114 protein-coding genes and 1 pseudogene (2 of these 115 only partly in view) are annotated in these 112262 nt (G+C 66.5%); 78 read left to right on the top strand and 37 right to left on the bottom strand.

Annotation, left to right across the window (positions count from 1 at the left end; translation table 11 throughout):
* The 3 genes in view from C8J47_RS14360 to C8J47_RS14350 are tightly spaced (at most 36 nt apart) and all read left to right on the top strand, a layout consistent with a single transcriptional unit that may run on beyond the window.
* A protein-coding gene (locus C8J47_RS14360; RefSeq protein WP_121886185.1) for an FtsX-like permease family protein crosses the window boundary here: on the top strand, positions 1-2020 show its 3' portion. The gene continues 407 nt to the left of window position 1, outside the view; only the last 2020 of its 2427 coding nucleotides appear in the window; its start codon lies beyond the left edge, outside the window; its stop codon occupies positions 2018-2020.
* Between the two features lie 36 nt (positions 2021-2056).
* On the top strand, positions 2057-4480 hold the full coding sequence (locus tag C8J47_RS14355; RefSeq protein ID WP_121886184.1) for an ABC transporter permease: 2424 nt from the start codon (positions 2057-2059) through the stop codon (positions 4478-4480).
* Positions 4473-4700 (top strand): hypothetical protein, encoded by a 228-nt coding sequence (locus C8J47_RS14350; protein WP_310886134.1) that lies wholly within the window; start codon positions 4473-4475, stop codon positions 4698-4700. Before C8J47_RS14355 ends, C8J47_RS14350 begins: the two co-directional genes overlap by 8 nt.
* Here the strand turns inward: C8J47_RS14350 and C8J47_RS19805 are convergent.
* Positions 4619-4873: a DUF2461 family protein gene (locus C8J47_RS19805; RefSeq protein ID WP_404969283.1), complete on the bottom strand. Its 255-nt coding sequence runs from the start codon at positions 4871-4873 to the stop codon at positions 4619-4621. The genes C8J47_RS14350 and C8J47_RS19805 overlap by 82 nt on opposite strands.
* Before the next feature lie 59 nt (positions 4874-4932).
* Positions 4933-5148 carry a hypothetical protein gene (locus tag C8J47_RS14340; RefSeq protein ID WP_121886182.1) on the bottom strand — a complete coding sequence of 72 codons (216 nt, stop codon included), beginning with the start codon at positions 5146-5148 and terminating at the stop codon, positions 4933-4935.
* A gap of 130 nt (positions 5149-5278) precedes the next feature.
* On the opposite strand from C8J47_RS14340, the gene C8J47_RS14335 reads away from it, so the two are divergent.
* The 4 genes from C8J47_RS14335 to C8J47_RS14325 all read left to right on the top strand — a co-directional run bounded on the left by C8J47_RS14335 (position 5279) and on the right by C8J47_RS14325 (position 8251).
* Positions 5279-5857 (top strand): TetR/AcrR family transcriptional regulator, encoded by a 579-nt coding sequence (locus tag C8J47_RS14335; protein ID WP_220683382.1) that lies wholly within the window; start codon positions 5279-5281, stop codon positions 5855-5857.
* A gap of 229 nt (positions 5858-6086) precedes the next feature.
* Positions 6087-6575, top strand: a complete 489-nt coding sequence (locus tag C8J47_RS14330; protein ID WP_121886180.1) for a DUF892 family protein — start codon at positions 6087-6089, stop codon at positions 6573-6575.
* Between the two features lie 92 nt (positions 6576-6667).
* Positions 6668-6796, top strand: coding sequence for a hypothetical protein (locus C8J47_RS19585; protein WP_259467563.1), 129 nt, complete (start codon positions 6668-6670; stop codon positions 6794-6796).
* Between the two features lie 24 nt (positions 6797-6820).
* On the top strand, positions 6821-8251 hold the full coding sequence (locus C8J47_RS14325) for an FAD-binding domain-containing protein (protein ID WP_183129119.1): 1431 nt from the start codon (positions 6821-6823) through the stop codon (positions 8249-8251).
* A 43-nt stretch (positions 8252-8294) separates the two neighbouring features.
* Here C8J47_RS14325 and C8J47_RS14320 read toward each other — a convergent pair whose 3' ends face one another.
* Positions 8295-8672 carry a YciI family protein gene (locus C8J47_RS14320; RefSeq protein WP_259467578.1) on the bottom strand — a complete coding sequence of 126 codons (378 nt, stop codon included), beginning with the start codon at positions 8670-8672 and terminating at the stop codon, positions 8295-8297.
* Positions 8673-8802: 130 nt separating this feature from the next.
* Complete coding sequence (locus C8J47_RS14315) at positions 8803-9189, bottom strand: helix-turn-helix domain-containing protein (RefSeq protein ID WP_121886178.1); 387 nt, start codon at positions 9187-9189, stop codon at positions 8803-8805.
* Between the two features lie 89 nt (positions 9190-9278).
* On the opposite strand from C8J47_RS14315, the gene C8J47_RS14310 reads away from it, so the two are divergent.
* Positions 9279-10136: an SDR family oxidoreductase gene (locus C8J47_RS14310; protein ID WP_121886267.1), complete on the top strand. Its 858-nt coding sequence runs from the start codon at positions 9279-9281 to the stop codon at positions 10134-10136.
* Positions 10137-10152: 16 nt separating this feature from the next.
* On the opposite strand, the gene C8J47_RS14305 is transcribed toward C8J47_RS14310, so the two are convergent.
* A complete protein-coding gene (locus tag C8J47_RS14305) occupies positions 10153-10725 on the bottom strand; it encodes a sugar O-acetyltransferase (RefSeq protein ID WP_121886177.1) in 573 nt (190 codons plus the stop codon).
* 2 nt (positions 10726-10727) lie between these two features.
* Positions 10728-11348 (bottom strand): DUF1349 domain-containing protein, encoded by a 621-nt coding sequence (locus tag C8J47_RS14300; RefSeq protein WP_220683380.1) that lies wholly within the window; start codon positions 11346-11348, stop codon positions 10728-10730.
* A 141-nt stretch (positions 11349-11489) separates the two neighbouring features.
* Between C8J47_RS14300 and C8J47_RS14295 the strand changes: the two genes are divergently transcribed.
* The 5 genes from C8J47_RS14295 (at position 11490) to C8J47_RS14270 (ending at position 14671) form a co-directional block, all read left to right on the top strand.
* Positions 11490-12038, top strand: coding sequence for a TetR/AcrR family transcriptional regulator (locus tag C8J47_RS14295; RefSeq protein ID WP_121886175.1), 549 nt, complete (start codon positions 11490-11492; stop codon positions 12036-12038).
* A 311-nt stretch (positions 12039-12349) separates the two neighbouring features.
* A complete protein-coding gene (locus tag C8J47_RS14290) occupies positions 12350-12586 on the top strand; it encodes a YozE family protein (RefSeq protein WP_056050007.1) in 237 nt (78 codons plus the stop codon).
* Between the two features lie 326 nt (positions 12587-12912).
* Positions 12913-13473, top strand: a complete 561-nt coding sequence (locus C8J47_RS14280; protein WP_183129118.1) for a GDSL-type esterase/lipase family protein — start codon at positions 12913-12915, stop codon at positions 13471-13473.
* A gap of 63 nt (positions 13474-13536) precedes the next feature.
* Complete coding sequence (locus C8J47_RS14275; RefSeq protein ID WP_183129117.1) at positions 13537-14040, top strand: TIGR02594 family protein; 504 nt, start codon at positions 13537-13539, stop codon at positions 14038-14040.
* Positions 14041-14152: 112 nt separating this feature from the next.
* Entirely contained in the window at positions 14153-14671 is a 519-nt protein-coding gene (locus C8J47_RS14270; RefSeq protein WP_121886172.1) for a general stress protein, read from the top strand.
* 156 nt (positions 14672-14827) lie between these two features.
* Here the strand turns inward: C8J47_RS14270 and C8J47_RS14265 are convergent, their stop codons facing one another.
* Positions 14828-15814 (bottom strand): alpha/beta fold hydrolase, encoded by a 987-nt coding sequence (locus tag C8J47_RS14265; RefSeq protein WP_121886171.1) that lies wholly within the window; start codon positions 15812-15814, stop codon positions 14828-14830.
* Positions 15815-15872: 58 nt separating this feature from the next.
* Between C8J47_RS14265 and C8J47_RS14260 the strand changes: the two genes are divergently transcribed.
* The 6 genes from C8J47_RS14260 (at position 15873) to C8J47_RS14235 (ending at position 23032) form a co-directional block, all read left to right on the top strand.
* A complete protein-coding gene (locus C8J47_RS14260) occupies positions 15873-16841 on the top strand; it encodes a LysR family transcriptional regulator (protein WP_121886170.1) in 969 nt (322 codons plus the stop codon).
* Positions 16842-17476: 635 nt separating this feature from the next.
* Positions 17477-18160 (top strand): NAD(P)H-dependent oxidoreductase, encoded by a 684-nt coding sequence (locus C8J47_RS14255; protein ID WP_121886169.1) that lies wholly within the window; start codon positions 17477-17479, stop codon positions 18158-18160.
* Between the two features lie 26 nt (positions 18161-18186).
* Positions 18187-19218, top strand: a complete 1032-nt coding sequence (gene adhP, locus C8J47_RS14250; protein ID WP_121886168.1) for an alcohol dehydrogenase AdhP — start codon at positions 18187-18189, stop codon at positions 19216-19218.
* A gap of 2 nt (positions 19219-19220) precedes the next feature.
* The gene (locus tag C8J47_RS14245) at positions 19221-21605 is read left to right on the top strand and encodes a phosphoketolase (protein ID WP_121886167.1); all 2385 of its coding nucleotides are present in this window, start codon (positions 19221-19223) and stop codon (positions 21603-21605) included.
* A complete protein-coding gene (locus tag C8J47_RS14240) occupies positions 21593-22633 on the top strand; it encodes an acetate/propionate family kinase (RefSeq protein ID WP_121886166.1) in 1041 nt (346 codons plus the stop codon). Before C8J47_RS14245 ends, C8J47_RS14240 begins: the two co-directional genes overlap by 13 nt.
* 129 nt (positions 22634-22762) lie before the next feature.
* Complete coding sequence (locus C8J47_RS14235; RefSeq protein ID WP_121886165.1) at positions 22763-23032, top strand: hypothetical protein; 270 nt, start codon at positions 22763-22765, stop codon at positions 23030-23032.
* Between the two features lie 464 nt (positions 23033-23496).
* On the opposite strand, the gene C8J47_RS14230 is transcribed toward C8J47_RS14235, so the two are convergent.
* The 5 genes from C8J47_RS14230 to C8J47_RS14215 all read right to left on the bottom strand — a co-directional run bounded on the left by C8J47_RS14230 (position 23497) and on the right by C8J47_RS14215 (position 27251).
* Positions 23497-23913, bottom strand: coding sequence for a response regulator (locus tag C8J47_RS14230; RefSeq protein WP_121886164.1), 417 nt, complete (start codon positions 23911-23913; stop codon positions 23497-23499).
* A 69-nt stretch (positions 23914-23982) separates the two neighbouring features.
* The gene (locus tag C8J47_RS14225; protein ID WP_056049970.1) at positions 23983-24615 is read right to left on the bottom strand and encodes a response regulator transcription factor; all 633 of its coding nucleotides are present in this window, start codon (positions 24613-24615) and stop codon (positions 23983-23985) included.
* Positions 24608-26206 carry a PAS domain S-box protein gene (locus C8J47_RS14220; protein WP_259467562.1) on the bottom strand — a complete coding sequence of 533 codons (1599 nt, stop codon included), beginning with the start codon at positions 26204-26206 and terminating at the stop codon, positions 24608-24610. Before C8J47_RS14220 ends, C8J47_RS14225 begins: the two co-directional genes overlap by 8 nt.
* Before the next feature lie 88 nt (positions 26207-26294).
* Positions 26295-26429 (bottom strand): hypothetical protein, encoded by a 135-nt coding sequence (locus tag C8J47_RS19580; RefSeq protein ID WP_259467561.1) that lies wholly within the window; start codon positions 26427-26429, stop codon positions 26295-26297.
* A 3-nt stretch (positions 26430-26432) separates the two neighbouring features.
* Positions 26433-27251 carry a universal stress protein gene (locus C8J47_RS14215; RefSeq protein WP_121886163.1) on the bottom strand — a complete coding sequence of 273 codons (819 nt, stop codon included), beginning with the start codon at positions 27249-27251 and terminating at the stop codon, positions 26433-26435.
* 171 nt (positions 27252-27422) lie between these two features.
* Between C8J47_RS14215 and C8J47_RS19575 the strand changes: the two are divergent.
* Positions 27423-27572: pseudogene (locus C8J47_RS19575) on the top strand (BON domain-containing protein); the annotation flags it as partial.
* Positions 27563-28072, top strand: a complete 510-nt coding sequence (locus tag C8J47_RS14210; RefSeq protein WP_259467577.1) for a BON domain-containing protein — start codon at positions 27563-27565, stop codon at positions 28070-28072. The pseudogene C8J47_RS19575 and the gene C8J47_RS14210, both read left to right, overlap by 10 nt.
* 358 nt (positions 28073-28430) lie before the next feature.
* Here the strand turns inward: C8J47_RS14210 and C8J47_RS14205 are convergent, their stop codons facing one another.
* The 4 genes from C8J47_RS14205 to C8J47_RS14190 all read right to left on the bottom strand — a co-directional run bounded on the left by C8J47_RS14205 (position 28431) and on the right by C8J47_RS14190 (position 32732).
* Entirely contained in the window at positions 28431-30002 is a 1572-nt protein-coding gene (locus tag C8J47_RS14205; RefSeq protein WP_121886162.1) for an alkaline phosphatase, read from the bottom strand.
* A gap of 10 nt (positions 30003-30012) precedes the next feature.
* Positions 30013-30801 carry a phosphatase PAP2 family protein gene (locus C8J47_RS14200; protein ID WP_121886161.1) on the bottom strand — a complete coding sequence of 263 codons (789 nt, stop codon included), beginning with the start codon at positions 30799-30801 and terminating at the stop codon, positions 30013-30015.
* Between the two features lie 75 nt (positions 30802-30876).
* Positions 30877-31515 carry a DUF1826 domain-containing protein gene (locus tag C8J47_RS14195; protein WP_121886160.1) on the bottom strand — a complete coding sequence of 213 codons (639 nt, stop codon included), beginning with the start codon at positions 31513-31515 and terminating at the stop codon, positions 30877-30879.
* Positions 31515-32732, bottom strand: a complete 1218-nt coding sequence (locus C8J47_RS14190; RefSeq protein WP_259467560.1) for a GTP-binding protein — start codon at positions 32730-32732, stop codon at positions 31515-31517. Before C8J47_RS14190 ends, C8J47_RS14195 begins: the two co-directional genes overlap by 1 nt.
* 86 nt (positions 32733-32818) lie before the next feature.
* Between C8J47_RS14190 and C8J47_RS14185 the strand changes: the two genes are divergently transcribed.
* The 6 genes from C8J47_RS14185 (at position 32819) to C8J47_RS14160 (ending at position 38468) form a co-directional block, all read left to right on the top strand.
* Positions 32819-33184 carry a MerC domain-containing protein gene (locus C8J47_RS14185; protein WP_183129115.1) on the top strand — a complete coding sequence of 122 codons (366 nt, stop codon included), beginning with the start codon at positions 32819-32821 and terminating at the stop codon, positions 33182-33184.
* 183 nt (positions 33185-33367) lie between these two features.
* A complete protein-coding gene (locus C8J47_RS14180) occupies positions 33368-33565 on the top strand; it encodes a hypothetical protein (RefSeq protein WP_060523763.1) in 198 nt (65 codons plus the stop codon).
* Positions 33562-34221 (top strand): UPF0149 family protein, encoded by a 660-nt coding sequence (locus C8J47_RS14175; protein ID WP_121886158.1) that lies wholly within the window; start codon positions 33562-33564, stop codon positions 34219-34221. The genes C8J47_RS14180 and C8J47_RS14175 overlap by 4 nt, the downstream gene beginning before the upstream one ends.
* A gap of 294 nt (positions 34222-34515) precedes the next feature.
* On the top strand, positions 34516-36672 hold the full coding sequence (locus tag C8J47_RS14170) for a TonB-dependent receptor (RefSeq protein ID WP_121886157.1): 2157 nt from the start codon (positions 34516-34518) through the stop codon (positions 36670-36672).
* A gap of 1 nt (position 36673) precedes the next feature.
* Entirely contained in the window at positions 36674-37762 is a 1089-nt protein-coding gene (locus C8J47_RS14165) for a PepSY domain-containing protein (protein ID WP_121886156.1), read from the top strand.
* Positions 37763-37937: 175 nt separating this feature from the next.
* Complete coding sequence (locus C8J47_RS14160) at positions 37938-38468, top strand: alpha-L-fucosidase (protein ID WP_121886155.1); 531 nt, start codon at positions 37938-37940, stop codon at positions 38466-38468.
* 46 nt (positions 38469-38514) lie between these two features.
* Here C8J47_RS14160 and C8J47_RS14155 read toward each other — a convergent pair whose 3' ends face one another.
* Together C8J47_RS14155 and C8J47_RS14150 are read right to left on the bottom strand one after the other, a co-directional pair.
* The gene (locus C8J47_RS14155; RefSeq protein WP_121886154.1) at positions 38515-39321 is read right to left on the bottom strand and encodes an IclR family transcriptional regulator; all 807 of its coding nucleotides are present in this window, start codon (positions 39319-39321) and stop codon (positions 38515-38517) included.
* Between the two features lie 105 nt (positions 39322-39426).
* Positions 39427-40440 (bottom strand): zinc-binding alcohol dehydrogenase family protein, encoded by a 1014-nt coding sequence (locus C8J47_RS14150; protein WP_121886153.1) that lies wholly within the window; start codon positions 40438-40440, stop codon positions 39427-39429.
* Positions 40441-40604: 164 nt separating this feature from the next.
* On the opposite strand from C8J47_RS14150, the gene C8J47_RS14145 reads away from it, so the two are divergent.
* The 9 genes from C8J47_RS14145 (at position 40605) to C8J47_RS14105 (ending at position 48673) form a co-directional block, all read left to right on the top strand.
* Complete coding sequence (locus tag C8J47_RS14145; protein ID WP_121886152.1) at positions 40605-40949, top strand: L-rhamnose mutarotase; 345 nt, start codon at positions 40605-40607, stop codon at positions 40947-40949.
* Positions 40950-41138: 189 nt separating this feature from the next.
* Complete coding sequence (gene fucP / locus C8J47_RS14140; RefSeq protein ID WP_259467559.1) at positions 41139-42455, top strand: L-fucose:H+ symporter permease; 1317 nt, start codon at positions 41139-41141, stop codon at positions 42453-42455.
* Positions 42456-42468: 13 nt separating this feature from the next.
* Entirely contained in the window at positions 42469-43200 is a 732-nt protein-coding gene (locus tag C8J47_RS14135) for an SDR family oxidoreductase (protein WP_121886151.1), read from the top strand.
* A gap of 7 nt (positions 43201-43207) precedes the next feature.
* On the top strand, positions 43208-44356 hold the full coding sequence (gene lldD / locus C8J47_RS14130; protein WP_121886263.1) for an FMN-dependent L-lactate dehydrogenase LldD: 1149 nt from the start codon (positions 43208-43210) through the stop codon (positions 44354-44356).
* A complete protein-coding gene (locus tag C8J47_RS14125) occupies positions 44353-45207 on the top strand; it encodes a fumarylacetoacetate hydrolase family protein (protein WP_121886150.1) in 855 nt (284 codons plus the stop codon). The genes lldD and C8J47_RS14125 overlap by 4 nt, the downstream gene beginning before the upstream one ends.
* Position 45208: 1 nt before the next feature.
* Positions 45209-46087 (top strand): amidohydrolase, encoded by an 879-nt coding sequence (locus C8J47_RS14120; RefSeq protein WP_121886149.1) that lies wholly within the window; start codon positions 45209-45211, stop codon positions 46085-46087.
* On the top strand, positions 46084-47118 hold the full coding sequence (locus C8J47_RS14115; protein ID WP_121886148.1) for an aldo/keto reductase: 1035 nt from the start codon (positions 46084-46086) through the stop codon (positions 47116-47118). The genes C8J47_RS14120 and C8J47_RS14115 overlap by 4 nt, the downstream gene beginning before the upstream one ends.
* Positions 47115-47414 carry a UxaA family hydrolase gene (locus tag C8J47_RS14110; protein ID WP_121886147.1) on the top strand — a complete coding sequence of 100 codons (300 nt, stop codon included), beginning with the start codon at positions 47115-47117 and terminating at the stop codon, positions 47412-47414. The genes C8J47_RS14115 and C8J47_RS14110 overlap by 4 nt, the downstream gene beginning before the upstream one ends.
* 71 nt (positions 47415-47485) lie before the next feature.
* Complete coding sequence (locus C8J47_RS14105; RefSeq protein WP_121886262.1) at positions 47486-48673, top strand: UxaA family hydrolase; 1188 nt, start codon at positions 47486-47488, stop codon at positions 48671-48673.
* Between the two features lies 1 nt (position 48674).
* Here C8J47_RS14105 and C8J47_RS14100 read toward each other — a convergent pair whose 3' ends face one another.
* A complete protein-coding gene (locus tag C8J47_RS14100) occupies positions 48675-49598 on the bottom strand; it encodes an ABC transporter ATP-binding protein (protein WP_121886146.1) in 924 nt (307 codons plus the stop codon).
* A 280-nt stretch (positions 49599-49878) separates the two neighbouring features.
* On the opposite strand from C8J47_RS14100, the gene C8J47_RS14095 reads away from it, so the two are divergent.
* Positions 49879-50112, top strand: coding sequence for a zinc-finger domain-containing protein (locus tag C8J47_RS14095; protein ID WP_093398825.1), 234 nt, complete (start codon positions 49879-49881; stop codon positions 50110-50112).
* A gap of 18 nt (positions 50113-50130) precedes the next feature.
* Positions 50131-51558 (top strand): metalloprotease TldD, encoded by a 1428-nt coding sequence (tldD, locus tag C8J47_RS14090; protein WP_121886145.1) that lies wholly within the window; start codon positions 50131-50133, stop codon positions 51556-51558.
* Here tldD and C8J47_RS14085 read toward each other — a convergent pair.
* Entirely contained in the window at positions 51555-51845 is a 291-nt protein-coding gene (locus tag C8J47_RS14085; RefSeq protein WP_121886144.1) for a CcdB family protein, read from the bottom strand. The two genes, tldD and C8J47_RS14085, sit on opposite strands and share 4 nt — an antisense overlap.
* Entirely contained in the window at positions 51846-52091 is a 246-nt protein-coding gene (locus C8J47_RS14080) for a type II toxin-antitoxin system CcdA family antitoxin (protein ID WP_060523794.1), read from the bottom strand.
* Between the two features lie 49 nt (positions 52092-52140).
* Between C8J47_RS14080 and C8J47_RS14075 the strand changes: the two genes are divergently transcribed.
* Together C8J47_RS14075 and C8J47_RS14070 are read left to right on the top strand one after the other, a co-directional pair.
* Complete coding sequence (locus C8J47_RS14075) at positions 52141-52701, top strand: pyridoxamine 5'-phosphate oxidase family protein (protein ID WP_121886143.1); 561 nt, start codon at positions 52141-52143, stop codon at positions 52699-52701.
* Positions 52698-52895 carry a DUF2007 domain-containing protein gene (locus C8J47_RS14070; RefSeq protein ID WP_056057596.1) on the top strand — a complete coding sequence of 66 codons (198 nt, stop codon included), beginning with the start codon at positions 52698-52700 and terminating at the stop codon, positions 52893-52895. The genes C8J47_RS14075 and C8J47_RS14070 overlap by 4 nt, the downstream gene beginning before the upstream one ends.
* 215 nt (positions 52896-53110) lie before the next feature.
* Here C8J47_RS14070 and C8J47_RS14065 read toward each other — a convergent pair whose 3' ends face one another.
* From C8J47_RS14065 to C8J47_RS14050, 4 genes are all read right to left on the bottom strand, one after another.
* Positions 53111-54439 carry a sorbosone dehydrogenase family protein gene (locus tag C8J47_RS14065; protein WP_121886142.1) on the bottom strand — a complete coding sequence of 443 codons (1329 nt, stop codon included), beginning with the start codon at positions 54437-54439 and terminating at the stop codon, positions 53111-53113.
* Positions 54440-54518: 79 nt separating this feature from the next.
* Positions 54519-55418, bottom strand: a complete 900-nt coding sequence (locus C8J47_RS14060) for a hemolysin family protein (RefSeq protein ID WP_121886141.1) — start codon at positions 55416-55418, stop codon at positions 54519-54521.
* A gap of 8 nt (positions 55419-55426) precedes the next feature.
* Positions 55427-55948: an rRNA maturation RNase YbeY gene (ybeY, locus tag C8J47_RS14055; RefSeq protein ID WP_121886261.1), complete on the bottom strand. Its 522-nt coding sequence runs from the start codon at positions 55946-55948 to the stop codon at positions 55427-55429.
* Positions 55949-56020: 72 nt separating this feature from the next.
* A complete protein-coding gene (locus C8J47_RS14050) occupies positions 56021-56911 on the bottom strand; it encodes a LysR family transcriptional regulator (RefSeq protein ID WP_121886260.1) in 891 nt (296 codons plus the stop codon).
* Between the two features lie 238 nt (positions 56912-57149).
* On the opposite strand from C8J47_RS14050, the gene C8J47_RS14045 reads away from it, so the two are divergent.
* Complete coding sequence (locus C8J47_RS14045) at positions 57150-57869, top strand: pirin family protein (RefSeq protein ID WP_121886140.1); 720 nt, start codon at positions 57150-57152, stop codon at positions 57867-57869.
* A gap of 116 nt (positions 57870-57985) precedes the next feature.
* Positions 57986-58588 (top strand): NAD(P)H:quinone oxidoreductase, encoded by a 603-nt coding sequence (gene wrbA / locus C8J47_RS14040; protein WP_121886139.1) that lies wholly within the window; start codon positions 57986-57988, stop codon positions 58586-58588.
* A gap of 150 nt (positions 58589-58738) precedes the next feature.
* On the opposite strand, the gene C8J47_RS14035 is transcribed toward wrbA, so the two are convergent.
* From C8J47_RS14035 to C8J47_RS14025, 3 genes are all read right to left on the bottom strand, one after another.
* Positions 58739-59749, bottom strand: a complete 1011-nt coding sequence (locus C8J47_RS14035; protein ID WP_121886138.1) for a PhoH family protein — start codon at positions 59747-59749, stop codon at positions 58739-58741.
* 403 nt (positions 59750-60152) lie between these two features.
* Positions 60153-61481 (bottom strand): tRNA (N6-isopentenyl adenosine(37)-C2)-methylthiotransferase MiaB, encoded by a 1329-nt coding sequence (gene miaB / locus C8J47_RS14030; RefSeq protein ID WP_121886137.1) that lies wholly within the window; start codon positions 61479-61481, stop codon positions 60153-60155.
* 202 nt (positions 61482-61683) lie between these two features.
* Entirely contained in the window at positions 61684-64599 is a 2916-nt protein-coding gene (locus C8J47_RS14025; protein ID WP_121886136.1) for a pitrilysin family protein, read from the bottom strand.
* Positions 64600-64765: 166 nt separating this feature from the next.
* Between C8J47_RS14025 and C8J47_RS14020 the strand changes: the two genes are divergently transcribed.
* From C8J47_RS14020 to C8J47_RS13985, 8 genes are all read left to right on the top strand, one after another.
* On the top strand, positions 64766-65491 hold the full coding sequence (locus C8J47_RS14020) for an aspartyl/asparaginyl beta-hydroxylase domain-containing protein (protein WP_121886135.1): 726 nt from the start codon (positions 64766-64768) through the stop codon (positions 65489-65491).
* 137 nt (positions 65492-65628) lie between these two features.
* Complete coding sequence (locus C8J47_RS14015; RefSeq protein WP_183129113.1) at positions 65629-66642, top strand: patatin-like phospholipase family protein; 1014 nt, start codon at positions 65629-65631, stop codon at positions 66640-66642.
* Positions 66643-66841: 199 nt separating this feature from the next.
* Positions 66842-67414: a NifU family protein gene (locus tag C8J47_RS14010; RefSeq protein ID WP_056050182.1), complete on the top strand. Its 573-nt coding sequence runs from the start codon at positions 66842-66844 to the stop codon at positions 67412-67414.
* Complete coding sequence (locus C8J47_RS14005) at positions 67414-68007, top strand: malonic semialdehyde reductase (protein WP_121886133.1); 594 nt, start codon at positions 67414-67416, stop codon at positions 68005-68007. The genes C8J47_RS14010 and C8J47_RS14005 overlap by 1 nt, the downstream gene beginning before the upstream one ends.
* A gap of 202 nt (positions 68008-68209) precedes the next feature.
* Complete coding sequence (gene tsaB / locus C8J47_RS14000; RefSeq protein ID WP_121886132.1) at positions 68210-68827, top strand: tRNA (adenosine(37)-N6)-threonylcarbamoyltransferase complex dimerization subunit type 1 TsaB; 618 nt, start codon at positions 68210-68212, stop codon at positions 68825-68827.
* Positions 68827-69315: a GNAT family N-acetyltransferase gene (locus C8J47_RS13995; protein ID WP_121886131.1), complete on the top strand. Its 489-nt coding sequence runs from the start codon at positions 68827-68829 to the stop codon at positions 69313-69315. Before tsaB ends, C8J47_RS13995 begins: the two co-directional genes overlap by 1 nt.
* A 74-nt stretch (positions 69316-69389) precedes the next feature.
* On the top strand, positions 69390-69812 hold the full coding sequence (locus tag C8J47_RS13990) for a Fur family transcriptional regulator (RefSeq protein ID WP_056047123.1): 423 nt from the start codon (positions 69390-69392) through the stop codon (positions 69810-69812).
* A 31-nt stretch (positions 69813-69843) separates the two neighbouring features.
* Positions 69844-70530 carry a 1-acyl-sn-glycerol-3-phosphate acyltransferase gene (locus C8J47_RS13985; RefSeq protein ID WP_259467558.1) on the top strand — a complete coding sequence of 229 codons (687 nt, stop codon included), beginning with the start codon at positions 69844-69846 and terminating at the stop codon, positions 70528-70530.
* A 241-nt stretch (positions 70531-70771) separates the two neighbouring features.
* Here C8J47_RS13985 and C8J47_RS13980 read toward each other — a convergent pair whose 3' ends face one another.
* From C8J47_RS13980 to C8J47_RS13970, 3 genes are all read right to left on the bottom strand, one after another.
* Positions 70772-72559 (bottom strand): long-chain fatty acid--CoA ligase, encoded by a 1788-nt coding sequence (locus C8J47_RS13980; protein WP_121886129.1) that lies wholly within the window; start codon positions 72557-72559, stop codon positions 70772-70774.
* Between the two features lie 163 nt (positions 72560-72722).
* The gene (gene ggt, locus C8J47_RS13975) at positions 72723-74459 is read right to left on the bottom strand and encodes a gamma-glutamyltransferase (RefSeq protein ID WP_183129112.1); all 1737 of its coding nucleotides are present in this window, start codon (positions 74457-74459) and stop codon (positions 72723-72725) included.
* Between the two features lie 182 nt (positions 74460-74641).
* Positions 74642-75670: a quinone-dependent dihydroorotate dehydrogenase gene (locus C8J47_RS13970; RefSeq protein WP_121886127.1), complete on the bottom strand. Its 1029-nt coding sequence runs from the start codon at positions 75668-75670 to the stop codon at positions 74642-74644.
* A gap of 234 nt (positions 75671-75904) precedes the next feature.
* Between C8J47_RS13970 and C8J47_RS13960 the strand changes: the two genes are divergently transcribed.
* The 11 genes from C8J47_RS13960 to mtnP all read left to right on the top strand — a co-directional run bounded on the left by C8J47_RS13960 (position 75905) and on the right by mtnP (position 85087).
* Complete coding sequence (locus C8J47_RS13960) at positions 75905-76333, top strand: SUF system Fe-S cluster assembly regulator (RefSeq protein ID WP_060523825.1); 429 nt, start codon at positions 75905-75907, stop codon at positions 76331-76333.
* Entirely contained in the window at positions 76330-76455 is a 126-nt protein-coding gene (locus tag C8J47_RS19570; RefSeq protein ID WP_259467557.1) for a hypothetical protein, read from the top strand. Before C8J47_RS13960 ends, C8J47_RS19570 begins: the two co-directional genes overlap by 4 nt.
* Positions 76455-77945 carry a Fe-S cluster assembly protein SufB gene (gene sufB, locus C8J47_RS13955; RefSeq protein ID WP_060523826.1) on the top strand — a complete coding sequence of 497 codons (1491 nt, stop codon included), beginning with the start codon at positions 76455-76457 and terminating at the stop codon, positions 77943-77945. Before C8J47_RS19570 ends, sufB begins: the two co-directional genes overlap by 1 nt.
* Complete coding sequence (locus tag C8J47_RS18970) at positions 77942-78286, top strand: hypothetical protein (protein WP_147454337.1); 345 nt, start codon at positions 77942-77944, stop codon at positions 78284-78286. Before sufB ends, C8J47_RS18970 begins: the two co-directional genes overlap by 4 nt.
* Positions 78273-79016: a Fe-S cluster assembly ATPase SufC gene (gene sufC, locus C8J47_RS13950; protein WP_121886125.1), complete on the top strand. Its 744-nt coding sequence runs from the start codon at positions 78273-78275 to the stop codon at positions 79014-79016. Before C8J47_RS18970 ends, sufC begins: the two co-directional genes overlap by 14 nt.
* An 83-nt stretch (positions 79017-79099) precedes the next feature.
* Positions 79100-80236, top strand: coding sequence for a SufD family Fe-S cluster assembly protein (locus tag C8J47_RS13945; RefSeq protein ID WP_310886133.1), 1137 nt, complete (start codon positions 79100-79102; stop codon positions 80234-80236).
* A gap of 158 nt (positions 80237-80394) precedes the next feature.
* The gene (locus tag C8J47_RS13940; RefSeq protein WP_259467576.1) at positions 80395-81573 is read left to right on the top strand and encodes a cysteine desulfurase; all 1179 of its coding nucleotides are present in this window, start codon (positions 80395-80397) and stop codon (positions 81571-81573) included.
* Positions 81570-82031, top strand: coding sequence for an SUF system Fe-S cluster assembly protein (locus C8J47_RS13935; RefSeq protein WP_056047148.1), 462 nt, complete (start codon positions 81570-81572; stop codon positions 82029-82031). The genes C8J47_RS13940 and C8J47_RS13935 overlap by 4 nt, the downstream gene beginning before the upstream one ends.
* Positions 82032-82169: 138 nt before the next feature.
* Positions 82170-82523: an iron-sulfur cluster assembly accessory protein gene (locus C8J47_RS13930; RefSeq protein WP_121886123.1), complete on the top strand. Its 354-nt coding sequence runs from the start codon at positions 82170-82172 to the stop codon at positions 82521-82523.
* Between the two features lie 306 nt (positions 82524-82829).
* The gene (locus tag C8J47_RS13925; RefSeq protein ID WP_121886122.1) at positions 82830-84221 is read left to right on the top strand and encodes an amino acid permease; all 1392 of its coding nucleotides are present in this window, start codon (positions 82830-82832) and stop codon (positions 84219-84221) included.
* Positions 84218-85087 carry an S-methyl-5'-thioadenosine phosphorylase gene (mtnP, locus tag C8J47_RS13920; RefSeq protein WP_121886121.1) on the top strand — a complete coding sequence of 290 codons (870 nt, stop codon included), beginning with the start codon at positions 84218-84220 and terminating at the stop codon, positions 85085-85087. The genes C8J47_RS13925 and mtnP overlap by 4 nt, the downstream gene beginning before the upstream one ends.
* A 64-nt stretch (positions 85088-85151) precedes the next feature.
* Here mtnP and C8J47_RS13915 read toward each other — a convergent pair whose 3' ends face one another.
* The 4 genes from C8J47_RS13915 to C8J47_RS13900 form a co-directional block, all read right to left on the bottom strand.
* A complete protein-coding gene (locus C8J47_RS13915) occupies positions 85152-85421 on the bottom strand; it encodes a hypothetical protein (RefSeq protein ID WP_060523839.1) in 270 nt (89 codons plus the stop codon).
* A 209-nt stretch (positions 85422-85630) separates the two neighbouring features.
* Positions 85631-86158 carry a molybdenum cofactor biosynthesis protein B gene (moaB, locus tag C8J47_RS13910; RefSeq protein ID WP_120299809.1) on the bottom strand — a complete coding sequence of 176 codons (528 nt, stop codon included), beginning with the start codon at positions 86156-86158 and terminating at the stop codon, positions 85631-85633.
* A 5-nt stretch (positions 86159-86163) separates the two neighbouring features.
* Complete coding sequence (locus C8J47_RS13905; RefSeq protein ID WP_121886120.1) at positions 86164-88050, bottom strand: lytic transglycosylase domain-containing protein; 1887 nt, start codon at positions 88048-88050, stop codon at positions 86164-86166.
* Complete coding sequence (locus C8J47_RS13900) at positions 88047-88829, bottom strand: uracil-DNA glycosylase (protein ID WP_121886119.1); 783 nt, start codon at positions 88827-88829, stop codon at positions 88047-88049. The genes C8J47_RS13905 and C8J47_RS13900 overlap by 4 nt, the downstream gene beginning before the upstream one ends.
* A gap of 139 nt (positions 88830-88968) precedes the next feature.
* Here C8J47_RS13900 and C8J47_RS13895 point away from each other — a divergent pair, with 139 nt between their 5' ends.
* From C8J47_RS13895 to C8J47_RS13870, 6 genes are all read left to right on the top strand, one after another.
* On the top strand, positions 88969-90630 hold the full coding sequence (locus tag C8J47_RS13895) for an electron transfer flavoprotein-ubiquinone oxidoreductase (RefSeq protein ID WP_121886258.1): 1662 nt from the start codon (positions 88969-88971) through the stop codon (positions 90628-90630).
* Positions 90631-90673: 43 nt separating this feature from the next.
* Positions 90674-92059 carry a tetratricopeptide repeat protein gene (locus C8J47_RS13890; protein ID WP_121886118.1) on the top strand — a complete coding sequence of 462 codons (1386 nt, stop codon included), beginning with the start codon at positions 90674-90676 and terminating at the stop codon, positions 92057-92059.
* A 329-nt stretch (positions 92060-92388) separates the two neighbouring features.
* Complete coding sequence (locus tag C8J47_RS13885; RefSeq protein WP_121886117.1) at positions 92389-93309, top strand: 4-(cytidine 5'-diphospho)-2-C-methyl-D-erythritol kinase; 921 nt, start codon at positions 92389-92391, stop codon at positions 93307-93309.
* Positions 93310-93924: 615 nt separating this feature from the next.
* A complete protein-coding gene (gene recA / locus C8J47_RS13880; RefSeq protein WP_056047175.1) occupies positions 93925-94998 on the top strand; it encodes a recombinase RecA in 1074 nt (357 codons plus the stop codon).
* Positions 94999-95483: 485 nt separating this feature from the next.
* On the top strand, positions 95484-96320 hold the full coding sequence (locus C8J47_RS13875) for a trans-aconitate 2-methyltransferase (RefSeq protein WP_121886116.1): 837 nt from the start codon (positions 95484-95486) through the stop codon (positions 96318-96320).
* Between the two features lie 17 nt (positions 96321-96337).
* Complete coding sequence (locus C8J47_RS13870) at positions 96338-96961, top strand: glutathione S-transferase family protein (RefSeq protein WP_121886115.1); 624 nt, start codon at positions 96338-96340, stop codon at positions 96959-96961.
* 156 nt (positions 96962-97117) lie between these two features.
* Here the strand turns inward: C8J47_RS13870 and C8J47_RS13865 are convergent, their stop codons facing one another.
* The gene (locus tag C8J47_RS13865) at positions 97118-98455 is read right to left on the bottom strand and encodes a dicarboxylate/amino acid:cation symporter (RefSeq protein WP_121886114.1); all 1338 of its coding nucleotides are present in this window, start codon (positions 98453-98455) and stop codon (positions 97118-97120) included.
* A gap of 71 nt (positions 98456-98526) precedes the next feature.
* On the opposite strand from C8J47_RS13865, the gene C8J47_RS13860 reads away from it, so the two are divergent.
* Together C8J47_RS13860 and alaS are read left to right on the top strand one after the other, a co-directional pair.
* On the top strand, positions 98527-99807 hold the full coding sequence (locus C8J47_RS13860) for a Xaa-Pro peptidase family protein (protein ID WP_121886113.1): 1281 nt from the start codon (positions 98527-98529) through the stop codon (positions 99805-99807).
* Between the two features lie 312 nt (positions 99808-100119).
* Positions 100120-102771 carry an alanine--tRNA ligase gene (alaS, locus tag C8J47_RS13855; protein ID WP_121886112.1) on the top strand — a complete coding sequence of 884 codons (2652 nt, stop codon included), beginning with the start codon at positions 100120-100122 and terminating at the stop codon, positions 102769-102771.
* A gap of 290 nt (positions 102772-103061) precedes the next feature.
* Here alaS and C8J47_RS13850 read toward each other — a convergent pair whose 3' ends face one another.
* Positions 103062-104702: a thiamine pyrophosphate-binding protein gene (locus tag C8J47_RS13850; RefSeq protein ID WP_121886111.1), complete on the bottom strand. Its 1641-nt coding sequence runs from the start codon at positions 104700-104702 to the stop codon at positions 103062-103064.
* Between the two features lie 149 nt (positions 104703-104851).
* Between C8J47_RS13850 and C8J47_RS13845 the strand changes: the two genes are divergently transcribed.
* The 9 genes from C8J47_RS13845 to C8J47_RS13805 form a co-directional block, all read left to right on the top strand.
* Positions 104852-105562 carry a CoA transferase subunit A gene (locus tag C8J47_RS13845; protein WP_121886110.1) on the top strand — a complete coding sequence of 237 codons (711 nt, stop codon included), beginning with the start codon at positions 104852-104854 and terminating at the stop codon, positions 105560-105562.
* Between the two features lie 134 nt (positions 105563-105696).
* Entirely contained in the window at positions 105697-106518 is an 822-nt protein-coding gene (locus C8J47_RS13840) for an HAD family acid phosphatase (protein ID WP_259467556.1), read from the top strand.
* On the top strand, positions 106518-106826 hold the full coding sequence (locus C8J47_RS13835) for a DUF5076 domain-containing protein (RefSeq protein ID WP_121886109.1): 309 nt from the start codon (positions 106518-106520) through the stop codon (positions 106824-106826). Before C8J47_RS13840 ends, C8J47_RS13835 begins: the two co-directional genes overlap by 1 nt.
* Positions 106826-107461 carry a 3-oxoacid CoA-transferase subunit B gene (locus tag C8J47_RS13830; RefSeq protein ID WP_093399662.1) on the top strand — a complete coding sequence of 212 codons (636 nt, stop codon included), beginning with the start codon at positions 106826-106828 and terminating at the stop codon, positions 107459-107461. Before C8J47_RS13835 ends, C8J47_RS13830 begins: the two co-directional genes overlap by 1 nt.
* A complete protein-coding gene (locus tag C8J47_RS13825) occupies positions 107461-108144 on the top strand; it encodes a glutathione S-transferase family protein (RefSeq protein ID WP_121886108.1) in 684 nt (227 codons plus the stop codon). Before C8J47_RS13830 ends, C8J47_RS13825 begins: the two co-directional genes overlap by 1 nt.
* On the top strand, positions 108111-109034 hold the full coding sequence (locus C8J47_RS13820; protein ID WP_259467555.1) for an alpha/beta hydrolase: 924 nt from the start codon (positions 108111-108113) through the stop codon (positions 109032-109034). Before C8J47_RS13825 ends, C8J47_RS13820 begins: the two co-directional genes overlap by 34 nt.
* Before the next feature lie 168 nt (positions 109035-109202).
* Positions 109203-110639, top strand: coding sequence for a 3-isopropylmalate dehydratase large subunit (leuC, locus tag C8J47_RS13815; RefSeq protein ID WP_404969282.1), 1437 nt, complete (start codon positions 109203-109205; stop codon positions 110637-110639).
* A gap of 112 nt (positions 110640-110751) precedes the next feature.
* Positions 110752-111381 (top strand): 3-isopropylmalate dehydratase small subunit, encoded by a 630-nt coding sequence (gene leuD / locus C8J47_RS13810; protein ID WP_121886107.1) that lies wholly within the window; start codon positions 110752-110754, stop codon positions 111379-111381.
* Positions 111344-112262 carry the 5' portion of an NADPH:quinone oxidoreductase family protein gene (locus C8J47_RS13805; RefSeq protein WP_183129110.1) on the top strand. The gene runs 80 nt beyond the window's last position, so only the first 919 of its 999 coding nucleotides appear in the window; its start codon is at positions 111344-111346; its stop codon lies off the right edge, out of view. The genes leuD and C8J47_RS13805 overlap by 38 nt, the downstream gene beginning before the upstream one ends.

Here is a 112262-nt window from a genome sequence, read left to right as displayed (position 1 = left end):
CGAGGGCGCGCGAGCGCTGACCGATCCGGTTGCCGCGCTGGTCAGCCGCTCCGCCGCGCGCAAATTCTTCGGCACCACCGATCCGGTCGGGCAGACGATCCGGATCGCGGTCGATGCACCCGCCAATTACCGCGTCGCGGGCGTGTTCGAGGATCTGCCGGCCAACACCGATCTCCACTTCTCGATCCTGCTGCCGATCCCGCGCACGCCGCCGCCCGCCGAATGGGCATGGTATAAATGGGGCACCGCGTCGCTCTGGACCTATCTGCGTTTCGAGACGCCGGGTGCGGCACAGCGGTTTCAGCAGGCGCTGCCGGCTTTCATCAAACGCCATGCGGGACAGGATCTCGGGCCGGCACCGACCGATATCTTCTCGCTGCCGCTGATCCCGATCGCGGCCGCGCATCTGCGACCGGTCGGCGAGGAGAGCGGGGCACGCAAGCTGACGGTTGCGACGCTCGGCATTGTCGGGGTGCTGACGCTGCTGATCGCGATCGTGAACTACGTGAATCTCGCCACCGCGCGGGCCAGCCTGCGTGCGCGAGAAGTGGCGATGCGCAAAGTGCTGGGCGCCAACCGGGCCGCGCTGATCCGTCAGTTTCTAGGCGAGGCGATCGCCACCGCTGCGCTCGCCGCCCTGCTCGGCCTGATCCTTGCCGAACTCGGCCTGCCGTTCGTTAATGCGGCGGCGGGGCTGGCGCTCACGATCCCCTATGCGCCGGTCGTGCCGTCGCTGGCGGTTGTGGTGCTGATCGTTGGTCTGCTCGCCGGGTTTTATCCTGCGCTGCTGTTGTCGCGCTATCCTGCCGCAGCGGTGCTCGCGTCGGCGCGCGCGCCTGGCGGGGGGCGCGCAGGAACGCATCTGCGCGAGGCACTGGTAGTGTTCCAGTTCGGCCTAGCGATCGCGTTCGTCACCGGCACGATGATCCTCGCTGCGCAGACCGCGCATGTCCGCAAGGCGGATCTCGGTTTCCGGCGCGATGGCCTGCTTACCGTCCCTTCGTTGCTGGACAAGGCGATCTGGCCGGCGCGCGCGACCGCGATCCTCGCGGCGATGCGCGCGCTGCCCGGTGTCGAGTCTGTCGGTGTCGGAGGCACCGGACCGGGCGGCGACGGTACCGCCAATATCGACGTGATCGACATGCCGGGACGCCCCCCTCCGGGCCTGTCGGTCGCCACGATTATTGCGGGCAAAGGCTTCTTCCGCACCTACGGCGTCACGCTACTTGCCGGACGTCTATTCGACGATGTCCACGGCGCGGACGATTCGAGCGACTGGAAGGCGTGGCCGAAGGGGCGAAATATCGTCATCAACCGCAAGGCCGCGGCGGCGCTCGGCTTCCGCTCGCCGACCGAAGCGATCGGCAAAACGGTCGGCGGCGGCATGCCCCGCACGATCATCGGCGTGATCGACCAGCTCCGCTTTTATGCGCCACGCGCACCCGACCAGGCGACGTATTACGTCTATTATCGCGATATGCCGCCGACCCCGGTAGCGGCGATCCGCTACGCGGGCGACCGCAAAGCCGTCATTGACGCGGTGCGCGCGACATGGCGCCGGCTCGCGCCCGAAGTTCCGTTGTCGGTCGAAACCGCCGACCAGCGGCTCGCGCCATTCTACGAAGCCGACGATCACGCCGCACGGTTGTTCGGGATCGGTGCAGGGCTGGCGGTGCTGATCGCCTGTGTCGGGCTATGGGGCCTCGCCTCGTTCAACACGACGCGGCGGATTCGCGAGATCGGCATCAGGAAGACGCTCGGCGCATCGTCCGCCGACATCGTCCGGCTGTTGATCGGCCAGTTCCTGCGGCCCGTACTGATCGCCAATCTGGTCGCGTGGCCGCTTGCCTTCGTCGCGATGCGGACGTGGCTGGCCGGGTTCGATGACCGGATCGCGCTGTCGCCGATCTATTTCGTCGGCGCCAGCCTGCTCGCGCTCGCGATCGCGCTGATCACCATCGTCGGCCAGTCGGTCCGTGCCAGTCGTGCCGCGCCCGCCTGGGCCCTGCGCCATGACTGATCCCGTCGCCATCTCCTCTCGTTCGGATCATCCGCAATGAACCGCTTCGCCCTGCTCTCGCTCTACCGGTCGCTGACCCGCCACCGGCTTTATGCTGCGCTCAACATCGGCGGGCTGGCGGTAGGGATCGCCGTCTTTCTCGTCCTCGGGCTCTATGTCCGGTTCGAGACGAGCTTCGAGAAATGGCTGCCGCGCCACGACGGAATCTATGTCGTGCAGACGGTGTGGAACCTGCCGGAAAGCCCCGTCAACGGTGCCTATCCGAACACGATGGGCGGTCTGCTGGACCAGCTGCGTGAGGACTTTCCCGGTATCGTCGGCACGCGGATCCGCGGCGGCGAGAACGGGGGATCGGTGATCCGCGGCGGTGTCGCGACGGCCGAGGACGTCGCGCAGGTCGATGCATCGTTCTTCCGGGTATTCGACCTGCCAATGGCGCGGGGCGACGGCCGCGCCGCGCTTGCCAGCCCAACCAACGCGCTGATCGGTGAGAGCGTGGCGCGCAAATATTTCGGCACCGCCAACCCCGTCGGTCAGACGCTGACGATCGCGACGGATGCGCAGACCAACTACCAGATCGCCGGCGTCTTCCGCGACCTGCCCAAGACCAGCGACCTGCGGCTCTCGATCCTGATCCCGCTACCGCGGACCCCGCCGTCGGAGAGCTGGTTCCACTGGGGCAGTACGTCGCTCCAGACGTTCCTGCGGTTCGATACGCCGGCCGCCGCGCGCGCGTTTTCGCAGACAATGCCGTCGTTCGTGAACCGGCGAGGCTTGGCGGATCTCGGCAAGAATGCGTGGGACACGCAGCGGATCGCCGTTCTGCCGATCGACCGGCTTCATCTCGAGCCGACCGGATCGCAAAGCGCCAGCCGCAAGATCACCGTGGTGACGCTCGGGCTGGTCGGGCTGCTGACGCTGGTCATCGCGGTCGTGAACTACGTTAACCTGGCGACCGCACGCGCCGGTCTGCGCGCACGCGAGGTGGCGATGCGCAAGGTCCTGGGTGCGGACCGCGCCACGCTGGTTCGCCAGTTCCTGGGGGAGGCGGTGCTGACCGTGATCTTTGCGGGCCTGACCGGGCTGATTCTCGCCGAGCTCGGACTGCCGCTGGTCAATGCGGCCGGAGGCCTGTCGCTGAGCATTCCCTATGCGCTCGTCGTGCCCGCGCTGGCGGTGCTTGCGGTGGTGGTGGGGATTCTCGCCGGCTTCTATCCGGCGGTGCTGCTGTCGCGGTTTCCCGCGGCGGCGGTGCTGGCGTCGGCGCGTTCACCAGGCGGCGGCCTTGCCGGAACCCGCACGCGCGAGGCGCTGGTCGTGCTGCAGTTCGCGCTGGCGATCGCGTTCATGATCGGCACGACGGTGCTGGTCGCGCAGACCCGTCACGTCCGCCAGTCCGATCTCGGCTTTCGGCGCGACGGGCTGCTCGTGCTCCTGTCGATGCGCGACAGCCTCGTCGACAGCGCGCAGCGTCGCGCGGTCATCGCGGCGGTCCGCGATCTTCCAAGTGTCACCGGTATCGCCGTTGGCAATACCGCGGTGGGCGGTAGCGGCGAAGACAATAGTGACAACGTACCCTTGCCGGGCGTTGCCGGTCCGGGACCGTCGCTCCGCTGGTCGATCGTCGGGCCGGCGTTCTTCCGCGTCTACGGCACGCGTTTGCTAGCTGGCCGGGTCTTCGACGAAGCGCATCGCACGGACGACGATCCGTCCCGCGCAAAAGGGATGCCCATAGCCATCGTCATCAACCGACGCGCGGTCGCTGTGCTGGGCTTCCGCTCGCCGGAGGATGCGGTCGGCAAGACGGTTGGCGGCGACCGGCCGCGGACGATTATCGGCGTGGTCGACGACATGCGCTTTTCCTCGCCTCGCGAACCCAACAGCGCGGCCTACTATATCTATTACCGCGAGCCCGAGCGTACCGGCACGGCGGTCGCCTCGATCCGCTTTGCGGGCGACCCCCGCGCGATGCTCGACGCGGTGAGGAAGGTCTGGCAGCGGACCGTGCCGCAGGTGCCGTTCGCCGCCGACACCGCCGATACCCGCCTGAACGCCTTTTACGAGACCGACGACCGCGCCACGCGGCTCTTCGGCATCGGCGCAGCGCTGGCGGTGCTGATCGGTTGCGTCGGGCTGTGGGGTCTGGCCTCGTTCAACACCGCGCGGCGGATCCGGGAGATCGGGATCAGGAAGACGCTCGGCGCGTCGTCCGCCGATATCGTCATGCTCCTGGTCGGCCAGTTTCTCCGCCCTGTGCTGATCGCCAACGTCATCGCATGGCCGCTCGCCTTTGTGTCGATGCGGACGTGGCTGGCCGGCTTCGACGACCGGATCACGCTATCGCCGCTCTATTTCGTCGGCGCCAGCCTGCTCGCGCTTGCGATCGCAGTGTTGACCGTGCTGGGCCAGTCGCTCCGCGCCAGCCGTGCTGTGCCGGCTTGGGCGCTCCGCCATGACTAAGTCGCTGGCGTTGATCGGCGTGGCGTTCCTTGCTGCACCGGTTTCGGCGGAAACCCTGCGCGAGGCGATAGCGACGGCCTATGCGACCAACCCGCAACTCGGCGCAGCACGCGCCCACCAAGAAGCGCTCGCCGAGAGTCAGAAGCAGGCGCGTACGCTCGGTCGCCCGACCGTGTCCCCCGACGCGGGCGCGGGGTATGACCGGTTGGGCCGCATGTAGCGGTGGATCCGCGAGACGCACTTCTTCGGATCGAGATCGAGCCCGGCCACCGCCTCGTCGTAGCGGGCGGCGGCGTCGATCAGCGTCGCCGCGACGTCCGTCAGGTTCTCGAGCGCTGTATCGTAGCGGTCGCGGTGCGCCTCGAACCATTCCTTGTCATTGTTCTTGCCCAGGTCGCGCAGAAACTTGAACGTAGCGGCAGCGATCGTCTGGATTCTCCTTGTGGGGATGGTTAGGCGCCGGTGGCGGAGACGGCGACCACGGGTTCGACGGCGCGGAAGAGGACGCTAGCGATCTCCGGATCATATTCGTTGGCGCGATCGATCGGGTCCTCCTCAAGCGCGAGATGATCGTCGCGCGCGGCATGCATTGCACCGCGATGTGCAGCGACCCACGCCTTGGTGTTGTCGCCCGAATGTTTGGCGAATAGGAGCGCCCGATCGACCATCGCGCAATAACGGACGGTATCGTCCTTTGTTGCAATGCCGGGTGAATGGACTAACTCTGACGCTATGGCCGACGCTCCTCCGACAGATCGCCCGCGTAGAGGCCGCCCCCGCGCCGAAGATCGCGGGCTTGTGGATGAGCGCGTCCTCGACGCCGCGACCGCGCTGTTTCTCGAACAGGGGTTTGGGCGGACGACGCTGGACCAGGTCTCGGAACGATCGCGGACGGGAAAATCGACGCTCTACGGCCGGTATGCGAACAAGGAGGCCTTGTTCGCCGCGGTAGTGACGCGGTCGATCGACGCAATGTTCGACGATCTGAAAGCCGCCCCGTCCGATGGCGACGTGCAAAGCCGGCTGCGTCATCTCGGACGTGAGCTGGCGCGGGTGATGCTCGATGCGCGGTGTGTCGCACTGATGCGGATTACCGCGGCAGAGGCCGGCAACTTTCCGGCGTTGGCGACGCTCGGGTATCAAAAGAGCTTCGACGGCACGGCGCGCTTCGTCGCGGAGGCGATCGTCGGTCCGGACGGGAGCGGGTCGGTCGAGAGTGCCCTGCCGATCGCCTGCCGGTTCGTCGAACTCGCGCTTCAGCCGATCAGTTTCCAGGCGACCTTCGGCGTCGATCCCGAACTGCTGAAAGAGCATGTCGGTCGTCATGTCGATGACGCGATCGTGCTGTTGACCACGACCGGTTTGCTCAAAAGCTGACGACGCTCTCGGGCGACAGCGCAGTCGGAAGACTGTTTTCAGGGCTTATTTCTATCACCCCGGGAACCATGATCGCGCCGACGCGTCTTTAATGGACGAAACCCTCCGTTAATTGACGGCGGCGATCGCATTTCTTCACCCGACCCTTTCAACGCGTTTTCGTCCGTCGTTCCGTCCGTGATTGCGGCACGGGACCGGCGTGCGCGGGGGCACAGTTCAAGGACGCACGATGTCTAAAGCAGCCTATATGGAATGGTACAAAGCTGGCTCGCATGCCGTACGCTCGGCGTGCGAGCAGGGTATCGCGGCCGCGTCGAAGGCCGAGCAGCACTTCACTGACAGCGATGCCAAGGCGCTGGCTGGCGATGGCAGGACGATGCTCGAACGGCACCAGAAGGCGTTTGTCGGCTTTCTTGCGGACATCGGTGAACAGCCGAACGACTTCGTCGATCAGATCATGAAGGGTATCGGCGAGGGCGTCGGCCTGTCGCTCGAGGCGGCAGAGGAACCCGAGATCGATGTCGCGCTGGTGACGGGTGAACAGACCGGGCTGCACTATTTCATCGCAGCCTATGGCGCCCATGGTGCCGCTGCCAAGGCGCTCGGGATGCCCGCGCATGCCGAGACTCTGGAGCAGATGATCGAAGAGTGCCACGCGCTCGACCGCCGCTACACCGATGTCGCTGAAGCCAGCGTCAATCCAGCGGCGGCGGCCTAACGACCTTCCAGTCCGAAGAGCACGGATGCTGTCGTCCCATGCAGTGCGGTGGGCCGGCAGCATTCGTTTCATCGATCCACGAGGATGAATTCATGGTGATGCCACAGATGATGCAGGCTGCACGACTGTACGATGTCGACTCCGACATGCAGCTCGAAGAGATGGTGAGAAAAGCCGAATGCAGCGGCGGTTTCACCAACTTCGTCGTCAATCCGAACTGACGGGTGCCGACGATGCCAACGTCCTTGCCTGGAAAGATCCTAGTCCTGCTGGCCGAGGATTTGCGACTGGAAGACAATCTCGCCTTCGCCTTGGCATCGGACCCCAACGGCGATGGACTGGCGGTTCTCCGCATTCTTCCCGAAGCGCGAGGCCGGCCCCTGCGTACCCAGCACCGGCGGGAGATCGAGGATGCGGCTGAGATCCGTCTCGGCAAGCAGCTGGGCGACAGGGGCATCGCGTTCGAAATCGTGGGTCCTGAAGACGACATATCGTTGGTGCAAGCCTGCCGTCGGTTGGGGTGCACATCCGTCATTCGCAACGCAGTCGACGGCATGGCGATCGAAAACGCGTATCGTTGGGAGTGGGAGCGGGAGTTGGCGGCTGCGAACATTCCCTTCCTGACGGTCAACGGGGAGATGATCCGGCGGCTGGGTCCGGGCGGCGCAAAACCCGACCGTCCGTTCCTGTCGGATGACCGGGAGGTCGAATCCGACCGCTTGCCTGACGATCACCCGATCTTGCTGCTGCGCGCGTTCCTGCTTGCGCTTCCGGATCGCAATTATCTGGCCGACATGTGGATACCAGGTCGGGACCGGACGAGTTCCAGCCAGCTCTCGACCCATTTTGCCGCGGGAACGCTGTCGAGCGACCGTGCGACATGGGAAACCATCAAGGCCGAACGCGCCTGGAACGCGGCCAATCTTGGGCAATCACGGACGCCGGAAGGTGCGTCGTTTCGCCACTTCCGGAGCAGGGTCAGCATGAGGACGGGGTTTCTGACGACGTTCTCCCGATACCAGGACACGACGCCGCCGCTGGCCTCGACTCCGGCGCAGATGGAGCGGGTCCGGGCATGGCGAGACGGTCGCACCGGCATCCCCATGCCCGACGCCGCAATGCGGGAGCTGGCTGGCACCGGGTGGATCAATTTCCGGCTGCGGCAGCTGGTCACGTCCTACGGCGTTCAGCTTCTTCAGCTCCCCGCGGCGGAGGTCGGCGGCGCGCTTGCCGAGATGTTCGACGACTATGAGCCCGGCATCACCTGGCCACAGGTCGGCCTGAACGATGGGACGATCATGCAGGATCGCGGTCCGCGCATCCTCAATCCGGTCAAGCAAGGCCGCGATCTCGATCCGTCCGAGACGTACGTCAGGCGGTGGATCCCCGAACTGGAACCGGTGCCGGTCGGTTTCGGACACGAACCGTGGCTCTGGCTCGACAATCCACTCCCGGCCCCGATCGTCGATCACAAAGCCGCCTTCCGCGATGCCCGAGCCCGATGGGGGAATCAAAAGCAACGTCTAAGGCCACGTGAAGATGTGCTCCTTACTCACGGGGGTGACCATCCTGAGGGCGGCAGCATGCAAATGGTGACCATCAGGATACTAGCCGGAACTATGGATTTGCAGCTGCCATCTGTCTTGAAGTTTGATCGTTTTGGAGAAAGGCGGTGATGCAGCCCGACGGCAGCTATCGCACACGCCTCTCCGACGACTGCTATAACGCTGATCTACCCAGTCCCTGCCGTCCAACCTGATGAACGAGTGGCTGAAGTCCGGAAGTCGATAGGTAAATCTGCGGCGACAAGAGGCTAGCTGGCCTACAACCGTTAGCTTTCACCTTGGGTTGCCGCGCCACGTTGAAAACACCGGCGTTCAATTGCGCGTCTTCAGATGGGGCATCCAAATGCTCGTGACGTCCGATCCCGTTTCGCACGATCGGATCCAGCGCGGTGATTGCCTCGATGTCCTGATCGTCCTCAAGTCGGCACAGCGAAACGCCATAGCTGCCGTCGGGATCGATCACCGGGCCGTGCGCCACGATCTGCCCTTTGGCGAGCAGGTCGTCGAGCAATGCGCCGTGCTGCCCATCGATGTCTTTTGTCGTCGGTCATCGTCGCTAGGAATCCGCGCGGGGCGGCAGGTATTTGCACAGCTGATATTTCATCGTTGGTATCCTTCAAATTGGTGAACTGCTCGGCGCAGGCGGTGCGCGAGATGCCACGCTATTCGGTCCTTGCTTGGCCACCGGTAAGCTCGGGCAGAGTGTCTTCGATCCAGTCGGCCAGCGCCTGTACGAGGAGGGCGGCCTGTTGGCCTTGCTCGGTCAGCGCATAGTCAACGCGGGGCGGTACGACCGGGAAGCTTTGGCGGCGGACGAGCCCGTCACCTTCCAACTGCTTCAATGTCTGTGAGAGCATGCGTTCGCTGACACCGACGATCTTGCGGCGCAGGTCGCTGAACCGGAGCGTCCCCGGTAGCAGCGCGATCAACGCCAGTGTGCCCCAACTGCTCGTCACGTGCCGCAGGATTGCGCGCGAGGGGCACCGCGGCGCGAACACGTCGCCGCGTTCCATCCGATCGGCGAGGCGCGTGGACGATGCGGTGGTCATTTCTAAAACTAACCTTTTTGTGCGTACTTCTCTTTCGTAAGTTAGGCGCTTACCTCGCCTTCATCAACAGCGTGAAAGTGGAGAACATCATGTACGCAGTCACGGGAGCTTCCGGCCAGCTTGGTCGCCTGGTCATCGACGCCCTTCTCCGGACGGCCAGGCCATCCGACATCGTCGCGCTCGTACGCAATCCCGCCAAGCTGAGCGACCTTGCCGCACGCGGCGTCGTCGTGCGGGCATTCGATTATGATGCGGCGGATACGCTCGAGCCCGCGCTCACCGGGGTCGAGCGGCTGCTGCTGATCTCCTCGAGCGATGTCGGTTCGCGTGAGGCGCAGCACAAGGCCGTGATCGCCGCGGCCAAGACGGCAGGTGTCGGCTACATCGCGTACACCAGCATCCTCCATGCCGACGCCAATCCGATGAATTTGGCGGTCGAGCACCGCGCGACCGAGGTCGCGATCAAGGCAAGCGGCCTGCCGTACGCGATACTCCGTAACGGCTGGTATACCGAGAATTACGTCATGTCCGCCGCGTCCGCGATCGAGCATGGTGCACTGGTCGGTAGTGCAGGCGACGGCCGGATTTCCAGCGCGAGCCGCGAAGACTATGCCGATGCGGCGGCGGTGGTGCTGGTCGATGGATCCGCCGAGACCCGGGTGTTCGAACTTGCCGGGGACGATGCGTTCACGCTTGCCGAGTTCGCTGCTGCGATCGGCGAGGTCGCGGGACGCCCGGTCGTCTACCAGAATCTACCGCAGGACGATTATCGCCGGATCCTCGAAGGCGCCGGCCTCCCAGCACCGATCGCCGACATGCTCGCAGAAAGCGATGCAAAGGCGGCGAACGGCTCATTGTTCGACGACGGCCGGGCGCTCAGCGCGCTTATCGGTCGCCCGACGACGCCGTGGCGGACGACGCTCGCCGACGCATTGAAGGGCAAGTAAGGCTGACGCCGGCGCTTCAAGCGCGCGCGCCGGGATCGCGCTTGGCCGCTACGCGTGCGGGAATGCCGACGACCGTCGTTCCCGCCGCGACATCCCGGGTGACGACGCTGCCGGCACCGACGATCGCGTCGTCGCCGATCGTCACGCCGGGCAGGATGAGCGCGCCGGCGCCGATCCAGACGTTGCGGCTGATGACGACCGGGCGGCCGAACTCCAGCATCTTCGCCCTGATCACTGGATCGCGGGGGTGATCCGCCGTCAGGATCTGGACACCCGGTCCGATCTGCGTTCCCGCGCCGATCCGGACCGGCACGACATCCAGGACGATGCATCCGAAATTGAGAAAGACACCGTCCTCGAGGTGGATGTTGTAGCCATAATCGCAGTTGAACGGCGATCGCACGATGGCGCCGTTGCCGACGTGGCCCAGTGCTTCGGCCAGCATCGCATGCCGCTCGGACGCAGGCGCAGCGGACGCGGCGTTGTAACGCGCGAGCCAGACAGAGGCTGCCGCGGCGTCGCCCACAAGCTCGGGATCGTCCGCGGTGTACAGGTCGCCGCGCAACATCTTCTGCTTTTCGGTCGCCATGTTCAGGTCAGATCGTGCAGGTCTTTGCCGAGCGGGGCGGTGATACGGAGATCGGAAAACCGGATCTTCAGGCCGCTGCGTTCGGGTGTGCAGGCCATCGGGCCGACCTGGTACGACGAGGCGATCGGGAACGGCGCGAGGCGCACCAGCGGCCAGGTCTTGCCGTCCGCCGATACCTGAAGTCGCAGCACGCCCTTGGCGACGGTCGCGCGCATCCAAAAATCCTGCGCCGGATGCTCGTAAGGCCCGGTCGCCCAATCGGACTTGCCGTCGGTCAACACGCTGCTGAGCATCGCGCGTCCGTCGGACAGTTCGATTCCGGCCTTGACCCAATGGCGATCGTCGACCCGCACCATGATCCCGGCCTGATCGTAGAGCTTTTCATACTGGCCACGGATGCGGACCTGTGCGGTGAACGCGTCGGGCGCGGTGAAACCGAGGAAATGACCGCTGTCGCGCGTGAAACCGTAATGCGTCTCCCGCCAGAAGTCGGTTCCCTGGTCGGTGACGATCAACAGGTCGCCATTCGGTTCGACCGTCCAGCTCTTCGGTTCGTTCAACCACCGCCCGTCGGATCGTCCGAGTATCGATTTACCGCTCGCCGCTGCGATTGGCGTTGCCACAACCGCGGGGATCGCCAACGCTGCCGCTCCGCCGAGAACCGTCCGTCGCGACATATCAGGGGTCTTCACAAGCGCTGCCTTTCGCTACAATCGACGAATGTGTACAGATGTACATAACTGCTGGAAAGGCAAAAATTGACTGTGGAACCTCGTCGGCGGAATGATCCGGAGCGCAGACAGCGGATCGTCGACGCGACACTGGTCGTCATCGAACGCCACGGGGTGGCGGGGACCACGCATCGTCGGATCGCCGAGGCGGCCGCGGTGCCGCTCGGCTCTGTCACCTATTATTTCGCATCGCTCGAAGACCTGCTGACGACCGCGTTCCTGCAGCTGGCGACGACCTCGTCCGGCGCGTTCGAGTCGAGACTGGACGCAGCCACCACGCGCAGCGAGGCGATCGAGGGCGTCATCGACATCATTGCCGGGTCCGTCTGGGCGGATCCGCGCACGCTGTTGCTGAGCTACGAGCTATACGCCTACGCGGCACGCCATCCCGCCGTGACGACGGTCATGCAGCAATGGATGGACAATAGTCGCGCCGCGCTGGGGCGGTTCTTCGATCCGGTCACGGCGCGGGCCCTAGATGCGCTTGTCGAGGGGATCGGCATCCACAATTCTATCGACCCCGCACCGCTCGACCGGGATGCGATCCGTATGATCGTCGACAGAATCTCCAGGGTCGCATGACAAAGACAATTTGCAGCCGAGTACGTTCGCCGACCAATCGCTACGGGGCGCTCCGCTTCTGCCGTGAACTAGCAAGCCTGCCTTCTGGCATCGTCTGGCTTCGGCTCATCTGACGAACCGGCCATCCCTGCTTGCGTGCTGGCATCAGCCGCCCTCAGCCGCAGAACCTGTCGCATATCATTGCTCCGTCAGTGTGGAGACGTCGCGATCGGCGTGCCCATAGCCAGGCTCGACACCGATTGATTCACAAGAACATTGCAAGAACATGGATTCGATGCGATTGTCAGACCGACGATTCGTAGGACGCGAGAATGACCGATCACGATGACGACCAGCAGGAGCCGAGGCCGGCGTTCGGCCAATGGCTTGTGACGCAGAAGGACCGCAACGACCTTGTCGGTCAGCTTGCGATCGGAGCGGTTGCCGACCGGCGTTTTCCGCGCAACGGCGATCCCGAAGCGGTACGGAAGCATCTCAGCGCCATGCAGGCTGAGGGCGACATGTTCGCCGCGGTCGACGACGCCGAATCGGATTGGTTGTCGGCATGATGCAGGACGCGTGGGAGCAGGCATTTGCGCTGATGGCCGATCATGGGCAACTCGGTGCCTGCGCGCTCGTAGCGTCTGGTATGCAGAAGACGCCGCCAGGGCGACCGGAGCAATACCGACAATGGGAGGTGCTAGCGGACTGCCTGAATGCCGTGGCCGATGCCAGCCGGACGACGCATTGATCCGGCGGACAGTTCACTGATCGCCCTCGCTGCAGCGACGACGTTTTCCTGCACGGTACCCCGTACACGATCGCATCGGAAATACCGATGAGATGCCCGCGTCACCTTATATTGCCGCGCCTGTGACCTATGTCGCGGCGACTTATGGAAAACGTCCCACGTCTCATCCTCGCGATCGGCGATAGTCTCATTGCGGGATACGGACTGGCAGCCGCGGACAGCTTTCCGGCGCAACTGCAGTCGTCGCTGCGGTATCGACATCCCGGAATGTCTGTGACGAATGCCGGAGTATCAGGCGATACGAGCGCCGACGTTCTACGCCGCCTGCCACGGCTGCTTTCCAGCTTCGACCGGCGGCCAGCGCTGGCCATCGTCCAGGTCGGGCCGAACGATGTCCTGCGGCAGGTGCCCACAGCGCGTACCCGCGCGCAACTCGCGAACATCCTGCTGAGCTTGAGCGATTGCGGCATTCCCGTGGTCCTTACGACCGTCGAGCCGCCGGCGTTCATACGCGACCGCGCCGCGGCGTATCTGCACATTCATGCCGAGGTGGCTGCCGAACACGGCGCGACCGTCTGGCCGTTCTTCCCGCCGGGTGTGCTGGGGCACTCCGACATGGTGCTGGCAGATAGGGTGCATCCCAACGCCAAGGCGATCGCTGCGGTCGTGGCCGCGATGCTGCCGGTAGTGGAGCGAATGGTGTAGCGCCGCGCGTTCAAGCGTAACCGCGGGCTGTTGGGATCGTGTCGGGATATGAGGACTAAAGTCGTGCCAACGGAGCCGAAGTGGTTGAAGGCGGCGAGAGCGAAGTTGGGCACCGAAGAGGCTGCCGGTGCAGCGAACAGCGCCACCATTCTCGGCTGGGCGAAGCGGCTCGGCACGAAAGTGCTGGGCATGGTCTACAACGCCGACAGCGTCCCGTGGTGCGGCGTGTTCGTCGCCTATTGTCTGCAGGAAGACGAAATCGAGCCCGTAGCGATCGCGGTTCGCGCGACGTCATGGTCGACATGGGGGCAGGCGCTTCGTCCGGAACGGCTCGCACCCGGCGCGGTGCTGGTGTTCGCGCGTCCGGGCGGTGGTCACGTCGGATTCTATGTCGGCGAGGATGCCGCTGCGTATCATGTCCTTGGCGGCAATCAGGGCGATGCCGTCACTGTCGCGAGGGTCGCAAAGGATCGCTGCATTGCGCGGCGGTGGCCACCAGGCCGGCCGGTCATCGGCAAGCCGGTGCAGATGGCCGCGCGCAAGCCGATCTCGAGCGACGAAGCCTGACCGCCCGATGCTATTCTCGGTTACCGGGGCGGTAACCTTCAATGTCTGGAACGATCGTCTGTCGACACCGCTTTTAGGAGCATCTGCAACCGAGCCATCGACAGGAAGCACCATGAGCACGAACCTCATATCCGCCGTATTCGATAATCACGCCGACGCCGAGCGCGCGGTCTCGGAGCTTCGTGCTGCCGGGGTCGACGACCGCGCCATTTCCATCGTCGCTCAGCACGATGGCAAGACCGCGACGACCGACGGCAACGGCGACACGCAGGAGTTCGCCGGCAAGGTTGCGGCCGGCGCGGGCATCGGGACCCTGCTCGGCATAGCGGCGCTGGCCATTCCCGGGGTCGGTCCCCTGGTCGCAGCGGGTGCGATCGCATCGGCGGCAATTCCCGGTGCCGCGATCACTGGCGCGGCGCTCGGTGGGGCCATCGGGGGGCTCGAGAAGGTGATGACCGACCACGGCGTCAGTCGCGTCGATGCGAGCTACTACGAGGGGCGCATCAAGGAGGGCGGCGTGTTCGTGTCGGTCGATACCAGCGCTGCCGGGATTACCCCGGACGATGCAGCCGACCTGTTGTATCGCGCCGGCGGTCATACCTCCACGCGTACCAAAGTGGCCACGGCGTAAGAACAAGCCTGGGGCCGGAGGGGCGTCCACGGACGGGACTGGCTTGGCAAGCGTGTCCCGTCCGCTGTCGCGCCGGTCTCGGCTACGGCGGCGCACTCTCGCGCGGCGCCTATGGATCGCAGCGCGCGTTGTAACCTCCCGACCGCCCCTGCTAATTCAGGTCACCGTTCGGCCGAGAAAGTCCCGGATATAGTTGGCGATCACGTCATGGTGGGTTTCGAGCGCGAAATGGCCGGCATCGAGGAGGTGTATCTCTGCCTTGGGAAGGTCCTGCCGATAGGCTTGCGCACCGGCGGGGATGAAAGCGGGATCATGTCTGCCCCACACCGCTAGCAGCGGGGGCTGATGCTTGCGGAAATACGCGTGGAAGGCGGGGTACAGAGCGACGTTGCTGCGGTAATCCAGGATCAGGTCGAGCTGGATGTCCGCAGCGCCCGGACGCGCCATGTAGGCGATGTCGAGTTCGTAGCCGTCCGGTGACAGCAGCGCGAGATCCGAGCCGGTGCCATATTGCCAATCGCGGATCGTGTCCGGCGCCAAGGATGCGCGGCAGGCCTCGCGGTGAGCGTCGTTCGGTTCGCGCCAATACGCTTGCCAGGCGCCCCACTGATCGCTGAATCCTTCTTCATAGGCGTTGCCGTTCTGGCTGATGATCGCGGTCACTCTCTCGGGATGCCGCATTGCCAGCCTGAGTCCGACGGGTGCCCCGTAGTCGAAGATGTACAGCGCGTAGCGGTCGAGGCCGAGCACATCGACGAACTCCCCAAGCACCCGCGCGAGCGTGTCGAAGGTATAGGGGAAGGCCCCTCGCGCCGGTGCCCTGGTCTGTCCGAATCCTGCCAGATCCGGCGCGATGACGCGATAGCGGTCTGCCAGCAACGGGATCAGATCGCGGAACATGTGGCTTGCAGAGGGAAATCCATGCAGCAGCAACAGCACCGGCGCGTCGGCGGGACCGGCTTCGCGGTAGAAGACGTCGACCTCGCCGACCTGTTTTCGACGATAGTGAATTTTGGACACGGGCGGTTCCTTTGGTTGCGGCGGGGCGGCGGTGAGAAGGCTTGGGATGCTCGCCAGCGCCGGTCCTGTCGCGAGCCATGAGAGAAGCGTCCGGCGGGGGTAGAGAGTCGGTCGATGGCGCATGCGGCCTCCTTGCTGACCTCATGTACGTCTTGCAGGGAGCGGCGGTTAGCCTTGCATAATGGCAGGCTTGATTGCAGGATTCGAAACGATGGATCGATTGGAAGCAATGGCGCTGTTCGTTGCCGCGGTGGATCGCGGGTCGCTCGCGGCGGCGGCCAAGCGCTACGGGCGATCGCCGGCCAGCGTGACGCGCGCGGTTGCGTTGCTGGAGCGGGACGCCGGCGAGACGCTTCTGCTGCGCTCCACCCGCAAGCTGAGCTTGACCGCATCCGGTGAGCATCACGTAACGGTATGGCGGGACGTGCTTGAGAAGCTCGAACACCTTACGCCGATCGGCGCGGGCGCGCCGGTCCAGGGAAATATCGTGCTCACCGCGCCCGAATTATTTGGCCGCATCGCCGTCCTGCCGCTCCTCGAAAGCTTTCTCGACGATCATCCACTGGTGTCGGCACGCGTTCTTCTGATGAACCGCTTGGTCAACCTTATCGGGGAAGGGGTCGATCTCGCCGTGCGGCTGGCGCCGCTGGGGGATTCTTCGCTGCGCGCGATCCGGATCGGCGCGGTCCGTACGCTGCTGTGCGCATCCCCGGAGTACCTGGACAAGGCAGCACCTCTGGCGACCCCGGCCGATCTCGAGCACCACGCGTGCATCGGCTTAGACGTCGCGGCCGAGGGGGAGCGCTGGACGTTCGCAAGCCCTAAGACCCCCGCGCGCAAGCGGCGATCGGTCCGGGTCCAGCCCCGGCTCAGCATCAGCAACGCAGCCGCCGCCATCGATGCCGCTACGCGCGGCCAAGGCGTGATCCAGGCTCGCTCCTATCAAATCGTCGACGCGATCGCGGACGGCCGCCTGATACGCCTGCTGCCGGAATGGGAGGAGCCGCCCGTACCCGTGCATTTGGTGTTCCCCGCCGCGCGCGCGTCTCATGGAAGCGTGCGGGCGCTGATCGACCATCTTGGCCCCGCCTTGCGACGCAATCTGGCGGACGTCGAGGCGTCTATGCGCGTGGTGCCGACTATATCGTAATTACCGACGTACGCTTTCGCCCAAGGCAAGCCACGGCTGCTCGTGATCGTCGCAGCTGAAGAGCGGCCGCCCGTCGGTTTGTCTCGCGTGATCAGCAGCGCGCGGTGGATCGTTACACACGCACGGTCGCGATCGCGTCAGAGGCGTCGACTTGAGAAGGCTCCGATGATCGAAACCTGCCGGTCGGCTAGCAATCCAACCTCGGTCGATCGACGATGGCATCTTTGCCGGGCGTGATCGTTTGCTCTCCGGCGAAAGGCGTCATTTACGTGGAGAGCTGGGAGCGACGGCTTCAGCCGCTTTTTGGCATGTCCTGCGGCGTGTCCGGTGACCGATGACTTTACACAAACTGGCCGCTTGAGCCGGGACTGATCAAAAGGCCGTTCAAGCGTCCAGAGATAGCGAGCCAAAGAGGTTCGGCTGCCAACGTCGCACGTTTCCAACTGACCGGATCACATCGGAAAAGAGCCTGGATACGTATCGGAACGCCGCAGCAGCATTGCGACCTGCGTACTTTCCGAGGGTCACTTCGGGGGCCGTCGACGGATAGAACGGCCAGACCAGATGCCCCGCAGGATCGCGCCACGCTTCGCTGCGGCCGTCGGGGATCGTGACACTTTGGCGAGGACGCAACGATGGCAGGTGGCGAGCGCGGCACGACAGGCGGACGGCATGCCGTGATCCTGTGTCATCCCGATCCGTCGAGCTTCAACCATGCGATCGCGGGCGCCTATTGCGACGCGGTGCGCGGGGCGGGGCAGGGGGTCGTGTTGCGGGATTTGTACGCGATGGGGTTCGATCCGGTCCTCAAGGCGGCGGAGCGGCCGACCAACGTGGGCGCGGTATACGAAGCAGACGTACTGGCCGAAGTCGACGCGATCGCCGGCTGCGACGTCTTCGTTCTCGTCTATTCGATCTGGTTCGGAACACCGCCGGCGATGCTCAAGGGCTATGTCGAACGCGTGTTCGGCGCGGGCGTGCAGCCTGAGGCGTTGCAGGGACGCGTGCGCACCGACCTGCTCGGCGGCAAGCGTCTGGTCAGTTTCTCGACCTCCGCGGCGAGCAAAATCTGGCTCGACGAACAGGGGCAGGGACAGGGACTGAACAGCGTCTTCGACCAGTATATCGTTCACGCGTTCGGGATGCGATCGCAGGAGCATCGCCGGTTTGCGCACATCGTGCCGGGGCTGAGCGCGCGTTTTGCCGATCAGTATCTGCGCGAGGTTGCGGTCCAGGCGCAGCGGACGTGTGCGCAGATCGCCTTCGGGGACGAGGCCTTGCTGGCCGATCCCGCGCTCGTCGCCCGGATGGCACGCTGATCCATCCGCATCTTCAAGGAAATTCCATGACCCGTATGATGCACGCCGCCGTCGTCGAGGCGTTCGGCAAACCCCTGACCTTGCGCGAATGGCCGGTACCGGTCGCAGCGCCCGGACAGATCGTCGTCAAGACCGAAGCGTGCGGGGTGTGCCACACCGATCTGCACGCTGCGCACGGCGACTGGCCGGTCAAGCCGACGCCGCCGTTCATCCCTGGGCATGAGGGGATCGGCATCGTCGTCGAAGTCGGCGCGGGGGTGACGATCGTGAAGCTTGGCGACCGGGTCGGTGTGCCGTGGCTATACTCCGCGTGCGGGCATTGCGAATACTGCCTGTCCGCCTGGGAGACGGTGTGCGCCGAGGCGGAGTTCGGCGGCTACACGCGCAATGGCGGGTTCGCAGAGTATATCCTCGCCGACCCGAATTACGTCGCGCATATTCCCGCCGGGCTGTCCGCGATCGAGGCGGCCCCGATCATCTGTGCGGGCATCACCACCTACAAGGGCATCAAGGAAACGGGCGCGAAGCCGGGCGAGTGGATCGCGATCTCGGGCGTCGGTGGGCTGGGGCATCTCGCGGTGCAGTATGCCAAGGCGATGGGGTTGCGCGTTGCCGCGGTCGATGTCGACGAGGGCAAGCTCGCGCATGCCAAGGCGCTGGGCGCGGAATTGTTGATCGACGCGCGTAAGCCCGGCGCGATCGCGGCGCTCAAGGACGGGACCGGGGGCGGCACGCACGGCGTGCTGATCACCGCGCCGTCGCTGACCGCGTTCAATCAGGGCGTGGCGATGACGCGGCGCAAGGGGACGTGCGTGCTCGTCGGCCTGCCGCCGGGCGACTTTCCGATGCCGCTGTTCGACGTCGTGGCGCAGTGCATCACGGTGCGCGGATCGTTCGTCGGGACGCGCAAGGACATGGCCGAGGCGCTCGCCTTTGCCGCGGATGGCAAGGTTAAGGCCGACATCGAAGTGCAGCCCTTGTCGGCGATCAACGCCATCTTCGACCGGCTCCAGCACGGGCAGGTCGCGTCGCGCGTCGTCCTCGATTTCGGGAGCTGAACATGGCCGATTCTGCAACGCTAACGCCTGCGAAGACGCACCCTCTGTCCCACGACATGCTACGCCGGATGGACGCGTATTGGCGGGCGACGAATTACCTGTCGGTCGGGCAGATCTATCTGCGCGACAATGCGCTGCTCGATCGGCCACTGACGATCGCCGACGTCAAGCCGAGGCTGCTGGGGCATTGGGGGACGACGCCGGGGCTGAACTTCCTCTACGTCCATCTCAACCGCCTGATCGTCGAGCATGACCTCGACATGATCAACATCATCGGGCCGGGGCATGGCGGGCCGGGGCTGGTCGCGAATACCTATCTGGAGGGCTCGTACACCGAACGCTATCCCGCGATCGAGCGGAGCCGGTCGGGCATGCACCGGCTGTTCCGGCAGTTCTCGTGGCCGGGTGGCATCCCGAGCCATGTCGCGCCCGAGACGCCGGGATCGATGCACGAAGGCGGCGAGCTCGGGTACTCGCTCGCGCATGCGTATGGCGCGGCGTTCGACAATCCTGACCTGATCGTCGCGTGCGTGGTCGGCGACGGCGAGGCGGAGACGGGCGCGCTGGCGGCGAGCTGGCATTCGAACAAGTTCCTCAACCCCGCGCGCGACGGTGCGGTGCTGCCGATCCTGCATCTCAACGGCTTCAAGATCGCCAACCCGACGATTCTCGCGCGGATCGATGGGCATGAGCTGGACGCGTTGCTGCGCGGCTATGGGCATGAGCCCTATTATGTAGGCGGTAGCGATCCCGAAGCTGTCCACCAGCAGCTTGCCGCGGCGCTCGACAAGGCGCTGGCGCGGATCCAGGTGATCCAGGCGGCGGCGCGTGTCGAGGGCGTGACGCCCGACCGACCGCGCTGGCCGATGATCGTGTTCCGCACGCCGAAGGGCTGGACCGGGCCGAAGTTCGTCGATGGCAAGCCGGTCGAGGGGACGTGGCGGGCGCACCAGGTGCCGATCGCGGACTTCAAGGATCCCGAGCATCTGCGCCAGCTCGAAGCGTGGATGCGGAGTTACCGACCCGAGGAGCTGTTCGACGAGACGGGCAAGTTCCTGGAGGAGTATGCGTCGCTCGCACCGACCGGGCATCGGCGGATGGGATCGAACCCGCATGCCAATGGCGGTGAGCTGATGGTGCCGTTGTCGCTGCCCGATTTCCGTGAGTTCGCGGTGGCGGTGGACGCGCCGGGGACGGTGAAGGCCGAGGCGACGCGCGTGCTCGGCCGGTATCTGCGCGACGTAATGAAGCTCAATCTTGCGAGCGTGAACTTCCGCCTGTTCGGGCCGGACGAGACCGCGTCGAACCGGCTGGCCGACGTCTACGACGTCTCGGGCAAGGTGTGGATGGCGGAGGTCGAGGCGGTCGACGAGCATCTCGGGCCCGATGGGCGCGTGATGGAGGTGCTCAGCGAGCATCTCTGCCAGGGTTGGCTCGAAGGGTATCTGCTGACCGGGCGGCACGGGCTGTTCTCGTGCTACGAGGCGTTCGTCCACATCGTCGATTCGATGGTCAACCAGCATGCCAAGTGGCTGAAGGTGACGCGCGGCATCCCGTGGCGGCGACCGATCGCGTCGCTCAATTACCTGCTGACGTCGCATGTCTGGCGGCAGGATCACAACGGGCTGTCGCACCAGGATCCGGGGTTCATCGACCACGTCGCGAACAAGACCGCGGACGTCGCGCGGATTTACCTGCCGCCCGACGCGAACTGCCTGTTGTCGGTCGGCGATCACTGCCTGCGCAGTCGCGGCTATGTGAACGTGATCGTCGCGGGGAAGCAGCCCGAATGGCAATGGCTCGGGATCGACGCGGCGGTGCGGCATTGCACCGCGGGCGCGGGGATCTGGGCTTGGGCGGGCGACGATGCCGAGCCAGACGTGGTGATGGCGTGCGCGGGCGACGTGCCGACGCTGGAGACGCTGGCGGCGGTGACGATGCTGCGTGCGTACGTGCCCGACATCCGCATCCGGGTGGTAAACGTGGTCGACTTGATGGTGTTGCAGCCGCGTTCCGAGCATTCGCACGGGCTGGACGAGCGCGAGTTCGACGCGATGTTCACGCGCGACAAGCCGGTGATCTTCGCGTTCCACGGCTACCCCGCGATGATCCACAAGCTGACGTACCGGCGCGCCAATCACGCCAATATCCATGTGCGCGGGTACAAGGAGATGGGGACGACGACGACGCCGTTCGACATGGTCGTGCTGAACGATCTCGACCGGTACCGGCTGGCGCTCGACGCGATCGAGCGCGTGCCTCGGCTGCGCGACCGCGTGCCGCGCGAGACGGCGCGGTATTGGACGACGATGGAGCGGCACAAGCTCTACATCGCCGAGCAGGGCGACGATCTGCCGGAGGTGCGTGACTGGCAATGGGCACGGTAGAGGGGGGCGCGGTAGTTCTCGCGCTCAACAGCGGGTCGTCGTCGCTCAAATACGGGCTGTACGCGGTCGATCCGGAGCCGGTCCTGCTGGTTGGCGGGACGATCGAGACGCCCGACGATGATGGCGACGATCACGCGCGCTTCTTCGATACGATCGAGACCGCGTTGACGGGGTGGCCGACGCCTACGGTGATCGGTCACCGGATCGTCCACGGTGGCCCGCACCGCGATGCGCATTGTCAGATCGACGATGCGGTGATGGCGGATCTGGAGGCGGCGTGTGCGTTCGCGCCGCTGCACGGCCCTGCATCGCTGGCGCTGATCCGGGCCGCGGAGGCTCGCTATACGCGCGTGCCCCAGGTCGCGTGCTTCGATACCGCGTTCCATGCGGGCATGCCCGACATCGCCCGGACGCTGCCGATCCCACGCGAATACCAGGCGAGCGGCGTGCGGCGCTACGGTTTCCACGGGCTGTCCTGCGAGTCGATCGTGCGCCAACTCGGCGGCGACATGCCGGCACGGCTGGTGATCGCGCATCTCGGTAACGGTGCAAGCGTGACCGCCGTGCGCAATGGTGCTTCAATCGATACCAGCATGGGGCTGACCCCGTCGGGCGGCGTGATAATGGCGACGCGGACCGGCGATATCGATCCGGGCGTGTTGCTGTACCTGCTGCGAGAAACCGAGCTGGACGCCAAGGCGCTGGCGATGATGGTCGATCATGCTTCCGGGATGACGGGTATATCGGGGCTGTCCGGCGACATGCGCGTCCTGCGATCCGCGACGACCGAAGACGCCGACCTCGCCATCCGGATGTTCGAGCGATCGGTATGCAAGCAGATCGCGGCGATGATCGCCTCGCTTGGGGGGGCGGACATGCTCGTGCTGACCGGCGGGATCGGCGAGAACGACGCGCCGACCGCGCGAGCGATCCGCGCGGGTCTCGCGTGGGTTCCAGACCTCGAAATCCGGATACTACCCTCGCAGGAAGACGCGCAGATCGCGCTGCACGCCGCCGCGCTCGCCTGACGACCTTGGCAAGGTACGTGCTTTCCGAGTCCCGACGACGCCGTCCATGCCCGCTACCGTCTGGATACGGATTGGCTCATCGACACCCGCATCGTGCGGCAGCGGGGGCGAACCGGCGGGGAGTTCGTGATGAACGCTATCCACACCGAGATACTCTATTTTCAGCGCCGCCTCGACGCCACGCGGGCGATGGCCGATGCCGCCGCAGGGCCGTGCGCGCGCCGGGCTCACGAACTGCTCGCGCAACTCTATGGCGAGAACCTAGAGGTGTTGTCCGCCCAAGCCGCCGGCCTGATCGCCGAACCCGTGCCGACGTTGGCGGTGCGGAGTATCGGCGCCGCCCCGCGCCTCCGGCCGATCGCGCATCGTCCGCGCCTGACGCTTAAGCTCGCTTGCTAGCCCACATTCCCGCTGCCATGGTGCGCAGCGCAGTATGGATCAGCGAACGGCAGCCGCAGCGCTGGCGAACGCCGGGAAGCATGGCTTAAGGCTGGGGAGGTCGGCTTTGGACCACCACGGGGGCATCGCTCGACAGGATTGCTGTGGAGCCCCCTGCGCCTGCGTCAGGCGATCGGCTCGATGATCGGCAGTTCGCCGGTCAGTTGTGGTCGTCGAAGCCGGCGACGATCGATGGCTGAATTCATGGCGTAATCCACGGTAATTGGGCGTTGCCAGACCGTAGGATCGGGGTGCGGCGGCACGAGAGTCGGGACCTAGTCTAGCGCGCCCCAGCGATCGGTGCGGGCGTGGGACGGGCGCTCGAATGACGAACGCGGATCGAACACGCTTTTGACCTCCGCGAAGGCGGTAGCTCCGTCTGGGTCCGCGCCTTTGCGAGAAAACAGGCTATCCTTACGCCGCAATCACCCCTCCGCGTTCCAGCCGAACCAACCGCGGTCGATCGACGCGGCGATCGCGGTGAGCAGCGGGGCGTCGCCAGCGGTGCGGTCGAGGATGCGGTCGCCGTGGCGCTCGGCGGCGTGGACCAGCGCGGGGGGCGGGGCGGTGCCATCGAGCAGGATCGCCTTGCCGCGCCAGCCCGACGCGCGCATCGCCTGGAGCGTCGCCATGCCGGTGCTCTCCGGGCCTTCGACATCGACGACGATGCAGGGTACGTCGCGCGATCTGGGGTCGGCGAGCAGCGCCGCGCCGGTCGCATAGGAGCGGACGTCATAGTGCTCCGAGAGCAGCATGATCTGGCGCGCGCGACGGATCGCGGGGTCGCCGTCGACCAGCGAAACGCCGATGCCGTCATGCGATTGGGGAGCGTGGTCGGTCATCGGGCGGGTCCTTCTCGACTCTCGATGACACGCGGACCCGGCCGCGTCTGTACGTAGAAGACGAGGGTGTCAGGCTGGCTCGGCGGTTTCGCCCAGTCCGGCCGAGAACGCGATGCGCAGGACGTCGGACAGGCTGCGCGCGGCGAGTTTTTCCATCAAACTAGCGCGGTGGACTTCGACGGTGCGGGTGGCGATGGCGAGGTCGTAGGCGATCAGCTTGTTGGGGCGACCCAGCACCATGCCGTCGAGCACGTCGCGCTCGCGCGGGGTGAGGGCAGCGAGGCGGACGAGCGCGTCCGCGGCGGCGAGGTGCTCGCGGTCGGACCGGGCGGCATGCGCGAGCGCGGTTTCGATCGCCGCGAGCAGGGCGCTGCGCTCGAACGGCTTTTCGAGGAACTCGATCGCGCCCGCCTTGATCGCGCGAACGGCGAGCGTGACGTCGCCGTGGCCGGTCAGCATGATCACGGGCAGCGCGATGCCGGTCTGCGCGAGGCGCGCCTGCACCTCCAATCCGTCGAGATCGGGCATGCGGACGTCGAGCAATACGCAGCCGCGTGTCTCCCGCGTTACGGACTTCAGGAAATGCGTGCCCGCCGGATAGGTCTCGACCGCATATCCCGCCTTGCGCAATAGGAAGCCGACCGACTGGCGGATCGCCTCGTCATCGTCGACGATATGCACCGTGCGGAGTACGTCAGTCATCGGTGTCGCCTTCTTGTGGCGCGGCAAGCGGCACGGTGAAGTGGAACGCCGTGCCGCCGTTCGTAACGCCCTCCGCCCAGATCCGCCCGCCATGCGCCTCGACGATCGTCCGGCAGATCGACAGGCCGAGCCCCATGCCGTCTTCCTTCGTCGTCGCGAACGCCTCGAACAGGCGCGCGCGGACGTCGCGGTCTATGCCGGAGCCCGTGTCGGCGACGGTGATCTGTATCCAGCCCTCGCGTTCGGGTGCGGTGGCGATCGACAGCGTCCGGACCCGCGACGCGGCCATCGCATGGATCGCGTTGCGGATGAGGTTGACGAGCACCTGTTGGATCTGGATGCGATCGACGCGGACCATGACCGGACTTCGCGAAGCCGTGTTGACGACGGCAATCCCCGCCTCGTGCGCGCCGAGCAGGCCGAGGCTGGTCGCTTCCTCGATGAGCAGATCCAGACGTTCGTCACGGAACCCGGTATCGCCGCCATCGACGAACGCGCGCAGCCGGCGGACGATCGTGCCCGCCCTCAGCGATTGCGCCGCTGCCAGGTCGAGCGCCTCGGCGATATCGCCCAGCAGCGGATCGTCGCTGTCCTCGATCATCGCCCGTGTTGCCTCCAGATAATTGGCGATCGCGGTCAGCGGCTGGTTGATCTCGTGCGCGAGGGTGGACGCCATCGTACCCATCGCGCTGACGCGGGAGACATGGACGAGTTCGGACTGGAGTTCCTGCACGCGGCGTTCGGTCGCGTGGCGGTTGGTGAGGTCGCGGATGAAGCCGGTGAAGATGCGTTCGCCCGCGATCGACGCCTCGCCGACCGCGAGTTCGATCGGGAACGTCTCGCCGCCTTTACGCATCGCGCGTTCGAGGCGGACATTGCCGATTACATGGCGCTCGCCGGTGTGGCGGTACTTTCGCAGATGGGCGTCGTGATCGCGCGCTTCGGTCTGCGGCATCAGCATCGCGACGTTCTGGCCGATCACCTCGCTCGCCGCATAGCCGAAGACGAGTTCCGCGGCGGCGCTGAACGAGGCGACGATGCCGTTCTCGTTCATCACGATCATCGCGTCGGGGACGGTGTTGAGGATCGAGCGGAGATGGTGTTCGCGACGGACGATCGCGGCTTCGGCAGCCTTTTCATGCGTGATGTCGCGGATCACCTTGCCGAACCCGCGCAATGCGCCGGCGTCGTCGTGGAGCGCGGTGATCGTCACGTGCGCGAGGAATTCGGAGCCGTCCTTGCGGACTCGCCAGCTCTCCTCCTCGATCCGGCCATCGCAGTGTGCGCGGGCGAGGTCCGCTGCGGGTTTGCCCGCGGCGATATCGTCGGCGGGGTAGAAGATCGCGAAATCGCGGCCGATGATCTCCGCCTCGGCCCAGCCCTTTATGCGCTCGGCGCCGCGATTCCAGATCGTCACGCGGCCGTGCGGATCGAGCATGTAGATCGCATAGGTCGTCGCGCCGTCGATCAGCAGCCCCAGTTCCTCCGCCAGCATCGCATCGCCGCGCGCCACCGCCTGGGGGTCGGTACCGTGCGGCGACTGCGACGCGATCATGCGGGCGGTGCGGTAGCTCTGGGAGCGCAGAGGCAAATCATCGAGATGCAGGCCTTGTTCGACACACTGGTCCGATCCGCCAAGGGGCAATGATACCACGCCCTCGCTCGAAACATGACGCATGTTAAGCCAAAGACCCGCTATATGCTAATAGTCCTTCGATGATCGCGATCGTCGACAGGATCGTGGCGCCGACGAATAGTCTTCGGTTCGCCTTGGCGACCGGGGCGAGATACTTGCGGATCGCGGCGTTCGTCACGGCTCAGTGCGACAGCAACGTGCAGCGTCGGTCGCGCAGCAGCAGGTCGCGGGTGACGCCGCCGAACGCCCATTCGCGGATCCTGCTATGGCCATAGGCGCCCGCGACGACGAGGTCGGCCTCGACGTCGTCCGCGATGCCGGCGAGCGTGTCGATGCTGGTGCCCTTCATCCGCGCGACGATCTTGTCCGCATCGACGCCGTGGCGTGCGAGCCAGGCGGTGACGTCGTCGATCGGCTTGCGCGCATCGATCGCGTCGATCGCGACCTCGACGATCACCACGCGGTCGGCGGCGTGGAGTATCGGCAGCGCATCGCTGATCGCGCGTCGGCATTCGCGCGTATCGGTCCACGCGATCATGATCGTCGAGAAGGTCGCGGTGGCGGCGCCGTCGGGAACGACCAGCACCGGGCGGCCGGCGCGCAGGATGAGATCGCCGGTGTCGGCATGCGTCGCGAGGTCGGCAAACCCGGGGCCAGCGCTGGTGATGACGAGATCGGCGGACCGCGCGTTCTCCGCGACGACGTGCGCGATGTTGGCGATCGTCGGGATCGACCGCCATTCGAGGGCGTGCTTCGCGAGCTGCTCGTGCGCGTGGAACTCGACCTCAGCACGGGCGAGTTCGTCGGCGACGATATCGCGCTCGATCACCGCATAGTCGCCGCCGAGATAGCCGTCGCACGTGCCGATCGGCACCGGCTGGCAAGCGGCGATGCCGATCACCGCGGCGTCATGCTGATCGGCGAGCGTGGCCGCGACGTCGAGCAGGACGGCGTTAGGCCGGCCGCCGTCGAGATGCACCATCAGGGTCGAATAGGTCATGCGCGGTCTCCCTCTTTCGCCGAGCTGTCGGCGTTAGGGCGGGCGCAGGAAAGGATCGGGAACTACGCATAAGCGCGGGCTGCGTAGTTCCCGACGCTGTCCGCGATCGGTCGAGGCGATAGGGTGCGGTCATCGGCTCGGACCTCCCCGCGCTGTCTCCAGGAGAGTGTCATGTCCCACGACGCCAGATTGCAGAAAGCCGTGCTCGCCGAACTCAATTGGGACCCGAGCGTCCCCGCCGGGCATATCGGCGTCACCGCGAACAACGGCGTTGTCACGCTGAGCGGCCACGCTGGCAGTTATGCCGCGAAATACGCCGCCGAACGCGCTGCCGCGCGCGTCGACGGCGTGAAGGCGGTCGCCGAGGCGATCGAGGTGCAGCTGGAAGTCGCTTCAAGCGCGGCGACGAGGCGATCGCGAGCGCGATCGTCGAGCGCCTGTCCTGGGATACGACCGTCCCGCACGACAGTATCAAGGCGCAGGTCGAGGACGGTTGGGTCAGCCTGCGCGGCGAAGTGCGCTGGCATTTCCAGAAGGACGCGGCGGAGGCGGCGGTGCGGCCGCTCGCAGGTGTCGTCGGCGTGATCAATCACGTCACGCTGAAAGCGCGCGTCGACGTGACCGACGTCAGCAACGACATCCGCACCGCGCTCCATCGCTCGTGGTTCTTCGACGGCGACACGATCAAGGTGTCGGTCGATGGCGGCACCGTGCGGCTGACCGGCTCGGTCGACTCGCCGCACGACCGGATGGTCGCCGAACGCACCGCCTGGGCTGCACCGGGCGCGGTAAAGGTGGAGAACATGCTCGAAATCGTCTGACATGGGCGCGGTGTCGTCGCACCGCGAACGCCACGTCACCGATCGGATCGGCTGGCTTCGCGCGGGTGCTCGGCGCCAATGACGGGCCAATGATAAGATCGTCTCGACCGCGAGTCTGATCATCAGCGTCGCAGTGACGCTTGCCGCGTTGCTGTTCATGCCGCGGATGAGCGATGCCGTCGCGATCATTGGTCCTGGGGACGACGCCCCCACCGAACGCGGCGCGCTGCCGACTCAGCCGGACTTCCGAACTTGGTCTCCCCGCGCGACGGGCTCGTTTCCTCCAAGAACACAGGCTTGGTGAATTGGGGCGACCGGAGGAATGCTGACGCGTTCCGATCGTCGCACGAAGGGGAATTCAGGTCATCGTCACGGCGGCACGGCCGTGCTCGATGATCGCCGTGCCGGCCGTTTTGACAGCGCCGTCGGGGCGCGCGACGGTATCGACCGTCCGGAATTCCGTTTTCCACTGGTCCGCGTTCACGTCGCACAGCAGATAACCGCGACGGTCGTTGGTCCAGGCGAGGAACGGGTTGCGGGCGCGGATGCGGTCTTCGCCGACCCGCCGATCCGCACCGTCGCCGCCCGAGCTGATCGACGTGCCGACGAACTCGACGGCGACTGCATCCCCCTGGCCACCCTCGGTACGCAGCACGCCGGCATAGTTCTGATGCTCGTCGCCGGTCAGTACGACGGCATTGCCGAGCCCCTCGACCATCTTCAACACGCGTTCGCGCGGCGCGTCATAGCCGCCCCAGCTGTCCATGTTGCGGATCGGCGCGGGCTCGTCGCCGGTGCGCCGGTCGAGCGGCATCATCATCACCTGCTGCGCCAGCGCGTTCCACCGCGCCTTCTTCTGCTTCAGCGCCGTCGCCAGCCACGCCTCCTGCGCGCGTCCCATGACCTGCGCCGCGGGATCCGCCCACCCCTTGCAACGCGTCTTGAAGCCGTCGTCGCAGGGCTGGTCGGTCCGGAACTGCCGCGTGTCGAGCAAATGCAGGTCGAGCAGGTTGCCGATCGTCGCGCGGCGATAGATCTGCATGCCCGCAGGTCCCGGAAACGCCGATCGACGCAGTGGCATATGCTCGTAATAGGCTTGGAATGCGGCGGCCCGGCGCAGTGCGAACACCTCGGGCGGGTCGTTCTCCTGGTCGATCTCGCCGACCCAGTTGTTCTCGACCTCGTGATCGTCGAACGTGACGAACCACGCCGCGGCGGCGTGGGCGGCCTGCAGGTCCGGGTCGGTCTTGTACTGGGCATAGCGGCGGCGATAATCGGCGAGGTCGAACAGCTTCTGCCCGGCATGTTCGCGGACGAAGCGGCGGGGCTTGCCGTCATAGCCGACCGGCATCGGCGCGCTCCGGCCTTCGTAGATATAGTCGCCGTAATGGAAGACGAAGGCGGGATCGTCCGCCGCGAGGTGGCGATAGGCGGTGTACAGGCCGTCCTCGTAATTCTGGCAGCCGGCGACCGCGAACCGCAGCCGGTCGAGTGGCGCACCGGCGACCGGCAGCGTCCGTGCGCATCCCGTGGTCGAGCGCTCGCTGCCGACCGTGAACCGGTACCAATACGGCCGATCGGGTAGCAGGCCCGCCACCTCGACATGGACGGAGTGGGCGAGTTCGGGCCGCGCCAGCGTCTTGCCGCCCGCGACCAGCGTCGCGAAGCGAGGGTCGGTCGCGACCTGCCAGTCGACCTCGACCGGCTGCATCGGCATGCCGCCATGCTCGGCGAGCGGATCGGGCGCGAGCCGGGTCCAGATGACGAAGCCGTCCGCAGCCGGATCGCCCGCCGCAATGCCGAGGCGAAACGGGTAGGCGGCGAAGAGTTGTTGCGCGCGCAGGATCGCCGGCGCGCCGACCAGCGCCGCGGCGGCACCGATCATGGACCGGCGATTGAGGAGCAGGCGCGATCCGGTGGTGTCGGTCATGATTGTCTCGTCAGTAGAGGGGCTGGGCGACGAGGGCCGCTTCGCCTGTGCAGAGCGCAGCGTCGGGTTTCGCCGTTCCGCCGTCGTGTCGAAGTGCCGCGATCTCCTGCCTGGCTGCGGCGAGATCCACTGTGAAGGCCGGGTCGCCCTGCATCGCGGTCAGCGTCGACGACGCCGACAGCCGCCCCGCCTCGACGGCGCTGGCATTGTGGACGCCGCACACGATCCGACTTTCGCCATAAGCCCGGCCGCGTGCGAGCAGGGCGGTCGCGCGATCGGGCGCGATTTCCGCAAGCAAGGTCGCCATCGTCCAGCCCGCGGTCGTATGGCCCGAAGGGTAATCATAGCTGTCCGCGACCTCGGCGGCGGGCTGACAGATCGGTCCGCGATCGATCAGGAACGGTCGCTGCCGCTTGTAGAATGTCTTGGCGCCGTTGGTTTGACGGGATGTGTCGAACATCGCGCGCCGAAGCAGCGCGGCGGTCCGCGGGGCGTTCTCGGGCGTGAGCACGATCCCCATCGCGCAACTGAAGTCGCTAAACAGGTCGGCGGGCGCGGACTTTACGTCGTTGGTGGCCAGCGCCCAGCGCGGACTGCCCTGCAACGCGCGCGTCGCCTTGAAGATCGCACGGTCGGCAATCCCGCGAGGGTCGGTGGGCTTGGGAGCAGGCGGCAGGATGGCCAGCACATCGAACGCGCCGGGCTTGAGATATCCCGCTGGCCCGAGCGCCTGCTGCGCGCCGGCAACGGCACCCAGGCTCGCGAGCGTGACGGCTAGGAGAAGCGGCAAACGCGTCATGGAGCGAGTATCCTGATGGCCTGGATGATGAGACGCCGTACGCCGGTTTGGCAGCGGCAATGGACCGGTAATGTGTCAGCCACGTTGCATCGCGCTCGCCCACAGCGCCGCGGTTTCCTCTGGCGGCGGACAGTCGAGCACGAGCAGGAGTCGTTCCTCGCCGGTGCCCGCGATCGGCGGCGACCGGTGGATGATCGCGTGCTCGCCGGCAAGAACGCGGCCCTTGAACAGACCGACCGCACCCGCGTCGAGCGATTGCGGTGTCTCGACGACCGGCACGTCCGGGCTTTCGACCGACCGCTCGATCCACTGCGTTCCCGATCCGCGATAGGTGCAGATCAGGCGAACGGAGACGTAATCGGCGTGCCAGCGTTTGCAGGCGTCGCCGACCACCCGCTCGAGCCGGATCACGACGTGCGACAGCGCCATGATCGCCGCGAAGGACGTGGTGAGCACGGCGATGTCCGCGGCGATATCCGCATGCCAGGCGGCGGCGGGCAACTGCGCGAACGCACTCGTCAGTTCCTCATGCGCGCGATCGACCGTCGTCGTCATCTGGATGGTGCCGAAACCGCCTAGCGCTCCGACCGGCACCGATGGTCGCTCCCAGATCGCGAGATTGACGTCGGGGTCGAAGATCGCAGCAAGCGCATCGACGGTCCGCGCCCGATGAACGTGCGAGCGGACTGGTGCGAGTAACGACGCGTCGGTCATCACGCCATCTCCCGCACGCCCCAGGCGGGGAACGGATCGGGCAGCCCCTCCCACAACCGGGGGGTGAAAGCGGCGGCGGGCACCAGGCAGGCATCGAGACGGCGCCGGATCTCGGCCTCGTCCATGTCGATGCCGATGAAGACCAGTTCCTGCCGTCGGTCGCCCCAGATCGGCGACCATTTCGCGGCGACCATTCGCTCCCACGCTTCACCGCTCGGTCGCTTCGGCTCCGGTACGCAGGCCCACCAGCGGCCCATCGCCTCCGTCATCGACTGCGCTCCGGCCTGCGCGAGTTCGCCACACCAGTCGGGGCGCGTCGCGAGCCAGAAATGCCCCTTCGCCCGGACCACACCCGGCCAGCCGCCGCGTGCGAAGTCGTGGAACTTCACCGGGTCGAACGGCGCGCGAGCCCGGTAGACGAAACTTTCGACGCCGTATTCCTCGCTTTCGGGACGGTGATCGGCATGACCGTAGAGTTCCTTCGCCCAGAGCGGATGCAACTCCGCCTTCTCGTCGTCGAACAGCCCGGTTTCGATAACGGAATCGAGCGGCACGCGTCCGTGATCGGCCTCGACGATGCGGGCGTCGGCGTTGAGCGACGCGACCAGCTTTCGCACGGTCGCGAGTTGCGCAGCGTCGACCAGGTCGCCCTTGGTGATGACGATCACGTCGGCGAACTCGATCTGCTCGACCAGCAACCCGACCAAGCTGCGGCGATCGCCGTCGCCGAGCGCCTCGCCGCGATCGGCGAGAAAGTCGGTGCTCGCATAGTCGCGGAGCAGGTTGGCGGCGTCGACCACCGTCACCATCGTGTCCAGCCGCGCGACGTCGGACAGGCTTTCGCCCTGCTCGTCCTCGAACGAGAAGGTCGCGGCCACCGGCAACGGTTCGGAGATACCGGTACTTTCGATGACCAGGCAGTCGAACTGCCCGGCATCGGCCAGCGCTCGCACCTCGACGAGCAGATCCTCGCGCAGCGTGCAGCAGATGCAGCCATTGGTCATCTCGACCAGCGTGTCTTCACCGCGCGACAGGGCGGTATCGCCGCTGCGCACCAGATCCGCATCGATGTTCACCTCGGACATGTCGTTGACGATCACCGCCACCCGCCGGCCCTCCCGGTTGGCAAGGATGTGATTGAGGAGCGTCGTCTTACCCGCACCGAGGAATCCGGACAGGACCGTCACGGGCAACAGCGGCTTCATATCCTGGACCATCGACTTACCTCACACGAAATGATATGATGTATCATTACGGTATTGATGACGGGCGTGGCAAGATGAGAACGATACGGACGTGCGGAATGGACTGGCTCGATCGGGCGGCGATGGCGGGCTCGGCGGCGTGCATGGTGCATTGCCTAGCGCTACCGCTCCTCCTGGCGGCGGTGCCGATGGTGTCCACGATCATCGTCATCCCCGAAAGCTTCCACCGTTGGGTGTTGCTGTTGGCCGTCCCGATAGCGGCGATCGCGCTGATCGGCGGGCGGACCCGTCACGCCACATCTTGGCCTCTGTGCCTTGGTGCCGCCGGACTGGGTCTGATGACGATAGGGGCGTTCGTCCTGCCGGAAGGCAGCGCCGAGGTCGCCGTCACGGTGACTGGCGGCATCCTAGTGGCGACCGCGCACATTACGAACCTGCGGCTGCGGCATACCTGCCTCACCTGACGACAGTCCGGCACTTCGCGTTAAAGATCTCGCCAACCTTGCTCGATCACGGACCGAATGAGGCTCTGCCTTCGCCCGAGTAGCGCAAGCGCACATGCGGCGGGATGCCCGGAAACCGGCCTTCGGCTAATCTTACGCGGGGTCGCCAGTGTAACTTCCGGTTTATCCTGCTAGCGGACGTCCATGCTCAAGATACGAACCAAGCGGCGCGCGACGGAGACGGGGCGGGCGCTCGAGCGCCTTGCGGCGGTAGAGGCGTCGGTGAAAGCGCTTGGCGACGAGGATCTGCTCGACCTTGCCGACATCTTTGCCGCAGGCGATCCGACACCGTTGCGCGAGATGGCGGGGGACGAGATGCGCCGACGCGACATCCGCCTGTGAAACGATTCCCGTCGCGCTTCCGGCGCCTCGATGGTGCACTCGCCGACCTCGCCGTCGAGGAGCCGATGCTGCTTACCGAGCTCGACGGCTTTCTCACTGGGCTGCTGATTTGCCCGGAGGCGATCCCCCCGGGTGAGTGGATGACCGTCGTGTGGGGAGCGGACGTCGACGGCGTCGCGCCGTTCGAGGACCCGCTGGACGTGCAATGGTTCGCCGACGCGGTGGCGGCGCGACGCGAAGAGATCGCGCGCGATCTTGTCCGCGGCAAGCTTCAGCCGATCTTCGACGTCGACGAGCGCGATGGCGAGGTCCTTTGGGAATATTGGATCGACGGTTTCGCCGAGGCGATCGCGCTACGTCCGAACGCCTGGGAGGCGATGGCCGACGACGCTGAAAGCGCAGCGCCGTGGTCGCAATTGACGACGCTGATCGCGGTCGCCCGCGACGAGAGCGACCTCGACAGCGTGGAGATCAACGCGCTGCAGGACGGTGCGGCGTCGGCGCTGACAGAAGCCGTCCAGCTACTGTACGTGGTGCGTACGCGCCTCGCCGGCACGACCTCGCTCGATGCGCTGGCGACGACGGCATCGAAAGTCGGGCGCAACGATCCGTGCCCTTGCGGGTCGGGGAAAAAGCACAAGCGCTGCTGTGGTTGATCAGGTCGTAGGCAAGGATATCGCGGCCTGATTACTGGGGGGGGGCGCCTCCAACTTGTCGAGCCATCCTGCGAACGAACCGTACGCGATTCCCGTCTGGACGCTGAGCCGATGCACCGCCCGCCAAGCGACATGAACGGGTGTCCCCTTTGTGCTTTGGACTACGCGCCCCAAATGCCGGTGCGGGCCTACGCCTTAATACACATCAATGCCGCCAGCCAGAACAATGACTTATGCGAACGATTTGCATTAGCGTATCGGCTCGCGTAGGGGCGTCCCCATTCGGGGGACATCATGCGGTTTGGGCTTTTCACTCTACTGGCTTTGCCGATCGTCGGTACGACCTCGCCGGTTTGCGCGCAGGCGACACTCGCACCGGCGACGGATGATCATGACGCTCAGCCTTCGGACGCCCCTGCGGATATCATTGTCAGCGCGACCCGCAGCATCCTGCCGCCCAACGCGTTGCCGCTGACGATCGACGTGATCGACCGCGCGGCGCTCGATCAGCAGGTCGCGATCGGCGGGTCGGTGGTCGATGCGGTATCGAACCTGACGCCGTCCTTCTCGCCGACGCGGCAGAAGCTGTCGGGTGCGGGCGAGACGTTGCGCGGGCGTTCGCCGCTCTATGCGATCAACGGCATCCCGCAGTCGACGCCGCTGCGCGATGGATCGCGCGACGGCTTCACGATCGATCCGTTCTTCATCGACCGGGTCGAATTGATCTACGGTTCGAACGCGTTGCAGGGGATCGGCGGCACGGGCGGGATCGTCAACCAGGTGACCGTGCAACCGCCGCGCACCGAAGGCCTTTCGGGCCGTGCGCTGGTGCAGGGGACGACCGATACCGGCTTCAGCGGCGACGGCAAGGGCGGCAAGGTCGCCGGGCTTCTCGCGTGGAAATCGGGGCGCTTCGACGTGATGGCGGGCGGCGCGTACGACAAGCGCGGTGCGTTCTACGACGGGCACGGCAACCGCGTCGGCACCGACCTGACGCAGGGCGAGACGCAGGATTCCCGCAGCTGGTCGGTGTTCGCACGTGCCGGCTACGCTCTCACCGATACCGCGCGGATCGACCTCATCGCCAACCGGTTCGAGCTGAAGGGCGGCGGCAACTACATCGCCAGCAACGGTAATTTCCGCACGAACCTGCCGACCACGTCGGTACGCGGCACCCCGCCGGGCGACCCTGCCGAGAACCGCACCGAGAGCATCGCGCTGTCGCTGACCGATCCCGATCTGTGGGGCGGCAACCTCGTCACCCAGGTCTTCTTCAACCGGTCTCGCGATACGTTCGGCGGCGAGGTCGCGCCGATCGCGACGTTCCAGGACGTGCGGCTCGCACCGGTCGGCACGCTGTTCGACCAGTCGCAGAACCGCTCGCGCAAATATGGTGGCAAGTTCAGCTACGAACGCGGCATTCCCGGCTTCGAGGCGCTGACCGCGACGCTCGGCTTCGACGCGCTGTACGATCGCACCGAGCAACGCCTGATCGCGACCGACCGCGTCTGGGTGCCACCCGCCGACTTCCGCAGCCTCGCGCCGTTCGGGCAGGTCAACCTCGCGCTGTTCGACAAGATCGTCCGCATCGCCGGTGGTGCGCGCTACGAGAACGTGAAGATCGTCATCGACGACTACACCACGCTCGCGTCGTACGGCAGCCACGCGGTCGCGGGCGGCAGCCCGAGCTTCAGCAAGGCGTTATTCAACGGCGGCGTCATCGTCGAGCCGATCCCCGGCATCCGCGCCTATGGCAGCTATGCGCAAGGGTTTACCGTGCCTGATGTAGGCCGCATCTCGCGCGCGATCAACCGCGACGGGGTCGACCTCGATTCCTATGTCGACATCGCGCCGATTGTCTCGAACAACCGTGAACTCGGCGTCGAGGTGAAGCGCGGACCGATGAACGCGAGCGCGACCTATTTCTGGTCGACCAGCACGCGAGGGCAGGTGCTGGTATTCACCGGCGGCGCCTACGAGGCGCAGCGCCAGCGCGTCGAGATCCAGGGCATCGAGGTCAATCTGGAGGCACGGATGCCGTTACCCGGCCTGACGCTGTCTACCGGCTTCGCGCATCTCGTCGGCCGCACCGACTCGAACGACGACGGCAAGGTCGATATCGATCTGGACGGCGCGAACATCTCGCCCGATCGCCTGAACCTCGCAGCGAGCTACATCCGCGGCAAGGTGTCCGCCCGCGTGCAGCAGCAATTCTACCTCGCGCGCAAATATGCCGGGCTGCCCGCCGCAAACGACTTCAGCGGCTACAATATCACCGATGCGTCGATACGGTACGCGTTGCCGATCGGCGCGTTGACGCTGAGCGCGCAGAACATCTTCGACCATTTCTACATCGATTATTACAGCGACACGGTGCGGCCTACCGACAACGCGCATTTCTTCTCCGGGCGCGGGCGCAATTTCACGCTCGGCTGGGACGTACGGTTCTAGGATGACGCTGCTCGATACGCTGCACCGTTGGGCCGGCGGGTTCCTGGGGCTGGTCCTCGCGCTGCTCGGGCTGACCGGCGCGATCCTGGTCCACCGCGATACGTGGATCATGCTGCCGCATGCCGGCGACGCGCAGATCCAGAGCACGCGCATCCTCGCCGCGACCACCGAGCGGTTGATGGCGGACCCCGCGAACCGGCCGCAGAGCATCACCTTTGCCAACGCCAATCTCGGGCTCGACCGGCTCGATTTCGGCAAGGGGGCAGGGGCCTATACCGATCAGGCGGGCACGATCGTCAGCCAGTGGCAGAGCCAATGGGCGCGGCCCGAATTGTGGCTGTTCGATCTGCACCATCATCTGTTGTCGGGCGACACCGGCGAGACGATCATCGGGATCGCGGGCGTGGCGGGGCTGTTCTTCGTGATCACGGGGACGATCCTGTGGTGGCGGACGCGCAAGACGTTCGCGTTCCGCCCGTTGCCAAAGCGTCTCAGTCGTCCGGCGATCGTCCGGCACCACCGCGATCTCGGGATCGTTGCCGCACCGTTGCTGATCCTGTCGCTGCTGACCGGCGCGACATTGGTGTTCCGGCCGATCAGCGCGCTGTTCCTCGGCCCCAGCGCGCCGGCGACGATCGACGCGGCATTGAAGCCGCCGAAGGGGCCCAAGGTCGCGCTCGCCGATCATCTCGACTGGCGGGGCATGATCGTCGCGGCGCGCGCGCGCTTTCCCGACGCCGAACTGCGCAGCCTGTCGCTGCCGCGCAAGGAAAGTGGGCTCATTACGATCCGCATGAAGCGGCCGCAGGAATGGCTGCCGAACGGACGGACGACGCTGTGGTTCGCGGCCGATGACGGTCGTCTGATCGGCGCGCGCGATGCAGCGTCGCTGTCGAACGTCGTGGCCGCGTACAATATCCTGTATCCGCTCCACGCCGGCAAGGTCGGTGGCCTCGGCTACCGCCTCGTGATGACGCTGTCGGGGCTCGTTCTGGGCCTGCTCGGGACGTTGAGCGTCTGGAGCTTCTGGTTCAAACGGCCAGCGCAGACGAAGGTGCGGGCCAAGGGCAGCGCCCGGCAAGCGGGTTAGACCGGTTCTTCCAAGGGTTCTCGGTCGGACTGTCTGGTCAGCAAGGCGCCAATGCAGCTGATAGGGCGCAACTTTTCGCAGCGAAGGTGTCCGTGGTTGGATTGGATGAAGCGTTGCAGCATTCTGGAATGCCGCGACCCTATCGAGAAACTCGTAAGGGCCTGGGCAGAACACGATGGGCTACAGCGACCCGTCGGCGGTCGGCTCACTGCCGCTCGAGATGTCGGAGACGATGAACGGCAGTTGGGGATTCAACCTCGTCGACGACAAGTACAAGTCGCCCGAAACGCTGGTGCGCACGCTGGTCGGGGCGGCAGGGCGCAACGCCAATTTCCTGCTCAACACCGGGCCGATGCCGAACGGCGAGATCCAGCCTGAAAACCTGGCGACCTTCCGCACGATCGGCGAATGGATGACTGCGCATGGCACGACCATCTACGGTACGCGCGGCGGGCCGATCGCGCCGGGGGACTGGGGCGTCACCACGCAGCGTGGCAAGACGGTGTATGTCCATCTGATGCGCGCGCACGACGGGCGGGTCACGCTGCCGATCGATGCGCCGATGCGGGGCACGGTCGCCTCCGCACGGCTGTTCGACGGCGGTGCACCGGTAAAGGTCATGGCGGGCAAGCGTCGGATCGAACTGTCGGGTCTGCCGCCGCTGGGCAAGGCATGGGACCAGATCGTCGCGCTGGAATTGCGCTAACGTTTGATTGGCGTCGATCCGGTTTTGCAGCCGCGGGCGCGTCGCCTCAGGCGTCCCGCGGCGGCTGCCAGCCCAACGCGACCGAGATGCGCTGGCCGGTCTGCTTGAGTTCGGCACACGCGTCTTCGATCGAGACCAGTTGCGAGCCGTCGAGCAACTCCAGGAACGGCACCGTCAGCGCCGCGAGTAGCTCGCCGTCGAAGCCGAAGATCGGGCAGCTGATGTCTGTCACGCCGCGTGTCACCGGACTTTCGCGCAGACCGTGGCCCTGCGCGCGAACCTGCCGGAGCGTCTTGGCCAGCGCGGCCTGCCCGACCGGCTCCTTGCGCAGCGCGGAGGCACGCGCGAGCAGCCGTTCCGCCGCATCCTCGGGGGTGAAGGCGAGGATGACGCTGCCCGAGCAACTGCGCACCAGATCGATCGACGCACCGACGCGCAGCGCGAAGCCGCGCACGCCTGGGTTTTCCTCGCGCGCGATGACCAGGCCCTCTGCGCGCTGCACCACGACGAGATGACAGGATTGGCCGATCGCCGCGGCGAGCATCTGCATCTCGGGCTGCGCGGTGACGACCAGCTTGCGCGCAGGCGTGGCGCGATAGGCGACGTCGAGGAACTTGTAGGTCACGGTGTAGCGATCGGTGACCTTGGATTTCTGCAGATAGCCGGCTTCCTCCATGACCACGACGATGCGGAACAGCTCGCCGAGCGAGCGTTGCAGCGCGGTCGCCATCTCGCTCGCCAGCAGCCCCTGCGGGTTGTTGGCGAGAAGTTCGATGATCAGGAACGCCTTGTCGAGCGCGGGCGCATTGTAATTGCCCTTGCGCTGCGCCGCGTCCCCCTCCTGCTTCGCCATCGTTTCCTCGCCCCCCGTTCTGGCGTTGATGTCTAACCGCAACCGCCCCGCCAAGGAAGGCGTGCGGCCATGGCGCGGGCGCCGGCTCTCAGTCCGTTCGGCGACTCAGATGGTGACGATCGCCTTCAGCACGTCTTCTTGCCGGGCGATCAGCGCCGGGATCGCGTGCGGTGCATCGTCGAGATCGACGCGGTCGGTCAGGAACCGGTCGGCCGGCACGGAGCCGTTGCGGATCGACGCGATGACATGGTCGAAATCCGCCGCGAGCGCGTTGCGGCTGGCAAGCAAGGTCGTCTCGCGCTTGTGGAATTCGGGGTCGGGGAAGACCAGATCGTCGAGGCACAGGCCGACCAGGACATAGGTACCGGCGTTGGCGACGTTGAACAGGCCCGCCTTCATCGCCTGGCTGCTGCCCGTCGCGTCGAACACATAGTCGAACATCTCGCCGTCCGTTCGATCCGCCAGCGCGGCGGTCGCATCCGGACCGGCGACGACGCCGTCATCGAAACCGAACCGATCCGCCGCCGTCGCGAGACGCTTTGCGCTGCGATCCAGCAGCGTGACGGAGCCGGCGCCGGCGATCCGCGCGAACAGCGCGCAGCCGATCCCGATCGGTCCGGCCCCGGTGACCAATACCCGCGTGCCCGGTTCGATCGCGGCGCGGCGAACCGCGTGGGCGCCGATCGCGAGGAATTCGACCATCGCCGCCTGATCGACGGTGAGGCCCTCGGTCGTCACGATCGAACCGACCGGCACCGCGAGCACTTCGGTCATGCCGCCGTCGGCGTGCACGCCGAGCACGCTGATCCGCGCGCAGCAATTGGGCCGCCCCCGCCGGCACGCGACGCAGGTGCCGCACGCGATGTAGGGATTGACCGTCACGATCTGGCCGGGTGTCAGCCCGCTGTCCGCAGGCGCCTCGATCACCTCGCCGGCAAGTTCGTGGCCGATCAGGCGGGGATAGGTGAAGAACGGCTGGCTGCCGTCGAAGATATGATAGTCGGTGCCGCAGACCCCGACCCGCCGCATCCGCAGCAGGACCTGACCCTCGCCGCGCTGGGGCGCCGGCCGGTCTTCTATCCGCGCCGCGTTGGGCGCCGTGCAGACCAATGCCTTCATTGCTTCCTCCACTATGTCGTTCTGCGTCGCTGGTCGCGCGCCGAGGGCAGGGTGCCTGCTCCACGACGACCGGCTAATTGACGCAGAATGAGACTACCCTATCATAGGTGCAATCGAAATTCGAATTTCCGGTTATCGCCGTCGCCGGAATTGAGGAGAGAAAAATGTCTCGTCGCGTGTGTTTCGCGCTCGATCTGGTCGATGACGCGGATCTGATCGCCGACTATGAACGCGCGCATGCGCCGGGCGCGGTCTGGCCCGAGGTGACGCGGGGTATTCGCGACAAGGGCTTTACCGACATGGAAATCTGGCGTGTCGCCGATCGTCTGGTGATGATCGCTGAGGTCGCCGACGACTGGCCACGCCACCTCGACGCAGCGGGAAAGGCGGTCGATGCGCGCTGGGAGGCGGCGATGGACCATTTCCAACGCCCGCTGTCGTGCGCGGGTGAAGAGGAAAAATGGGTGCCGATGCGCCGCATATATTCGCTCGGCGAACAGGCCAGCTAGCGGGCGCCATCGACGGGATCCGCGCATCCTGTGGGCATGGCCTCCGGAGAAGAGGTTGCCAAAGGCGAAGCGCTCGGTTAGCTCTCGCTTGTGAAAATATGATCTCGCATGTGTGGAGGCGGTGTTTCGCTGCCACACGTTTATCGATGGCCTCCGCGGCGTCGCAACGATCGAGACTGGAGAGACAGGATGGCCTTGCCGCCGATGATCGATGCTCACCCGGCCGATCCTCACCACGCCCTGCGTTCGACGGGCGGCGCGGATAGCGGGCGCTATGTCGCGGCGCTCGTCATCACCGTCGCGCTGTTCTTCCTGTGGGGGATGGCGAACAACCTGAACGACATCCTGATCGCGCAATTCCGCAAGGCGTTCGCGCTGTCGGATTTCGGCACCAGCTTCGTCCAGCAGGTCTTCTATTTCGGCTATTTCGTCGTTGCGATCCCGGCGTCGTCGGTGATGCGGCGCTTCGGTTACAAGACCGCGATCGTCACCGGGCTGACGCTGTACGGGTGCGGCGCGTTGCTGTTCTATCCCGCCGCTGTCGCCGGCATGTACCAACTGTTCCTGCTCGCCTTGTTCGTGATCGCCTGCGGCCTCGCGTTCCTCGAAACCTCGGCCAATCCGCTGATGACCGAACTGGGCGATCCGCGCACCGCGACGCGGCGGCTCAACTGGGCGCAGGCGGCCAATCCGCTCGGCGCGATCACCGGGATCCTGGTCGGCCGCAATTTCATCCTGTCGGGGATCGAGCATAACGAGCGCAGCCTAGCCGCGATGAGCGACGCAGCGCGTGACGCGTTCTACCGCGCCGAAGTGCAGGCGGTGGTGATGCCCTATGTCGCGATCGCCGGCGTCGTGCTGCTGTTCGCGGTCGCCGCCGCACTGGTGCCGTTCCCGCGCGGCAGCGTCGAGCATGACGCGGGCCCGACGGGTCGCTTCACCGACGTGTTCCGCCGCCCGCAGCTGATCGCCGCGGTCGTCGCGCAGTTCTTCTACGTCGGCGCGCAGGTCGGGCTCTGGAGCTATACGATCCGCTATGCGCAGGCGAACGCAGGGATGGGCGAACGCGCCGGTGCCGACGCGCTGTTCGTGTCGCTGGTACTGTTCGCAGCCGGGCGCTTCGTCGGCACCGCGCTGATGGCGCGGCTCGCACCGGTCGTGTTGCTGGCGATTTTCTCGGCGATCTCGCTGTTGCTCGCGGTGTTCGCGGGAACGGTTGGCGGTACGATCGGCCTGTACGCGATGGTCGCGGCCAGCCTGTTCATGTCGATCCAGTTTCCGACGATCTTCGCGCTCGGCGTCGAGGGTCTGGGGCCGCTGCGCAAGGCGGGATCGTCGTTGATCATCATGGCGATCATCGGCGGCGCGGCGCTGACCGCGCTGATGGGCTGGGTCTCGGATCGCGCCGGGATCACGCATGCGATGCTGGTGCCGGCCGCCTGTTTCGCAGGCGTATTGGCCTTTGCACTGTACGCCCGCGGTTCGACCGCGCGGGCATCGATCTGAAAGGAAAGACGACGTGGATAGACTGAAGGGCAAGCGCGCGATCGTGACCGGTGCCGGCCAGGGTATCGGGCGCGCTGCGGCGGAACTGTTCGCCGCTGAGGGCGCGGAGGTGATCGCGCTCGATCGCAACGCGGCGGCGCTGGCGGATCTCGCCGGATGCACCACGCATGTCATCGACCTGACCGATCGCGCCGCGATCAGGGCGTTCGCTGAAACTGCCGGCGGGGTCGACGTGCTGTTCAACTGCGCGGGCTATGTCGATGCGGGCGTGCTGCTGGAGACGGCAGACGCGGGCTACGACCTGTCGTTCGACCTCAACGTCCACGCGATCACGCACATGCTGACCGCGTTGCTGCCGGCGATGATCGCGCGTGGCGGCGGCTCGATCGTCAACATGTCGTCGGTCGCCGGCGCGGTGATCGGCGTCGGCAATCGCTACGCCTATTGCGCGTCGAAGGCCGCGGTGGCCGGGATCACCCGCTCGGTCGCGCTCGATTATGTCGGCAAGGGTATCCGCTGCAACGCGATCTGCCCGGGCACGGTCCAGTCGCCGTCGCTCGACGAGCGGCTGGCGGCGACCGGCGACGAGGCGGCGGCGCGCGCCGCGTTCATCGCGCGTCAGCCGATGGGCCGGCTTGGCAAGGCCGACGAGGTCGCGGCGCTCGCGCTGTATCTCGCATCGGACGAGAGCGCCTACACCACCGGGCAGTTGCACGTGATCGACGGCGGCTGGTGCATGGCGTGATGCGATGGTGACGATCGCCTCGACCCTCGATTTCCAGCGTGCGGCGAAGGCACGGCTGCCGCGCTTCCTGTTCGATTATGCGGACGGCGGCGCGTATGCCGAGCAGACGCTGCGGCGTAACACCGCGGATCTCGCCGACATCGCGTTGCGCCAGCGGGTGTTGCAGGACGTCGCGACGATCGATCTGTCGACCACCTTGTTCGGCCGGCAGATGCCGCTGCCCGTGGCGCTCGCACCGATCGGGATCGGCGGCATGTATCGCCGTCGCGGCGAGACACAGGCGGCGCGCGCCGCCAACGCGCGCGGCCTGCCGTTCACGCTCTCGACCGTCGGGTTGTGCGGGATCGACGAGGTCCGCCGCGCGACCGACGGACCGTTGTGGTTCCAACTCTACGTCCTGCGCGACCGTGGTTTCATGCGCGAGCTGATCGCGAACGCCAAGGCGGCAGGCGCGGAGGCGCTGGTGTTCACGGTCGACATGCCGGTACCGGGCGCCCGCTACCGCGACGCGCATTCGGGCATGTCCGGCCCGCGCGCGCCGTTGCGCCGAATGCTGCAGGCGATCGGCCGGCCTAGCTGGGCGTGGGATGTCGGTCTGCGCGGGCGGCCGCATCGGCTTGGCAATCTGGAGCCGGTGCTCGGCAAGGCCAGCGGCATGAACGATTACATGGGCTGGCTCGGCGCCAATTTCGATCCGTCGATCCAGTGGCGCGATCTCGACTGGATCCGTGCCGCGTGGGACGGCCCGCTGATCATCAAGGGTATCCTCGACCCCGACGACGCGCGCGCCGCCGCCGATGTCGGTGCGGACGGGATCGTCGTCTCGAACCACGGCGGCCGCCAGCTCGACGGCGTGCTGTCGACCGCGCGCGCGCTGCCGGCGATCGCCGATGCGGTCGGCGATCGGCTGACCGTACTGGCGGATTCGGGCGTGCGCTCGGGTCTCGACGTCGTGCGGATGCTCGCGCTGGGCGCACACGGCGTCCTGCTCGGGCGCGCGTGGCTCTATGCGCTGGCCGCGCTCGGCGAGGCGGGCGTGACCCAACTGCTCGACCTGATCGAAAAGGAAATGCGCGTCGCGATGACGCTTACCGGCGTCAACACGATCGCCAAGATCGATCGCTCCATTCTGGTTTCTGCAAAGGATACTCTATGAAACTCTGTCGCTATGGAACGCCCGGAAACGAACAGCCGGGCCTGATCGATGCCGATGGCCGCCTGCGCGCGCTGACCGGCCACGCCGACATTGCTGCTGATACGCTGGCGCCCGAAGCGCTGGCAAAGCTCGCCGCGATCGACCCCGCCACGCTGCCGCTGGTCGAGGGCGAGCAGCGCTACGGCGTGCCGGTATCGGGCACGCGCAAATTCATCGCGATCGGGCTGAACTACGCCGATCACGCCGCCGAATCGAACCTGCCGATTCCCGCGGAACCGGTCGTCTTCAACAAATGGGTCAGCTGTCTGCAGGGCGCGAACGACCCCGTCGTCATCCCGCGCGATTCGAAGAAGACCGACTGGGAAGTCGAACTGGGCATCGTCATCGGCACCCGCGCCGAATACGTCGAAACCGCCGACGCACTCGCGCATGTCGCGGGCTACCTTGTGGTCAACGACGTCTCCGAACGGCACTGGCAGATCGAGCGCGGCGCGACCTGGGACAAGGGCAAGGGCTTTCCGACCTTCGGCCCGGTCGGCCCGTGGCTCGTCACCGCCGACGAGGTGGGCGATCCGCAGAACCTGTCGATGTGGCTCGACGTCAACGGCAAGCGGATGCAGGACGGCAGCACCAAGACGATGATCTTCTCGGTCGCCGAGATCGTCGCCTATTGCTCGCAGTTCATGACGCTGGAGCCCGGCGACATCATCACCACCGGCACGCCGCCGGGCGTCGGCATGGGCCAGAAGCCCGAGCCCTGGTATCTGAAGGCGGGTGACGTCGTCACGCTCGGCATCGAGAAACTCGGCGAGCAGCGCCAGGATTTCGTCGCCTGGCAGCCGCGCCACTAGGATGGCCCGACCGCCGTTCGTCGATGCGCATCTGCACCTCTGGGACAGGGATGGCCTGCGCTATCCCTGGCTCGACGAGTCCGACACCGCGCCGATCGCCGCTACCTATACGGTCGCGCACCACCGCGCGGCGGCGGCGGCGTGGAATCTGGTCGGCGCGGTGCACATCGACGCCGGCGCGCACCGCGACGACGGCGAGCGCGAGACCGACTGGCTCAACGCGGTCGCTGACACGCACGGCCTGCCCGACGCGATCATCGCGCGCGTCGAACTCGACGATCCCGACGTCGAGGCGCTGCTGGCCCGGCAGGCGGCGCGACCGCGCGTCCGCGGCATCCGCCACCTCGTCAATTGGCACCCCGATGCCGTGCGGCAAGCCTATCCGCGCGACCTGACGATCGATCCGGCATGGCGACGCGGCTTTGGCCTGCTCGCCGATCACGCGCTCAGCTACGATTTCCACGGCTTCCCCGCGCAACTTGCCGGGCTGGTCGATATCGCCGCGCTCCACCCGAGCGTTCCCGTCATCGTCAATCATCTCGGGCTGCCGATCCCCGGCGACGGGCTCGATCAATGGCGCGCCGGGGTGACCGCGCTGGCGGCGATGCCACAGGTGTCGATCAAGCTTTCGGGGGCCGGCTTCATCCACGCGCCGTTCGACCCCGCCGCCTTTGCCGACATCGTCGCCGAGGTGATCGAGCTGTTCGGCACCCGCCGCGTGATGGTCGCCACCAATTTCCCCACCGACCGCCTGTTCGCGACGCTGGACGAGACGCTCGGCGCCTATGAGGCCCTGCTCGCCGATCGCAGCGACGACGAGCGCGCCGACCTGTGGGGCCGCAACGCCAACCGCATCTATCGACTGGACCTGGACCTTTGACGCATATTCCCCACCGGCCGATCGGCCGCACCGCGCTGTCGGTGCCCGAACTCGGCTTCGGTGCCGCCTCGCTCGGCAATCTCTACGCGCCGGTCGCCGACGCCGATGCGCGCGCCGCGGTCGATGCCGCGCTCGCCGCGGGGCTGCGCTATGTCGACACCGCGCCGCATTATGGCCGCGGCCTGTCCGAACGGCGCGTCGGCGATGCGCTGCGGTTGCAGCCGGATACCGTCGTCTCGACCAAGGTCGGCCGGTTGATGGACCCCGACGCCTCCATCACCGATGATCGCGAACGCGACGGCTTCCGCTCGCCGATGCCGTTCCGGATGCGCTACGACTACACGCACGACGGCATCCTGCGCAGCCACGAGCACAGCCTGCAACGGCTGGGCGTGGCGAAGATAGACCTGCTCTATGTCCACGACATCGGTCGCTACACGCACGGCGACGCCGCGGACGGTTACTGGCAGCAGCTGACTAGCGGCGGCGGCCTCAAGGCACTCGAGCGGTTGCGCGACGACGGCACGATCACGGGCTTCGGCATCGGCGTCAACGAGATCCAGGTCTGCCTCGACGTGATGGCCGAGGCACGGCTCGATGCGATCCTGCTCGCGGGACGCTATACGCTGCTCGAACAGGATGCGCTCGATGCACTGTTCCCGGCGTGCGAGGCGGCGGGGACGTCGATCGTGATCGGCGGTCCGTACAACAGCGGCATCCTCGCGACCGGCACGCGGCGCGGCGGCACGATCCACTACGACTACGGACCCGCGCCAGACCACGTGCTGGCACGCGTGCGCGGCATCGAGGCGATCGCCGACCGCCACGCCGTCGCTCTGCCCGCCGCCGCGCTCGCGTTCGTGCTCGCGCATCCGCTCGTCGCCAGCGTCATTCCGGGCATCGGCAGCGCGGCGCGCGTGGCGCAGACGGTCGACCTGTATCACGCAGCGATCCCGCCCGCATTCTGGCATGACTTGCGCACCGAAGGGCTGCTGCGTGCCGATGCGCCGGTGCCGGAGTTGGCGGCATGACCGCGGCCGCCATCCGCCTGTCGCCCAGCGACAATGTCGCGGTAGCCTGTCGTAACCTGGCCCCCGGCGAGACGATCGTGGTCGAGGGCACCACGCTGGCGATCACCGAAAAGGTCGATCTCGGTCATAAGATCGCAGTCTTGTCCTTGAAAATGCGCGACAAGATCGTCAAATATGGCATGCCGATCGGTTCGGCGACGGCGGACGTGCCTGCGGGCGGCTGGGTGCACATGCATAATATGCAAAGCGACTATATCCCCGCGCACCTGCGTGACGCGGCAGGAGATCATTCATGAACGACGCGGTGCAGACCTTTGGGGTCCAGACCACTGGGGCCCAGGACTATGTGGCCCAGAACGACGGGACGATGACCGGCTGGCTGCGCGCTGATGGCCGCAAGGGCATCCGCGATGCCATCGTGGTCGTGTACCTGGTCGAATGCGCGCACCACGTTGCGCGCCGGATCGTCGACAAGATCGATGATCCGCGCATCCAGCTGATCGGCTTTCCCGGCTGCTATCCCAACGATTACGCGCTGGCGATGATGAAGGCGCTGACCACGCACCCCAATGTCGGCGGAGTCGTGCTGCTGTCGCTCGGCTGCGAAAGCTTCAACCGCGAACTGCTCGGCGCGAACGCGCGGGAGCAGGGTCGTCCGGTCGAGACCGTGGTGATCCAGCAGGTCGGCGGCACCGGCCCGGCGATCGCAGCCGGGATGGCGGCGGTCGAGCGCGTCCGTGCCGAGGCCGACGCCCGCGCGCGCCGCGTGCCGATGGCGATGTCCGAGCTGGTGATCGGCACGATCTGCGGCGGGTCCGACGGGACCAGCGGGATCACCGGCAACCCGGCGGTCGGCCGCGCCTTCGACACGCTGATCGACGCAGGTGCGGCGTGCATCTTCGAGGAAACCGGCGAGATGATCGGCTGCGAAGGGCATATGGCAAGCCGCGCCGCGACGCCCGAAGTGGCGGACGCGCTGATCGCCTCGGTCCACAAGGCCGAGCTCTATTACCGCGCGATGGGCTATGGCAGCTTCGCGCCCGGCAACGCCGAGGGTGGCTTGTCGAGCCAGGAGGAGAAGTCCGCCGGCGCCTATGCCAAGTCGGGCAGCCGCGCGATCGATGGCGTGATCGACCCCGCCGAACTGGTGCCGGGGCCGGGCCTCTATCTGCTCGACGTCGTGCCGCCCGGCGATCCCAAGTTCGGCTTTCCCAACATCGTCGACAATGCCGAGATCGGCGAACTGATGGCGAGCGGCGCGCATATCAACCTGTTCGTCACCGGCCGCGGCTCGGTGGTCGGCTCGGCGATCTCGCCGGTGGTGAAGATCTGCGCCAATCCCGACACCTATCGGCGGATGGCCGACGACATGGACGTCGACGCCGGCCGCATCCTCGAGGGGCGCGGTACGCTGGACGAGGTCGGGGCCGAGATCGTCGACCTGATCATCGGCATCGCGAACGGCGCGCAGACCAAGTCCGAAGAGCTGGGCCATTCCGAATTCATCCTGACATACAAGGCGTCGGGACCGGCTCGCCCCGCGGTCTGTCACTGAGTCAGGCGTTGGCGGCGCGCGTCAGGCTGAGGAAGACGTCCTCGAGATCGGGTTCCTTGGTCGAGACGTCGACGATCCCGAACCCGACCGACTGGACCGCAGCCAGGACTTCGCCGGCGTTCACGCGGTCCTTCTTGTAAGTGATCTCCAGCGTCCGCGTGCCCTTCAGCGCGATCTTCTGGAAACAGGCATTCGCCGGGATATCGGTGACGTCGCGGTCGACCGTGACCGCGACGATCTTCTCCTGTGCCTTGCCGACCAGCTCGCGGGTGGGTTCGTTCGCGATGAGCCGACCATTGTTGATGATCGCGATCCGGTCGCAGAGTTCCTCGGCTTCCTCGAGATAATGCGTGGTGAGGACCACCGTCACGCCGGCCTGGTTGAGGCTGCGGACATAGGTCCAGAGCTGTTGGCGGAGTTCGATATCGACGCCAGCGGTCGGCTCGTCGAGGACGAGAACGGGCGGCGAGTGGACCATCGCTTTCGCCACCATCAGGCGGCGCTTCATCCCGCCCGACAGCGTGCGCGCATAGGCGTGCGCCTTGTCCTCCAGATGCACCGCGCGCAGCAACTCCATGGTGCGGCGCTTTGCCTTGGGCACGCCGTAGAGCCCGGCCTGGATCTCCAGCGTCTCGAACGGCGAGAAGAACGGGTCGAACAGGATCTCCTGGTTGACGATCCCGATCGACGCCTTGGCGTTGCGCGGGTGTTCGTCGATGTCGAACCCCCAGATCGCGGCCCTGCCGTCGGTCTTGTTGACCAGCCCTGCAAGGATGTTGATCAGCGTGGACTTGCCCGCACCGTTGGGGCCCAGCAGGCCAAAGATCTGGCCGCGAGGGACGTCGAACGTTACCCCGTCGAGCGCGCGCTTGCCACCAGCGTAGGTTTTGCAAAGGTTCGAGATTGCGATCGCAGCTTCGGTCATGGCTGCGGCATAGCGGGGGCCGCAAGGCGGGTCATCCCCTGATGCTGCAAGAAGATGTGTTCACGCGAAGGCGCAAAGGCGCGAAGGATCCGGCGCGCAGACGATCGGTCGCCAGACAAAACGAACTGCGCCGCCATACGCGATTGAAAAGTCGCCGTGCGACAAGCGCAACATCTTCGCGCCTTTGCGCCTTCGCGTGAACCATCTTCTGTCGCAGGGGCAACGGACGCGGTTGGAAGAACCAATTGCCCGGCCGGCGTGCGCTTGCTATCGCGCCCTCATGCATCCGCCGCTCGAAACCACCCGCGTCACCCACGCCCGCGTCGCCTGCGACGGCGCCACCGACATTCCCGGCGGCGCAGCGCTCGGCCACCCGCGCGTCTGGTTGCAGATCGATGAGACCGGTTATGTCGATTGCGGCTATTGCGACCGTCGCTTCATCCTCGTCGGCGGTGCCGCCGATGGCGCGGACCAGGCGACTTTGCGCGATCACGGGGATGGCGCAGGGCGCTAAGCCTCTTATATCTATCGGATGACGATAGCAGCAGACCCCCGTTCGTTCCTCTACCGCGATACCCTGGACCCCGAACAGGCGCAGGCACTGACCGCCAAGGCGCTTGGCAAGGCCGATGACGGCGAGCTTTATCTTCAGTACCGCAAAGCCGAGGCGTTCGGCTTCGACGACGGCCGGCTGAAAACCGCCTCTTACGATACGAGCTCCGGCTTCGGCCTGCGCGCGGTATCGGGCGAGATGACCGCGTTCGCGCATTCGAACGAGATGACCCCCGCCGCGATCCGTCGTGCCGCCGAGACGATGGCGCTGATCGAACCGGGTGTCGCCGCGAAGGCCGGCCCGCCGCAGGGCACCAACCAGCGCCGCTACACCGCCGCCGATCCGCTCGACTTCGTGCCGTTCGCCGACAAGGTGAACCTTTGTCAGACGATTGATGCCGCCGCGCGCGCTCGCGATCCTCGCGTCGCGCAGGTATCGGTCAGCTTGTCCGGCACGTGGTCGGTGGTCGAGATCGTCCGCGCGGATGGCTTCGTCGCGACCGATGTGCGGCCGTTGGTCCGCCTCAACGTTTCGATCGTCGCCGAGCAGAACGGCCGCCGCGAGACGGGCAGCTATGGGATCGGCGGCCGTTATCTCTACAACGACCTGTTCGAGCCCGCGACGTACAACCGTGCGATCGACGAGGCGCTATCGCAGGCGTTGGTGAACCTCGACTCGATCGCCGCCCCCGCCGGCGAGATGACCGTGTTGCTCGGCAACGGCTGGCCCGGCATTCTGCTGCACGAGGCGATTGGCCACGGCCTCGAGGGCGATTTCAACCGCAAGGGCACGTCGGCCTTCTCGGGTCGCATCGGCGAACGCGTTGCGGCCGAGGGCGTGACGGTGGTCGACGACGGCTCGCTCCAGGATCGCCGCGGGTCGCTGACGATCGACGACGAGGGCACGCCGACGCGCGAGACCGTGCTGATCGAGGACGGCATCCTCAAGGGCTATATGCAGGATCGCCTCAACGCACGGCTTATGGGCGTCGAGGCCACCGGCAACGGTCGGCGCGAAAGCTATGCGCACGCACCGATGCCGCGGATGACCAACACCTTCATGAAAGCCGGCAACGACGACCCGGCCGAGCTTTTGTCGCGCGTCAAGAAGGGTATCTTCGCCAAGGCGTTCGGCGGCGGGCAGGTCGATATCGTGTCGGGCAAGTTCGTATTCAGCTGCACCGAGGCGTATCTGATCGAGGACGGCAAGCTGGGCGCGCCGATCAAGGGCGCGACGCTGATCGGCGACGGTCCGAGTTCGCTGACCAAGGTGCGTGGTATCGGCAACGACTTCGCGCTCGACGAGGGTATCGGGATTTGCGGCAAGGGCGGGCAGTCGGTGCCGGCTGGTGTCGGCCAGCCGACGTTGCTGGTCGATGGGCTTACTGTCGGTGGGACGGCGGCCTAAAACCCAGAGATCAACATATCGAGCGCAGCCTTGATCTCGAACTGTGCTGCGTCGAGTGTCATGACGGTATCTTCGATATCGCGGACATCGATCGCCCGCGCTAGCGGCGTGATCATGGTCAGTGCGGTGCCGTCGATAACGAAGGTCGGCGTTAGCCTCCTGAGTGCGACGGTGTCGGTCGGGCGAAGCGGCACCACGAAGCGGGTCGGCAAATCAGCCAGAAGATCAGACTGACAATCGATCACCAGCACATTGCCGCGAACGCGGTAGACGTCGAACTGAGCCATTCAGAGCGACCGCAAATGGGCGAGCGGATCGCCGTTCTTTTCGTACCAGTGGTTCCAGCCCTCTATCGCCTCGCGATTTTCTTCCTTCCAGCGCCGCTCCTGTTCGACTTTCGTTGCGTGCCTGATCGCGTGTTCGCTGATCTGGGAGAGGTTGAGCCCTGCCTCCCGTGCCGCCGCTACGATGCCGGTATCGAGCGACATATTGACCGATTTACGCTTGCCGGTTGCGACGGGATCATGTTTCATGGGCATAGAGTATGCGCGTCGACGATGCGCGTCAATTCGGAGCCGAACGATGGACTTCTTCCCTGCGCTCACGGCCGAGCACCGCGCGTTCGTGATGCAGCAACCGGTATTCTTCGTTGCGACAGCCGCGGAAAGCGCGCGGATCAATCTTAGTCCGAAGGGCATGGACAGTTTTCGCGTACTCGATCCGAAGACGGTCGCGTATCTCGATGTCGGCGGGTCGGGGAACGAGACGAACGCGCATCTGGGCGCCGATGGTCGCATCACGATCATGTTCTGTGCGTTCGACCAGCCCGCGTTGATCTTCCGCATTTATGGCAAGGGCCGCGCGGTGTTGCCGCAGGATGACGGCTGGGCTGACCTCTACGCGCAGTTCAAGCCGTTGCCTGGCACGCGGCAGATTTTCGTGATCGCGGTCGACGAGGTGCAGACGAGTTGCGGGTGGGGCGTGCCGTTCATGACGCTAGACCGCGAGCGGCAGACCTTGTCGAAATACCACGCCAGGCAAACCGACGCCGAACGGATCGAGGAATTGGCGGGGCCAGTCGCGAGCATCGACGGCTTGCCGGTGCGGCTCGGCACCGTCCTGCCGGACCGCGTCGGGGCATGAGCCTGGTCGAACTGGGGCGGTACGGCCGCAACGAGGCGCATATCATCGTCGGGCGGCTGGAGAGCGAAGGCATCCCCGCGATCGCGTTCGATGGCGGGATGTCGATCATGGAGGGCAGCTGGCTGCTGATCCCGGTTCGCGTGATGGTCGACGAGGACGATCTCGACGAGGCTCGGGGGATTTTGGCGGGGTGAGCGGGGCTTGAAGCGCTGGCAGGAAACCGCCGACCTAGCCCCGGATCGTCATTCCCGTGCAGGCGGGAACCCATACTGGCAATGCTCGCGAGTCAATCGACAACCCTTGAGTTTCTGGATCCCCGCCTTCGCGGGAATGACCAGCAGTTGGTGATCGTGCGAGCTGAATTACAAGAATATTGGAGGGCAGAGTCGTGGTCCGCCCTCCGCCAAGATCACCCCCCGGCGCTGACCCGCCAGATTGCGTTGCCGACGTCGTCCGCGACCAGCAGCCCACCGGTCTTGTCGGTGATGACGCCGACCGGGCGGCCCTGCGCGTCGCCGTCTTTGTCCAGGAAACCGCCGAGCACGTCGACCGGCTTTGCGTTCGCGGCCGGGAAGCCGGTGTCGCCGAACGGCACGTAGACGACCTTGTAGCCCGACACCGGCTTGCGGTTCCACGAGCCATGCTCGCCGACGAACGCGCCGTTGGCGAACTTCGCGCCAAGCTTCGCATCCGCGGAGAAGGTCAGGCCGAGCGCGGCGACGTGTGGTCCGAGTGCGTAGTCGGGGCGCTTGGCGTATTGTTGGAGCGCGGGGTTCTTTGGCTCGACGCGGGTGTCGGGATAGCCGCCCCAATAATACCAGGGCCAGCCGAAGTTATCGCCGAACTCGACCTGCGTCAGGTAATCGGGCGCGAGGTCGGAGCCGAGCATGTCGCGCTCGTTGACGACGGTCCACAGGCCGCCCGACTTGGGATTGATCGCCATGCCGTTGGGGTTGCGCAGGCCGGCGGCGTAGATCCGCCAGTTCTTGTCCTTCGGCCAGACCTGCAGGATGTTGGCGCGGTATTTCTCGGCATCCATGCCGTTCTCGGCGATGTTCGACGACGAGCCGACGCCGACATACAATGTCTTACCGTCCGCCGCGGCAATGACGTTGCGCGCCCAGTGGTTTCCGCCGGGGTTGAGCTTGATGACGAGCTCGGGCTTGGCGGTGATCTTGGTCTGACCGTCGACATAGGGCACGCGGACGAGTGCGTCAGTGTTGCCGATGTAGAGCTGGCCGTCGAGCAGCGTCATGCCGAACGGCGAGTTGAGACCGGTCATGAACACCGACTTCGTTTCCGCCACGCCGTCGCCGTTCGCGTCGCGGAGCAGCGTGATGCGGTTGGCCGACGGCACGCCGGCACCGGCGCGGCCCATCAGCACCTTCATCACCCAGCCGGTGATCCCGCCGCCCTCGCGCGGGGGCGAATTCGTCTCGGCGACCAGTACGTCGCCGTTGGGGAGGCGGTACATCCAGCGCGGGTGGTCGAGCCCCGTCGCGAACGGCTGGACCTTGAGGCCCGCGGCGGGCGTCGGCATCGCGCCGTTCTGCCAGCCGACGACCTTCGCGACCTTGACGGTCGGGATCGTCTGGATGCGCGGATCGGTGATCTTGGGCAGCTTGCCGGCGACCTGGTCGACCGATAATTCCGCCGTGTCGGGCCAAGCGAGATAGGTGACGCCCGCGGCGATCACGAGCAGGATCAGCCCGAGGACGATGAGGATATGTTTGCGCATGAAGGGAAGTTAGAACGGCGGCAGAGCCGGGGCAATGGATCATGGGCAAAAGGCCCGTCGATCCATTGCAGAGGCTGTATCAGTCGTCGTCCTCGGCGGGCACCACCGGCGGATGCAGGCGCAGGCGATTGATACGGCGTTCGTCGGCGTCGATGATCTCCAGCTTCCAGCCGCTCGGATGATCGACGCATTCGCCGATCTGCGGGACATGCCCCGCCAGAAGCGCCGCGAGCCCGCCCAGCGTGTCGATATCGCCGTCGACCTCCGCCAGACGCGGATCGATCAGTTCTGCGGCATCCTCCAGCTCGGCACGCGCGTCGGCATCCCAGGCGCCGCCTTCGATCGGCGTCATCAGCACCTGTGGCGCCTCGTCATGCTCGTCCTCGACCTCGCCGACGATCTCCTCGATCAGGTCCTCGAACGTCACCAGACCCTCGGTGCCGGAATATTCGTCGAGCACGATCGTCAGGTGGACGTGCTTCTGCCGCATGTCCGCGAGCAGATCGAGCGCACCGCGCGACATCGGCGCGTAGAGCGGTTCGCGGATCAGTCCGGCGATCGAGGTCGGATGCTCGGCGCCGGTCGCGAGGATGTTGAAGACGTCCTTGATGTGGACCATGCCGATGATCGTATCGAGGTTGTCGCGGTACACCGGTAGCCGGCTATGGCCCGCTTCGGCGAACAGCTTGACGAGATCGGCAAACGGCGTGTCCTCCTCGACCGCGATGATGTCCGCACGGGGCACGCCGACGTCGCCGGCATCGCGCTCGCTGAAGTGCAGCAGGTTGCGGACCATCTGGCGCTCGAGCGGGGTGAGATCGCCCTTCGCATCGGGGGCGGGATCGCCCTCGTGCCGGTCGATCGCATCCTCAAGCTGGTCGCGGAGGGATTCGTCTTGAGCACCGAAGATCAGGCCCTTGAGCCCGCGCCAGATACTGTCGCTACTATCGCCGTTACCGGCATTGGGGCCATCGGCCATCGTGGTCGTCAGTCCTCTGTTATCAGGTAAGGGTCGTGGAGACCGAGCGCCGCGAGCGCATCGCGCTCGATCTGCTCCATGCCCTCGGCCTCATCGTCGTCGATATGGTCATAACCTAGCAGATGCAGCGTGCCGTGCACCATCAGATGCATCGCATGATCCTCTACCGAGATATTGCGCTCGGCCGCTTCCGCGACGCAGACGCCGTGCGCGAGGATGATGTCGCCGAGGAGGACTTCGCCATCGTCTGAATTCTGACTGACCGTGGCGAGCAGGTCGGGCTGGACCATCGGGAAGGACAGGACGTTGGTCGGCTTGTCCTTCTGGCGATAGTGCTTGTTGAGGGTGTGGACCTCGTCGTCCGACGCCAGCCGGATCGAGATCTCGACCGTCGCCGCGCTGGTCAGCAGTTCGCCGTGCGGAGTCCGCTGGATCGCTGCCGTTGCTGCGCGCAGGGCGAGCGCGTCCCAATCCTGCTCAGGGCCCTGGCCCGGCCAGGGGGCGTCGGAAGAAAGTGCGATTTCGAGCATGCAGGCCTTTCGGGGCGAAAGCGTCAGGACGAAAGCATTACCCGCGAACGGAAGTTCCACGCCAGCGCATTTCTATCGATCGCGCAGGCGGCTCCCGAGGAATTCGATCAGCGCCTCGACTCTGGCCGGCCGCAACGGGCTGGGCGGAGTCAGCAGATGAAGGCCGATCGGCGCGGGTGCCCAATCGTCGAGGATCGTCACCAGCGCGCCGCTCGCGAGATGCGCATTGACGATGAAGTCGGGCAGCCGCGCGATGCCGAGGCCGGCGATCAGCGAGGGAATGATCGCTTCGCCGCTGTTCGCGGTAAGCTGGCCCTGCGTGCGTACCGAGACGTCCGCGCCGTCGGGGCCGTGAAAGCGCCAGGGCCCGACCACATTGGAATAGCCGAACAGCTTATGCTCGCCGAGTTGCGCCGGATGCGTCGGCGTTCCGTGCGCCGCCAGATAACGCGGTGCGGCAACGAGATGCGCCTGGATCGTGCACAGGCGGCGCGCGCGCAGCGAACTGTCGGGCAGCTCGGCGATCCGCAACGCGACGTCGAACCCCTCCGCGACGATATCGACGCGCGCGTCGGACAGATGCAGGTCGACCTCGATCCCGGGGTGCGCGGCGAGAAACTCGGCCAGCAACGGCGCGACGTTGGTGATCCCGAAGCTCATCGGTGCGGCAAGGCGGACGCGCCCGGTCGGGGCACTGGCCGCGTCGTTGGCCGATTCCTCCGCGAGCCGCGCTTCGGCGAGGATTCGGGCGGCATGTTCGGCGAGCGGCTTACCCGCCTCGGTCAGCGCAAGCCTGCGCGAGGTTCGGTGGAACAGCGACTGGCCGAGATGCGCTTCAAGCCGCGTGATCGCCTTCGACACGGTCGCCTTGCTAAGACCCACCGCGTCGGCGGCGGCGCTGAACGAACGATGCTCCACCACACTGGCGAAGATCGCCCAGGCTTCGAGATCGGGCAGGCGCATGAGGAGCTCCGCAAACATCAGAAATATACCACCCCGGCGAAGGCCGGGGCCCAATTGGGAGGCATCAATAACGAAGCGCAGTCCTTCGTTATGTCGACCTTGCCAGTTGGGCCCAGGCCTTCGCCGGGGTGGTGGATCAGCTTGTCAGCATGCTAGCACCGAAACGATCGGTTTCCACCGTTTCTATTTACGCGGCGATCCGCGCGCCTATCTTGGGATCAACCAGTGGAGACATCTCATGACGACCACGACGCTCAGCAAAGTAGACCGCCGCGCCTTCGACAGCCTCGGCCATGTCGATCACGGCTGGCTCAACGCGCGCCATCATTTCTCGTTCGCCAGCTATTACGATCCCGCGCGGATGGGCTGGGGCGCGATCCGGGTGTGGAACGACGACCAGATCGCCGCCAATTCGGGCTTCCCGCCGCATCCGCATCAGGACATGGAGATCATCACCTATGTCCGCAGCGGTGCGATCACGCATCAGGATTCGCTCGGCAACAAGGGCCGCACCGAGGCGGGTGACGTCCAGGTGATGAGCGCCGGCACCGGCGTCCGCCATGCCGAGTATAATCTCGAGCCAGAGACGACGACGATCTTCCAGATCTGGATCGAGCCGTCGCGTAAGGGCGGCGCGCCGAGCTGGGGCGCCAAGCCGTTTCCCAAGGGCGAGCGCTCGGGCCAGTTCGTGACGCTCGCCAGCGGGTTCGAGGGTGATGGCGATGCGCTGCCGATCCGCGCGAATGCCCGCGTGCTGGCGGCGACGCTCAAGGCCGGCGACAGCGTCGACTATGCGATCGGCGAAGGCCGCCACGTCTATCTGGTGCCCGCGACCGGTGCGATCACGATCGGCGACGACGCCTTTGCCGCACGCGACGGAGCGGCGCTCACGGGCGGCCAGACGGTGACGATCACGGCACAGGACGACGCCGAGATCGTTCTCGTAGACTCGGAATAATACTCCCCTCCCGCTTGCGGGAGGGGTTGGGGAGGGGCTTCCTGCCTCGACCCCGCCCGGAACTTCCCTCCCCTAACCCCTCCCGCAAGCGGGAGGGGAACTCGAAGGAAACGCATATGACCAAGGTTCTCGTGCTCTATTACTCGTCCTACGGCCACATCGAGCAGATGGCCGACGCCGTCGCCGAGGGCGCGCGGGCCGGGGGTGCCGACGTCGATATCCGCCGCGTCGCAGAGACCGCACCGCAGGCCGTCATCGAGGCCGCGCACTTCAAGACCGATACCGCGCACGCCGAGATCGAAGGCCCCGCCGCGCTCGAACACTATGACGCGATCATCGTCGGCGCGCCGACCCGCTTTGGCCGGATGCCCGCGCAGATGGCGCAGTTCTGGGACACGACCGGTGGCCAGTGGTTCTCGGGCGCCTTGGTCGGCAAGGTCGGCGGTGCCTTCACCTCGACCGCGAGCCAGCATGGCGGCCAGGAGACCACCTTGTTCTCGATCATCACCAACCTGCTGCATCACGGTATGACGATCGTCGGGCTCGACTATGGCTTCCAGGCGCAGATGGGCGTCGACGCGGTCAAGGGCGGCTCGCCCTACGGCGCGACGACGATCTCGGACGGCGACGGCAGCCGCATGCCGAGCAAGGAAGAGCTGGACGGTGCGCGCTACCAGGGCAAGCGCATCGCCGAGACGGCTGCCAAGCTGAAGGGCTGACCTGCGTAGGGAATACCCAAGGTCCTAATCCTCCGTCATGCCGGGCTTGTTCCGGCATCCACCGTTCCGCAAAATCGACAGAGATGATTTCGCGGAACCGTGGACCCCGGAACGAGCCCGGGGTGACGGAGTAGTTTGGATATGGCCGCGTTAGATTTGGTCGTCCTTGCCTTCGTACGCCTCAACGACGCGCCCGACGATCGGATGGCGGACCACGTCGCCGACGGTAAAGCGGCACATCGAGATGCTCTCGAGCCCTTCCAGTCGCCGGACCGCATCGCCCAATCCCGACGCCGCGACTCCGCCCGGAATATCCACCTGTTTCGGATCGCCGCAGATCACCATCCGGCTGTTCTGGCCGAAACGTGTCAGGAACATCTTCATCTGCGCGGGCGTGGTGTTCTGCGCTTCGTCGAGGATCACGAACGCATCCGCCAGCGTTCGCCCACGCATGAACGCGATAGGCGCGACCTCGATCTCGCCACTGGCGATACGGCGCTCGACCTGCTCGGCGGGGAGGCAGTCGTACAGTGCATCGTAGAGCGGGCGCAGATACGGATCGACCTTCTCCTTCATGTCGCCGGGCAGGAACCCGAGCCGTTCGCCCGCTTCGACCGCGGGGCGCGACAGGATCAGCCGCTGGACGCTGCCGGTGATGAGCTGCTGCACCGCCTGCGCGACGGCCACATAGGTCTTGCCCGTCCCTGCCGGCCCGAGCGCGAAGATCATGTCGTTGTTGGCGAGCTCGCGCATGTAGTGCGCCTGCGCCGGCGTGCGCGGGACGATCGTCTTCTTGCGCGTCCGGATCATGATCGGCGGCGCGCCACCGCCACCCGCATCGGCGCGGATGATGCCCTCGAGCACGGGCTCGTCCGCCATCGCGATCGACGCGTCGACGAGCCCGGTGTCGACGTCCTCACCGCGCTGGATCCGGGCGTAGAGATCGTGGAGCACGTCGCGCGCCTTGGCGACCTGTTCGGCGGTGCCCTCCAGGCCGATCTTGTTCCCTCGCGCGGTGATGTAGACGCCGAGGCGATTTTCGAGCGCTACCAGGTTCTGGTCGTACTGGCCGAACAGCCGGACGAGCAATTGGGGCTTGTCGAACAGCAGCTCGACTCGGGCGCGGTCACCGGACTGGGCGGGAACGGGTTTACGGCTCATACGGTCCTTTCAGGGTGTCAAAAGTTACGCCTGGAAGCGTCGAACCGTAACCTTTGAAAGGAAGATGAGCATCGCGGGCGACGCGTTCAAGCCGCGCCGGAGCGCTGGCTGAGAGATGATTCGAGTCGCGTGGGCGAAGCTGCATCGGGGGCGAGTGTGACAGGCGATCCGGATGTAGGACAGCGAAATCGCGGCGGTTCGCGCGGAGGTTCGATACGATCTTCACCGGGCCCGACAGGCCCCGATCAAAAGTCGGATATCAGCAGACAATCGTTCCCGTCATCCTGACGAAAGTCAGGATCCAGAGCCGCACAAGGCGCCCTCGGTTACCCTGGATCCTGACTTTCGTCAGGATGACGGGGGGTGGAAAGGGGCGCGTGGACGATCACCAACCGTCCCGTCGTTACGCCGCCTCGCGCACGCGCTCCACGCCGGTCAGCGAATTGGGTCCGGCAGCGGCCAGCGTTACCTCCACCAAGTCGCCGATCGCGTGGTCGCCGATCAGGTGGACCGATTGCAGCCACGGCGACTTGCCGATCAGCTGCCCCGGCAGTTTCCCCGTACGCTCCAGCAGGACCGAGCACGTACGCCCGACGGTGGCGGCGTTGAAGGCGTGCTGGTCGCGGTTAAGCGCCGCCTGGAGGCGCTGGAGGCGCTCGTCCATCACAGCTTCCGGAACCTGTTCGACGATCGACGCCGCCGGCGTACCGGGGCGGGGGCTGTATTTGAAGCTGTACGCCTGTGCATAGCCGACCGCGTCGACCAGGCTCAGCGTGTCCTCGAACTCGGCGTCGGTCTCGCCGGGGAAACCGACGATGAAGTCGCCCGACAGCGCGATGTCGGGGCGCACCGCGCGGACCCGGTCGAGCAGGCGGAGGTAGGAGTCGCGGGTGTGGCTCCGGTTCATCGCCTTCAGCACGCGGTCGCTGCCGGACTGGACGGGCAGATGGAGGAACGGCATCAGGCTATCGATATCGCGGTGCGCGTCGATCAGGCCCTGCGTCATGTCGTTGGGGTGGCTGGTGGTGTAGCGGATCCGCGCGAGGCCGGGGATGCGGTCGAGGTCGCGGATCAGGTCGTGCAGGCCGCGCTCGTCTTCCGACCAGGCGTTGACGTTCTGGCCAAGCAGCGTGATCTCACGCGCACCGGCATCGACCAGCGCCTTCGCCTCGTCGACGATCGCCGCAAACGGTCGGCTGATCTCCGCGCCTCTCGTGTAGGGCACGACGCAATAGGTGCAGAACTTGTCGCACCCTTCCTGCACGGTGAGGAACGCCGAGGGCGCGACCTTCCGCCGCGCCGGCAGCGCGCCGAACTTCGACAGCAGCGGCATGTCGGTGTCGAGCGACGGCGTGCCCGCGGCGGCTTTCGCGACGAGGTCGGGCAGGTTGTGATACGCTTGCGGGCCGACGACGATGTCGACCTTGGCGCGGGTGAAGATCTCCTCGCCCTCGGCCTGCGCGACGCAGCCGGCTACCGCGATCATCGGCGTCTTGCCGGACTTGCGGCGCTGGTCCTTCCGCAGCCGGCCGATGTCCGAATAGACCTTTTCGGTGGCGCGTTCGCGGATGTGGCAGGTGTTGAGGACGACGACGTCGGCATCGACCGCATCGGCCTGCGTCAGGCCCTGGGCGGCCATCAGTTCGGCCATGCGCTCGCCGTCATAGACGTTCATCTGGCAGCCGAACGACTTGACGTGGAAGGTTTTGGGGAAGGTTTCGGGAGGGGACATGCCGAGCCCCTACCAAATTTGCGCGCAAGTGGGGAGGGGGCTCTCTAACCCCTCTCCCCGACGGGGAGAGGGAGGGGCCCGCCCGCTCTTGCGGGTGGGAGGGTGAGGGGTGTGAGACTCGGACCGTTCATCCCAAAGCCCCTCACCCTTCCGTCGCCAAGCGGCTCCTCCCTCCCTCTCCCCGTGGGGGAGAGGGACTAGTTCACTTCTTCGTGGCGGCGGGCACGACCGCCATCGTCCAGTCCTTCTCCGGCCGCAGGTATTTTGCCGCCGTCGCCTGCAACTCCACCGGCGTGGTGGCGACCAAGTCCGAAGCGATCCGCTGCGTCGCCGCGATCCGGCGCGGATCGAACGTCGCGCCGCCGAGCTGCTGCAACCAGAACTGGTTCCCGGTCGAGGCGCGCAGGATATACTGCCCCATCGGCTTCTTGATCCGGTCCAGCTCGTCCGCCGCGATCGGCGTCGACACCAGCTCCGCCGCGATCTGCCGCGCGATCTGGAAGAAAAACGACACCTTGTCCGGCGCCACCTGCCCGATCGCGACCATCCGGCCACCGGTGTTCATGCCCACCGGCCACTGGCTCGACACGTTGGGGCTGTAGCTCGCGCCCGCCGCCTGCCGCAGCCGCTCGAACAGTCGGTCGCTGAACACCTGCGCCAGCACGTCGAGACGCCGCGCCTCGACGATGTTGTCGATCCCGCCACCCGTCGGCCAGGCGATCACCGCCGCCGCCTGGTTCTCGGGGCCGGTATGCGCACGCATCACCGGCGTCGTGTTGTGCGCGGGGAAGCCGACCGGCGCACCGACCGTCGACACCGCCGTCCGCGGCGCCATCGCCCCGAACGTCTTCGCCACCGCGGCGATCGCATCCTCGGTCTTCACGTCGCCGAAGATCGAGACCTCGATCGGCCCGGTCTTCAGGATCGGCTCCCAGAACGCGCGGAAGTCCTTCGCGTTCAGCGCCTCGACGGTCGCCTTCGACGGCGTGCCCCAACGCGGATCGCCCGCGCGCAACAGGCCTTCGAGGTCGCGCGACAGCACGCCGTCAGGCGACGAATCATAGCCCGCGAACCCCGCCAGCGCGGCAACACGCGCCCGCGCCACCGGTGCCGGATCCCAGGCCGGGAACGTCAGTTTGGCAGCCATCAGCCGCAACTGATCCGCGTAATCCGCGGGCGACGTGATCGCATTCAGCGTGAACGCATCGTCGTCGATCCCGAAGTCGAGACCGATCCGACGCCCCGCCGTCAACTGATCGAGATCGCCCTGGTCGAGCTTGCCGATACCCCCTGCGACCAGCGCGAGATCGCCCGCCCAGGCCGGCGTCGGCCGGTTCGACGGGATCGCGGTATAGCCGCCGCCGAACCGCACGCGGACATAGACGCGCCCGGTCTCGCCCGAATTGGGGAACAGCAGCACGCGCGTGCCGTTGGCGAAGTTCACCTGCTCCATGTCGAACGCGGCGATCTTCTCGCGGCTCGCGACGACGCCCGGCCTGCCGAGCGACGGCAACTTCGAGAAATCGACCGCGGCCTGCGCACGGCGCTTGCCGGCCAGCCCCGACACGTCCGCCTTCAACGCGGTTGCCAGCTTCGTCGCGGCGCCGGCATCGGGCGTCTGCGTATTGACGAGCGCGCGCGTGATGCCTTCGAAGATCGCCTTGCTCGATGCGAGCAGCGTGGCGGGCGTGAACATGCCCTTCGCCTTGGCGTCCTGCAAAATCTTGTACGACGTCTCCGGCCCCGCGACCGTCTCGCGGATGTCCAGCGCGCTGGCCATATCGTCGGCCTGCTTCGATCCCGCCTCGACCTTGGCGGTCTCGACGCTGGTCCGCATGATCGTGTCGAAATCGGCATATTCGCGGTCGACTTCGGCCTGGCTCGGCGCGTTGGTCTGCGCGTCGGCGATCACCGCGCGCACGTCCTTCAACGCCGCTTCCCAGTCGGTCCCGATCGGCACGATGTTGACGCTCGTCAGGTTTGCCGACCGCGACACGTCGTCGATCGACACGCCCGCCTGCAGGAAGCTTCCGCCCGCCCGTGCACGCGTTTCAAGGCGGCGGCTGATCAGCCGCGTCGCGAGCACGTCGACCAGCCGCTTCTGGTTCATGATCGCCGTGTCGTCCTTATACTCCCACGGACGGACGACGCCGAGCGTGACCACCGCCGGGATGGCCGGCTCGGCGATCGACGCGGCGACCGGCGCCTTGGGATCGGGCTTGCCGAAGCTGGGCGTAGGCGTGAACGGGTCGGTACGCTTCCAGTCCGCGAAGTTCTTGGCGATCAGCCGCCCGAACAGCGCCGGGTCCATGTCGCCCGAGATGATGACGACGGTGTTCTCCGGCCGATACCAGCGATCGTGGAACGCCTTCACAGTGGCGCCGGTCGCCGCCTCCAACGTCTTGATATTGCCGATCGGCGAGCGATCCGCGAGCGGCTGTCCGGCGAAGAACGTCGCGCGGATCGCATCGCCGAACCGCACCTGCGGCCCCGGCTGCTCGCGCTGTTCCGCCAGCACGACGGGGCGCTCGGCGGTGACCGACGCATCGGTGATCGTCGGCTTCTCCATCATGCCCGACATGATCTTGAGACTCTCGTCGAGCCCGGTTTCGGTCGCCGAGGGCAGGTCGAGCTTGAAGGTGGTCGAGGTCGGCGTGGTCTGCGCGTTGGTGTCCGACCCGAAGGTCGCGCCGAACCGCTGCCAGACACGCTTCGCCTCGCCGTCCGGCACGTATTCGGAGCCGCGGAAGGTCAGGTGCTCGATGAAATGCGCGAATCCCCGTTCGCTGTCGGTCTCGTTGAGCGACCCCGCATCGATCCGCACGCGCACCGACACCTGCCCGGGCGGTACGCCGTTCTTGCGCACCGCAAAGCGCATGCCGTTGGGCAGCGTGCCGAACTTCCACTCGGGATCGCGCGTGAGATCGCTGCCCTTGTAGAGCCACGCGGTGGTGTCGATCCCGGTCAGTTCGGGAAGCGTCGGCGCTTCCTTGCCACCGTCCGTAGCGGGCGTGGAGGCGGCCTGCTGCGTCGCCATCTGCCCACTCGCCGGAATAGCGAGGCCGAGCACGAGGGGAAGCAGGATGGGAGCGCGGTACAGGCGCGGAAAGGATAGCATCGTGCATCTCTAGCGCCCCCGCGCGCGCATCGCCAGCGTTGCGCCTCAGATGGCCAGCGCCAGCCTCAGTCGGCCGCCGCGGCGCCATCATTTCGTCCAACACCTGCGGTATGTCGCATTCCAACACGGGGATCGGCGCGGGGACGTGCCGATATGCAGGGTAGCGATGACGGTCGGAGCCGAACTGGGGCAGTCTTCATTGTGGCGGGATTCGGGCGGGTCGGGCGTACGGCGGCGCGTTCGCGTTCCCGATGTGAACGTCATCTCCAGCGCGTCGACCGCGGGCAAAGCCGACCGCCCGCTAGTTGCCCGTATCGGCGAGCATTTGAGTCGCGCGTTCGACTATGTGATCGCGTCGTCGTCGCTGGTCGCCAACGATCCGGTGCTCGACGTTCGCGACTTCCCATGGACCGCGGGGTTACGCGACAACTGGGCGGCGATCCGCGAAGAAGCCATCCGCCTCGCGCGGCCAGCCGGGGCATTGCCCGGCGGCGCGACGATCGAGCACACGCTCGCGCGCTGCCCGCATACGGCGGTCGCGGTCGCGCGTATCCCCGGTCTCCACAGCGCGTCCTTTTCGACCCTCGCACCCGGCGCGCACATTCCCGAGCGCCGCGGCGCGACCAAGGGCCTGATCACCTGCCACCTCGGCCTGATCATCCCGCGCGACGGCGACGTGCGGATGCGAGTCCACGACCGCACCGTTCGCTGGGCCGAAGGCGAGACGCTGGTGTTCGACGACACGTATCGCCACGAGGTGTGGAACGACACGAACGGTACGCGGGTGGTGTTGCTGATCCGGTTCGAGCGGCCGCTGCGCAATCCTGGCAAATGGATTGCAGACATGGTCCTGCGCGTCGCCCGCCGCTCTGATCCAGCCCGACTATCCTGATCTCCCAGCTACAGACGTGACGCATAGCCGATCGAACCAAACCGGACCGGTCTTTGCAAACCGAGCGGCCGTTTGCTGATACGCCGTACTGGTGGGGAGAAATGGCCGTGGCCAAGGATCGCGCGACACCGAGATACATGCTGACGATCGATGGCGGTGGGATACGCGGGCTGATCCCCGCGCTGATCCTCGCCGAACTTGAGAGTCGGATCGAACGGCCGCTGTGCGAGTGCTTCGACCTGATCGCGGGCACCTCGACCGGTGGGATCATCGCCGCCGGCCTCACCGCGCCGAGCCAGGCGGACAAGACCAGGGCGGCGTGCACGGCCAGCGATCTGGTCGATTTCTACCGCACCGACGGCAAGCGGATATTCCCGCATATTCTCGGCCTGTCGCAGCGGCTGCCGGGCTTCCCCTACAGCGCCCGCCCGCTCGAAAAGATTCTCGCCGCGCGGATCGGTACGACCGCGACGACGCGCGACGCGCTGACCAACATCGTCATTCCGGCCTATGACATGATCGGGCGCAAGGCCGTCTTCATGGCGGGCGGTCCTGATTACCCCGTGGACCCGGCAAAACCCGAGCGCGTCTTCCCGCTGCATGTCGCGGCGCGCGCGACCTCTGCGGCGCCGACCTTCTTTCCCCCCGCCGCCATCCCCGCGACCGCGGGAGTCGGCTCGGTCAGGGCGGAACCCGCGCTGCTGCTGATCGACGGCGGCGTCTTCGCCAACGACCCGACGATCGCGGCGATCATCGAGGCGCGCAAGCTAGGCTGGCATCTGGGCGATCTGGAAATCCTTTCGCTCAGCACCGGGGCCTCCGATCGGCCCTACAAATCCGCGGGCCACTGGTCGATCTTCGGCTGGGTCAATCCGCTACGCCGCGTGCCGATCTTCTCGATCCTGATGCAGGCCGGCTCGAGCACGATATCGTACCAGGCCCGAGAGCTGGCGAGCAGCGGCAATTATGATCGCGCCGATATCCCGCTCACTCTTAATGGGGGCGGGCTGGACGATGCCAGCCCCGAGCATCTCGCCGAGCTGACGGGGCTGGCCAAGACATGGATAGGTGAGAACGAGGATGTCCTTGCGCGCTGGGCCGCCAAACTCAGCCCCAAGCGGTCCGACCCCTCGCTCCCCCTCGCGGCCTAGTCTGTCGGATACCAACACCGCCGCATATCTGCCGCACAGTGATGCCTGATCCGGTGCGAGATCCCCGGCACGGGAGCCACGACGCGAGAGCCCTGGCGTAGGAACCCCGGCGCGGCAACAAAGCGGTGCTCGGCGCCCGAAAGAAACCGTTTCCCGTTCCGCGCTTGATCCCTCGCGCCCGCCGGGCCACATGACCCTCATGCTGATCGAAACGGAATCCACCCCGAACCCCTCGACGTTGAAGTTCCTGCCGGGACGCACTGTCATGGACGCCGGCACGCGCGACTTCGCCACCCCCGAGGAGGCTGAGACCAGTCCGCTGGCCGAGGCGATTTTCAACCTCGGCGACGTGACCGGCGTGTTCTTCGGCCGCGATTTCGTGTCCGTGACCGCCGGGCCGGGGGTCGCCTGGTCGGACCTCAAGCCCGACGTGCTCGCGATCCTTCTCGATCACTTCTCCGCCGCGATGCCGCTGTTCAAGCCCGCGCGCGCCGGCTTCTCGGTGCCGTCCGACGAGCCGGCGCTGTCGGACGATCCCGCCGATGCCGACATCGTCGCGCAGATCCGCGAGCTGATCGACACGCGCGTGCGACCTGCGGTGGCGAACGACGGCGGTGACATCGTCTATCGCGGCTTCGACAAGGGCAAGGTGTTCCTCCAGCTCCAGGGCGCCTGCGCCGGCTGCCCGTCGTCGAGCGCCACGCTCAAGAACGGCATCGAGCAGCTGCTGAAATACTACGTCCCCGAAGTCACCGAAGTGAGAGCCGTCTGATGCGTCAGAAACTCGACGACACCATCCTCGACGCCGTCTTCCGCGATGCCCGCAGCTACAACGGCTACACGGATCAGCCGGTCGCAGAGTCCGAGCTGCACGCGATCTGGGACCTGATGAAATGGGGCCCGACCTCCGCGAACCAGTTGCCCGCGCGCCTGATCTGGGTGATCAGCGACGAGGCCAAGCAGAAACTTGCCGACGCCTGCAGCGCGCAGAACCAGCCGAAGATCCTCAACGCTCCCGTGTCGGTGATCATCGGCATGGACACCAATTTCCACGAACACCTGCCCGAGCTGTTCCCGCACGCAGACGCGAAGTCGTGGTTCGACGGCAATGCCGAACTGCGCGAGGCGTCTGCGTTCCGCAACTCGACGTTGCAGGGCGCGTATTTCATCATCGCCGCGCGGATGCTCGGGCTCGATACCGGGCCGATGTCGGGCTTCGACGCGGGCAAGGTCGATGCGGCGTTCTTCCAAGACACGCCCGCGGTGCGGACCAATTTCATCTCGACGCTAGGCCACGGCGATCCCGCGACGATCTACGCCCGCTCGCCCCGCCCCGACTTCGCGAAGTTCAACAGCATCGCTTGAGGCGGGATCTGCTCCCTCTCCCCTGCGGGGAGAGGGTCGGGGTGAGGGGCAGTTGGGGAGGACGGCGCTCGCGGCGCCCCCCCCCCCCCCCCCCCCCCCCCCGGGGGGGGGGGGGGGGGGGGGGGGGGGGCCAGTTGGGGAGGACGGCGCTCGCGGCGCCCCTCACCCTGCCCTCTCCCCTGAGGGGAGAGGGTAAGAAGTAATGCGCACGTTAGTCATCGAAACATCCACCACCGCCTGCTCGGTCGCCCTCCTCGAACACGGCGCCGTCATCGCCCGCGCGCACGAAGTCGTCGGCCGGGGCCACGCCGAGCGCCTGATCCCGATGATCGCCGAGCTCCCCAACGGTGGCCGAGCATACCGCATCATCGTCGATTGCGGCCCCGGCAGCTTCACCGGCGTCCGCGTCGGGATCGCCGCCGCGCGTGGCCTCGCGCTCGGCTGGAATGCGGAAATCGCCGGTTTTTCCTCGCTCCCGCTGATCGCCGCCGCCGGTTTCGCGGACCGCTTAACCGACGATATTGCGGTGATCATGGAAGGCGGGCATGGCGAGGTCTTCATGCAAGCGTTCTCCGCCGATCTGTCGCCGCGATCCGACATGGTATCGCTGAAGCCCGACGCCGCGCTCGCCGCGCTGGCAGGACTGCGTGCAGTCGGCAACGGCATCCGCTGGCTCGCCGCACTCGACGACGGCTTGGACCTCACCGAAGCACTTCCCGACGCTGCTTCCGCGATCCTGCTCCCATCAGAACTGACCACGCTAGCGCCAAGCCCGATCTACGGCCGCGCGCCTGACGCCAAGCCGTCGGTCCCGAAATAATGGCCACCCGCCAGGCCGCCACGCGCACCGTCACGCTCCGCACCGGAGACGCGCGCGATCTCGCAATCGTCGACGCGCTGATGATCGAGGCGTTCGACCCGCGCTACGGCGAGGCGTGGACGCGCAGTCAGTGCCTCGGCGTGCTCGCACTGACCGGCGTCCACCTCACGATCGCGTTCGTCGACGAATTCCCCGCCGGTTTCACGATGACGCGGTCGGTCGCCGACGAAGCCGAACTCTTGCTGATCGCGGTCGCGCCCGATTATCGCCGCCGTGGCGTCGGCACCGCGTTGATCCGCGCCGCCATCGCCGAGTGCTCGGTCGGCGCTATCGCCAAGCTCCATCTCGAAGTCCGCGCCGGCAACGACGCGGTCAAGATGTACGACGCGCACGGCTTCACCAAGGTTGGCGAACGCCGGGCCTACTACCGCGGCAAGACCGGCGTCGCGTATGACGCACATACATATTCGAAAGATATCAACAGCTAAGGCTTATTGCGAGTCACTATCCCTTTTCGCAACAGCGCGGAGGCCCTACATGGCACTCAACGAGGGAATGACACATGCCGCGCAAGATCGATCTGGAAGCACTCTGCAACGAGAAGGGCCTGCGCATCACCGAGCAGCGCCGCGTCATCGCGCGCGTGCTGTCAGAGGCGGACGACCATCCCGACGTCGAGAAGGTCTATGAGCGCGCATCGCAGATCGACCCAGGCATCTCGATCGCGACGGTGTACCGCACGGTCCGGTTGTTCGAGGAAGCCGGCATCCTCGACCGCCACGATTTCGGCGACGGTCGTGCGCGCTACGAGCCCGCGCCCGAAGCGCATCACGATCACCTGATCGACGTCGAGAGCGGCAAGGTGATCGAATTCGTCGATCCCGAACTCGAGCAGTTGCAGAAGGCGATCGCGGAGAAGCTCGGCTTCCGGCTGGTCGACCACCGCATGGAACTCTACGGCGTCGCGCTCACCCGCAAGGACTGACGCGATCGGCCGAATCCGCTTTGGCGCGCGGTTGGCGGCGCTGCTGCTGGCGCTGGGGATCGCGCTGGCGCTGCACGGTACGTGGCGAGTGTTCGGGGCCAAATCGCCCTGGCCGCCTCGGTTTCTGGGACTGGTCGCCCGAATCGTCGGTGCGCGCGTGCGCGTCGTCGGAGCGCCGTTGCGCCACGACGTCGTCTTCGTCTCCAACCATTTGAGCTGGATCGACATCCTGCTGCTGTCGGGCGCGACCGGCAGCGCATTCGTCGCGAAGTCCGAGCTCCGCAGCGCGCCGCTTGTCGGCTGGCTGTGCACGCTCAACCACACCATCTTCGTCAGCCGCGGCGACCGCATGGCGGTGACCGCGCAGATCGCGCAGATCCGCGATGCGCTCGCCGCGGACTGGCCGGTGACGCTGTTTCCCGAGGGGACGACGGGCGACGGCGTTACTCTGCTGCCGTTCAAGGCGGCGTTGCTGGCCGCGTTGGACCCGCCGCCGCCCGGCGTGAAAGTCCAGCCGGTCCGGATCGATTACGGCGCTGCGACGAGCGAACTCGCCTGGGTCGGTGACGAGCCCGGGCAGCACCACGCTGCGCGCGTTCTGGAACGCAAGGGGACGTTCGTCGCGACGTTGCACTTCGCCGGGCCGTTCGATCCGGCCGAGTTTGGCGATCGAAAAGCCATCGCCGCTGAAGCGCGCCGCCGCATGGAAGCGCTCTAAGCGACCAACACAGACTGTTTCCCCGCGAAGGCGGGGACCCAAACTGGACTCCCGCCTTCGCGGGAGAACAAGGAGGGGAAGCCCCCACCCATCCTCAAACTCAAACACCACCCCGGCGAAGGCCGGGGCCCAATTGGGGGACAGTGCTAACGGCGGTTCGCGCGTTGTTACTGTGGCCTTGCCAATTGGGCCCCGGCCTCCGCCGGGGTGGAGCAGCTACCAGTCGGAACAGCCCGTAACCTCACCCCGAATACAAACCGTCCAGCCGCTCCCCATACGCCTGCTTCAAAACATGCCGCCGGATCTTCAAGCTAGGCGTCAACTGCTCGTTCTCGATGGTGAACGGCCCATCCGCGAGCACGAACCGCCGCACCCGCTCCGTCACCGTCAAATCCGCGTTCACCCGCTCGACCGCATGCCCGATCGCGGTCCGGAACTCGCTATTCTCCGCCAGTCGCGCAAAGCTGCACGCGTCGCCATTCCCCGCACACCATTCCTGCGTCCACTCGGGATCGGGCACGATCAGCGCGACCATGTACGGGCGCTTGTCGCCGGCGATCATCGCCTGCGCGATCTCGGGCTGGAGCGTGAGCATCCCCTCGACCTTTTGCGGGGCGACGTTCTCGCCTTTGTCGTTGATGATCAGATCCTTCTTGCGGTCGGTGATCCGGATCCGTCCGCGGTCGTCGATCTCGCCGATGTCGCCGGTGTGGAGCCAGCCGTCCTTCAACACCTTCGCGGTCTCGGCATCGTTGCGCCAATAGCCGTGCATCACGAGTTCGCCGCGCACCAGGATCTCGCCGTCCTCGGCGATCCGGACTTCGGTGTCGTTGAGCGCGGGGCCGACCGAGTCCATGCGGACGCCCGCCTTGGGGCGGTTGCACGAGATGACCGGCGCGGCTTCGGTCTGGCCATAGCCTTGCAGGAAGGTGAGCCCGAGCGCCTCGAAGAACAGGCCGACTTCGGGGTTGAGCGGCGCGCCGCCCGAGATCATCGCCTTCAGCCGGCCGCCGAACTTCTTCGAGATCTTCGGTTTGAACAGCGTCGCGACGGCAGCCTGCATCGGGCGGTCGATCAGGCGGAGTCGACCGGCATAGCGCTTGCCGCCGATGTCGAGCGCCTGGCGCAGGAGGTAGGCCGAGGCGCCGCCCTGTTTCTCGATCGTCTTCGAGATGCGCGTGCGGAGGACTTCGAACAGGCGGGGGACGACGAACATGATCGTCGGGCGCGTCTCCTCGATGTTGGCGGCGAGCTTTTCGAGGCCTTCCGCGTAGTAGATCTGGCCGCCGAGCGAGATCGGGAAATGCTGGCCGCCGGTGTGTTCATAGGCGTGGCTGAGGGGGAGGAACGAGAGGAAGACCTCGTCGTCCCAGCCGAAATCCTCCGAGATGACGGATGCGCACCCGGCGCAATTGTGGAGGATCGCGCCGTGGTGCTGCATCACGCCGCGTGGCGCGCCGCCGGTGCCCGAGGTGTAGATGATGCAGGCGAGGTCTTCGCGCGCGAAGTCGGCGCGGGCGGCGGCGGTTTCGGGCGCGGTCTGGTGCGCGGCGATCAGTGCGTGCCAGTTGTGGAAGTCGATCCCGGCGGGGACCTTCATGTCCTCGAACCCGATCACGGTCTGCGCCTGGTTGGAGCGGATGACGGCGGGGAGGAGGGTTTTCGCGAGCTTGGCGGTCGAGACGATGATCGCGCACGCGCCGGCGTTCTCGATGATGTGAAGGTGATCGCGCTCGGTGTTGGTGACGTAGGTCGGCACGGTGATGCACCCCGCCGCCATGATCGCGAGGTCGCTGAGGCACCATTCGGGGCGGTTCTCGGCGATCAGCATGACGCGGTCGCCGCGCTTCAGGCCGATCGCGATGAGCGCGGTGGCGAGGCTGGCTACCTGGCGCGCGGCTTCGGCCCAGCTGGTGGCGACCCACGTGCCGCTTGTTTTCGTCCAGAGGAACGGCGCGTCGCCTTTCTCGGCGGCGCGCGCGAAGAACATCGTGACGAGGTTCGGGAAGCGTTCGAGCTGGCGGGCCATTGTCTCTCCTGAACTGCTCTGCGAGCTTACCTTGGCGTGGGTGCTCGATCTTTGGGGGGGTATAGCCCGTTGCACTCTCACGCTCCAAGCCTGTTTCCCCGCGAAGGCGGGGACCCAGACTGGGCTCCCGCCTTCGCGGGAGAACAAGGAAGGGGCGGGCGGTTTACTCGGGTGCGCGCTGGAGAGCGCCAACGCGCTGGATTTGCGTCACGGTACCGTCCTCTGCGATCGAGACACCTTCGCTGCGGGGGTCTGCTGCGCCGACCCATTTGCCGCCTACGCGCTCGATCGCGTTTGCCTTGAGGCCTAGCGCTGCGACCTGGACCGTCTCGCCTAGCGCTTGCAACGCGGGGACCATCGCCTCGCGCTCGGTACCCTTCTCCGCAGCCGCAACGTGGCCCGGCGCATACAGCAGCCCGAGCGCGATGGAGTCCTGCGCGGACAATTTCCAGTCGACCACGCCGATGATCGCCTTCGCCACCTGCGCGATGATGGTCGAGCCGCCGGCCGCGCCGACCGCGAGGCGCACCTTCCCGTCGGGGCCGTAGACGATCGTCGGCGACATCGAGCTGCGTGGCCGCTTGCCACCCTCGACGCGGTTGGCGACCAGCGCGCCGTCCTTGACGGGGACGATGTCGAAGTCGGTGAGCTGGTTGTTGAGGACGGTCCCGTCGACGGTGATGCCGGAGCCGAAATAGCCCTCGACGGTGGTGGTCACCTCGACGACGTTGCCGCGGGCGTCGACCGTCGCGATGTCGGTGGTGCCGGGGACCTCGCTGACCGGTGCGCGGGTGCGTGCGGGGGCTCCGGGAGGCGAGCCGGCGGTGACGTTCGCCATTGTCTTCGCCGGCGAGATCAGTGCGGAGCGCGACGCGAGATACTTGGTGTCGAGCATGCCTTGCACCGGCACGCGGACGAAATCGGGATCGCCGACGTAGAGGTCGCGATCGGCATAGGCGAGGCGCGAGGATTCGGCGAACAGGTGCCAGGCCTGCGCGCTGTCCTTGCCGAGCTTGCCCATGTCGAAGCGTTCGAGCTGCTTCAGGATCATCAGCACGGTGATGCCGCCGGACGAGGGCGGGCCCATCCCGCAGACTCGGTAGACGCGGTATTTGACGCAGACCGGCGGGCGCGACTTGGCGTCGTAGCTGGCGAGATCGCCGAGCGTCATCTTCGACGGATTGCGCGCGGCGGTGTTGACCGCGGTGACGATCTTCTGCGCCTCGGGGCCGACGTAGAAGCTGTCGGGGCCCTGGGTGGCGATGCGCTGAAGGAGGGCGGCCTGGGCGGGGTTCTTGATCGTGGCTCCAATCGCGATCGGCGAGCCGTCGGGCGCGGAGAAGAGTCGCCGCGTCTCGGGCGTGATGTGATCGCCGTACGCTGCCATGCCGTTGACGAGCCGCGGTGAGGCCTGAAAACCGTTGGCTGCAAGTCGGATCGCGGGTGCGAAGAGTTGCGCCCAGGGGAGCTTGCCCGACGCGCGGTGCGCGAGCGCCATGCCGCGGAGCGCGCCGGGGATGCCGACGCTGCGCCCGCCGGGGACCGCGTCGCTGTGGCTGAGGGGGGTGCCGTCGGGGGCGTAGAACCAGCGGGCGGCGGCTGCGGCGGGCGCGGTCTCGCGCGCGTCGATCGTGCTGAGCGCGCCGCCGGCCGCGTGGGAGATCCAGAAGCTGCCGCCGCCGATCCCCGAGCTTTGCGGTTCGACGACGTTGAGGGCTAGCATGGTGGCGATCGCGGCGTCGGTGGCGCTGCCGCCGGCGCGGAGGATCTCGACGCCGGCGGCGGCGGCGCGGGGGTCTGCGGCGCTGACCATGCCTTGGTCTTTGGTTAGGGCGGGTTGGCGTGCCTCTACGGTGGCTGCGGGGACGAGGAGGGCGAGCGCTAGGAGGGAGGTCTTCATCGAGCGCGAGCCTAGCGTGGTTCGGGTATGAGGCAACCCGTCTCGCACCCTTGCGATCCCCCCCGGCAGGGGGAGGTGGCTGGCGCTTGCCAGACGGAGGGGGAGGAAAGGGAATACCGCTGTTCCGTGTCCTCCCCCTCCGTCACCTTCGGCGCCACCTCCCCCCTGGCGGGGGAGGATCGTTAGGCGTCTACGCCTACCGCGTCGGCGACCGTGGCGAAGCCGTCGCGGGTCAGCAGCGCGTCCAGTTCGCGGAGGATGCGGGCGGGGAGGCCGGGGCCTTCGTAGACAAGCGCGGTGTAGAGCTGGACGAGGCTCGCGCCGGCGCGGAGGCGGGCATAGGCCTCCGCGCCGCTGTCCACGCCGCCGACCGAGATCAGCGGAATCGCCGCGCCGGTGGCCTTGCGGAAGTCCGACAGGCGTTGGCGGGCTAGCGGGACGAGCGGCGCGCCGGACAGGCCCCCGGTTTCCTTCGCATTGGTCGATTGCAGGCCGGGGCGGGAGATCGTCGTGTTGTTGACGATCAGCGCGTCGATGCGGTTGTCGATCGCGGCGCGGGCGATGTCGTCGATATCGGCGGGCTCGAGGTCGGGGGCGACCTTGAGGAAGATCGGCGTGTCGCCCTTGGCGGCGGTGCAGGCTGCGAGCAGGTCGCGCAACGCCGCGCCGTGCTGGAGATCGCGCAGTCCCGGCGTGTTGGGGGAGCTGATGTTGATCGTGACGTAATTGGCGTGCCGCGCGGCGCGGGTCACGCCGTGGACATAGTCGGCAGTGCGATCGGTCGCGTCCTTGTTCGCGCCGACGTTGATACCGAGCACGCCTTCGCCACCCGCGCCGCGCTCGACCCGATCCAGCGCCGCATCGAGGCCGCCATTGTTGAAGCCGAGCCGGTTGATGATCGCGCGGTCCTCGGGAAGGCGGAAGATGCGCGGCTTCGGGTTGCCAGGTTGCGGCACCGGCGTGAGCGTACCGATCTCGACGCTGCCGAAGCCCAGTCCGAAGAACCCGTCGATCGCGCGGCCGTCCTTGTCGACGCCTGCCGCCAAGCCGACCGGGTTGGGGAAGGCGATCCCCGCCACGGTCGTCGCGAGCCGCGGTACGCTGGGGGCGAGCGGCGTGCCGGCCTTCCCCCATGCGGCGAGCGCGGCGATGGTGAGGATATGCGCGCGCTCGGCGTCGAGACGGAAGAGGATCGGGTGGTAGAAGGCCATGCGCGCTCTTAGGCATATCGGCTGGGGTGGCCAAACCCTTCTTCCGTCATTCCCGCGAAGGCGGGGATCCAACCATCCGCAGGCGCGAAAGGCGAAGTGGATTCCCGCCTTCGCGGGAATGACGGGGAGGGCTCAGTTGCGAGTCGTTAGCACCCCTGGCCGGGTTGACGATGCACTGCACAAAGCCCATTTGACCAATCGGATCATTTCGGTCCGATTGGACTCCTAAGCCACATGCGTCTTTCCAGCCTTGCCGACTATGCGGTCGTGATGATGAGCGCCGCGGCGCGTCATTGCGGCGGTATCGCGCGGTTGAATGCGACGCTGCTCGCGGAGGAGACCGGCGTACCGCTGCCGACTGTGCAGAAGCTGGTCAGCCGGCTGTCCGCCGCAGGGCTGATCGAGAGCACGCGTGGCACCGGCGGCGGCTTCCGCCTGTCGCGCCCACCCGCGATGATCTCGCTCGCCGACATCATCGAGGCGGTCGAGGGACCGATCGCGCTGACGTCGTGCGTCGATGGCGCGTCGCAGGATTGCTGCGTCGAGCAGACGTGCAAGGTGAAGCCGCACTGGAACGCCGTCAACGGCGCGGTCCGCGGTGCGCTCGCCGGCGTGTCGCTCGCCAGCCTCTCGCAAGCCCCCCTTTCGCAGGTGCCCGCATGACGCGCGCAGCGCCCAATCCCTTCCTTCGCGCCATTGCGCCTTCGCGTGAGAAGATTCTGTTCACGCAAAGGCGCAAAGGCGCGAAGATTTACGAGAGCCGCGCCGCGGCGGAGATGGAATGATGGCTACCCGGAACGCAGAGGCATACGCCGCCGCGAACAAGACGTACGAGTGGGGTTTCTCCTCGGACATCGAACAGGAATTCGCGCCCAAAGGTCTGTCGGAAGACACGGTGCGCTTCATTTCCGCCAAGAAGGGCGAGCCGCAGTGGATGCTCGACTGGCGGCTGAAGGCGTTCGCGTTGTGGCAGACGATGGAGGCGCCCGACTGGTCGAAGCTCAACGTGCCGCCGATCGATTACCAGGACGCGTATTATTACGCGGAGCCCAAGGCGAAGCCCAAGCTCGGGTCGCTCGACGAGGTCGATCCGGAGATCCTGCGCGTCTACGAGAAGCTCGGCATCCCGATCGGCGAGCAGAAGATGCTGGCCGGCGTAGTCGAGGATCCGCTGAACGAGGACGGCACGCCCAAGCGTCGCGTCGCGGTCGATGCGGTGTTCGACAGCGTCTCGGTCGCGACCACGTTCCGGAAGGAGCTGGAGGCCGCAGGCGTGATCTTCCGTTCGATCTCCGAGGCGATCAAGGAATATCCCGAGCTCGTCCGGAAATGGCTCGGCAAGGTCGTGCCGCAGCGCGATAACTATTTCGCGACGCTGAACTCGGCGGTCTTCTCCGACGGCACGTTCGTCTACATCCCGGAGGGCGTGCGCTGCCCGATGGAGCTGTCGACGTATTTCCGGATCAACGCCGAGAATACCGGGCAGTTCGAGCGCACGCTGATCGTGGCGGACAAGGGTTCGTACGTCTCGTATCTCGAAGGCTGCACCGCGCCGATGCGCGACGAGAACCAGTTGCACGCCGCCGTGGTCGAACTGGTCGTGCTCGACGATGCCGAGATCAAATATTCGACCGTGCAGAACTGGTATCCGGGCGACGAGAACGGCGTCGGCGGGATCTACAACTTCGTCACCAAGCGCGCGTTGTGCCAGGGCAAGAACTCGAAGGTCAGCTGGACCCAGGTCGAGACCGGCAGCGCGATCACGTGGAAATACCCCTCGTGCGTGCTGCTCGGCGATGGCTCGGTCGGCGAGTTCTATTCGGTCGCGGTGACGAACAATCGCCAGCAGGCCGATACCGGCACGAAGATGATCCACCTCGGCAAGAACACGCGCTCTACGATCGTGTCGAAGGGGATTTCGGCGGGGCGTTCGGACAACACGTACCGCGGGCTGGTGCGCGTCGCGCCGACCGCGGAGGGCGTGCGCAACTTCACCCAGTGCGACAGCCTGCTGCTGGGCGACCAGTGCGGCGCGCATACCGTGCCGTATATCGAGGTCCGCAACCCGTCCGCGCAGATCGAGCACGAGGCGACGACGTCGAAGATCTCCGAGGACCAGCTGTTCTACGCGATGTCGCGCGGGCTGGACCAGGAGGCGGCGGTGGCGCTGATCGTCAACGGCTTCGCGCGAGAAGTGCTGCAGCAGCTGCCGATGGAGTTCGCGGTGGAAGCGCAGAAGCTGCTGGGGATCAGCCTTGAGGGGTCGGTGGGGTGAGCAGTTTTTTGCTTGCTTTGTCGTTAGCGGCGGACCCGTTAGCCTTGGTCGGTGATGCTTCAGACAAACTCAGTCTCTGCGTATTTTCCAAGACTGAACAGTTTTCCCCTGCACACGAAAGTGCCGAAACGACCGTCAATGCCGCGCTCGCCGCATGCCTTACTGAGCGAGCCGATTTTCGAACGGCGCTACGCAAAAGTTTGAATGAGAAAAGTCCTTCGCTGTCGAAAGACGGGGCAAGGGAAGTTGAGCAAAAATCTTACGATCTGACAGTCGGAGCCGTTCGCGATCAAGCGCTGGTCCGTATTGTGACTGCAAGGGCCAAAAATGCTAAAAATTGAAAATCTCCACGCCGAGATCGACGGCAAGGAAATCCTCAAGGGCTTGTCCCTGACCGTAAACGCGGGCGAGGTGCACGCGATCATGGGGCCGAACGGGGCGGGCAAGTCTACGCTGGGCTATGTGCTCGGCGGGCGGCCCGGCTACGAGGTCAGCGCGGGCTCGGTGACGTTCGACGGCGTCGACCTGCTCGAGCTGGAGGCGCATGAGCGCGCCGCGGCGGGCGTGTTCCTCGGCTTTCAGTATCCGGTCGAGATCCCCGGCGTGTCGAACGTCCAGTTCCTCCGCGAGGCTCTCAACGCCCAGCGCGCGACGCGCGACGAGAAGCCGTTGTCGGGCGGCGAGTTCCTGAAGCTAGCGCGCGGTCAGGCGGATCTGCTCGGCATGGACTACGACATGCTCAAGCGGCCGGTGAACGTCGGCTTTTCGGGCGGCGAGAAGAAGCGCAACGAGATGGTTCAGATGGGCATCGTCAACCCGAAGTTCGCGATCCTCGACGAGACCGATTCGGGGCTCGACATCGATGCGCTGCGCGTCGTCGGCGACGGCATCAACCGCATCATGCGCGCGCCAGACAAGGCGGTGCTGCTGATCACGCATTATCAGCGGCTGCTGGATTACGTGGAGCCGGACTTCGTCCACGTGCTGGCGGACGGCAAGATCGTCCGCTCGGGCGGCAAGGACCTCGCCAAGCAGCTCGAGAGCGAAGGCTATGTGGGGATTGCCGCGTGAGTAGCCTGTCGCAAATCCTCCCCGGTACGGGGAGGGGGACCAGCGAAGCTGGTGGAGGGGGTTCTCCGCTGGACGTAGCGTCTGTGGAAGCCCCCCTCCACCCCACCGCTACGCGTCGCGGTCCCCCTCCCCGTGCCGGGGAGGATTTCAGGATCGGACTACCTTCGACGCGCGAGGAATCCTGGCGCTGGGGTGATCCGGCGGCGATCGCGGCTGCGGCCGAACTGCCTCGCGGCGTTGCGCTGGATGCGGGCGAGTGGTTTCTCGATTTGCCGGGTGCGCGGGCGGTGTTCGTCGATGGCGTGCTCGACGAGGACCGCAGCGATCTGCGGCACGTCACGATCGTCCCGATCGACGGCGGATCGCATACCCTTGGGCGTCGGACGACCGGCCTGGGCTGGTCCTTGCGCGTCGACGCGGATGCCACAGCCGAGCTGATTCAGATCGTACACATCGCCACGGGTGGCGACAACCAGCTTTCAGCGGAGATCGTTCTCGTCGCCGGCGCGAGCGCTTCCGTGATCGAGACGTATGTCGGGGCTGGCTGGTCGAACCGGTCGACGCGGATGATGCTCGGCAAGGGCGCTAAGTTGACGCGCGCGGTGCGGTTGCTTCAGGCCGGTGGCTTCGTGTCGTTGCGCGACGAGGTCGAGATCGGTGCCGAGGCGAGCCTGATCGTCACTGTGTTGGGCGCGGGCGATGCCGGGACGCGGATCGATGGGTCGATCACGGTGACGGGCGACGACGCGTTTGCCGAATATGGCGGCGCGTTGCTGACGCGGAACGACCAGCGGCAGGAGTGTGCGGTGTCGGTGCGGCATGCGGCGCTGAACGGGCAGAGCAAGCAGATTTGGCGTGCGGTCGCGGCGGACAAGTCGACGGCGAGCCTTGCGGCGCGGGTCGAGGTGGCGCGCGATGCGCAGAAGACCGACGGGGTGCAGTCGCTGCGCGGGTTGCTGTTGCAGCGCACCGCGACGGTGAATTTGAAGCCCGAGCTGGAGATCTTCGCGGACGACGTGAAGTGCGCGCATGGCGCGACGGTGGGCGAACTCGATCAGCGCGCGCTGTTCTACATGCAGAGCCGCGGTATTCCGCATGCCAAGGCGCAGGCGCTGCTCACGCGTGCGTTCGTCGGCGATGCGTTCGTGCAGATCGCGGACGAGACGGTGCGCGAGGCTTTCGTGGCTGATGCGGATGCGTGGCTGGAGCGGGCGTTGTGAATGATGTGACGCAAATCCTCCCCGGTACGGGGAGGGGGACCAGCGCAGCTGGTGGAGGGGGCTCTCCACTGGGCGTAACGCCTGTGGAAGCCCCCCTCCACCCCGCCGCTGCGCGTCGCGGTCCCCCTCCCCGTGCCGGGGAGGATGCGCTCGACCGCCTGTCGGACTTCCCGGCGATTCCAGAGGGCTGGGCGTATCTCGATACCGCTGCCACCGCGCAGAAGCCGCAGGTCGTGGTCGATGCAATCACGCGCGCGTATGGCGAGACCTACGCGACGGTGCATCGCGGCGTGTACCAGCGTTCGGCGGACATGACCGTCGCCTATGAGGCGGCACGGAAGGCGGTCGCGCGGTTCATCGGCGCGGGTTCGCCCGACGAGGTCGTTTTCGTCCGCGGTGCCACCGAAGGCATCAACCTTGTCGCGCAGTGCTGGGCCGGAACGCAGTTGAAGGCGGGCGACCGCATCCTGCTCTCGATGCTCGAGCATCACTCGAACATCGTGCCGTGGCAGATGATCGCGGAAGCGCGCGGCGTCGCGATCGACGTGTTGCCGTTGACGCCCGACCACCGTATCGATCTCGACGCGATGGAGCGGATGATCACGCCCGCGCACAAGCTGGTCGCGCTCGGGCATGTCTCGAACGTGCTCGGCTCGGTGCTCGACGCCAAGCGCGCGACCGAGATCGCGCATTCGGTTGGTGCGAAGATCCTGCTCGACGGGTGCCAGTCGGTGCCGCGGATCACGGTCGACGTTAAGGCGATCGGCTGCGATTTCTACGTGTTCTCGGGGCACAAACTGTACGGGCCGACCGGGATCGGCGTGCTCTGGGCCAAGCCGGAACTGCTCGACGCGATGCCGCCTTACCAGGGTGGCGGGTCGATGATTGACAAGGTGTCGTTCGCGAAGACCACCTACGCGCCGCCACCCGGACGGTTCGAGGCGGGGACGCCGCATATCGTCGGTGCGCTCGGGCTGCATGCGGCGATCGAGTATGTCGAGAGCATCGGGCTCGACGCGATCCACGCGCACGAGACCGCGCTGGTGACCGCGACGCGTGAGGCGCTGTCGGGGATCAATTCGGTGCGCCTCTATGGCCAGGCGGACTCGGCGGGGATCGTGAGCTTCACGATTCTGGGGGTTCATCCGCACGACATCGGCACCATATTGGACGAGGAGCGCGTCGCGATCCGTGCCGGCCATCACTGCGCGCAGCCGTTGATGGAGGCGCTGGGCGTCGAGGCGACCGCACGCGCGAGCTTTGGCGTGTATAACGGGCCGGCGGACGTCGAGGCGCTAGTGCGCGGTATCGAGCGAGTAACGAGGATCTTCAAATGAGCGATCGGTTCGAGATCGAGGAAGTGGATGCGGTCCAGTCGCCGCCCAAGGCGCGCGTCGTGATGGAGACGGACTCCGACGCGGAGCGCAAGCGTGATTATCTCGCGGGTTTCCTGGCGCAGAAGCCGCAGGTGGATTCGCCCGGCGAGCCCGGTGGCGCGGTGTACGATGCGATCATCGATGCGCTGAAGGAGATCTATGATCCCGAGATCCCGGTGAACATCTACGATCTCGGGCTGATCTACGGCGTCGAGGTGACCGAGGACGGGCATGCGGTGGTGGCGATGACGCTGACGACGCCGAACTGTCCTGTCGCGGAGTCGATGCCGGCGGAGGTCGAGATGCGCGTCGGGTCGGTGCCGGGGGTCGGGTTCGCGGAAGTGAACCTGGTCTGGGATCCGCCTTGGGATCCGCAGAAGATGTCGGACGAGGCGAAGCTCGAACTGGGCATGCTCTGACTTCTGCTTCCCCTCCCGCAGGCGGGAGGGGGCAGGGGGTGGGCACGCGCTCACCTTGCGAACGACGGTGATGAGTGGCTGGCCGGGAGCCCACCCCCGGCCCCTCCCGCTTACGGGAGGGGGGAAGGAAGGACGATCATGGCGACGACATTGCGAGCACGGCCGGCGGCGCTGAACCTCACGGCGACGGCACACGCGCGGATCGCCGACCTGATGGCGCGCGCGCCGGCGGAAGCGATCGGGGTGAAGTTGTCGACACCTAAGCGTGGGTGTTCGGGGCTGGCCTATTCGGTGGATTACGTGACTGAGGCCAAGCCCTTCGACGAGCGGATCGATACGCCGGGGGGGACCTTGTTCGTCGATGGCGGATCGATCCTGTATCTGATCGGGTCGACGATGGACTGGGTCGAGGACGACTTCACCGCCGGGTTCGTGTTCCAGAACCCGAACGCCAAGGGTGCTTGCGGGTGCGGGGAAAGCTTCACCGTTTGAGGCCCAGCGTTAGCTAGTTTGTGTCCCCGCGAAGGCGGAGACCCAGTCTGGGCTCCCGCCTTGGCGGGAGAACAAAGACGAGCGGACTGCCGTTCGATTTCGGCTCCCCTTCTACCACCCCGGCGAAGGCAGGGGCCCAATTGGGAAACGCTGCTGACATAGCGCTGCGCATCGTCACGATGACCTCGCCAACTGGACCCCGGCCTCCGCCGGGGAGGATATTGGCGCTCGGGTAAGTGGATGGCCGCTGGCCTTGCCCGCTGGTCCCGTCCTGTGCCACTCCCCGCGCAACAAAAGGGGATATCCGTGGCCAGCCTGTTTCGCCGAAAAATCGTCACCGAGCAGCCTCCCGAGCATCAGCTCGCACGGACCTTGTCGTGGCCGCACCTCGTGGCGATGGGGGTCGGTGGGATCGTCGGCACCGGCATCCTAACTCTGATCGGCGTGGGGGCAGGGCTCGCCGGGCCTGCCGTGATCCTGTCGTTCGTCATAGCCGGCGGGATCTGTGCCTGCGCGGCGCTCGCCTACGCCGAGATGGCGACGATGATCCCCGCCTCGGGCAGCGCATACACCTATAGTTACGTCGTGCTCGGCGAGCTGATCGCGTGGGTGATCGGCTGGAGCCTCATCCTCGAATATTCGCTCGTGGTGTCGACCGTCGCGGTCGGTTGGTCGGGCTATGCCGCGCCATTGTTGCGCGGTGCGTTCGGCTTCCCCGAAGCGCTGACGCTCAGCCCCGAGCTCGGCGGCATCCTCAACGTCCCCGCGATCTTCATCATCGCGGTCGTCGCCGGCGTGCTGTCGTTCGGCACGCGCGAGAGTGCGACGCTGAACGCAGTGCTGGTCGGCGTGAAGATGATCGCGCTCGCCGTGTTCGTGTTCATCGCGCTGCACTATTTCAACAGCGCCAACCTCCACCCGTTCATGCCCTACGGTTTCCCCAAAGCGGTCGCCCCCGATGGCGCCGAGCGCGGCGTCATGGCGGCGGCAGCGATCATCTTCTTCGCGTTCTACGGGTTCGACGCGATCTCCACCGCGGCGGAGGAAACCAAGAACCCAGGCCGCGATCTTGCGATCGGGATCGTCGGGTCGATGGTCGCGTGCATCGCGATCTACATCCTCGTCGCGGTCGCCGCGGTCGGCGGGCTGCCCTACACCAAGTTCGCCGGCAGCGCCGAGCCACTCGCGCTGATCCTGCGCGAGATCGGCCGCCCCGGGTTTGCGACCTTCCTCGGCGCGTCGGCCGTGATCGCGTTGCCGACGGTGCTGCTCGCGTTCCTGTTCGGCCAGAGCCGCATCTTCTTCACGATGGCGCGAGACGGGTTGCTGCCGTTGAGCCTCGCCAAGGTCTCGAAGCGAGGTGCCCCCGTCCGCATCACCTGGATCACCGCGGCGATCGTCGCGGTGATCGCAGGCCTGTTGCCGCTCGCCGAGATCGCCGCGCTCGCCAACGCGGGCACGCTCGCCGCGTTCGTCGCGGTCTGCGCGTGCATGCTGGTGATGCGCCGCCGTGCGCCCGATGCGATCCGGACGTTCCGCGCGCCCGCCGCGACGCTGGTCGGGACGATCGGCATCCTTGGCTGCCTGTACCTCTTCTTCAGCCTCCCCTCGAAGACGCAGCTCTATTTCGGGCTGTGGAACCTGCTCGGCCTCGTGATCTACTTCGTCTATGCGCGGCCGAGGGCGCTCGCCGAATGAGCGGCTGGACGATCGGCATCATCGGCGGGTCGGGGCTGTACGCGGTCGACGGGATCGAGGATGGCCGCTGGCAGACGGTCGAAACGCCGTGGGGCGAGCCATCGGACGCGATCTACACCGGCCGCGTCGGGCATGCCGGCGTCGCGTTTTTGCCACGGCATGGCCGAGGCCACCGCATCTCTCCCTCGGAGCTCAACGCCCGCGCGAACATCGATGCGCTCAAGCGGCTCGGCGTGACCGACGTTCTGGCCGTGTCGTCGGTCGGCTCTCTGGTCGAAGCGCGGCCGCCCGGCAGCTTCACCGTCGTCGACCAGTTCATCGATCGTACCAAAGGGCGGCCGTCGAGCTTCTTCGGGACGGGCCTCGTCGCGCATGTCTCGATGGCGGATCCGGTCTGCCCGCGCCTGTCACGCTATGCCGCCAACGCCGCGCGCGGAGCCGGCGCGCAGGTCGACGACCGCGGCACCTATCTCGCGATGGAAGGCCCGCAATTTTCAACCCGCGCGGAAAGCCGGCTGTACCGCCAATGGGGCTGCGACGTCATCGGCATGACCGCGATGCCCGAGGCGAAGCTCGCGCGGGAGGCGGAGCTTCCGTACGCGCTGGTCGGAATGGTGACGGATTACGATTGCTGGCGGGAAGATGAGGCTGGCGTCGACGTTGCGCAGGTGATCGCGCAACTCGGCGCGAATGCGGCCAAGGCCCGCGCGATGGTGATGGCGCTCCTCCGCGCGTTACCCGCAGAGCGTCCGGCATCGCCGATCGACACCTGCTTGGACAGCGCGATCATCACCGCCGGCGAGGCGCGCGATCCGGCTCTGGTCGCGAAGCTCGCCATCGTTGCCGGCCGGGCCTTGCGCAGATAACGCGGTTCGAGGCTGAACCACGGGGCGACATGCTGGCCATGTCGCCCCGAGCGCCCGTTGCGCGTTACTTCTCAACGATCGTCGCAACCGTTCTCGTGTCGCCGATCGCCGCCTTCGGCATGTCGAGCCCGTCGGCGCTCCACTGCGTCGCGGTCTTGCACGTCTTGCGCTGAAGATGGCTGCCGGTGACGGCCGGATCGGTCACGCAGTATTTCTGCGTCTTCGCGTCGTATTTCAGTTCGGTCGTCGGTTGCGATCCACCGGCAGCGAGAACCGGTGCGGCGGAGACGAGCGCGGTGGCGACGATGAGGCTCTTGAGGATGAACGATGACATAAGGGCGTCCTTCGGATCGTTGGTGTTGCAACCCGATCGGATTGCATGACCACCAATGCACCGCGTGTGCCAGTTTGTTAGTACAGCGACACGCTACGTTCAACACACTAACAAATCGTCATAATTTGTCGAATGTCTTCCAGGGCCGCTAGCATCACGCACCGAACGCAACACCATGATCTGGCGCGCGATGCGGAAGGTTGGTGCGTTTACCGCTCCAGCAGCCGCGGCATCAGCTCGACGAAGTTGCAGGGCCGGTGGCGGCTGTCGAGCTGGTCGCGGAGGATGCCGTCCCAGCCGTCCTTCACCGCGCCGGTCGAGCCGGGCAGCGCGAATATGTACGTGCCGTGCGACACGCAGGCGCACGCGCGCGACTGGACGGTCGACGTGCCGATCGTCTGGTAGCTGAGCATGCGGAAGAGTTCGCCGAAGCCGGGGATCATCTTTTCGGCGACCTGTTCGACCGCTTCGGGAGTCACATCGCGCCCGGTCACGCCGGTGCCGCCGGTGGTGATGATGCAGTCGATCTCCGGATCGCCGATCCACGCATGCAGGCGCGAGACGATCGTCTCGACGTCGTCCTTCTCGATCCGGCGGTCGGCGAGGACGTGGCCCGCCTCGGTCAGCCGCGCGACCAAAGTGTCACCCGAGCGATCCTCGGCAAGCCCACGCGTGTCCGACACCGTCAGCACGGCGATCCGAACCGGCAGGAAAATCCGGCTTTCATCGATCGGCATGAAACTCAGTCCGCGCGCGTGACAGTGGTGGATTGCGGCCCGACACTGGCATTGACGGCAACGGTGGCGTTCAAGGGCGCGGTGCTGGCGCGGTATTGCGTATAGGGTCTGGCGGCCATCCGCACCGCGGTCGCGCCCGGCAGCCCGGGGAAGCGCGGCCACATGCCCTGCGCGAGCGCGTTGCGGCTGCTCGATGCCTTCTTGCCGCCCTGCGCCTCGTACATCCAGTAATTGCGCAGCACGGTGGTCACGTAGCCGCGCGTTTCCCAATACGGAATGCTCTCGATATACAGCAGCGGATCGCCGTTATCGTGGACGATCGCGTTCCAGTCGCCGACCGGGCGCGGGCCTGCGTTATACGCCGCGATCACCTTGGGCAGCAGCCCGCCGGTGACGCCCGCCATGTCACGCAGCCGTTCGAGATGACGCTGGCCGACGTCCATGTTGGTGCTCGGCTTGGTCAGCGCCTTCACGTCGATCGAGGTGCCACGCTCGCGCGCGAAATCGGTCGCGGCTGCGGGCATGATCTGCATCAGGCCGTACGCGCCGGCCGGGCTCTTCACGGTGTTGCGGAACCGCGATTCCTCGAGCGTGTGTGCGTAGACCAGCGCCTTGTCGATGTGCCAGCCGCTATCGGGCGTCCAGTTCGGCGTCGGATAGCGCGCCTCGGCGGTCGACGTGATCCCCTGCGGGCAATTGTGCGCAAGCCACACGGTCGTCGCGGGCAGGCTCAGCGCTTCCGCCACGCGCACCAGATTGCCGAACTCGCGCGGGTCGCCGATCTTGGCCTGCTGGCGGATCACGGTATCGGCCAGATCGGTCTCGCCGACCTCGACCAAAGCGGCGGCGACGCGGACGTTCGGGCGGTTGCCGACGATTTTCCAGTCGCTCGCGACCAGCCCACCGACCGACGTGCCCTTGTCCCTCATCGCAAGCTGCTGACGTGCGAGCTGGCCGTAGAAGCTCTCGCCGAACTGCGCCGCCGCCTTCAGCCGACCCTCGATCTTGTCGGGGCGCGAGCAGACCATGTCCGCGCGCGACGCCCAGTATAGCGCGGCCGCGCGCAGATCGACGTCGCCGGCGCGTGCCGCGACACCCTCGAACCCGGTCTCGGCATTCGCGCAGTCATTCTGCCGCCACGCCGACAGCGCGCCGACCCAGCGACCCTGGACGGCCCAGTCGCCGACGCCGTCCTGTGCCTTCGCCGCCATCACGCGCGCGTTCACGTCGTCGCCCTGGAGGAAATAGATCCACGCGATCTTCTGCTGCCATTCGGTCAGCGCTTCCGGAGTAAGCCCTGGCGTGCTTTCCAGCAGCGACTGCGCCTCGCGACCCATGTCCGCCTTGACGTAGGGCTGCATCTTCATCGCGAGATCGGCGGCGATCATGTCGCCCTGCAGGCTTTTCGCACGGACGCGACGCGGCGCGCCGTCCTGCCAGATCAAGCGCTGCGCTACGGGCAGGGGCGGCAAACCGACCGCGCCGCGCGTCGTCGCAAGACGCGAGATCTGCGCGGCTTCGGGCAGTTCGGGCGCTTCGTTGAGCAGCGCGACCAGCGGCTCCATCTCGACGCGCGGCGACCCCTTCGCCGTATACATCTCGGCGCGCGCGATCGCGTGCAGCGGGCCGGGCTTCATCGTGTCGAGCCCGATCTGCGCGTCGGTCCACTTGCCGTCGCGGATCGCCGCGAACACCGTTTTGTAGGCCTCGCGCTGGCTGGCATCGAGCTGGTCGGGGATCTGCTCCAGCGTCGGCGCACCGACCAGCTTGGTCGTCCCGAGCCGCGCATCGCCGGCAGGCTCGCCCGCGGCGGTCGCCGCCAAGGCCGGGAGGGGGAGGGCGCTGAGGCCCAGGGCGATCGCCGCCCAGGAAACCGATCGGATCCGAATCATCTCACACCCTCTTGCGACGTCAGTCCGCGCATCAACATCTGCAAATCCTTCCAGGCCTCGGCCTTGGCCGCGGGCTTCTCGATCAGAAACCGCGGATGAAAGCTCGCGACCACACCGGTCTCGCTGGAAGCTTCGCCAGACGCCGAACCGGACCCCGTTTGTCCGGTCTTATGGTTAAATCCGTGCAAACGCCCGCGCGCCGCCTGTAATTCCGTCCCGAGGATCGCACGGCTCGCCGCATTGCCCAGCAACAGCAACCGCTGGGGCGCAACCAACCCGATGTGATGCTTGGCGATTTCCGACAGCCGCGCCTCGACCTCGCTCTGGATCCGTCCCGCGGTCGGCCGCTTTGCGCACACCGCCGCGAGGTGCACTTCGTCGCGCGTAAGTCCGATCGCCGCGAGCATCTTGTCGAGCAACCGTCCCGACGCGCCACTCAGCAACGCACCGGCATCGCCATCGTCCCGGTCCGGGCAATCGACAAGCACCATGACCGTAGCGTCAGCCGGACCTACGGCAGCGAGCGAAACCCCGCTCCAGTCCGCCTCGGGAACCTCCGCGCCGCTCCGCCAGGTGAGGAAATCAGCCAGCAAAGTCGGCATCGCGGACGGTGCGACGACCGGTGCAGCAGGCGCAGCGGAGGGCGCGACAAGCGGTTCGGGTGCCGCGAACCAGTCGCGCGGGACGTCGTCGACCAGCGTGTCGACGCCAGCCTCGTGCCACCAATCGAGCGCGCTCGCGGCGGCGTTTCGCCAATCGATGGTTTGATCCGCCCCCACAGGGTAACCTATGCTGCATGGTTGACGTGGCGGTCAACTCGCGCAATCGCCATATTGGACAAGATGGTGCCGGCCCGAGCCCGAACGAAGGGTGGGGCGCAAAGCTATGGCAAGAGGGGACATCCCCCGGGAGACGATGATGACGACACGTGAATCGATGCCGTACGACGTGGTGATCGTCGGCGCTGGCCCGGCCGGTCTCTCGGCAGCGATCCGCCTGAAACAGCTGGCGGCCGAGAAGGACGCTGAGATCAGCGTCTGCGTGCTCGAAAAGGGCTCCGAAGTCGGTGCGCATATTCTCTCCGGGGCAGTGATCGATCCCAAGTCTCTCGACGAACTGCTGCCGAACTGGCGCGAGGACGGCTGCCCGCTCGCCGAGGTCCCGGTGACCGAGAACCATCACTGGATCCTGACCAAGACGAAGAAGAGCGAGATGCCGCACTTCGTCACGCCCTCGTTCATGCACAACAAGGGCACGTACACCGGTTCGCTCGGCAATCTCTGCCGCTGGCTCGCGGGCAAGGCGGAGGAACTCGGCGTCGAGATCTTCCCGGGGTTCGCAGCAGCAGAAATCCTGTTCAACGAGGACGGCTCGGTGAAGGGCGTCGCGACCGGCGACATGGGCGTCGCGCGCGACGGCACGCACAAGGGCGACTACACCCCCGGCCTCGAACTCCACGCCAAATACACCTTCTTTTCGGAAGGGTGCCGCGGTCACCTCACCAAGGAACTGATCCGAAATTTCGCGCTCGACAAGGACAGCGATCCGCAGGTCTACGGCCTCGGCATCAAGGAGCTGTGGGACATCGATCCCGAACTCCATGTCCCCGGCCGCGTCATCCACACGCAGGGCTGGCCGCTGTCCGAGACCGACGGCTCGAACGGCGGCGGCTGGATCTATCACCAGGCGAACGGGCAGGTCTCGATCGGCTTCGTCACATGGCTGAACTACACCAACCCGTATCTCTCGCCGTTCAGCGAGATGCAGCGCTGGAAGACGCATCCCGAGATCGCCGCGCTGCTGAAGGGCGCCAAGCGCGTCAGCTACGGCGCGCGTGCGATCAGCGACGGCGGTTTGCAGTCGATCCCCAAGCTCGTCATGCCCGGCGCGGCGCTGATCGGCGACAGCGCCGGCTTCCTCAACGTGCCGCGGATCAAGGGCACGCATACCGCGATGAAGTCCGGCATGATGGCCGCCGAAGCCGCGGTCGAGGCGATCATCTCGCAGCGCGGCCATGACGAACTCGCCGCCTATCCCGAGGCGTTCGAGAAATCGTGGGTCAAGAAGGAGCTGTCGGTCGTCCGCAACGTCGCGCCGCTGGTCAAGAAGTTCGGCGACCTGGTCGGTTCGGGGCTCGCCGGCATCACGATGTGGATGGAGCATCTCGGCATCAAGGTGCCTTTCACGATGCACCACCACCCCGACAATGAGAGCCTGTGGCGCAAGGATCTCGTCAAGCCGATCGTCTATCCGAAGCCCGACGGTGTCCTGACGTTCGATCGCCTCTCGTCGGTGTTCGTCTCGAACACCAACCACGAGGAGGACCAGCCGGTCCACCTGACGCTCAAGGACGCGAGCGTGCCCATCGAATACAACCTGCCGATGTACGACGAGCCCGCGCAACGCTATTGCCCGGCCGGCGTTTACGAAGTCGTCGGCGAGGACACGTCCGATCCGAAGTTCGTCATCAACGCGCAGAACTGCGTCCACTGCAAGACCTGCGACATCAAGGACCCCACCCAGAACATCAACTGGGTCGTACCCGAGGGCGGCGGAGGCCCCAATTATCCCAACATGTAAGCGGCTAAAAATTGCGCCCCTGGTTCTCGCGTTCGGCGTCGTCGTGGCAACCCCTGCCACGGCAACGCCGGCGGATCTTGCCGCGTATCTGAAGGCCCGCGCCGCCGACGCTGCCGGCGAAACCGGCCTGGCCGCCGCCAGCTACGCGAAGGTGCTGGCGGCCGCACCCGACGATCCGGTCGTCGCGATCCGCGCCTATCGCGAGGCGCTGGAGGCCGGCGATATGCCGCTCGCCACCCGCGCCGTCGCGGTGCTGAACAAGGCCGGCGTAGCCCCCGCCGACGCAGCGCTGATCCCGCTCGCCGATGCCGCCCGCCGCAACGACGCGAAGGCCGCCGGCGCAGCGATCGCCACGTTGTCGAGCGGCCCCCTCGTGGTCCTCGCCCCCTCGCTCCAGGCGTGGGTAGCGCATGCGGAAGGTCGCGACCCCGAACCGTCGCTAGCGACCGCAGCGAAAGACCCCGTCGCGAACCGCTTCGCTACGGAAACGCGCGCGCTGATCGCCGCAGCACCGCGCAAGCAGACGCTGTCGATCGGCGTCTCGCGGTTGCTCGCGCGCCTAGCCAGCGACCTTAGCGCTGGCGAACCCTCGCCACTCTCGATTGCGCTCACCCAGGCAGCCCTGCGCGCCGACCCGAATTACGACGCGGCGCGCGTGCTCCTCGCCGACGCGCTCGCCCGCAACAAGCTGGTCGACCGCGCGCTCGTCGTGCTCGACGGCGTCGACGCCAAGAGCCCGTCCGCCCCGGCAGCCGCCGCCGAACGCATCGACATCCTCGCCACCGCCGACCGCAGCGGCGAAGCGCTCGCCGCCGCCAAGAACCGCGTCGACCAGAAGGGTTCGGCGCCCGCCGACTGGCAACGCTACGCCGACCTGCTGCTGACCACCGGCAACCCCGCCGAAGCCGCGACCTGGTACCAGCGCATCATCGCCGCCGACGGCGCGAAGGGCGGCAGCTGGGGCAATTGGCTGCAATATGGCGGCGCGCTCGACCAGGCTGGCCGCTGGCCCGAAGCGCGCGATGCACTCGAAAAGGCCGTCGCCCGCGGCCCCGCGCAACCGCTCGCGCTCAACTATCTCGGTTTCGCGCAAGTCGAGCACGGCGACGACATCCCCGCCTCGATCAAGCTGCTCGAACGCGCCAGCCGGATCGACCCGACCAACGCGTCGATCACCGACTCGCTGGGCTGGGCCTACCACCTCTTCGGCAACACCGCCCGAGCGCTCCCCCTGCTCGAAACCGCCGCACAGGCCGAACCCACCAACGCCGAAATCGCCGACCACCTCGGCGACGCCTATTGGAGCACCGGCCGAAACTACGAAGCGCGCTACGCCTGGCGCGCCGCCTTGCTGACCGCCGAACCCGCAGACACGGCGCGCATAACCGCCAAGATCGCCAACGGCCTCCCGCCAAAAGCCCGCCGCTGAAACCCCTCTCCCACCGGAAGAGGGAAGGGGCCCGCAGGCATGGGGAGGGCAGACGAGTTGACGGCAAAGGGGCCGCTTCGCGAGATCACAACGAATTTGAGTGGCGGACGAGCCACGGAAGATCGTGACAACGCCAGCAACTAGCGAGGTGCACGGCACCTCAGGTCCGCCGTCATCCTGACGAAAGTCAGGATCCAGAGCCAAGCACGGTACCAATCGTTACCCTGGATCCTGACTTTCGTCAGGATGACGCGCTTAAACCCGCGGACATCACGCGTATTACGCTAAGCTGCGCTAGACCCCTTCGCTGCCAACTCCCGAGACCCCCAATGCCCGCCATCACCGAACCCGCCTCCGCCAAGATCAACCTGGCCCTCCACGTCCGCCGCCGCCGCCCCGACGGCTACCACGACCTCGAAACGCTCTTCGCCTTCGCCACCGACGGCGACCTGATCACGGTAGAACCCGCCCAAACTAACAGCTTCACCATAACCGGCCCCTTCGCCGCAGCCCTCCTCCCAAACACCCCCCCGGCGAAGGCCGGGGCCCAATTGGGAACGGACAATGACGAAGCACCGCGCTCGTCCAGCGCCACTCCAGGCAACGCCCCCTGGCAAGGCAACCTCGTAACCGCCGCAGCAGACGCCTTCACCACCGCCTTCGCCCCAGAAGCCCACCACGCCATAACCCTAGAAAAGCACCTCCCCATCGCCTCGGGCATAGGCGGAGGCTCAGCCGACGCCGCCGCCACGCTCCGCGCACTGGCCCGCCTCCACGGCGTCCCCCCAACCGACCCCCGCCTCCACGACATCGCCGCAAAGCTCGGCGCCGACGTCCCCGCCTGCCTGGCCAACCGCACCACGCTAGGCACTGGCAAAGGCGACACCCTCACCACCCTCGAAGGCCTGTCCGGCACGCCCCTCCTGCTCGTAAACCCAGGCGTCGCGGTCTCCACCGCCGCCGTCTTCAAGACCTGGGACGGCCACGACCTAGGCCCGATCCCCGAAGGCAATCTCCTCGACCGCGCGCTTGAAGGCCGCAACGACCTGGAACGCCCCGCGCTGGCCCTCGCCCCCGCAATCGCCGAAGTCCGCACCCTCCTCGACAAGGCGCACGGCGTCCTCCTGTCCAGAATGTCCGGCTCCGGCGCCACCTGCTTCGCCCTGTTCGAAACTCCCGAAACCAGAAACACCGCCGCCACCGCCGCCCAAGCCAAAGGCTGGTGGACGCTCGCGACAACCCTCGCCTGATCGATCGGCCCGCATCCCGGCATCTGATCGTCGCCCACGCCACCGCGCCGCCACCGCGCCGCCACCGCCCGTCATCCTGACGAAAGTCAGGATCCAGAGCGCCAAACGAAACCGCCCGTCACAACCAGTTCCCGACACCATCGATGAGTCGATCGCCGCCAAACCCGCGCTCGAACAACCGGAACCGTTCTCGACCAAACTCTGCCCGGCCCATCTCGTCATCTCAGACGTGTTCGGCACTTATCCCCTTCGAACACGTGTGAGTCCGCAGTCATACGGCATCACGCCCTTCCCTTGTTCTCCCGCGAAGGCGGGAGCCCAGTCTGGATCCCCGCCTTCGCGGGGAGACATGTCTTACTTGCGCGCAAGGGACAGCCACCGCCGTGTTCAGAGGGCCAGCGCTCCGCGGACTCAATGGTCGACGAGCGCGGAACGGTGGATGCTGGACCAAGCCCCGCATGACTAGGCTCGGCAACCAATCGCGGCCGTTGCCAAACGTCCACCTTTTCCAGAAAACCAACCGTTCCCCACTTGTTCCAAAAGAACAAAGAGAATACATGGTGTTTGACGCGTTGAATGGCACGCGCGCTTGCTTTAGCGATGGGAGCATATTCGATGGCCGCTAATCTGAAAGTGATCGACACCGGCATGGCAACCGCAACGAACGACCGGCAGAAGGCGCTCGACGCCGCGCTCGCGCAGATCGACCGCGCCTTCGGCAAGGGCTCGGCAATGCGCCTGGGCTCCAAGGAAACCATGCAGGTCGAGGTCATCTCGACCGGCTCGCTCGGGCTCGATATCGCGCTCGGCGTCGGCGGCCTGCCGCGCGGCCGCGTGATCGAGATCTACGGTCCGGAAAGCTCGGGCAAGACCACGCTCGCGCTCCACGTGATCGCCGAAGCGCAGAAGGGCGGCGGCACCGCGGCGTTCGTCGATGCCGAGCACGCGCTCGACCCGGTCTATGCCAAGAAGCTCGGCGTCAACATCGACGAGCTGATCGTCTCGCAGCCCGACACCGGCGAGCAGGCGCTCGAGATCGTCGACACGCTGGTCCGCTCAAACGCGATCGACGTACTCGTCGTCGACTCGGTCGCGGCGCTCGTGCCGCGTGCCGAAATCGAAGGCGAGATGGGCGACAGCCATGTCGGCCTCCAGGCCCGCTTGATGTCGCAGTCGTTGCGCAAGCTCACTGGTTCGATCAGCCGCTCGCGCTGCATGGTGATCTTCATCAACCAGCTCCGCATGAAGATCGGCGTCATGTACGGCAACCCCGAGACGACGACGGGCGGCAACGCGCTGAAGTTCTACGCCTCGGTCCGTCTCGACATCCGTCGCATCGGCGCGATCAAGGCCGGCGAAGAGGTGACGGGCAACCAGACCCGCGTGAAGGTCGTCAAGAACAAGGTCGCCCCGCCGTTCAAGCAGGTCGAGTTCGACATCATGTACGGGCAGGGCGTCTCGAAGCTCGGCGAGATCCTCGATCTCGGCGTGAAGGCGGGCCTGGTCGAGAAGTCCGGCGCCTGGTTCAGCTATGACAGCGTGCGCCTCGGCCAGGGCCGCGAGAACTCGAAGACGTTCCTCAAGGACAACCCCGAAACCGCCGACCGCCTCGAAAAGCAGATCCGCGCGCGCACCGATAAGGTCGCCGAGGAAATGATGGCTGGCCCCGAAGAAGGCGACGACGCGTAACCCTACGTTCCCTCTCCCTCAGGGGAGAGGGAGGGGCCCATTGCCTCCGCAATGGGAGGGGGCACGCGGGACATGATGCGTAGTACATGGATCATCGTGGCCGAGCATATGCGCGGCCGATGATTCAAACGCGTGGTAAACCAACACCGCGCCAATCTACCCACGGCACCACCCCAGCGAAGGCCGGGGCCCAATTGGTATGACCCCGCAAACAGAGTCCTGTGCCAAGCCAAGCCTTGTTGAATCATCCACTCTGTGTTTGGCAACACGCCCATGTACGCTTGATATCTTGCACCCTCTTGTTCTCCCGCGAAGGCGGGAGCCCAGTCTGGATCCCCGCCTTCGCGGGGAAACAAGGACGAGCGACGCAACGGGCTCGGGAAAGCCTCGAAATCCTGCAACGCCAAACCGTCACCAGCGTCTATACTTCCTATACTTCACTCCTAACCACCGCCCCGACCGCAACCGAAAAAGCACCCCAGCCCATGACCACCGCCTACGACTGGACCGGCAGAATAGGCGACGTCTGGGCCGAGGAATGGCGTCGAACCGACCGCAGCTTCACCAACTTGACCCCGCATCTGAACGCCGCGATCCTCACCGCCCCCACCCCCCAAACCCGCAAGATCATCGATATAGGCTGCGGCGCCGGAGCGACCGCGTTAGCCACCGCGCAAGCGCTCCCGAACGCGCAGATAACCGGCATAGATCTCTCACCAAACCTGATCGAGATCGCCAAACACCGCGCCAAAACCGTATCCAACGCCCGCTTCGAGTGCGCGGACATCACCGCCGCCGCCCTGAACCACGCGCCAATCGACCTCTACGTCTCGCGCCACGGCGTCATGTTCTTCGCCGACCCCGTCGCCGCCTTCACGACATTAGCCGAAGCCGCCGCTCCCGACGCGGCGCTAGTCTTCTCCTGTTTCGCCGACCGCGCGGCCAACCGCTGGGCCACCGAAACCATCACCGCGACGGGCGGCAATGCCGACGCGCCAGCAACCACCGCACCCGGCCCCTTCGCTTTCGCCGACCCGACCTACGTCGCGAGCATCCTCGAGAAATCGGGCTGGCATGTCGCGTCACCCGAGCGTGTCGAATTCGCCTACCGAGCAGGGGAGGGCGCCGATCCTGTAACCGACGCCGTCGACTATTTCCGCCGCATCGGCCCAGCCGCCTCCGCCATCCGCGACGCCGCCCCCGAGGAACGCGAGCGCCACATCGCGCGTCTCACCCAGGTCTGTGACCGGTACCGACACGGTGACACGGTGGAATTCCCCGCCGCCGCCTGGATCTGGACTGCGCGCAAATCGTCCGAATAGAAAACAGGGGGCTCAGCATGATCATCGTCCACCACCTCGAAAACTCGCGATCGCAGCGGATCCTGTGGATGCTCGAGGAACTCGGCCTCCCCTATGAGATCAAGCGCTACGAGCGGGACAAGGCAACGATGCTCGCCCCGCCCGAACTCAAGAAGGTCCATCCGCTCGGCAAGTCGCCCGTGATCGAAGATGATGGCCAGGTGGTCGCCGAAACGGGCGCGATCGTCGAATATCTCGTCGACAAGGCGGACGGCAAGCTCGGCGCCCCGGCCAACCGCGCCGACGCACTGCGCTACCGCTTCTGGCTCCACTACGCCGAAGGCTCGATGATGCCGCCGCTGCTCCTGAAGCTCGTCCTCGCGCGCATTCCGATCCTGGGGAAGGCAGCGACCAAGAAGATTCAGCCGATGATCGACGTCCACCTCGACTATGTCGAATCTGAGCTGTCACAGCGCCCCTGGTTTGCCGGCGTCGAGATGACCGCCGCGGACATCATGATGAGCTTCCCCGTCGAAGCCGCGCGCAGTCGCGGCGGCCTGAACGAGTCGCGCCCCGCGACGATCGCATGGCTGGCAAAGGTCCACGCACGACCTGCCTATCAGGCCGGCCTAAAAAAGGGCGGCCCCTACGCGTACGCCTGACCCGCCGCGATAGGGTCCGAAGGTATCCGAACCCCTCCGTCATCCTGGGCTCGACCCAGGATCCAGAGCCACAGACATCGGCGCTCGTGGCTCTGGATCCCAGCGTTCGCTGGGATGACGTAAGAGGGGAGGCGTCACCCCCGATAAATAGAGCGTCTAAGCCTGCCCAGGCGTAATCTTCTCATAGCTGTCCACGTTGGTCTTCGGCCCATGCCCGGTCGGCGCAACCGGCGGATCACGATCGGCCGGCTCACGCTCGTCGAGCCCGCCCTCCCATTTCGCCACCACGGTCGCCGCCACTGCATTCCCGATCACGTTCGTCGCCGACCGCCCCATGTCGAGAAAATGATCCACCGCCAGGATCAGCAGGATCCCCGCCTCCGGGATGTTGAACATCGACAACGTCCCCGCGATCACCACCAGCGACGCCCGCGGTACGCCTGCGATGCCCTTCGACGTCACCATCAGCACCAGCAGCATCGCGATCTGCTGCCCGATCGGCATGTGGATGCCGTAGGCCTGCGCGATGAACAGCGACGCGAACGTCATGTACATCATCGACCCGTCGAGATTGAACGAATAGCCCAGCGGCAGCACGAAGCTCGCGATCCGCGGCGGCACGCCGAACCGGTCGAGCGCCTCCAGCGTCCGCGGATATGCCGCCTCCGACGATGCCGCCGAGAACGCCAGGATCAACGGATCGCGGATATACCGCACCAGCAACCGCGTCCGCGGTCCGATCAGCAGGAACGCGATCCCGATCAGCACCGCCCACAGCAGCGCGAGCCCAATATAGAAGCTCAGCATGAAATAGCCGAGCTGCCCGAGGATCGTCGGCCCCCGCTCGGCAAGCGTCGCGGTCACCGCCGCGAACACCGCGAACGGCGCGAACCGCATCACGTAGTTGGTGATCTGGAGCATCACTGCGACCAGCGCCTCGATCGCCTTCACCAGTGGCGCGGCCTTCTCGCCGACCGCGGTGATCGCGACGCCGACGAACACCGAGAACACGACGATCTGCAGGATCTCGTTCCCCGCCATCGCCGCGATCATCGAATCGGGGACGATATGCGTGATGAACTTGGCGAGATCGAACGCCGCGCGGTCGACGCCGCTCGACGCGGTCGCCGGCGGGATCGCGAGCGCGAGGCCGACGCCCGGCTGCAACACGTTGACGAGGATCAGGCCCAGGGTGAGCGACAACAAACTCGCGCAGATGAACCAGCCGAGGCTGCGCAATCCGACCCGCCCGAGCGCGCCGGTGTCGCCCATATGCGCGATGCCGACGACCAGCGTCGAGAACACCAAAGGCGCGATGATCATCTTGATCAGCCGCAGGAACAGCGTCGTCACGATCGAGAAATAGCCCGCGATGTCCTTCAGCCGTTCGGCGGACTGGGCCGTGCCGTCGTCGATCGACGCGTTCAGGATCCAGCCGACGACCATCCCCGCGACGAGGCCGAACAAGATGTAATAGGTTAGCCGCTTGGCCATTAATCGCTCCCGAGAAGTGCGAACAGGGAAGGGGATTGCGGCGCCCGGGTCAAGGACCCTATCGTCCGGCGATGTCGACCGCACGCCACAAGCCCGCCTTCAGCCCCTCGCGCCGCGACCTGCTGAGCCTCGCCATCGCGGCGCCGTGGCTGTCGACCAGCGCGATCCTCCGCGCCGCCGAACCGGACCTGTCGGCGCTGTCCGACATCACCGGCATGACCAGGCCGATCGACGCCACCGAACGCGCCGCGCGGCTGTTCCGCGCGCAATCGCTGATGAAGGCGGCGGGCATCGGCGCGGTGCTGATCGAGCCGGGATCGTCGATGATCTACTTCACCGGCGTACGCTGGCATACGAGCGAGCGGCTGACGCTGGCGATCCTCCCGGCCGAGGGCGAACCGTGCATCGTCACGCCGTTCTTCGAGGAACCGTCGGTGCGCGAGACGCTCGCCGTCCCCGCCGAGGTCCGCGTGTGGCAGGAGGACGAGAACCCGCTCGCGGTCGTCGCCGGCTTCCTGCGCGACCGGAAGCTCGTCGCGCGGCCGGTCGGCCTGGAGGCGGAGGTGCGCTACTTCGCCTATGCTGGGCTCGCGCGCGTGTTGCCCGATGCGAAGATCGTGTCCGCCGACCCCGTCGTCCGCGCCTGCCGTATGATCAAGACCTCCGCCGAGATCGCGTTGATGCAGGCCGCGACCGAGGTCACGCTCGCCGCGTATCGCTGGACGAAGCCGCGCGTCGAGAAGGGCATGACCGGCCCCGAGATCGGCGCGCTGATGAACGCCGCGACCAAGAAACTCGGCGGCGCGCCCGAGTTCGCGCTTGCGCTGATCGGCGAGGCGTCGGCCTATCCGCACGGCAGCCGGGAGATCCACCGCGTCGCCGACGGCCAGGTCGTGCTGATGGACTGCGGCTGCACCGTGCAGGGCTATCAGTCCGACATCTCGCGCACCTGGGTCCACGGCACCGCGACCGCCGACCAGCGCAAGACCTGGGACCAGGTCGCCCGCGGCCAGCAGATCGCGTTCGCCGCGGCCAAGATCGGCGCACCCGCCGGCAGCGTCGACGATGCGGTCCGCCGCTATTACGAAACGCTCGGCTACGGGCCGGGGTACAAGCTCCCCGGCCTGTCGCATCGCACCGGCCACGGCATCGGCATGGACGGCCACGAACCCGTCAACCTCGTCCGCGGCGAGACGACCAGGCTGGCGGCGGGGATGTGCTTCTCGGACGAGCCGGGGGTCTACATTCCCGGGAGGTACGGCGTGCGGATCGAGGATTGTTTCCACATGACCGATGCTGGGCCGAAATGGTTCAGCGAGCCGCCCAAGTCGATCGACGCGCCGTTGGGGTAAGGGACGCCCAAGGACGCCACCCCCTCCACCAACACCACCACCCCGGCGAAGGCCGGGGCCCAATTGGGGGACGGCGATAACGAAGCGCTGCTTTCCGTTATTTCCACCTTTCCAATTGGGCCCCGGCCTTCGCCGGGGTGGTGTTGCTCTTGCCGAGTTGCAGCACTCCCTTGTTCTCCCGCGAAGGCGGGAGCCCAGTCTGGGTCCCCGCCTTCGCGGGGAAACATGCTGCCTCGGTTCAACGGGATATGTCTCGACCACACCCCCACACCCGACTTGAGCGAACCGCGCCGCTCGCCTAAGTCCCCGCGCATGACATCGACGAACGACATCCGCCGCGGCTTCCTCGACTATTTCGGATCGCAGGGGCACCAGATCGTGCCCTCCGCGCCGCTCGTGCCGCAGAACGACCCGACGCTGATGTTCGTCAACGCGGGGATGGTGCCGTTCAAGAACGTCTTCACCGGCCTCGAATCGCGCCCCTACACCACCGCGACCTCCTCACAGAAATGCGTCCGCGCCGGCGGCAAGCACAACGATCTCGACAATGTCGGCTACACCGCGCGCCACCACACCTTCTTTGAAATGCTCGGCAATTTCTCGTTCGGCGATTATTTCAAGGAACAGGCGATCGTCCACGCCTGGACGTTGCTCACGCGCGAATGGGGCCTGTCACCCGACAAGCTGACCGCCACCGTCTACCACACCGACGATGAGGCGTTCGACCTCTGGAAGAAGGTCGCCGGCCTCCCCGATCACCGCATCATCCGCATCCCGACCAAGGACAATTTCTGGTCGATGGGCGACAACGGACCGTGCGGGCCGTGCTCGGAAATCTTCTACGACCACGGCGATCACATATTCGGCGGCCCTCCCGGCAGCCCCGACGAGGACGGCGATCGCTTCGTCGAGATCTGGAACCTCGTGTTCATGCAGTACGAGCAGGAGAATGCCGAGATCGTCGGCAACCTGCCCAAGCCGTCGATCGACACCGGCATGGGGCTGGAGCGCATCGCCGCGGTCATGCAGGGCGTCACTGACAATTACGACACCGACACGTTCAAGGCACTGATCGCAGCCTCGGGCGCGCTGACGCACACCGCGACCGATGGCGCCAACACCGCCAGCCACCGCGTGATCGCCGATCACCTGCGCACCGCGGGCTTCCTGATCGCGGACGGCGTGCTGCCCGCGAGCGAGGGCCGCGGCTATGTGCTGCGCCGGATCATGCGCCGCGCGATGCGCCACGCGCACATCCTCGGCGCCAAGCAGCCGCTGATGCACCGACTGGTCCCCGCGCTCGTCACCGAGATGGGCGCCGCCTATCCCGAGCTGTCGCGCGCCCGTCCGCTGATCGAGGCGACCCTCCAGCAGGAGGAGACGCGCTTCCGCCAGACGCTCGACAAGGGGCTGAAGCTGCTCGACGAGGCGACCACCGGGATGACCGACGGCACGCTGGCGGGCGACGTCGCGTTCAAGCTCTACGACACCTACGGCTTCCCGTACGACCTGACCGAGGACGCGCTGCGCGAACGCAACATCGCGGTCGACCGCGAAGGCTTCGACACCGCGATGGCCGAGCAGAAGCGCGCCGCCCGTGCCGCCTGGAAGGGCTCGGGCGCGAAGGCCTCGGACGACATCTGGTTCGACATCGTCGAGCAGACCGGCGGCACCGAATTCCTCGGCTACGCATCGGATACGGGCGAAGGTGAAGTCGTCGCACTGGTCAAGGACGGCGCCCGCGTCGACCACGCCACCACCGGCGACACCGTCTCGATCGTCGTCAACCAAACGCCCTTCTACGGTGAGAGCGGCGGCCAGGTCGGCGACGCGGGCCACATCTCCAACGACAGCGGTCTGCGCGCGAACGTCACCGAGACATCGAAGCAACTCGGCCGCGTGTTCGTCCATCACGCGATCGTCAGCGCCGGCGAGATCAAGGTCGGCGACCCGGTCAAGCTCCAGATCGACGTCGCCCGCCGCGCGCAGATTCGCGCCAACCACTCCGCGACGCACCTCCTGCACGAGGCTCTCCGCGAACGTCTCGGCACGCACGTCGCGCAGAAGGGGAGCCTCGTCGCGCCCGATCGCCTGCGCTTCGACTTCTCGCAGCCGGTCGCGATGACCCCCGCCGACATCGCGCAGGTCGAGGCCGACGTGAACGCGCAGGTCCGCGGCAACGGCGCGGTGACGACGCTGCTGATGACCCCCGACGACGCGATCGCGATGGGCGCGATGGCGCTGTTCGGCGAGAAGTACGGCGACGAAGTCCGCGTCGTGTCGATGGGGTCAACCGATAAGGGGACCTATTCGATCGAGCTGTGCGGCGGCACGCACGTTACCGCGCTCGGCGACATCGGCCTGTTCAAGGTCGTCGGCGAAGGTGCTGTCTCCAGTGGTATCCGCCGTGTCGAGGCGCTCACCGGCGAAGCGGCGCGCGGGTACTTGACCAGCCGTGACGACCGCCTGCGCGAAGCCGCAGCAGTCCTGAAGTCGACCCCCGACGAGGTCCCGGCGCGCGTCGCATCGCTGCTCGAAGACCGCCGCCGCCTCGAACGCGAACTCGCCGACGCAAAGAAGGCGCTCGCGCTGGGCGGCGGTGGCTCGGGCGAAGCGGCTGGCCCCGAACAGGTCGGCGGCATCGCGTTCATCGGCCAGGTGCTCAACGACTTCGAAGCCAAGGGCTTGCGCGGCGCGGTGGACGAAGCCAAGCAGCGCCTCGGCTCGGGGATCGCGGTGATGGTAGCGATAAACGACGGCCGCGCCTCGGTCGCAGTCGGCGTCACGGCCGACCTTGTGGCGAGCCACAACGCGGTCGACCTGCTCAAGATCGCGGTGGCCACGCTAGGCGGGCAGGGCGGCGGCGGCCGTCCCGACATGGCGCAGGGCGGTGGTCCCGATGGCGACAAGGCCGCGGAAGCAGTCGCGGCGGTGCGGGCAAAGTTGGAGGCGGCGGGCGCCTGAACTCGCCGTCGTCCGCACGCTCACCGCAAGCAATGTTCCCCCGCGGACGCGGGGGCCCAGCTAAGTACCGCTAGCTGCCTTGACTCCTGGACCCCGCTTTAGCGGCGGAACAGGCTGCGCTGATAAAGTCACCCGCTACAACTACCTCCACCCCGGCGAAGGCCGGGGCCCAATTGGCAAGGCCGATATAACGGAGGCTCGTCCCTTGTTACCGCCGTCCCCCAATTGGGCCCCGGCCTTCGCCGGGGTGGTGCTTATGTGGAGCGCTCAGCTTCATTTCAGAAGGCAAGTCAGTCACCACGCACCTTCGCCAGCGTCGTCCCAGCGGTAATCGCCTCGATATCCGTGACTACATGCAGCAACCTGACTCCAGACCGAGACATCGCCCGCTCCAGCGCCCCCGCAAAATCCTCGGTCCGCTCGACGGTTTCCGCCCAACACCCATAAGCCCGCCCCAGCGCGGCGAAATCCGGATTGCGGAGCGTCGTCCCAGACACCCGCCCCGGATACTCCCGCTCTTGATGCATGCGGATCGTCCCATACCCGCCATTATCCACGACCAGCACCAGCATGTCCGCCCCATGCGCAACCGCGGTCGCCATTTCCTGCCCGTTCATCAGGAAACACCCGTCCCCTGCGAGCGCCACAACGGTCCGCTCCGGATGCCGCAACGACGCCGCAACCGCCGCCGGCACCCCGTACCCCATAGCCCCGGCAGTCGGCGCAAGCTGCGTGCCCGGCCCGGCATACGCCCAGTACCGATGCCACCAGCCCGAGTAATTCCCCGCCCCGTTGCAGATGATCGCATCCGCCGGCAACCGCTCGCGCATCGCCGTCACGCACGGCCCGAGATCCATCACCAGATCCCGCGGCGCCGGCGTCGACCACGCGAGCCACTCCGCATGCGCCTCCTGCCCAGCAGTCCGCGGTGGCAAATCCACCACCAGCAACGCCTCGGCAAACTCCGCCATCCCCGCACACACCGCCACATCCGCGCGGTAAGCTCGGTGCAACTCGTCCGGATCGGGATGCACATGGATCAGCCGCTGCCCCGGATGATCGGGCGTGATCAGCGCATAGCCGTCGGTCGTCGCCTCCCCAAGCCGCGGCCCGACGACCAGTAGCAGGTCCGCCGCCTTCACCCGCTCGACCAGCTTCGGATTGGGCCCATACCCCAAATTGCCAGCCCACACCGGGCAGTCGTTCGGAATAGCATCCTGCCGCCGAAACGCCGCCGCCACCGGGATCCCGTTACGATCCGCCCAGGTCGAGAACGCCCCCGACGCCGCCACATCCCAGCCAGCTCCCCCGACGATCGCCACCGGCCGCTCGGCCGTCGTCAGCAAATCCGCAAGCAAGTCCATCGTATCGGCGTCGCAAGCCTGCGCCACCCCCTCGACCCGCGGCCGATCGATCGCATCGACGACATCCAGCAGCATGTCCTCGGGCAGCGCGAGCACCACCGGCCCCGGCCGCCCCGACATCGCCGTCGCATAGGCGCGCGCGACATATTCGGGGATCCGCCGCGCATCGTCGATCCGCGCCGCCCACTTCGCGATGGGGGCGAACATCGCCTGGAAATCGATCTCCTGAAACGCCTCGCGGTCGCGCGTGCTGCGGTCGATATCGCCCACGAACAGGATCATCGGCTGCGAATCCTGCATCGCCACATGCACCCCGATAGACGCATTGGTCGCACCCGGTCCGCGCGTCACGAAGGCCACGCCGGGCCGGTGCGTCAGCGTCCCGTCGGCGCACGCCATATAGGCGACGCCGCCCTCCTGCCGACACACGAGGAGGTCGATCGCCGGCGTATCGTGCAGCGCGTCGAGGACGCTCAGGAAACTCTCGCCGGGTACGGTGAAGATCCGGTCGCAGCCTTGCACCACGAGTTGATCGACAAGGATTCGGCCGCCGGTACGCTGGGTCATACACATCTCCTCGCCGCACCCTAGCCCGATGCTCCGCGCGAAGTCGAGCGCGTGCCGCCCGCCCGACCCGGTGCGACCCGTGCGACCCCTGCGACATTGCCGTGCCCGCTGCCGCGCATTATGCCACCGGCAAAGCTAGAGGAGGATGCATGGCGAACAAGCTCTACACCGACGCGGCGGCGGCGCTCGAAGACGTGCTGTTCGACGGCATGACGATCTGCGCGGGCGGGTTCGGGCTGTGCGGCATCCCCGAGCGGCTGATCGACGCGATCGAGGCGTCCGGAGTGAAGGACCTGACGATCGCCAGCAACAACGCCGGGATCGACGGGCAGGGCTTGGGCAAACTGCTCCGCTCGCGCCAGGTGAAGAAGATGATCTCGTCCTATGTCGGCGAGAACAAGGAATTCGAGCGGCAATATCTCAGCGGCGAACTCGAGGTCGAATTCTGCCCGCAGGGCACGCTCGCCGAACGCTGCCGGGCAGGGGGGGCTGGCATCCCCGGCTTCTACACCAAGACCGGCGTCGGCACGCAGGTCGCCGAAGGCAAGGAGACGAAGGTCTTCGACGGCCAGGAATATATCCTCGAACGCGGCATCCGCGCCGATCTCGCGATCATCAAGGGCTGGAAAGCGGACGAGAGCGGCAACCTCGTCTTCCGCAAGACCGCGCGCAACTTCAACCAGCCGATGGCGACCGCGGGGAAAATCTGCGTTGCCGAGGTCGAGGAGATCGTCCCCGTCGGCAGCCTCGACCCCGACACGATCCACCTGCCGGGGATCTACGTGAAACGCATGATCGTCGGCGCGCCCTACGACAAGCAGATCGAATTCCGCACCGTCCGCGAGCGGGTTTCCGCGTGAAGCAAGGCCTGATGGTTGATCGCAAACGCTCCCCGTTCTCCTGCGAACGCAGGAGCCCAGGGTCGCGAGCGTTGCGGGTGGTATCCTGGACCCCTGCGTTCGCAGGGGCACTGGTTTTGCAGGGGTGCGTCAGCGTGTCCGCGCCGACCGCGATCGCAGCCGCGCCGACTGTTTCCGCCCCCGTCACCGTCGACGGCGTACCCGCCGGCATGCAGTATCTCTACGCCTCGGGCGAAGCCGCGGCCGTCAGCATCCAGGCCTGGAACGCGCTCGTCGGCTATGTCCGCGCGCAACGCACACCAACATCCGTCGTGCTTTCTCAAGACGCATCGCTAACCGCGCCGACCTTCACCTCCTGTGGCACCAAACCCAAGGCTGCGGTCTTCGACGTCGACGAAACCGTCCTCCTCAACCTCGGCTTCGAATACGACGCATCCTCCGGCCAAGCATGGTCCGACCCCCGCTGGCAGGACTGGGAGCGCACCGGCGTCAAGCAGGTCGCCCCCGTCCCCGGCGCGCTGAATGCGCTCACTCAACTCCGCGCAATGGGCGTCACGGTGATCTTCAACACCAACCGCTCCGCCGCCAACGCCGCACAGACTGAAGCCACGATCGAAGCCGCCGGCCTCGGCCCCGCCCGGCACGGCGAGACGCTGTTCCTCGCCGGCGATGACGCGACGGGCTCGAAGAAGGACGGCCGCCGCGCGACGATCGCGGCGCGCTACTGCGTCGTCGCGATGGGCGGCGATCAGCTCGGCGACTTCAGCGACCTGTTCAACGCCGGCCAGACCCCCGCCGCCCGTCGCGCAACAGTCCAGTCGCCCGCCATCGCGGCCAGATGGGGGGCAGGGTGGTTCGTCCTGCCCAACCCCGTCTACGGCACCGCGCTCAAGGGCAACCGTGACGAGGTATTCCCGCCAGCAGTCCGCTGGGCCCCGACTGGAGGCGTACGCTAATGGCCGACCATCCCAACGCGATCGCGCTCGACAAGGGAGCGCAACTCACCAGCGAATCGGTCGAGGTCGCGCGGATCTGGGTCACCAACGGCGCCGGCAGCAACGTGCTGATCGACGCGGGCATCCTCGAGGATCCGACCGTGTTCGGTTACCTCCTCGCCGACACGATCCGCCACGCCGCGCGCGCCTATGCGGGCACCTGGGGCCTCGACGAGGATGCCGCGTTGCAGGCGATCGTCGACGGCGTCGGCACCGAGCTCCGCGAACAATTCACGACCATCACCACCATCCAGGAAGGAATGCACTGATGCCCTGGGACCGTAACCAGATGGCCGCGCGCGCGGCGCAGGAACTGAAGGACGGCTATTACGTCAATCTCGGCATCGGCATCCCGACGCTGGTCGCGAACAACATCCCCGAGGGGATGACCGTCACGCTCCAGTCCGAGAACGGCATGCTCGGGATCGGCCCGTTCCCGTACGCGGGCGAAGAGGACGCCGACCTGATCAACGCCGGCAAGCAGACGATCAGCGAACTCCCTTCGTCGGTGTATTTCAGCTCGTCGGACAGCTTCGCGATGATCCGCGGTGGCCATATCGACCTCACGGTGCTGGGCGCGATGGAGGTCAGCGAAGGCGGCGACATCGCCAACTGGATGATCCCGGGCAAGATGATCAAGGGCATGGGCGGCGCGATGGATCTCGTCGCGGGCGTCAAGCAGATCATCGTCGTGATGGACCACAATGCCAAGGACGGCACGCCAAAGTTCATCCCGTCCTGCACGCTGCCGCTGACCGGCAAGAACGTCGTCGACATGATCGTCACCGACCTCGCCGTGTTCCAGCGACCCGATCACGACAGCCCGTTCAAGCTGGTCGAGATGGCGCCCGGCGTCACCGCGGACGAGATCGCCGCGAAGACCACCGCGCGCTACACCGCCTGATGCGCTACACCCTCGTCACCGCGAACCGCAATTACTCGAGCTGGTCGCTGCGCCCCTGGGTCCTGATGAAGGCGCTCGGCATCGACTTCGAGGACCGGATCGAGCCGTTCCTGGCGCCCGTCAACTACGAAGCGTTCCGCGCCTTCTCGCCGACCGGGCAAGTGCCGGTGCTGATCGACGGTGAGCGGACGGTGTGGGATTCGCTCGGCATCGTCCTCTACCTTGCCGAACGCCACGACGGCGTCTGGCCGGTCGACGCCAAGGCACGCGCGTGGGCGATCTGCGCGACGGCGGAAATGCATGGCGGCTTCTTCGCGCTCCGCAACGAGCGGACGATGAACGTCGGCGTCCGCGTCGACGCCGCCCCCGGTAGCGACGCGCTCGATCGCGATGTCGCGCGGATCGCCGAACTCTGGAGCGAGGGGCTCGACCGGTTCGGTGGGCCATGGCTCGCTGGTGCCGAGTTCACCGCCGTCGATGCGTTCTATGCGCCGGTCGCGTTTCGCGTGCGGACCTACGGGATCGACGTCGGCCCGGCAGGTCTCGCCTGGGTCGAGCGGATCATCGCCCACCCGGCGATGCGCGAATGGGAAGCGACCGCGCTCGCCGAGACATGGCGCGAGGAAAGCCACGAGGCGGACCTCGTCACATGCGGATCGATCACCGCGGACTTCCGCCGCTGATGCGCCGCGCCGTGATCGTCATAGCGCTGATCGTCATCCTGATCGCAGGCACGGCGTTCACCGCGGGCCCCGGCACGCTCAGCGTCCTCGACGGCGTGATGGGCGGCGGACGCGGCACCGCGCGCATCCGCGAAGGCGTCCCGTTCGGCACGCACGACCAGAAGCTCGACGTCTGGCGCCCATCCGGTGGCGCCAAGACCGGTCTGCCGGTGCTGATCTTCTGGTATGGCGGCGGCTGGGTCCACGGCTCGCGCGGCGCCTATGCGTTCGCGGCGCGCGCCTACGCGAAGGCGGGTTACGTCGTCGTCATGCCCGACTACCGCAAAGTCCCCGACGTCCGCTTCCCCGCCTTCCTCCAGGACGGCGCCGAAGCGGTGAAATGGACCCGCGACCACATCGCACAGTCCGGCGGCGACCCGAACCGCATCGCGGTCGCCGGCCATTCCGCGGGCGCCTACACCGTCGCGATGCTGACGCTCGACGAGCGCTGGCTGAAGGCGGAGGGCGTCGACCCCCACATCATCAAGGCCGCGGTCGGCCTGTGCGGGCCGTATGATTTCTACCCCTTCACCGCCAAGCGCGCGATCGACGCGATGCAGGGCGCGGCCGACCCGGTGATGACCCAGCCGATCCACTTCGCGCGGGCGGACGCCCCGCCGATGCTGCTGATCACCGCCGGCGACGACACGCAGGTCAAGCCGCACAACGCGATCAACCTCACCGCGCGGCTGAAGGCACTCGGCGCGCCGGTGACGCACATCGACTATCCCGGATTGAGCCACGAGAACGTCGCGATGGCGCTCTCGAAGCCGTTCCGCGGCAAGGCTCCCGTGCTGGCCGACAGCGTCGCATTCCTGAACAAAGCGATGCCTCCCCTCCCGTCATCCTGACGAAAGTCAGGACCAGGATATCACGCACCGCCTACGTAACCCTGGATCCTGACTTTCGTCAGGATGACGGTGTTCGGCCCGATACGCGGCACGCCGAAGCATTCTTACGACCGAAAATTACTTACAACCTTGGCGTCGCATTCCTTTTCGGTTACCGCGCGCTCCATCATGGCCACTCCGCAAACGCTGTACGAAAAGATCTGGGCGGCGCATGTCGTCGAACGCCGCGACGACGGCACCTGCCTGATCTATATCGACCGCCACCTCGTCCACGAGGTCACCAGCCCGCAGGCGTTCGAAGGGCTCCGCGTGGCAGGCCGAAAAGTCCGCCGCCCCGACCTGACGCTCGCCGTCCCCGATCACAATCTCCCGACCACTGCGCGCAAAGACGCTGCCGGCCGCGTCCTGCCGATCGCCGACCCCGAAAGCGCGCAGCAACTCGATGCGCTCCGCCGCAACACGTCCGAGTTCGGCATCGACTATATCGACGCGACCGCGATCGAGCAGGGCATCGTCCACGTCGTCGGCCCGGAGCAGGGCTTCACGCTGCCGGGCACCTCACTGGTCTGCGGCGACAGCCACACCTCCGCGCACGGTGCACTCGGCGCTTTGGCGTTCGGTATCGGCACCAGCGAAGTCGAGCACGTCCTCGCCACGCAGACGCTGCTGCTGTCGCAGGCCAAGACGATGGAAGTCCGCGTCGACGGCGAACTCGGCTTCGGCGTCAGCCCGAAGGACGTCATCCTCGCGATCATCGGCAAGATCGGCGCGGCGGGCGGCACCGGCCACGTCATCGAATTCACCGGCAGCGTCATCCGCAAGATGTCGATCGAAGGGCGCCTGACGATCGCCAACATGTCGATCGAGGCGGGCGCCCGCGCCGGCCTGATCGCGCCCGACGACACCACTTTCGCGTATCTGAAGGGCCGCCCGATGGCCCCGACTGGCGAGAACTGGGACCGTGCGGTGACGTGGTGGCGCAGCCTCGCGACCGATCCCGGCGCGCGCTACGACAAGTCGGTCGTGCTCGACGCTGCCGATATCGCGCCCGGCCTTACCTGGGGCACCAGCCCGGAGGACGTCGTCCCGATCACCGGGGTCGTCCCCGAACCGTCGAGCTTTGCCGATCCCGCCAAGCAGGCAGCCGCGCAGAAATCGCTAGATTACATGGGGCTGACGGCGGGCACCGCGATGCGCGACGTGACGATCCAGCACGTCTTCATCGGCAGCTGCACCAACAGTCGCATCGAGGACCTGCGCGCCGCTGCGGCGATCGCCGACGGTCGCCATGTCGCGACCGGCGTCCGCGCGCTCGTCGTCCCCGGTTCCGGCCTCGTGAAGCGCCAGGCCGAAGCCGAAGGGCTCGATCGGATCTTCATCACCGCCGGTTTCGAATGGCGCGAGCCGGGGTGTTCGATGTGTCTCGCGATGAACCCGGACAAAGTCCCTGCGGGGGAGCGTTGCGCTTCCACGTCGAACCGTAATTTCGTCGGCAGACAGGGTCCCGGAGCGCGCACGCATCTGGTATCACCCGCGATGGCGGCGGCGGCGGCAGTAACTGGTAAGCTGAGCGACGTCAGAGAGTTGATGGGGGAACGAGCATGAAGAAGGTTTTCGTATTGCTGGCGGCTGGCGCGATGATCAGCGGCGTCGCGGCCTATGTCGCATCGGCGCGCACCACGCCGGAGCGCACGGGCCCGGAGCGCACGGAACAGCGATGACCCCCGTCACGACCGTCTCGGGCCGCGCCTATCCCTGGGGCGCGAAGAACATCGACACCGACGTCATCATCCCCGCGCACTGGCTGAAGACGATCACGCGCACCGGCCTTGGCCGCGGCGCGTTCGAGACGGTTCGCGCGCAACCCGGCAACATCTTCGACGACCCGCGCTATGCCGGGTCGCCGATCCTCATTGCCGGCGATAATTTCGGCTGCGGCTCCAGCCGCGAGCATGCCGCGTGGGCGCTCGCCGACATGGGCATCACCGCGGTGATCGCGCCGAGCTTCTCCGACATCTTTTCGGGCAACGCGTTCAAGAACGGCATCGTCCCCGTCGTACTGCCCCAGGAGGCGATCGACCGCCTGATCGACGTCGCCAAGGACCAGATCGTCACCGTCGATCTCGAGACGATGACCGTTACCACCCCGTTCCAGGACCGCTTCACCTTCGAACTCGACGCATTCCGCCGCCAGTGTCTCATGGAAGGGCTGGACGAAGTCGGCCTGACGCTGGCAAGGGATACCCAGATTTCGAAATTCGAGGAGGCGGTCGTATCGAATCGCCCCTGGACGACGGTGGAGAGCGGGTATGCGAGCATTGGTGTCGAAGGCAGTCGGCGGACCTGAAACTCTGGAAATGGTCGAGCTGCCCGATCTGGTGGCCGGCCCCGGACAGGTCGTCGTCGCGGTCAAGGCCTGCGCGATCAACTTTCCCGACGTCCTGATCATCGAGGACAAATACCAGTTCAAGCCGCAGCGCCCGTTCGCCCCGGGCGGCGAGATCGCCGGCACGATCGATTCGATCGGCGAAGGCGTCACCGGCTGGGCAGTCGGCGACCGCGTCATTGCGATGCTCGGTCACGGTGGCCTGTGCGAGAAGGTGATCGCCGACCCCGCCAAGCTCTACCGCCTCCCCGAAGGCCGCAGCTTCGCCGAGGGCGCCTCGCTGATCCTCACCTACGGCACGACGATCCACGCACTGCTCGACCGCGGCCATATCCAGGCCGGGCAGACGTTGCTCGTGCTCGGTGCTGCCGGCGGGGTAGGGCTTGCCGCGATCGAACTCGGCAAGGCGTTCGGCGCGAAGGTCGTTGCCGCGGTCTCGTCCGAAGAAAAAGCTGCCGCCGCCAAGTCCGCCGGTGCGGACGAAACGCTGATCTACGCCCGCGCCCCGTTCGACAAGGACCAGTCGAAGGCGCTCGCCGAGCAGTTCAAGGCCGTGGTCGGTCGCGATGGCGCGCACGTGATCTACGATCCGGTCGGCGGCGACTATGCCGAGCCCGCGCTCCGGTCGATCGCGTGGGAGGGCAAGTACCTCGTCGTCGGCTTCCCCGCCGGCATTCCGAAACTCCCGCTCAACCTCACCCTGCTCAAAAGCTGCGACGTGTGCGGCGTATTCTGGGGCGCGTTCGCGGCGCGTGATCCGAAAGCGAACCAGGCGCATATCGAAACGCTCTTCGATCTGTGGGAAGCCGGAAAAATCGCGCCTCGCGTCACCGAAGTCTTCG

The sequence above is a fragment of the Sphingomonas sp. PP-F2F-G114-C0414 genome, from assembly GCF_003688595.1.
Taxonomy (GTDB): Bacteria; Pseudomonadota; Alphaproteobacteria; order Sphingomonadales; family Sphingomonadaceae; genus Sphingomonas.
The sequence above is the reverse complement of the archived record's forward strand: the minus strand, read 5'-3'. Positions and strand labels throughout refer to the sequence as shown.

What these genes read in the sequence shown, in the direction of transcription:
- C8J47_RS14215 (WP_121886163.1), bottom strand. Translation starts at nt 27,251, where the DNA reads ATGACCTATTCGACCCTGATGGTGCATCTCGACGGCGGCCGGCCTAAC.
- C8J47_RS14095 (WP_093398825.1), top strand. Translation starts at nt 49,879, where the DNA reads ATGCATCCGCCGCTCGAAACCACCCGCGTCACCCACGCCCGCGTCGCC.
- C8J47_RS14120 (WP_121886149.1), top strand. Translation starts at nt 45,209, where the DNA reads ATGGCCCGACCGCCGTTCGTCGATGCGCATCTGCACCTCTGGGACAGG.
- C8J47_RS14270 (WP_121886172.1), top strand. Translation starts at nt 14,153, where the DNA reads ATGAGCACGAACCTCATATCCGCCGTATTCGATAATCACGCCGACGCC.
- C8J47_RS14195 (WP_121886160.1), bottom strand. Translation starts at nt 31,515, where the DNA reads ATGACCGACGCGTCGTTACTCGCACCAGTCCGCTCGCACGTTCATCGG.
- C8J47_RS14050 (WP_121886260.1), bottom strand. Translation starts at nt 56,911, where the DNA reads ATGCGCCTGCCCGATCTCGAAGCCTGGGCGATCTTCGCCAGTGTGGTG.
- C8J47_RS13830 (WP_093399662.1), top strand. Translation starts at nt 106,826, where the DNA reads ATGCCCTGGGACCGTAACCAGATGGCCGCGCGCGCGGCGCAGGAACTG.
- C8J47_RS14350 (WP_310886134.1), top strand. Translation starts at nt 4,473, where the DNA reads ATGACTAAGTCGCTGGCGTTGATCGGCGTGGCGTTCCTTGCTGCACCG.
- fucP (WP_259467559.1), top strand. Translation starts at nt 41,139, where the DNA reads ATGGCCTTGCCGCCGATGATCGATGCTCACCCGGCCGATCCTCACCAC.
- C8J47_RS13980 (WP_121886129.1), bottom strand. Translation starts at nt 72,559, where the DNA reads ATGGCCCGCCAGCTCGAACGCTTCCCGAACCTCGTCACGATGTTCTTC.
- C8J47_RS14240 (WP_121886166.1), top strand. Translation starts at nt 21,593, where the DNA reads ATGGGCACGGTAGAGGGGGGCGCGGTAGTTCTCGCGCTCAACAGCGGG.
- C8J47_RS14025 (WP_121886136.1), bottom strand. Translation starts at nt 64,599, where the DNA reads ATGCTATCCTTTCCGCGCCTGTACCGCGCTCCCATCCTGCTTCCCCTC.
- C8J47_RS13820 (WP_259467555.1), top strand. Translation starts at nt 108,111, where the DNA reads ATGCGGATCGATCACCGCGGACTTCCGCCGCTGATGCGCCGCGCCGTG.
- C8J47_RS14010 (WP_056050182.1), top strand. Translation starts at nt 66,842, where the DNA reads ATGCTGATCGAAACGGAATCCACCCCGAACCCCTCGACGTTGAAGTTC.
- ybeY (WP_121886261.1), bottom strand. Translation starts at nt 55,948, where the DNA reads ATGCTCGAAATCGCACTTTCTTCCGACGCCCCCTGGCCGGGCCAGGGC.
- C8J47_RS14125 (WP_121886150.1), top strand. Translation starts at nt 44,353, where the DNA reads ATGAAACTCTGTCGCTATGGAACGCCCGGAAACGAACAGCCGGGCCTG.
- C8J47_RS14265 (WP_121886171.1), bottom strand. Translation starts at nt 15,814, where the DNA reads ATGCGCCATCGACCGACTCTCTACCCCCGCCGGACGCTTCTCTCATGG.
- moaB (WP_120299809.1), bottom strand. Translation starts at nt 86,158, where the DNA reads ATGCCGATCGATGAAAGCCGGATTTTCCTGCCGGTTCGGATCGCCGTG.
- C8J47_RS14230 (WP_121886164.1), bottom strand. Translation starts at nt 23,913, where the DNA reads ATGACCGACCACGCTCCCCAATCGCATGACGGCATCGGCGTTTCGCTG.
- C8J47_RS13905 (WP_121886120.1), bottom strand. Translation starts at nt 88,050, where the DNA reads ATGATTCGGATCCGATCGGTTTCCTGGGCGGCGATCGCCCTGGGCCTC.
- C8J47_RS14330 (WP_121886180.1), top strand. Translation starts at nt 6,087, where the DNA reads ATGTCTAAAGCAGCCTATATGGAATGGTACAAAGCTGGCTCGCATGCC.
- C8J47_RS14070 (WP_056057596.1), top strand. Translation starts at nt 52,698, where the DNA reads ATGAGCCTGGTCGAACTGGGGCGGTACGGCCGCAACGAGGCGCATATC.
- tldD (WP_121886145.1), top strand. Translation starts at nt 50,131, where the DNA reads ATGACGATAGCAGCAGACCCCCGTTCGTTCCTCTACCGCGATACCCTG.
- C8J47_RS14085 (WP_121886144.1), bottom strand. Translation starts at nt 51,845, where the DNA reads ATGGCTCAGTTCGACGTCTACCGCGTTCGCGGCAATGTGCTGGTGATC.
- C8J47_RS14235 (WP_121886165.1), top strand. Translation starts at nt 22,763, where the DNA reads ATGAACGCTATCCACACCGAGATACTCTATTTTCAGCGCCGCCTCGAC.
- C8J47_RS14155 (WP_121886154.1), bottom strand. Translation starts at nt 39,321, where the DNA reads ATGGCGAAGCAGGAGGGGGACGCGGCGCAGCGCAAGGGCAATTACAAT.
- C8J47_RS13860 (WP_121886113.1), top strand. Translation starts at nt 98,527, where the DNA reads ATGTCGACCGCACGCCACAAGCCCGCCTTCAGCCCCTCGCGCCGCGAC.
- sufC (WP_121886125.1), top strand. Translation starts at nt 78,273, where the DNA reads ATGCTAAAAATTGAAAATCTCCACGCCGAGATCGACGGCAAGGAAATC.
- C8J47_RS14255 (WP_121886169.1), top strand. Translation starts at nt 17,477, where the DNA reads ATGGCAGGTGGCGAGCGCGGCACGACAGGCGGACGGCATGCCGTGATC.
- leuC (WP_404969282.1), top strand. Translation starts at nt 109,203, where the DNA reads ATGGCCACTCCGCAAACGCTGTACGAAAAGATCTGGGCGGCGCATGTC.
- C8J47_RS14185 (WP_183129115.1), top strand. Translation starts at nt 32,819, where the DNA reads ATGGACTGGCTCGATCGGGCGGCGATGGCGGGCTCGGCGGCGTGCATG.
- C8J47_RS13845 (WP_121886110.1), top strand. Translation starts at nt 104,852, where the DNA reads ATGGCGAACAAGCTCTACACCGACGCGGCGGCGGCGCTCGAAGACGTG.
- C8J47_RS13825 (WP_121886108.1), top strand. Translation starts at nt 107,461, where the DNA reads ATGCGCTACACCCTCGTCACCGCGAACCGCAATTACTCGAGCTGGTCG.
- C8J47_RS14045 (WP_121886140.1), top strand. Translation starts at nt 57,150, where the DNA reads ATGACGACCACGACGCTCAGCAAAGTAGACCGCCGCGCCTTCGACAGC.
- C8J47_RS13960 (WP_060523825.1), top strand. Translation starts at nt 75,905, where the DNA reads ATGCGTCTTTCCAGCCTTGCCGACTATGCGGTCGTGATGATGAGCGCC.
- mtnP (WP_121886121.1), top strand. Translation starts at nt 84,218, where the DNA reads ATGAGCGGCTGGACGATCGGCATCATCGGCGGGTCGGGGCTGTACGCG.
- C8J47_RS14340 (WP_121886182.1), bottom strand. Translation starts at nt 5,148, where the DNA reads ATGGTCGATCGGGCGCTCCTATTCGCCAAACATTCGGGCGACAACACC.
- sufB (WP_060523826.1), top strand. Translation starts at nt 76,455, where the DNA reads ATGGCTACCCGGAACGCAGAGGCATACGCCGCCGCGAACAAGACGTAC.
- C8J47_RS14065 (WP_121886142.1), bottom strand. Translation starts at nt 54,439, where the DNA reads ATGCGCAAACATATCCTCATCGTCCTCGGGCTGATCCTGCTCGTGATC.
- C8J47_RS14005 (WP_121886133.1), top strand. Translation starts at nt 67,414, where the DNA reads ATGCGTCAGAAACTCGACGACACCATCCTCGACGCCGTCTTCCGCGAT.
- C8J47_RS14315 (WP_121886178.1), bottom strand. Translation starts at nt 9,189, where the DNA reads ATGACCACCGCATCGTCCACGCGCCTCGCCGATCGGATGGAACGCGGC.
- C8J47_RS14080 (WP_060523794.1), bottom strand. Translation starts at nt 52,091, where the DNA reads ATGAAACATGATCCCGTCGCAACCGGCAAGCGTAAATCGGTCAATATG.
- C8J47_RS13915 (WP_060523839.1), bottom strand. Translation starts at nt 85,421, where the DNA reads ATGTCATCGTTCATCCTCAAGAGCCTCATCGTCGCCACCGCGCTCGTC.
- C8J47_RS14310 (WP_121886267.1), top strand. Translation starts at nt 9,279, where the DNA reads ATGTACGCAGTCACGGGAGCTTCCGGCCAGCTTGGTCGCCTGGTCATC.
- C8J47_RS14110 (WP_121886147.1), top strand. Translation starts at nt 47,115, where the DNA reads ATGACCGCGGCCGCCATCCGCCTGTCGCCCAGCGACAATGTCGCGGTA.
- C8J47_RS14150 (WP_121886153.1), bottom strand. Translation starts at nt 40,440, where the DNA reads ATGAAGGCATTGGTCTGCACGGCGCCCAACGCGGCGCGGATAGAAGAC.
- C8J47_RS14060 (WP_121886141.1), bottom strand. Translation starts at nt 55,418, where the DNA reads ATGGCCGATGGCCCCAATGCCGGTAACGGCGATAGTAGCGACAGTATC.
- C8J47_RS13875 (WP_121886116.1), top strand. Translation starts at nt 95,484, where the DNA reads ATGACCACCGCCTACGACTGGACCGGCAGAATAGGCGACGTCTGGGCC.
- C8J47_RS13850 (WP_121886111.1), bottom strand. Translation starts at nt 104,702, where the DNA reads ATGACCCAGCGTACCGGCGGCCGAATCCTTGTCGATCAACTCGTGGTG.
- C8J47_RS13930 (WP_121886123.1), top strand. Translation starts at nt 82,170, where the DNA reads ATGGCGACGACATTGCGAGCACGGCCGGCGGCGCTGAACCTCACGGCG.
- C8J47_RS14225 (WP_056049970.1), bottom strand. Translation starts at nt 24,615, where the DNA reads ATGACTGACGTACTCCGCACGGTGCATATCGTCGACGATGACGAGGCG.
- C8J47_RS14180 (WP_060523763.1), top strand. Translation starts at nt 33,368, where the DNA reads ATGCTCAAGATACGAACCAAGCGGCGCGCGACGGAGACGGGGCGGGCG.
- C8J47_RS14145 (WP_121886152.1), top strand. Translation starts at nt 40,605, where the DNA reads ATGTCTCGTCGCGTGTGTTTCGCGCTCGATCTGGTCGATGACGCGGAT.
- C8J47_RS14355 (WP_121886184.1), top strand. Translation starts at nt 2,057, where the DNA reads ATGAACCGCTTCGCCCTGCTCTCGCTCTACCGGTCGCTGACCCGCCAC.
- C8J47_RS14245 (WP_121886167.1), top strand. Translation starts at nt 19,221, where the DNA reads ATGGCCGATTCTGCAACGCTAACGCCTGCGAAGACGCACCCTCTGTCC.
- C8J47_RS14170 (WP_121886157.1), top strand. Translation starts at nt 34,516, where the DNA reads ATGCGGTTTGGGCTTTTCACTCTACTGGCTTTGCCGATCGTCGGTACG.
- C8J47_RS14165 (WP_121886156.1), top strand. Translation starts at nt 36,674, where the DNA reads ATGACGCTGCTCGATACGCTGCACCGTTGGGCCGGCGGGTTCCTGGGG.
- C8J47_RS14200 (WP_121886161.1), bottom strand. Translation starts at nt 30,801, where the DNA reads ATGACGCGTTTGCCGCTTCTCCTAGCCGTCACGCTCGCGAGCCTGGGT.
- ggt (WP_183129112.1), bottom strand. Translation starts at nt 74,459, where the DNA reads ATGAAGACCTCCCTCCTAGCGCTCGCCCTCCTCGTCCCCGCAGCCACC.
- C8J47_RS14190 (WP_259467560.1), bottom strand. Translation starts at nt 32,732, where the DNA reads ATGGTCCAGGATATGAAGCCGCTGTTGCCCGTGACGGTCCTGTCCGGA.
- C8J47_RS13885 (WP_121886117.1), top strand. Translation starts at nt 92,389, where the DNA reads ATGCCCGCCATCACCGAACCCGCCTCCGCCAAGATCAACCTGGCCCTC.
- C8J47_RS13995 (WP_121886131.1), top strand. Translation starts at nt 68,827, where the DNA reads ATGGCCACCCGCCAGGCCGCCACGCGCACCGTCACGCTCCGCACCGGA.
- alaS (WP_121886112.1), top strand. Translation starts at nt 100,120, where the DNA reads ATGACATCGACGAACGACATCCGCCGCGGCTTCCTCGACTATTTCGGA.
- adhP (WP_121886168.1), top strand. Translation starts at nt 18,187, where the DNA reads ATGACCCGTATGATGCACGCCGCCGTCGTCGAGGCGTTCGGCAAACCC.
- C8J47_RS14280 (WP_183129118.1), top strand. Translation starts at nt 12,913, where the DNA reads ATGGAAAACGTCCCACGTCTCATCCTCGCGATCGGCGATAGTCTCATT.
- C8J47_RS13895 (WP_121886258.1), top strand. Translation starts at nt 88,969, where the DNA reads ATGACGACACGTGAATCGATGCCGTACGACGTGGTGATCGTCGGCGCT.
- C8J47_RS13970 (WP_121886127.1), bottom strand. Translation starts at nt 75,670, where the DNA reads ATGGCCTTCTACCACCCGATCCTCTTCCGTCTCGACGCCGAGCGCGCG.
- wrbA (WP_121886139.1), top strand. Translation starts at nt 57,986, where the DNA reads ATGACCAAGGTTCTCGTGCTCTATTACTCGTCCTACGGCCACATCGAG.
- C8J47_RS14290 (WP_056050007.1), top strand. Translation starts at nt 12,350, where the DNA reads ATGACCGATCACGATGACGACCAGCAGGAGCCGAGGCCGGCGTTCGGC.
- C8J47_RS14020 (WP_121886135.1), top strand. Translation starts at nt 64,766, where the DNA reads ATGACGGTCGGAGCCGAACTGGGGCAGTCTTCATTGTGGCGGGATTCG.
- C8J47_RS19570 (WP_259467557.1), top strand. Translation starts at nt 76,330, where the DNA reads ATGACGCGCGCAGCGCCCAATCCCTTCCTTCGCGCCATTGCGCCTTCG.
- C8J47_RS14305 (WP_121886177.1), bottom strand. Translation starts at nt 10,725, where the DNA reads ATGGCGACCGAAAAGCAGAAGATGTTGCGCGGCGACCTGTACACCGCG.
- C8J47_RS14260 (WP_121886170.1), top strand. Translation starts at nt 15,873, where the DNA reads ATGGCAGGCTTGATTGCAGGATTCGAAACGATGGATCGATTGGAAGCA.
- C8J47_RS14205 (WP_121886162.1), bottom strand. Translation starts at nt 30,002, where the DNA reads ATGACCGACACCACCGGATCGCGCCTGCTCCTCAATCGCCGGTCCATG.
- C8J47_RS13990 (WP_056047123.1), top strand. Translation starts at nt 69,390, where the DNA reads ATGCCGCGCAAGATCGATCTGGAAGCACTCTGCAACGAGAAGGGCCTG.
- C8J47_RS14015 (WP_183129113.1), top strand. Translation starts at nt 65,629, where the DNA reads ATGCTGACGATCGATGGCGGTGGGATACGCGGGCTGATCCCCGCGCTG.
- C8J47_RS14160 (WP_121886155.1), top strand. Translation starts at nt 37,938, where the DNA reads ATGGGCTACAGCGACCCGTCGGCGGTCGGCTCACTGCCGCTCGAGATG.
- miaB (WP_121886137.1), bottom strand. Translation starts at nt 61,481, where the DNA reads ATGTCCCCTCCCGAAACCTTCCCCAAAACCTTCCACGTCAAGTCGTTC.
- C8J47_RS13870 (WP_121886115.1), top strand. Translation starts at nt 96,338, where the DNA reads ATGATCATCGTCCACCACCTCGAAAACTCGCGATCGCAGCGGATCCTG.
- C8J47_RS13935 (WP_056047148.1), top strand. Translation starts at nt 81,570, where the DNA reads ATGAGCGATCGGTTCGAGATCGAGGAAGTGGATGCGGTCCAGTCGCCG.
- C8J47_RS14075 (WP_121886143.1), top strand. Translation starts at nt 52,141, where the DNA reads ATGGACTTCTTCCCTGCGCTCACGGCCGAGCACCGCGCGTTCGTGATG.
- recA (WP_056047175.1), top strand. Translation starts at nt 93,925, where the DNA reads ATGGCCGCTAATCTGAAAGTGATCGACACCGGCATGGCAACCGCAACG.
- C8J47_RS13835 (WP_121886109.1), top strand. Translation starts at nt 106,518, where the DNA reads ATGGCCGACCATCCCAACGCGATCGCGCTCGACAAGGGAGCGCAACTC.
- tsaB (WP_121886132.1), top strand. Translation starts at nt 68,210, where the DNA reads ATGCGCACGTTAGTCATCGAAACATCCACCACCGCCTGCTCGGTCGCC.
- C8J47_RS14100 (WP_121886146.1), bottom strand. Translation starts at nt 49,598, where the DNA reads ATGACCGAAGCTGCGATCGCAATCTCGAACCTTTGCAAAACCTACGCT.
- leuD (WP_121886107.1), top strand. Translation starts at nt 110,752, where the DNA reads ATGACCCCCGTCACGACCGTCTCGGGCCGCGCCTATCCCTGGGGCGCG.
- C8J47_RS14035 (WP_121886138.1), bottom strand. Translation starts at nt 59,749, where the DNA reads ATGAGCCGTAAACCCGTTCCCGCCCAGTCCGGTGACCGCGCCCGAGTC.
- C8J47_RS19585 (WP_259467563.1), top strand. Translation starts at nt 6,668, where the DNA reads ATGGTGATGCCACAGATGATGCAGGCTGCACGACTGTACGATGTCGAC.
- C8J47_RS14105 (WP_121886262.1), top strand. Translation starts at nt 47,486, where the DNA reads ATGACCGGCTGGCTGCGCGCTGATGGCCGCAAGGGCATCCGCGATGCC.
- C8J47_RS13865 (WP_121886114.1), bottom strand. Translation starts at nt 98,455, where the DNA reads ATGGCCAAGCGGCTAACCTATTACATCTTGTTCGGCCTCGTCGCGGGG.